Below are 115,343 nucleotides of genomic sequence, written 5' to 3' on the forward strand. Positions count from 1 at the left end.
ATTCTCATGGTTTATAGTGTATGCAAGAGAAGCGGTCCGGGTGACAGATTTTTACTTTATCCCGGCAAAGGAGGCTGTCTGTATTGTTTGAAAACCCACTTGTACTCATCGCCATCATATTAGCGGTGAACATCGTTTATGTATCCTTTTTTACCCTTCGTATGATTTTCACATTAAAAGGACAGCGGTATTTCGCAGCGTTTATCGGAATGTTTGAAATCGTCACGTACATTTACGGACTGGGCATCGTGCTTGACCGCCTGGACCAGATTGAAAACGTTATTGCCTATGCTGTCGGTTACGGTACAGGGGTGATTGTCGGTATGAAGATTGAAGAGAAGCTCGCCCTCGGGTATATTACAGTTAACGTCATCTCCTCGAACCCGGATATCGAATTTACCCGTCAGCTCCGTGATAAAGGGTACGGGGTGACGAGCTGGTACGCGTACGGCATGGAGGGAGACCGTCTGGCAATGCAGATTCTGACTCCGCGAAAGTATGAACTCAGTTTATATGAAACCATCCGTACGATTGACCCAAAAGCCTTCATTGTTGCGTATGAACCAAAGCAGATTCACGGGGGCTTCTGGGTGAAGTCTGTAAAGAGAGGAAAGATCCGCGATGCCCAAAAAGAACAGCAGGAACAGCAAAATGCGTTTTGAAGTGCAGGAAAATGAAACGATCGATGATTGTCTCGACCGCATGAAGAAACAAGGCTATATGCCTGTCCGCCGCATGGAAGAGCCGGTTTTCCGTGAAGAAATCCGAAACGGGGAAAAAGTCATGGAGCCTGTAGGAAAAACGATCGTATTTCAAGCGGTTAAACAGTAAAACCGAACGATTCGTTAATTATAAAATGTCATTGTTCGACAATGGCGTTGACAGCCAAAAGTGATTCTTGATATGATAAATACAGAATTGCATAGACGACCTCATATAAGGCGGGGATATGGCCCGCACGTCTCTACCTGGGAACCGTAAAGTCCCGGACTATGAGGGGAGTTATGTCAGCGGCGCCCGGCCGGCCTTGGCCGACGTATGCCTGTTCGACTCCTCTCATTGATTGAGCGGTCGGGCAGGCTTTTTTTATGTTACTTCACAAAGAAACGAGGGAGAGCGCATGGCTGAAGTTGGGATCATTATGGGAAGTATTTCGGACTGGGATACGATGCAGGAAGCCTGCAGCGTCCTGGATGAACTGGCCGTTGATTACGAAAAGGAAATCATATCCGCCCACCGGACACCGGAAGATATGTTTGAATACAGTGAAACCGCCCGGCAGAAAGGGCTGAAGGTCATTATTGCCGGCGCAGGGGGAGCCGCCCATCTGCCTGGAATGGTCGCTTCTAAAACGACGCTCCCTGTCATCGGGGTACCGGTTGAATCAAAATCGCTTCAAGGCATGGATTCACTTCTTTCCATTGTCCAGATGCCCGGCGGCGTTCCAGTAGCCACCGTCTCGATTGGAAAGGCCGGGGCTAAGAACGCCGGGCTTCTCGCCGCTCAAATGCTCGGCGCTTTTGATAAAGAAACAGCTGGACGGCTGGAGGAGTACCGCAGCCGGATGAAGGAGAAAGTCGGAAATATGAGGAGGGAGCTCGATGAATATTAATGTCATCCGTCCAGGTCAGACGATCGGAATCCTCGGAGGCGGCCAGCTTGGAAAAATGATGGCGCTCGCTGCCAGGCATATGGGGTACCGGATTGCTGTGCTTGATCCATCCGAAGACTGCCCATGTGCACCGGTGGCCGACCATCATATTGTAGCTGCCTATGATGACTTTGAAGCAGCAGAGCGGTTGAATACAATCAGCCAGGTGGTCACCTACGAATTTGAAAATGTGGACGCCGGTGTTTCCCGTTTTTTTGCTGAAGCAGACAAGCTTCCCCAGGGCACGCTTGCCCTCGAGGTGACACAGAATCGTGAGAAAGAGAAGGCCTTTGCTGTAGACGCCGGCCTTGCTGTACCGGAATACCGTATCGTCCATACGTCGGAAGAAGCCGGTCAGGCCGTCGAAGAGATTGGATATCCGGCAGTTATGAAAACGATCAGCGGCGGCTATGACGGCAGAGGTCAGCTGAAACTCGAACAGGAGTCAGATCTTGAGAATCTCTCTTCTTTTCTGAAAGAAGGCGGCACGTATATCGTGGAACAGTGGATTCCTTTCGATCTTGAAATCTCCCAGGTTTTCACCCGCGGACAGGATGGAAGTATCGTTTATTTCCCTCTTGCAGAAAATATCCATAGACAGCAGATTCTCCATGAAACCCGGGTTCCGGCACAGGTGTCGGACGTTGTCCTTGATAAAGCGAAAGCCGCCGTTGAGGCCCTGGCCGAACGTATCGGCGTTGTCGGGACGTTTGCTGTGGAAATGTTCGTCAGCGGCGATGATATCTATATCAACGAAATGGCGCCGCGTCCGCATAACTCCGGACACTACACGATTGAAGCGTGCAGTGTCTCGCAATTCGAACAGCATATCCGTGCCATCTGTGGACTGCCGCTGCTGCCGGTACATACTTTTGGCGCAGCCGTGATGATCAATGTCCTCGGAAAACACCGCGGCATTCTCAATGACCGGATTGAATACTATACAGGCTGCCACCTGCATGACTACGGGAAAAAAGAAGCCCGGACCACACGCAAGATGGGGCACCTGACCTTCATCAGTGACACACTCGAAGAGATCGATGAACGCATCGAACAAAATCAGATCCATTATTGGTAGGAGGAAGACTATGATTGAACGTTATACACGCCCGGAAATGGGAGCCATCTGGACGGAAGAAAATCGTTATCAGGCCTGGCTTGAAGTTGAACTGTTGGCTTGTGAGGCATGGAGTGAGCTTGGCATCATTCCCAAGGGAGATGTCGAAAAGCTGCGCGAAAAAGCATCCTTCTCCATCGACCGCATACATGAAATCGAACAGGAAACGCGACATGATGTTGTAGCCTTTACGCGTGCCGTTTCCGAAACGGTCGGAGAAGAACGCAAATGGGTCCATTACGGACTGACCTCTACGGACGTTGTCGACACCGCATTGTCCTATCAACTGAAGCAGGCGAACGAAATCATCCGCCGCGACTTGGTCAACTTCATTGATATTCTTGGTGAAAAAGCACAGGAACATAAACACACCGTCATGATGGGCCGTACACACGGGGTCCATGCAGAGCCGACGACATTCGGCTTGAAGATGGCGCTTTATTATGAAGAAATGAAGCGTAACCTTGAGCGTCTCGACCTGGCGATCAAACAGATCGAAGTCGGAAAGCTCTCCGGTGCGGTCGGTACGTATGCCAACATCGATCCTTTTGTCGAAGAGTACGTCTGTGAAAAGCTTGGACTGGCTGCTGCTCCTGTCTCCACGCAGACATTGCAGCGGGACCGCCACGCCCATTACGTGTCCACCCTGGCTTTGATTGCTACATCTATGGAAAAAATCGCTGTAGAAATCCGCGGCCTTCAGAAGACGGAAACGCGCGAAGTGGAAGAGTATTTCGCGAAAGGACAGAAAGGTTCCTCTGCGATGCCCCACAAACGGAACCCGATCGGTTCGGAAAACATGACAGGGATGGCCCGCGTACTGCGTGGAGAAATGATGACCGCGTTTGAAAATGTGCCGCTCTGGCATGAACGGGATATCTCCCACTCTTCTGCCGAACGGATCATTCTTCCGGATGCGACCATTGCCCTGAACTATATGCTGAACCGTTTTGGCAGGCTCGTGAAAAACTTGACGGTCTTCCCGGAGCGTATGCAGGAGAATATGGAGAAAACCTACGGGTTGATTTTCTCCCAGCGTGTGCTGCTTACCCTTATTGACGAAGGCATGGTGCGTGAGGAAGCTTACGATCTTGTGCAGCCGAAGGCGATGGAAGCCTGGGAAGAGGGCATTCCGTTCCGTGAGCTGATCGAAGCGGATGAGAAGATCACGTCGACGCTTTCCTCAGAGCAGCTGGATGCCTGCTTTGACTATAAGCACCATCTCAAACAGGTGGACCGTATTTTCGATCGTATTGGTTTGTAATCATCAAGGACCTGCGGATGCAGGTCCTTCCCTAACAATCCTTAACAAGTGAGGTGCTGCTTTTATGAAAGGTTCCCTTTTATATGAAGGAAAAGCGAAGCGTGTGTACCATACCGACGATCCTGAACAGTTGATTTTATCCTATAAAGATGATGCGACCGCCTTTAATGGAAAGAAAAAGGAGTCGTTCCCCGGCAAAGGCCGTCTGAACAACCTGATTACCTCAAAAGTCTTTCAATCCTTACATCAACAACACATCAAGACCCACTTCATTCAAGCTTTAAACGAAACCGAGCAGCTCGTCTACAAGACAGACATCGTTCCGCTCGAAGTCGTTGTCCGCAATAAAGCCGCAGGCAGCATCACCCGCCGCCTCGGTATCTCTGAACAGACACTCTTTCAACCACCCATTCTTGAACTCTTTTATAAAAATGATGAACTGAATGATCCGCTGATCAATGATGTCCACGCCTATCATTTGACGGGGATTCGTGAACAGGACCTCACCTTGATCAAGGAACAGGCGCTTCTCATTAATGAGCATCTGAGCAGCATTTTTCAGAAAGCTGGTCTTGAGCTGATCGATTTTAAACTGGAATTCGGTTTTCTCTCTGATGGCCGTCTCGTCCTCTCTGATGAAATTTCCCCGGATACGTGCAGGCTCTGGGACTTGGAAACAGGCACAAAAATGGATAAGGACGTCTTTCGTGAAGGAATTGGCAGTTTGACAGATACGTATGAACGGATTTTACAACGACTGGAGGAGAGCGTATGCGCAAAGTAAAGATTCACATTACGTTGAAAGAAGGGGTCCTGGACCCGCAGGGCAAGGCCGTTCAGCATTCCTTGAAATCACTGGAGTACAATAACGTTCACGACGTCCGTGTCGGTAAATATATGGAGGTTCTCGTTGATGATAAGGAAGATTTGGAAGCCGAAATCGACAAGATGTGTGATCAGCTTCTCGCCAATCCGGTCATTGAGAACTATACGTATACGATAGAGGAGGCTGGCTGACGTGAAATGTGCCGTCGTCGTCTTTCCAGGATCGAACTGTGACCGTGATATGTACCATGCCGTCAAAGATGAACTTGGTGCAGACGCAGATCTTGTCTGGTATCAGGAAGCGAATCTAGCAGACTATGATGCCGTTCTTCTGCCGGGTGGTTTTTCTTACGGAGATTACCTGCGTTCCGGAGCGATGGCAGCGACTTCTCCCATCGTTGAGCAGATCCGTGCTGCCGCAGAGGCCGGGAAACCGGTGCTTGGCGTATGCAACGGGTTTCAAATTTTATTGGAATCGGGCCTCCTGCCGGGAGCGATGCTGCCGAACAAAAAACTGAAGTTCATGTGTCATACTGAAACGCTGATCGTAGAAAATGCCGATACACCGTTTACGCAGCAGTATAAAGAGAAGGAAGAAATCCAGATTCCGATTGCCCATGGAGACGGCAATTACTTTTGTGACCAGACAACGCTTGAGCGCCTTCGTGAGAACAAGCAGGTGGTTTTCACTTATCAGACGAACCCGAACGGATCGGCCGGTGATATTGCTGGTATCGTCAATGAAAGAGGCAATGTCCTCGGTATGATGCCGCACCCGGAGCGGGCGGTCGATGCCCTGCTCGGCACCGATGACGGCCTTCGGCTTTTTCAATCGATTTTGACCTATTGGAGGGAACACTATGCCATCAACGCTTGAGATCAGTCCGGAAACGATTGAACAGAACCGCTTATATGCAGACATGGGTCTGACTGATGAAGAATACACCTCTGTTGTGAAGATTCTCGGCCGCCGTCCGAACTATACAGAGACCGGTTTGTTTTCAGTCATGTGGTCGGAGCACTGCAGCTACAAAAACTCCAAACCGCTGTTGAAGAAATTTCCGACAGAAGGTCCCCATGTCCTTCAGGGCCCCGGGGAAGGAGCCGGAATCATCGATATCGGAGATGACCAGGCCGTGGTTTTCAAAATCGAAAGCCACAACCACCCGTCTGCTGTTGAACCCTATCAGGGAGCAGCCACAGGGGTCGGTGGTATTCTGCGTGATGTATTTTCCATGGGCGCACGTCCTGTAGCGTTACTGAACTCTCTCCGGTTTGGATCGCTTGAGCGTCCACGGGTGAAATATTTGTTTGAAGAAGTCGTACGCGGCATCGCCGGATACGGCAACTGTGTCGGTGTGCCGACAGTGGGCGGGGAAGTCCAGTTTGACGACGCCTACAACGGCAATCCGCTCGTCAATGCGATGTGTGTCGGTTTGATTGATCATAAGGATATCCAAAAAGGGATTGCAGCCGGTATCGGAAATACGGTCATGTATGTCGGGGCTAAAACCGGCCGGGACGGGATCCACGGAGCGACCTTCGCTTCTGAAGAATTATCGGAAGAGTCTGAAGAGAAGCGTCCATCGGTCCAGGTCGGCGATCCATTTATGGAAAAGCTGCTGATTGAAGCCTGTTTGGAGGTCATTCATCATGATGCCCTTGTCGGCATTCAGGATATGGGCGCCGCTGGTCTAACCTCCTCCGCCAGTGAGATGGCGAGTAAAGCGGGAACCGGCATGACAATGAATCTTGATCACATTCCGCAGCGTGAGGAGAACATGACGGCTTATGAGATGATGCTCTCAGAATCGCAGGAACGGATGCTTTTAGTCGTTGAGAAGGGCCGGGAAGAGGAAATTGCTGCTGTCTTCCGGAAGTATGATCTTGAAGCCGTTGCGGTCGGTGAGGTGACCGATACGAAACGCTTCCGCCTTGAACATCACGGGGAAGTGGCTGCGGATGTTCCAGTGGATTCCCTTGCAGAGGATGCCCCGGTCTATCACCAGCCGTCCAAAATACCGGAGTATTATGAAGAGTTTCAACGTATGGAAGATTTCAAGCCGGTCGTGACGGATTATACGAAAACACTGCTTGAGCTTCTGCAGCAGCCGACAATTGCGAGTAAAGAGTGGGTGTATGACCAGTACGACTACATGGTCCAGACGAACACAGTCGTCTCACCGGGGTCTGATGCCGCGGTGCTTCGTGTTCGTGGTACGAACAAGGCGCTGGCCATGACGACGGATTGTAACTCCCGCTACATTTATCTCGACCCGGAAGTGGGCGGACAGATTGCCGTGGCAGAAGCGGCGCGTAATATTGTCTGCTCCGGCGGCCGTCCGCTTGGAATTACGGACGGTCTGAACTACGGATCTCCGGAAAACCCGGAAATTTTCTGGCAGATGGAAAAAAGCGTCGATGGGATGAGTGAAGCCTGTCGTATGCTCGGCACTCCAGTCATCAGCGGGAACGTCAGTCTTTATAATGAATCGTTTGGCGGACAGGCCATCTATCCGACACCGATTGTCGGTATGGTCGGTTTAATTGAGGATGTCAGCCATATCACACGCTCCCACGCGAAAGCCGCCGGCGACCTCATTTATGTGATCGGGGAAACGAAACCGGAATTCGGAGGAAGCGAGCTGCAGGGGTTGTTTGAAGGCCGGCATTTTGGAAAAGCACCAGAATTGGATTTAGAAGTCGAAGCGCTGCGTCAGAACCAGCTGCTGACAGCGATCCGCTCTGGTCTTGTCGAATCTGCTCATGACCTTTCCGAAGGTGGACTGGCTGTAGCTCTTGCGGAAACGTTATTCGATCAGGAGCTTGGCTGTGATGTCACGATCGAAGGTGATATCACGACAGCCCTTTTCGCAGAAACCCAGTCCCGATTCCTTGTGACCATCCATCCGGAAAACAAAGACGCGTTTGAGCAGGCCGCACCTGGAGCGCAGCAGATCGGTACAGTGACGGACGATGGCATGTATACAGTGAAGCAGAAAGACGTTGTAATGGAGGAAAAGACATCTGTGCTGAAAACAGCTTGGAAAGGAGCTCTTTCATGCTTGGTGAAATCAAAGGCTTAAATGAAGAATGTGGGATTTTTGGTGTCTGGGGTCATCCGGATTCTGCCCAGCTGACGTACTATGGTCTCCACGCTCTCCAGCACCGCGGCCAGGAAGGCGCGGGCATTGTAACGACGGATGGCGGGCAGTTGAAGCTTGCCAAGGGCCACGGGCTGATCAATGAAGTATTCTCTGAAAACCAGCTGGAAGATCTGCAGGGGCATGCGTCCATCGGTCACGTGCGCTATGCGACAGCGGGAGATGGCGGCTATGAAAATATCCAGCCGCTCCTGTTCCGTTCGCAGACCGGCGGACTTGCCCTTGCCCACAATGGCAACCTTGTGAATGCCCAGGCATTGAAAAACCAGCTGGAAGGACAGGGCAGCATTCTGCAGACGACGTCGGATACAGAAGTTGTCGCCCACCTGATCAAGCGTGCGCGTCATCTGCCGTTGGAGCAGGCCATTACAGAAGCCCTTTCCATGATCAAGGGAGCTTATGCCTTTTTGTTAATGACCGAAGACCGGATGTTCGTCGCTAACGATCCACGCGGCCTCCGTCCCCTCAGCCTCGGCCATTTAGGGGGGAGCTGGGTGGTTTCTTCAGAAACGTGCGCCTTCGATATTGTCGGTGCGACGTATGAAAGGGAAATCGATCCTGGTGAAATGCTCGTCATTTCTGATGACGGCATTGATTCTATACGATTCTCAGCACCGATCCAGCGGACACTCTGCTCGATGGAATATGTGTATTTTTCCCGGCCTGACAGCAATGTGGATGGAAAGAATGTCCATGCCTCCCGCAAACGGATGGGCAAAACACTGGCTGAAGAAGCGCCTGTTGATGCTGATGTCGTAACAGGGGTGCCGGATTCCAGTATTTCAGCCGCCATCGGATATGCCGAGGCTTCAGGAATTCCCTATGAGCTCGGGCTCATCAAAAACCGTTACGTCGGCCGGACGTTTATCCAGCCGTCCCAGGAGCTGAGAGAGCAGGGCGTGAAGATGAAGCTTTCTGCTGTCCGGGGGATCGTTGAAGGGAAAAAGGTTGTCATGGTCGATGATTCGATTGTACGTGGAACAACCAGCCGACGGATTGTGAAGATGCTGAAAGAAGCAGGGGCCGCAGAAGTCCACGTCAGAATTGCCTCACCGCCGATCAAGAACCCGTGCTATTACGGAATCGATACATCCAACAGCGGGGAACTGATCGCCGCAAACCATTCGCTTCAGGAGATGGAAGAACAGATCGGTGCGGACAGCCTCGCCTTTTTATCGACGGAAGGCTTGAACGAGAGCATCTATCAGGGAGAGGAATCCTTGAGGCACGGCGGCTGCATGGCCTGCTTTACGGGGAATTATCCGACCGAAATCTATCCGAATACGATGCATCCATATGAGAAAGCGTAGGGAGGTATACAGATGAGTCAATCCTATAAACAGGCCGGCGTCGATGTCGAAGCCGGTTATGAAGCGGTGGAGCGGATGAAAAAGCATGTCAGCCGGACGATGCGCAAGGAAGTCATCGGCGGGCTTGGAGCCTTCGCCGGGTTATTTGATATCAGCGGGATGTCCTACAATCATCCGGTGCTTGTCACAGGAACGGATGGGGTGGGGACGAAGCTCAAACTCGCCTTTGAACTCGATCGTCATGATACGATAGGGGTGGATGTCGTAGCGATGTGCGTCAATGATATTGCGGCGCAGGGAGCGGATCCCCTGCTCTTTCTCGATTATATCGCCTGTGGCAAAAATGACCCCGCCCGTATCGAAAAGATTGTCAAAGGCATTGCGGACGGCTGTGAACAATCAGGTGCTGCCCTTGTGGGTGGAGAAACGGCGGAAATGCCGGGCATGTACGACGCGGAGGAATACGACCTGGCCGGGTTTGTCGTTGGTATGGCTGATAAGGACAAGCTGGTTACAGGGGCGTCGGTCCGGGAAGGGGATGTCATCATCGGCCTGCCTTCCTCAGGCATCCACTCCAACGGCTTTTCGCTTGTAAGAAAACTCGTGAAAGAGCTTGATTTGGAGCAGGTGTATCCGGGGATGGAACAGCCGCTTGGTGAGGTGCTGTTGACTCCGACCGTCATTTACGTTGATTCGGTCAAGAAACTTCGTGGAACGGTCGATGTGAAAGGACTGGCCCACATTACCGGCGGCGGCTTTTATGAAAATCTTCCCCGCATGCTTCCGGAAGGTTTCGGAGCTGCTGTGGAGCAGGGGAGCTGGGACGTACCGCCTGTGTTCCGTTTTTTACAGGAGCAGGGTTCCATCGCGGAAGATGAAATGTACGGGGTCTTCAATATGGGCATCGGTATGGCAGCGGTCATCAGCAAAGAGGAAGTGGAACAGGCGTTGGCAGCCTGTCCTGAAGCCAAGGTCATTGGACGCGTGACTAAGGGGCGGGGGGTGGAGCTGATATGAAGCAGCTGGCGATTTTTGCTTCTGGTACCGGCTCCAACTTTGATGCCATCGTGAAAGCCATTGAAGAAGGAAAGCTTGATGCCCGCGTCGCTCTGCTTGTCTGTGACCGGGTCGGGGCAGCGGTGATTGAAAAAGCGCAGAACCATGAAATCGATACCGTCGTCTACACGCCGAAACTGTTTCCAGATAAATCCGCCTACGAAGAAGCGATTCTGCATGATTTGCGCTCAAGGCAGGTGGAATGGATTGTCCTTGCCGGTTATATGCGCCTGATCGGACCGACGCTGCTGGCCCCTTACGAAGGAAGGATTATGAACATACATCCGTCTCTTCTTCCGGCCTTTCCAGGAAAAGATGCGATCGGACAGGCGCTCGACAAACAGGTGAAGGTGACAGGCGTGACGGTTCATTTTGTCGACGACGGAGTGGATACTGGCCCGATCATTGCCCAGGAGCCTGTCCCTATCTATGATCATGACAGCAGGGAAGACGTCCAGCGCCGCATCCAGACCGTAGAGCACCGCCTTTATCCAGAAGTCATCCAGTCTTTACTACCCAAGGAGGAATACAAATGAAAAAACGCGCCCTTTTAAGCGTATCCGATAAACAGGGATTAACAGATTTCGCCGCCCGCCTGAATGACCTGGGCTATGAACTCGTCTCCACAGGCGGAACGAAGCGGACTATTGAAGAAGCCGGCATTCCGGTGCTGTCCATTTCTGAAGTGACCGACTTCCCGGAAATTATGGATGGCCGTGTCAAAACGCTGCACCCATCCGTCCATGGCGGACTGCTGGCCAAGCGTTCCAACACAGAGCATATGGAGCAGCTGGATGAACTGAATATCCAGACCATTGATCTTGTGGCTGTAAACCTGTATCCATTCAAAGAAACAATCGCCAAAGAAGGTGTGACCGAAGCAGAAGCGATTGAAAACGTCGATATCGGCGGTCCGACAATGCTGCGGGCAGCGGCGAAAAGCTTTGAAGATGTCGCGGTGGTCGTCGATCCATCTGATTACGAAACGGTCGTTGAAGGCCTTAATCAGGGAGAACTTCCCTATGAAGAACGCCGCCGCCTGGCAGCCAAGGTGTTCCGTCATACCGCAAATTATGACAGCATGATTGCTGGATACTTCTCTGATTTGACGGAAGAGGCTTATCCAGAGACGTATACCGTTACATATGAAAAAGTCCAGTCCCTCCGTTACGGAGAAAACCCGCATCAGAGTGCTGCTTTTTATAAGAAAGCAGCGGTGGAGGGAACGTCCCTTGCAGAAGCGGAGCAGCTGAACGGCAAGGAGCTTTCCTATAATAATATCCAGGATGCCAATGCGGCGCTTGAAGTCGTCCTTGAATTCAATGAGCCTGCAGCTGTCGCTGTAAAGCACATGAACCCGTGCGGCGTCGGTGTTGGTGAAAATCTGTATGAAGCCTATGCGAAAGCATATGAAGGAGACCCCGTTTCCATCTTCGGAGGAATCGTCGCGCTGAACAGGGAAGTCGATGGAGAGACAGCCGCCAAGCTGAAGGAGATTTTCCTTGAAATCATCATCGCTCCATCCTTCAGCCAGGAAGCGCTCGACATTCTTACAAAGAAAAAGAATCTGCGTTTACTCCAGGTGGATATGAAGAATTCCGACCGCCCGTCCCATAAGCTGACGACCGTGAACGGCGGCCTGCTTGTCCAGGATACGGATGAAGGATCGCTGGATCAGATTGATCTGGAGGTGGCGACCGAACGCGCGCCGTCTCAGCAGGAAATGGAAGATTTGAAGCTTGGCTGGAAAGTCGTGAAGCACGTCAAATCCAACGCCATCATCGTAGCCAAAGGCGACCGGACGCTTGGCGTCGGGGCCGGTCAGATGAACCGGGTAGGTGCTGCCAAGATTGCTCTTGAACAGGCGGGAGAAAAAGCAGAGGGAAGCATTCTTGCGTCCGACGCCTTTTTCCCGATGCCGGATACGGTGGAAACGGCAGCAGCTGCCGGTGTCACAGCCATCATCCAGCCGGGTGGATCGAAGCGTGACCAGGATTCCATCGATGCCTGCAACAAGCACGGCATCGCCATGGTCTTTACGAAAATGCGTCACTTTAAGCATTAAATACAGAAAGGATGAAGGACGATGAACGTTTTAGTAATTGGACGCGGCGGCCGGGAGCACAGTCTGATCCAGAAGCTTGCGGAAAGTGACCGGGTGGAGCGGTTATATGCGGCTCCCGGAAACGCCGGCATGACCGAACAGGCCGAGTGCATCACCATTGATGAAGGAAACCAGGAAGCGCTTGTGGCGTTTGCGAAGGAAAAGGATATTCGTCTGACGATTATCGGCCCGGAAGATCCACTTGCCGCCGGTCTGGCTGATGCGTTCACAAAGGCCGGCCTTCCTGTTTTTGCCCCGAGCGGTCGTGCAGCTCTCATTGAAGGAAGCAAGCATTTTGCCAAGCAGCTTATGAAAAAATACGACATCCCGACAGCGGATTATCAAGCGTTCACCGATGCGGATAAAGCGAAAGCCTATATCGCTGAAAAAGGCGCGCCGATCGTCGTCAAGGCGGACGGTCTGGCCGCCGGCAAAGGGGTCGTTGTAGCAGAATCCGCCAAAGAAGCAGAGCAGGCCGTTGAAGAAATGCTCGGGGCCGGCCGCTTCGGGGAAGCAGGCCGTGAAGTGGTTATTGAGGAATTCCTGGATGGAGATGAATTTTCCTTAATGGCCTTCGTCCGTGGAGGAAACGTTTACCCTATGGTTCCGGCAAGAGATCATAAGCGTGCCTTTGAAGGGGACCAAGGACCAAATACCGGTGGAATGGGCGCATATGCTCCCGTTCCGACACTGTCCAGGGAATCCTATGAGACAGCGCTTGAAATGATTGTCCGCCCAGCCGCCAATGCGATGGTCGAGGAAGATCGATCCTTTACAGGGATTCTCTATGCCGGATTGATTGAAACGAAGGAAGGTCCGAAGGTCATTGAATTCAACGCCCGGTTCGGTGACCCGGAAACACAAGTGGTCCTGCCCCTGTTGGAAAACGACCTCGTCCAGGTCCTTCTTGATGTTCTTGACGGAAAGGATCCGGAACTTACCTGGAAAAAGCAGTTCTGTGCCGGTGTGGTGGTTGCTTCCAAAGGTTATCCGGGGTCCTATGATAAAGGTCGTCTGCTTCCGGAGCTGAAAACAGACAAGTCCACGTTTTTTGTCCACGCCGGAACCGCACTCGATGAAAAAGGATATGTATCAAACGGCGGGCGGGTTCTGCTTGCGGGCAGTCTCGGCGGGAATACCGAAGAAGCGCTGGACAAGGCCTACCGCTCTCTTCAAGTATTCGATACGTTTGATGACTTTTTCTACCGCCGGGATATCGGAAGGTCAACTCTTTTTTCTGCGGGAACGGAGAAACACCGCACCTAAAGCGGCAATCGTCCCGATGATCGTGAGAATGACGAATCCGACATCGGTCACATATTCTAAAAAGTACACGTTCATTCATCCTTTATAAGCAAGAGCGGGGCATGTCCCCGCTCTTTTTATTATCCTGCTGGTTCCTCTTTCTGTTCGTCCTTCTTCTTCTTATAACGGCTGAAAAGATAGAGGAGAGGCAGAAACATCATCGATCATTCCCACCTTTTCAAGCGTCATCCGGCAGGTTCTGTGCCCAGGGTTCTTCTTTTCCGTCTGTCTCTATGGCTGCTGATTCATATAAAGCAGTGAGAGGGCAGAAACGTACGATGCCTTCCGCGATCTTCAAGGAAGCCATCATGATCAGCAGCGGGTGGGAGGAAGATCCTTCCTTGCGCGCTCCGCGGATCGTCAAGTACGTCAGCATGCTGAAGCCTGCTGTGATCCGGATCATGCTGTTGATCAGGCCGATATTCGGTTTCATAACAGGTTCCTCCTTAGCAGATTGGAATATCCTGTGTTACGATAGAACATAATGAAATCAGGGAGGTACGCTCCATGAACGAAACACGCTTTCGCTGGCGCAACCGTCAGCTGCGGGAACATGCAGCTGTCATGGACGGTAAAGTGGCGCCGACGAAACTGATTACCCATACGACATACTTGAACGTGTATTTGAAACAGTGGATGACCGGTCATATCTGGATTTATGAAGACCGTATCATATATACGGGACAGGAGCTTCCTGCCCATACAGAAGGAACGGAAGTGATTGATGGCAGGGACAGCTGGATCGTCCCGGGTTACATTGAACCGCATGCCCATCCATTCCAGTTATATAATCCCCAGAGCCTTGGAGAATATGCAGCCGCCACGGGAACGACAACGCTCATTAATGACAACTTGATGTGGCTTTTTTTAACGGACAAAGAGAAAGCGTTTTCTCTGCTTGAAGAATTTATGAACCTGCCTGCTTCCATGTACTGGTGGGCGCGTTTTGATCCTCAGTCCGTATTAAAGGATGAGGACAGAGAAGCGTTTGATGAGCAGATCGAATCGTGGATTGAGCACGACGCTGTCATTCAGGGCGGAGAGCTGACGGCCTGGCCGGATGTTTTGTATAACGGAGACGAGCAGATCCTCCACTGGATGCAGGAAACGAAGCGGGCCCGAAAGCCGCTTGAAGCCCATCTGCCCGGCGCATCAGAGAAAACACTGGTGAAGATGCGGCTGCTCGGCATGGATTCCGAGCACGAGTCGATGACGGCTGATGATGTGCTGAATCGTCTCGCTATCGGTTACCAGACAGGACTGCGCTATTCTTCCATCCGTCCCGATCTGCCGGATATTCTACAGGGACTTATGGAAAAAGGACATCAGCAGTTCGACCACATGATGTACACGACGGACGGGTCGACGCCTGGCTTTTATCGTGAAGGACTGATCAATCAATGTATTCAGATCGCTCTCGATGCCGGTGTTCCGGAAATTGACGCCTATATGATGGCGACGTACAATTCCGCCCGTCATTTTACGATCGAGAACCGCGTCGGTAGCCTGAACGCCGGACGGGTCGCTCATTTGAACTTTTTATCCAGCCCGGATAATCCGACGCCCCATGCTGTTCTTGCGAAAGGCGAATGGGTGAAAAAGGATGGACAGGCTGTAGAAACCCCATCTCCTGTGAAATGGAAGAAAAACGGAATCGATAAGCTGAACCTGGACTGGGATCTCACTGAACAGGATCTGCAGTTTTCCATGCCGGTCGGCCTTGAAATGGTCAATGACGTCATCATGAAGCCTTATGCGGTGGATACGGATACAGGTGTGGAACGTCTGCCGGAGGATCATTCCGAAGGATTTCTCATGCTGATGGACCGTGAAGGTGAATGGAAGGTCAACACGTTGATCAAAGGATTCACAACCTCACTCGGTGCCCTTGTCAGTTCATACAGCAGTACGGGCGATCTTGTTCTGACCGGGAAGTCAAAAGCGGATATGAGGACGGCATTTGCCCGGATGAAAGAAATCGGCGGCGGCATCGTACTCGTCGACAAAGGGGAGGTCATCTTTGAGCTGGCTCTTCCGCTTGGAGGAGTCATGTCCGACAAGCCGATGAATACACTGATGGAAGAAGAAGAATCGTTGAAAAACCATTTAAAAGCTTATGGATTCGCCTTTTCCGATCCTGTTTATACGCTTTTATTCCTGTCTTCGACGCATCTTCCATTTATCCGGATCACACCACTTGGAATCATCGATGTGAAAAAGAAAGAGGTACTCTTTCCTTCAATAATGCGTTAAAATATAAGTGGGATGATCTAAAGGACGTGCATCTATGAAAAAGCTGCTGCTCATCGGTCTGCTTACCGCCGGTCTTACTGCATGCCAATCAACGGGAGGGACTCCTGGAGAAAAAGCAGCAGAAACTCCTGATCCTGTCCCTGCTGGTGATGTTTTTCCTTTAACAGGAGAACCCGGTGCAGGGGATAAATCCGGGCGTGTCCTTGGTGTGATGGTCAACAACCATCCGAAAGCACGGCCGCAGTCCGGTCTCAGTCAGGCAGATCTCGTCTATGAAGCCCTTGCCGAAGGACAGATCACCCGTTTTCTCGCTTTGTTCCATAGTGATATTCCTGATACAATCGGGCCGGTACGCAGCGCCCGTCCCTATTATTTTGAGCTGGCCTATGGATATGACGCTCTTTACGCCTATCACGGAGCTTCCCATTCCATATATCAGCAGCTTGCCGGCACCAGCATGGACGCTGTCGATGGTGCTGTGTATGACAATAATGGCTGGCTGTTCCGCCGTTCCGGTGACCGTTCTGCGCCGCACAATTCCTACCTTTGGACAGAAGGGCTGGACCGTGTGGTCGTTGAAAAAGGGTTAACGGAGGGCGACCCGCCGGAGGCTTTGTATTTTACAGATGAAAGTCCGGACGGTCGTCCTGCTGAAGAGGTGGAAATCACCTATGGCAGCAGGACACAAGTCCGATGGCAGTATTCCGATCAGGGGTTTCTTCGTTTCAACGACGGAGAACCGTCTGTGGAGCGTTCGACGATGGAACAGATTTCTGCCGATAATGTATGGATTATAGAGGCCCGCCACCAAATCATCGATGAGGCCGGCCGCCGGGAGGTTGATTTGACCTCAGGCGGACGCGGTTTTCTTTTTCAGAAAGGGACGATGAAAGAAGTGGAGTGGCGGAATACAGATGGACGGCTGCTTCCTTATGAAGGGGAAGAGCAGGTGCCGTTCGTCCCGGGAAATACATGGATAAACATTATACCTGAATCCGCAGCGGTTCAATTTTGAGGAGGAATCCGAATGCAAATCGATAAATTGCGCGGAAAAACGCTGGATCAGCTTTTTGAAGCGATTCTTTCACTACAGGACATTGAAGAGTGCTATGAATTTTTTGATGATCTGGCAACGATGAACGAGGTGCAGTCGCTGGCTCAGCGTCTGGAGGTCGCCCGCATGCTGAGAGACGGGTACACCTATCATAAAATTGAAACGGAAACCGGAGCTTCCACAGCGACGATTTCCCGTGTGAAGCGCTGCTTGAACTACGGAAACGACGCCTATACCAAAGCGCTCGACCGTGTCCACGAAAAGCGTACAGAATAGAAAAAAGACTGCCGTACCGGCAGTCTTTTTTAGTGGTTTTTCAACATAGAGGAACGGATTTTTGTTTCATAGAAATGGTCCTTTCTTTGTGCTCATTATGTGGCTGTCACGTGGAGCGTTCGGTGGTGACGCCTGCGGGAACAGCACGAGCCGAAGATCCAATTGGTCAAGCGATCTTCTTGACCAATTTAGCTGAGGCCGTGCCCGCGGCAAGCATCCACCGATAAGCGGAACGTGGCCAGTCATAGGACATTTGAAGAAATCTGTTAAGGCATCTTTTTTTCGTCTTCTAAAAACACTCGACCCGCATAGAATGGGGTGAGGGGGACGGGCCTGTGAGAGAGATGGTGAAGAAAGGGATCATGATCGTAGCCGGAAGCTTGATTCTTTCGCTTGGCATCAACTTTTTTCTTATTCCCGACCATGTCCTCGACGGTGGGATCATCGGCATCGGTATGATCGCCAACTACATATGGGGGATGAAGGTGGGGCTGACGATCATCTGCTTCAGCATCCCGATTTTCACCCTTGCCTGGTTTTATTTCCGCATGTACTTTTACAACAGCCTGCACGGCCTGTTGGTTTCCTCGTTTTCCATTGATGTGCTTCAGGGACTGCGTGCCTATCATCTGCCACTCGACCCTGCTGTCAGCTCCATCATTGGAGGAGCCCTTGTCGGCGGGGGGATTGGCTTGATGCTCCGGCACCATACGAGCACCGGAGGGACAGACCTCCTTGCTCAGATGATCGCTGACTGGATGAAGGTAAACGTCGGATTCGTTATTCTGGCCATCGATGCGGTCATCATCGGGGCTGGTGGGCTGCTGTTTTCGATGGAAACTATGCTTCTTTCCGCCATCACGATTTTGAGTGTCGGTCTTGTTACGATGACGTTCACCTCTTCCCGTCTCCTCCCTGAACATCCTGCATCTTAATATAGTAAGGCGGTCGAGAACATTCTCGGCCGCTTTTTTGGTTTGGTAAACGGATTTTCACGGTCGTTCTTTCACAGAATATTTACACTCTGAGGGAAACCCTCAACCCGGTGCCGAAATTTTGTTATAATCGACTAATGGATAACTGTTGTTTTGGAGGCCGGAAATGTACAATATAAGCAAGTGGGATCATGTGTTCAAACTGGATCCAAATAAAACGATTTCGGAAAAAGACTTGAAGGACATCTGCACATCCGGTACGGACGCGGTCATGATCGGCGGTACCGATGGTGTAACGTTTGAAAATGTTACCGATCTCCAGGAACGGGTGGAGGCGTACAACGTCACCTGTGTGTTGGAAGTGTCCGATATGGAAGCCGTTGCTCCGGATTTTGACGCTTATTTCATTCCGATGGTGCTGAACAGCGAAGATAAAAAGTGGATGCTTGATGTGCAGCATCATGCAGTCAAAGAATACAGCGATATGATCAACTGGACGGATATGCTGACGGAAGGCTACTGTGTCCTGAACCCCGAAGCGAAAGTTTTTCAAAAAACGTCCTGTTCTCTGCCGGATCAAGCGGACGTGCTGGCATATGCCCGGATGGCCGAGCATCTTTTCCGCCTCCCGGTTTTTTATATGGAATACAGCGGGACCTATGGTGATCCGACTCTTGTAAAAGAAGTGGCGGATGTGCTGGAGGAAACGACGCTCGTATACGGCGGCGGTATCCGGACGGTGCAGCAGGCAGTAGAAATGGCAGCCAAGGCAGACGTCGTCGTCATTGGAAATGTCATCTATGAAGATATACAAGTGGCGCTTCAAACGGTGGAAGCAGTCAAATCAACAAAGAAGAAGGATGGTGGACGTTCATGACTCAGGCGTTGAATGCTTTGATTCAAGGTTTGAATACAGAACAACGCAATGCGGTAATCCATACAGAAGGCCCGCTGCTCATTATGGCAGGTGCCGGAAGTGGTAAGACAAGGGTGCTGACCCATCGGATTGCCTACTTACTCAGTGAAAAAGATGTAGCGCCGCGCAACATTCTGGCAATTACGTTTACAAACAAGGCCGCGCGCGAAATGAAGGAGCGTGTAGAATCCCTTGTCGGGAATGACGGCGAAAAAATATGGATGTCGACGTTCCACTCGATGTGTGTCCGGATTTTACGACGGGACATCGACCGGATCGGTTATGACCGCAACTTCTCGATTCTCGATTCCAGCGACCAGCTTTCTGTCATCAAACAGGTGCTGAAGGAACTGAACCTGGATCCGAAGAAGTGGGACCCACGGGCGATGCTCGGGGCGATCAGTAATTCGAAAAACGAACTGATGACGGCTGAAGATTATGCCAATCAGGCCGGCAGTACCCATGAGGAACAGGTGGCGGAAGTGTACAAAGGCTATCAGAAAAAACTGCGTAAAAACCAGTCGCTCGATTTCGACGACCTGATCATGCAGACGCTCCGTTTGTTTGATGAAGTGCCGGAAGTGCTGGAAACGTATCAGCGCCGCTTCCAATATATCCATGTCGATGAGTACCAGGATACGAACCACGCGCAGTACCAGCTCGTCAAGCATCTGGCGAGCCGGTATCAGAACCTGTGTGTTGTCGGGGATTCCGACCAGTCGATTTATGCCTGGCGCGGAGCGGATATTCAAAACATCCTCAACTTTGAAAGTGACTACCCGAAAGCACGGACCATCCTGTTGGAGCAGAATTACCGTTCCACAGAATTGATTCTCGATGCGGCCAACAACGTGATTGATAAAAACTCCGGGCGGAAGCCGAAGCGCCTCTGGACCGACAATAAAGGCGGAGAAAAGATTCACTATCATCAGGCCGGCACAGAGCGTGAGGAAGCCCTTTTCGTCACCGATAAAATCGGCGACCTCGTAAGACAGGGAAAGTTCCGCTATCAGGATACAGCGATATTGTACCGGACAAACGCCCAGTCGCGTACGATTGAGGAAACCTTCGTCAAAGCGGGCATCCCGTACCAGATGATCGGCGGTACGAAGTTCTACGATCGTAAGGAAATCAAGGATCTTCTTGCCTACCTGCGTCTCATTGCCAACCCGAACGATGATCTGAGCTTCCAGCGTGTGATCAACGAACCGAAGCGCGGAGTCGGAAAAACGAGTATGGATAAGATGATGGCCTATGCCGCAGATCACGATATTTCGTTGTATGAAGCAGCGGCGGAGGTCGATTTCGTCGGGGTCAGCGCCAAAGCAGCCAAGGCGATTATGAGCTTCCGCAAAATGGTCCAGAACTGGAGCGAGCAGCAGGAGTTCCTGTCAGCAACCGATATGGTGCAGCAGGTGATCGATAAAACCGGCTATGAAGAGATGCTGATGAACGAAAAAAGCATTGAAGCTCAGAGCCGTCTGGAAAACATTGAGGAATTCAAATCCGTAACGAAGAACTTTGAAGAAAACGCCGAAGATAAAACATTGGTGGCGTTCTTGACGGATCTTGCGCTGATTGCGGATATCGATTCCATGAATGAGGACCCTAGTAGTGATGACACTGTCACGCTTATGACGCTTCACTCCGCGAAGGGTCTTGAGTTTCCGGTCGTCTTTCTCATCGGGATGGAGGAGAATGTCTTCCCGCACAGCCGTGCATTGATGGATGAGGAAGAGATGGAAGAAGAACGCCGCCTCGCTTATGTAGGGATTACCCGTGCTGAGAAGCAGCTGTTTTTGACCCATGCGAAAATGCGTACGTTGTATGGACGTACGAATATGAACCCGATCAGCCGCTTCATCCATGAAATTCCCGAAGAGCTGGTCGACGGACGTGAACAGAAGGAAGAGCTGCCGTTTTTCAATAAGAAGCGTGAAGCAAGCCCGTTTGGGAGGCAGACCCAGGAGCCGCCGAAGCGTTCAGCCAAAAAGCCGAAGAAGAAGGAATCGACCGGCGGCGAGAAGATCGGCTGGCAGCCTGGTGATAAAGCGACACACAAAAAATGGGGAACCGGCACCGTCGTCAAAGTGCAGGGTGAGGGAGATGCGCTCGAGCTGGATATCGCGTTCCCGGCACCGACAGGCATTAAGCGGCTGCTTGCCCGTTATGCTCCGATTACGAAAGCGTAAGGAAGTGAATGAGTATGAACGCAAGTGAAGCGCAGCAGAGGATCGAGGCGCTGCGACAGGAACTGGAGCAGTACAGCTATCAATATCATACGCTCGATGATCCGTCGGTCTCTGACTACGAATATGATAAAAAAATGCAGGAGCTGATCAACCTGGAGGAGGAATTTCCGGAGCTGCAGACCCCGGATTCCCCTTCCCAGCGTGTCGGCGGAAAGCCTCTGGATGCTTTTGTAAAGGTGCAGCATGAGATCCCGATGCTCAGCCTCGGCAACGCTTTTAACGAAGAAGAGCTCCGTGATTTCGACCGACGTGTCAAGAACGGTACAGACGAAGAAGTCAGCTATGTATGCGAACTGAAAATCGATGGACTCGCCGTCTCATTGAAATATGAGGATGGGGTATTTGTCCGGGGAGCGACACGGGGAGACGGAACGACAGGCGAAGACATTACGAAAAACCTGCGGACCATCCGCAACATCCCGCTCCGTTTGAAAGAACCTGTCACCCTTGAGGTGCGCGGGGAGGCGTATATGCCGAAGCGCTCGTTTGTCGGTTTGAACGAAGCGAAGGAAGCGAATGGCGAAGAGCCGTTTGCCAATCCCCGGAACGCCGCGGCCGGATCGCTGCGTCAGCTGGACCCGAAAATCGCCGCCAAACGGAACCTTGATATTTTCCTTTACGGCATCGGTGTCTGGGAGGATGATCCGACAGACGCCCACAGTGAACGGCTGGAGCGGATGAAGGAACTGGGACTGAAAACCAACCCGGAATGGAAAAAGTGTAACAACATCGAAGAAGTCATCGACTATGTGAACAGCTGGGTCGAACGACGACCGGATCTCGACTATGAAATTGACGGGATCGTCATTAAAGTAGACCGTCTGGATCAACAGGAAACGCTCGGCTTTACGGCCAAAAGTCCACGTTGGGCGACCGCTTACAAATTCCCTGCTGAAGAAGCGGTCACTACGCTTACGGATATCGAATTAAGTGTCGGCCGGACAGGGGCTGTGACCCCGACCGCCATTCTGGAACCGGTCAAAGTCGCGGGAACGACCGTGCAGCGGGCTTCTCTTCACAATGAAGATTTGATCCGGGAAAAGGACATCCGCATCGGAGATACGGTCGTCATTAAAAAAGCCGGCGACATTATCCCTGAAGTGGTACGTGTACTTACGGATCAGCGTACAGGGGACGAAGAGCCGTACTACATGCCGGAAACCTGCCCGGAATGCGATAGCGAGCTTGTCCGGATTGAAGAAGAAGTCGCACTAAGGTGCATCAACCCGAACTGCCCGGCCCAGCTGCGGGAAGGATTGATCCACTTCGTATCCAGAAATGCCATGGATATCGAAGGGCTCGGTGAAAAAGTCATCGCCCAGCTTTTCCAGGAAAACCTGATCCATAACATTGCCGACCTGTACAAGTTGGACCGTGAAGAGCTGCTGCAGCTGGACCGCATGGGGGAAAAGTCGGTCGAAAACCTGCTGCATGCGATAGAAGTCTCCAAGGAAAACTCTCTGGAACGCCTGCTTTTTGGTCTTGGTGTCCGTTACGTCGGCTCCAAGGCAGCCAGTACGCTCGCCCAGCACTTTGAGCATATGGAGGCGCTGAAGGAAGCAGATACGGAAACGCTGGAGGCGGTTCCCGAAATCGGCAGCAAGATGGCGGATTCGATCGCCAGCTATTTTGACAAGCCGCAGGTCATCGAGCTGTTGGACGAACTCCAGTCGCTCGGCTTGAATATGGAGTACCTCGGCGCGAAGAAAAGCGACCAGCCGGAGAATTCTCCGTTCAAGGATAAAACCATTGTCCTGACCGGAAAGATGGAACATTTCAGCCGTTCTGAAGCGAAGAAAATTGTTGAAGGACTCGGCGGCAAAGTGACGGGGAGTGTCAGTGCCAAAACCGACCTTCTCATCGCCGGGGAGGATGCCGGTTCGAAATATACGAAGGCAGCAGACCTAGGCGTTGAAATCTGGGATGAAGAGCAGTTTAGAGAAGCTTTAAACGATTAGGGAGTGGAAAGCATGAGGAAGATGCACGCACTGTTACTTAGTTCGGTGCTTTTCGTGAGCGCGTGTACGCCCGTTTTTGATAATAGAGAAGAAGTCATACAGGAAACGACCGATGAGAACAATAACCAGTCGGCGATCGTCCCCAACTATACAATGTCTGAAGAAGATTACCGGATGATCTTGACCGAAAGCAGTCCGACGGTGTCCTCCGCCCGCGGGGTCACGACGAACCAGATGGGCAACCGGCTGGATATCGATGAATTTGAAAGCGGTCTGCGCCGGCATTCCAAGGAATACTATGATCCTGAGGATTACTTTTTCCAGTCGGGTCAGTATTTGACGGACGATACGCTGATCAGCTGGCTTTCCCGTGAAAGCGAAGGAAATGAAGGAGGGCTCAACCCTGAACTCGACGAGGATGAAGCATCAGAAGAAGAGTTCCGTGACAGTCCGAAATACATTTCCAATATCGTCGAACAGGATTACTTAGTGAAGAAGGAAGAAAACGTCGTGGAACTGAAAGGGGTCACGATCGGAATCTCCCTGCGTACGGTGTACAATTTCCAGACACCGGACGGAAAGAATTACTCTGAAAACCATTCGACCGAGGAGCTTTTGACAAAAGGGCAGCAGTACGCCGAGGAAATCCTGAAGCGTATCCGCGAAGATGAGGAGCTGAAGGACGTTCCTGTCGTATTTGCTTTGTATGAAGAAGAAGAGGCGAGCTCAAAAGTACCGGGCAGCTTCCTGAGCAAGGCTTATGTGAAAGGTTCATCCGCGTCCATCGGTGGCTGGGACAGCATTGATGAGAAGCATGTGCTTTTCCCATCCAATGAAGCGGAAACCGATCACTTCGATGATTCTCAGGTATTTTCGGACTTCAGAAAAGAAGTATCCGACTATTTCCCGAACTTTGTCGGTATGATCGGCAACGGTTTTTACGTGAACAACGATCTGCGGGAGGTTACGATTGAAATTCCGATCGAATTCCAGTCGCAGTCCGAGGTTGTCGGGTTTACCCAGTATGTGTACAGTCTTGTCGTTGAAATGTTCCCGGACCATTATGGTGTTCAAGTGAACATTCACAGCATGGACGACCCGGAAAGCCTGATCGTAAAAAACGCAGGGGAAGAAGAACCTTTTGTACATGTCTATAAATAAACGAAAGCCGTACCCTGATTTTCAGGGTGCGGCTTTTTTCTATGAAGTGCTGACGGCCACGTTCCGCTCATTGAATGCTTGCTGCGGGCCCGGGCTCAGCTAACTTCGGCAGGAAAACCATCTGACCAAGTGGATCTTCGTCCCTCGATGTTCCTGCTGGCGTCACCACCGAACGCTCCTCGCGGCTTCGCTGAATGGTGATTTGAAAAAGGGGAAGGCAGGTCCCCCCTAATGGCACCTGTGTCACTGGAAAGCGTGCTGTACGGGTCATGACCGAGATTCCGAATCGGAAAGAAAATGGTCTGCAGTCCTGAAGAGCCAGGAAAAACACGGGGTTTTTCAACAAGCTGAAACCGTACCTCATAAACAAACGAAAGATATGGGAATGTCATCGAGAGGAAAGGCAAGCATGAAGCAAGATGTTTTAGGAATTCGAAGCCTAAGTGTAACAGTTGAGTGACACAGCCTTGAGAGCCTGTTAGATCGGTTTATTCCGTTTGAATAAGGCACACAGGTGCGGTAGAATAATTGTGGAAACGTTAATTGTTGTAATTTTCTTAAAATTACAAAGCGTACACCCATTTATTTTCAAGGAGGCGTTTTTTTATGGTGGTCCCTTACAAACATGAACCATTCACAGATTTCGCGTTAGAAGAAAATCGAAAAGCCATGCAGGCTGCATTGAAGCAGGTGGAGGCAGACCTTGGAAAAGATTATCCGTTAATCATCGGCGGAGAGCGGATCATGACAGACGAAAAGATCGAAGTCGTCAATCCCGCCAATAAAAAAGAAGTAATCGGCCGAGTGTCGAAAGCGAATCAGGACCTGGCTGAGAAAGCCCACCAGGTGGCTGATGAGACGTTTGACTGGTGGAGGAAGACGAAGGCGTCGTACCGCGCAGATATTCTTTTCCGGGCGGCGGCCATTGTCCGCCGCCGGAAGCACGAATTCACGGCCCATCTTGTGAAGGAAGCCGGAAAGCCGTGGAAGGAAGCTGATGCAGATACAGCCGAGGCGATTGATTTCCTGGAGTACTATGGGCGTCAAATGCTTGAAATAGATAAAGGAGTCGAAGTGAACTCCCGTCCGATTGAAAACAACCGGTTCCACTACATACCACTCGGCGTCGGTGTCGTCATTTCTCCTTGGAACTTCCTGTTTGCCATCATGTGTGGGACAACAGTCGCCGCCATGGTGTCCGGTAACACCGTACTATTGAAACCGGCCAGTGCCACTCCGATCATTGCCTATAAAATGATGGAGGTGCTTGAGGAAGCCGGTCTTCCTGCAGGTGTTATCAATTACATTCCAGGAAGCGGGAAGGAAGTCGGGGATTACCTTGTGGATCATCCGCGCACACGCTTCATCAGCTTCACGGGATCTCGTGAAGTCGGTACCCGTTTATTCGAACGGGCAGCGAAGGTTCATGAGGGACAGAAATGGCTGAAGCGGACGATTATTGAGATGGGCGGAAAGGATACCATTATCGTAGATGAAGATGCCGATCTTGAACTGGCTGCGGATGCCATTACGTATTCTGCTTTCGGTTTTTCCGGTCAGAAATGCTCCGCCTGTTCCCGTGTCGTTGCGCATGAGGCCATTTACGATGACCTTCTTGACCGTGTCGTCCAGAAGACGAAGGAGAGAATCAGCTACGGGGACCCTTCTGATAACAGCCGTTATATGGGTCCGGTCATCGACCAGGGGGCGTACGACAAGATTTTAAGCTACATCGACATTGGGAAAGAAGAAGGGAGTTTAATGTGCGGCGGAAAAGGGAATGACAGTATAGGTTGGTTTGTCGCGCCGACGGTTTTTGCCGATCTTGCTCCGGATGCACGAATCATGCAGGAAGAAATCTTCGGTCCTGTCGTCGGTTTTACGAAAGCCAAGGACTTTGATGAAGCTGTCCGATTCGCGAACAATACAGACTATGGCCTGACGGGGGCGGTCATTACGAACAACCGTGACCATATTGAAAAAGCACGGGAAGACTTCCATGTTGGGAACCTGTATTTCAACCGCGGGTGCACAGCAGCTATTGTAGGGTATCATCCGTTTGGCGGATTCAATATGTCCGGAACCGACTCCAAAGCGGGCGGACCGGACTACCTGCTGCAGCACATGCAGGGCAAAACGTCGTCTGAGATGCTGTAAAGCACAGGGCGCACCCTTCTTTTATCCAACATAAGAGAAGGGTTTTTTTATAAGGTAGAGGTACATACTAAAGAGGCAGAGAAAAGGGGATAATTCCCTATTTTAACCAAAGTGATGAAATTTTTTTGAAGAAATTTTGTGAATGAATATCATTAAAACATCGTATATACGCATTTTTATGCGTAATTAGCGGATATTTATTCAAATAGGTCAAAATATGTAAATTTTTGCAATGTTCAGTCAAAAGTTATATGATATAGTTGTATCCGTGTTTGGTTTCCCTGAGTCTCTGTGACTCAAGAACCATAAGTCGGTACAAATGCATAACATTGTATATGACAAGCCTTGAAGGAGGTGAACCACTTGTTTGAGCTCGCGACTGCAGCATCAGCATCCATCGCCGGGGCGACCTGGTTCTGGTTGTTTGTCCCAATGCCAATACTAATCATTCTATCACTTATTTCCCTATTCACTGAGAGGAGCGAATAACAAACCATGAGTACTGCAACGTTAATAACGTTTATTATTTATTTAATCGGTATGCTGGGTATCGGATTTGCCGCATATCGTCTGACATCTGATTTATCCGATTATGTCTTAGGCGGTCGTCGTTTAGGACCAGGAGTAGCCGCACTATCCGCCGGTGCCTCTGATATGAGTGGCTGGCTGCTGTTAGGCCTGCCGGGTGCGATTTATGCTTCCGGATTGTCTGAAGCGTGGATCGGTGTCGGTCTTGCAATCGGTGCCTACTTAAACTGGCAGTTTGTCGCGCGTCGTCTTCGTGTATTTACAGAGGTTGCGAATGACTCGATTACAGTTCCTGACTATCTTGAGAACCGCTTCCGTGACAACTCCCACGTGCTACGTGTTATATCTGCATTTGTCATTCTATTATTTTTCACCTTCTATACTTCCTCCGGTATGGTCGCCGGTGCGAAGCTGTTTGAAGCTTCATTTGCCTTAAGCTATACACAGGCTTTATGGCTCGGCGCGATCGTAACTATTTCTTATACGTTCCTTGGAGGCTTCCTGGCTGTAAGCTGGACAGACTTCGTACAGGGAATTCTGATGTTCCTTGCTCTTATCGCTGTGCCGATTGTGGCTGTATCGGAGCTTGGTGGATGGAACGCAGCGACAGACGCTGTTGCCCAGATTGATCCATCCCACTTGAACATGGTGCAGGGTGTCGGTGCTCTGGCTATCATTTCCTCACTGGCCTGGGGACTTGGTTACTTCGGTCAGCCGCACATTCTTGTTCGTTTTATGGCGCTTCGTTCACCTAAGGATGTACCGAAAGCCCGTCTGATTGGTATCGGATGGATGGTGCTTGGCCTATACGGTGCCATTTTCACCGGCTTGTTCGGACTTGCCTACATCAATACAGCTGATGTAGCAGACTTGTCCACGTTTAATGCGGAAGTCATTACAGAAGGCGGCATTCAGATGCTTGCCGACTCTGAGAAGATCTTCATTACGTTCTCTCAAATTCTGTTCCACCCGATCATTGCTGGTATTCTATTGGCAGCCATCTTGTCTGCGATCATGAGTACGATTGACTCTCAGCTTCTTGTATCTTCTTCTGCACTGGCAGAGGACTTCTACAAAGCGTTGTTCCGTAAGAACGCTACAGAAAAAGAATTGGTATGGGTCGGACGTGTTGCCGTAGCCGGTATCGCTCTGATTGCCGTGCTTCTTGCCGGTAACCCGGACAGCACCGTTCTTGGACTTGTATCCTATGCATGGGCTGGATTCGGTGCCGCTTTCGGTCCGATCATTATCCTGTCCTTGTTCTGGAAAGGCATCACCCGTAACGGGGCGCTCGCCGGTATTATCGTCGGTGCCGTCACTGTTGTCATCTGGGGTGACTTCCTGAGCGGCGGTATCTTCGATCTTTATGAAATCGTACCAGGATTCCTGTTGAGCACCCTTGCCACAGTGATCGTCAGTCTGATGGGTACACCGCCGAAAGAAATCATTGAAGAATTCAATGAAGCGGCGAAACGCTAAACCGCTTTGAGTAAAATCCCCGGTCGCTGGACCGGGGATTTTTTACGTTAGAGCAGGCTTCCATCAAAGGAAAGGCCGCCTGTCCTCCTGTTCAATTTTCTGTCAGAAACGGCGGGTAATTTCCATCCGCACGGAAAAAGACAGGGGGCTGTGGATATGTTAAGATAGAAAAGGTGTGTTACGTACGTTGAAAATGGATTCTTAAATTTGGTATGATCATATATTATGTGAGATCGAAATGGAGGTCGCATTATGTCCAGAATCAGTAAAGATGAAGTGAAGCACGTCGCGAATCTTGCGCGTCTTGCGATCACGGATGAAGAAGCAGGAACATTCACAAAGCAGCTGGATGACATTATTACCTATGCTGAGCAGCTGAATGAGCTTGATACAACAGGCGTTGAGCCGACAACCCACGTCCTTGACCTTAAAAACGTCATGCGTAAGGACGAGCCGAAGAAGTGGATCACCCAGGATGATGCACTGAAAAATGCACCAGACAAACAGGACGGACAATTCAAAGTCCCATCCATTTTGGAATAAGGAGGTTCAACGATGTCTTTATTTGAGTACACGTTAAAAGAGCTTCAGGAGAAGCTACATAATAAAGAAATCTCCGTCACTGACCTTGTAGAGGAATCCTACAAGCGCATTGACGAAGTGGATGAAGAGATCCAGGCTTTCATCACACTGAATAAAGAAGCTGCCATGACGAAAGCAGCAGAACTGGATGCTGAGCGTGGAACAGCAGCGGAGAAGCTGTTCGGTCTGCCCATCGGCGTGAAGGACAACATCGTAACGAAAGGGCTTCGCACGACAGCAGGAAGCCAGATCTTGTCCAACCTGAACGATCCATTGTATGACGCAACCGTTGTGAACAAGCTGAACGACGCGAAGTCCGTCACGATTGGTAAATTGAATATGGACGAATTCGCAATGGGTTCTTCCAACGAAAACTCCAGCTACGCTGCTGTGCGTAACCCGTGGAACACGGATTATGTCCCAGGTGGATCCAGTGGTGGTTCTGCGGCGGCTGTTGCTGCAGGCGAAGTCCCTTATTCCCTTGGCTCCGATACCGGTGGTTCCATCCGTCAGCCGGCCGCTTACTGTGGTGTGGTCGGATTGAAGCCGACATACGGCCGTGTGTCCCGTTTCGGATTGGTCGCTTTTGCATCCTCGCTTGATCAAATCGGGCCGATTACACGCAATGTCGAAGATAACGCGTTCCTTCTGGAAACGATTGCCGGCCATGACAAAATGGACTCTACATCTGCCAATGTAGAAGTGCCAAGCTACACAGAGTCTCTGACAGGTGATGTGAAAGGCTTGAAAATCGCTGTACCGAAGGAATACCTTGCCGAAGGTGTCGCCCCTGAGGTGAAAGAAGCGGTTCAGTCTGCCCTGAAAGAATACGAAAAAATGGGCGCGACATGGGAAGAAGTTTCCCTGCCGCACTCTAAATATGCGCTTTCCACGTACTATCTGCTTTCTTCTTCAGAAGCGTCTGCCAACCTGGCCCGCTTTGACGGTGTCCGCTACGGCAAGCGTGCCGAAGATGCGGAGTCTATGCTGGATATGTTCAAGCGTTCCCGCGCAGAAGGCTTCGGTGACGAAGTGAAACGCCGGATCATGCTTGGAACATTCGCACTGAGCTCCGGATACTACGATGCTTATTACAAGAAAGCCCAGCAGGTACGTACCCTTATTAAGAACGATTTCGAAAAAGTGTTCGAAGACTACGATGTCATCGTTGGACCGACAACGCCGACACCAGCCTTCAAAGTCGGCGACAAAGTGGACGATCCAATGACCATGTATGCCAACGACATTTTGACGATACCTGTCAACCTTGCCGGTGTTCCTGGTATCTCCATTCCTTGCGGTTTCTCCAGTGAAGGACTGCCGATCGGACTGCAGATCATCGGGAAACATTTTGACGAAGGTACTGTCTACCGTGCCGCTCACGCCTTCGAGCAGGCTACCGATTACCATACCCAACGCCCGTCCCTTGGAGGTGCGCGCTCATGAATTTTGAAACAATCATTGGACTTGAAGTCCACGTAGAACTGAAAACCGAATCCAAAATCTTCAGTCCGTCTCCGAACATGTTCGGAGATGACCCGAATACGAACGTCAACCCGATCGATCTCGGGTACCCGGGCGTTCTTCCGGTGCTGAACGAAGAAGCGGTAAATTTCGCTATGAAAGCTGCCATGGCCCTGAACTGTGACATTGCAGAAGATACGAAGTTCGACCGTAAAAACTACTTCTACCCGGACAACCCGAAAGCTTATCAGATTTCCCAGTTTGATAAGCCGATCGGAGAGAACGGCTACATCGACATCGAAGTCGATGGAAAGAAAAAGCGCATCGGTATTACCCGTCTTCACATGGAAGAAGATGCCGGTAAACTGACGCACAGCGACGACGGCTACTCCCTTGTCGACTACAACCGTCAGGGCACCCCGCTTGTTGAGATCGTATCCGAGCCGGATATCCGTTCTCCGAAAGAAGCGTACGCCTACCTTGAAGCGCTGAAAAACATCATCCAGTACACAGGCGTTTCTGATTGTAAGATGGAAGAAGGTTCCCTGCGCTGTGACGCCAACCTTTCCATCCGTCCGATCGGTCAGGAAGAATTCGGTACAAAAACCGAGCTGAAAAACTTGAACTCCTTCTCCTTCGTTCAAAAAGGTTTGGAATTCGAAGAGAAGCGTCAGGAGCAGGAACTGCTGAAAGGCGGCGAAATCCTCCAGGAAACCCGTCGTTATGACGAGCAGACGAAGGAAACGATCCTGATGCGTGTGAAGGAAGGTTCTGATGACTACCGTTACTTCCCAGAGCCGGATCTTGTCCCGCTTTACATTGATGAGGCGTGGAAAGAGCGCATCCGCGCGGAAATCCCTGAGCTTCCGGATGCCCGTAAGAAGCGTTACATCGAGGAGCTTGAGCTGCCGGCCTATGACGCAATGGTTCTCACCAACAGCAAAGAGCTTTCCGATTTCTTCGAAGAAGCGATTGGTCAGGGTGCTGACGTGAAACAGGCGTCCAACTGGATGATGGGTGAAGTATCTGCCTACATGAACAAGCACTATAAAGAATTGTCTGACCTTGCTTTGACACCTGAATCTCTGGCTAAAATGATTCAGCTGATCGAAGACGGTACCATTTCTTCTAAAATCGCCAAGAAAGTCTTCACAGAACTTGTGGAAAACGGCGGCGATCCAGAGAAAATCGTTAAAGATAAAGGACTTGTCCAAATTTCCGATGAAGGCCAGCTGACGGAAATCATCGTGAAAATCATGGACAACAACCCGCAGTCCATCGAAGACTACAAAAATGGTAAAGACCGCGCCCTCGGGTTCCTCGTCGGCCAGGTCATGAAGGAAACCAAAGGCCAGGCCAACCCGCCGATGGTAAACAAAATCATTCTGGCAGAAATGGATAAGCGCTGAGCCGAAGCCTGGACTGAATTATAGAGGGACGAAGCACGCACTCCCGGGTGCGTGCTTTCGTATGGTTTAGGACGAACGGTCATATACTAAATAAAGTTTGCAAAAACAGGAAAAAAAGATATGATGTATGATGGAACAAGCTTGGATAAAGGGGGTCATATGATGAAACGTGCCCGAATTATATATAACCCGACCTCTGGACGAGAACTCATTCGCAAGGTTCTCCCGGACATTTTACAGAGATTCGAACAGTCCGGCTATGAAACCTCCGCACATGCCACAACGTGTGCCGGCGATGCCGTCAAGGCCGCCCGTTATGCCGTCGAGCAGGAGTTCGACGTCGTTGTAGCCGCAGGAGGCGACGGAACCATTAACGAAGTGATCAACGGACTTGCCGAACAGGACCATAAACCGAAACTCGGCGTCATTCCAGTCGGGACTACCAACGATTTTGCCCGTGCCTTGCACATCCCAAGAAACATCCATAAAGCCGTCGATATCATTCTTGAGGATTACAGCCACCCTCTCGATATCGGACGCGTGAACGACCAGTATTTTATGAACATATCCGGTGGAGGAAAGATCACCGAAGTTTCCTATGAAGTACCAAGTAAACTGAAGACGATGATCGGTCAGCTTGCCTATTACTTGAAAGGCATCGAGATGCTGCCATCGATCCGCCCGACCCGTGTCGAGATCGAATACGACGGCAAATGGTATGAAGGAGAAATTATGCTGTTTCTCGTCAGTAACACGAACTCGGTCGGCGGACTCGAAAAGCTGGCTCCGTCCGCACGTATGGACGACGGCCTGTTTGACCTGATGATTATTGAAAAAATGAACGTCGCCGAGTTTGCCCGTCTGGCCACACTCGCGATTCAGGGGAACCACCTGAACCATCCGAAGTTCATTCATACTACGGCCAGCCGTGTGAAGGTGAAGACGGATGAAAAGATGCAGCTGAATATTGACGGGGAATTCGGTGGATTATTGCCCGGGGAATTTGTCAATTTGTACAGGCATCTGGAGTTTTTTGTACCGCAAGATAAGTTCAAGGAAGAAGAATAACGGGGAGCGCTGCTGTTGGAACAGTGGCGTTCTTTTCTTTTGTTTTAAGTGCTCGTGTGGAGAATGCTTGAGGGGGAAGTCGGCAGGTCTCTATAAACAGACTGCGGAGGCGACTCCGCACTTAGGGATATCCGGCTGCGCCGCCCAGCTGCTCGAGGTCATAAGTCCATCGGCTCTGAAAAGGAAGAACGCTTTTCAGTTCCGCTGTTCTTATGCTTGTCGCAGCTAATCGGGGCGACTCCGCACTAAAAGATATGATAAACTACGGTTAGAGTATATAGATAAAGGACGGATGAATGATGGCGAAGGTGAAGCCGCCTGTACAGAAGAATGAGACGATACAAGTGACGTTTGAGGATTTGACACATGAAGGCAATGGGGTAGGGAAAGTTGATGGCTATCCGCTTTTCGTACCGTATGGCCTTCCCGGCGAAACGGCTGATGTGAAGGTCGTGAAAGTGAAAAAGAACTTTGGCTTCGGGAAGCTCTTGAAGGTGAGTGAGGAAAGTGAACACCGTGTGGAGCCGCCGTGTGATGTATTTTATCAGTGCGGAGGCTGTCAGCTTCAGCATATGAGCTACCAGATGCAGCTCGATATGAAGCAGAAGCAGGTCAAAGACAACATGAAGAAAATCGGACACTTGGAGCATGTGCCTGTCCACCCGACGATGGGGATGGAAGATCCGTGGCGCTACCGCAATAAAGTGCAGATCCCGGTCGGACAGAAGGAAGACGGTGAGTTGATGACCGGCTTCTATCAAAAGCGCAGCCACAACATCATTGATATGGATACGTGTCTGATCCAGGACGAAGTGAACGACCGCATGGTGGAAACCGTACGCCGTATCGCATCCAAGCACGGCCTGGATGCCTATGACGAACAGACCCACCGAGGTGTGCTGCGTCACATCATGGTGCGTACAGGACAGAACACGAATGACATTATGATCGTTATCGTAACGAAAACGAAAAAACTGCCTCATAAAGATGAAATGATCAATGAAATCCGTGATGCATTTCCAAATGTGAAATCCATCGTTCATAACGTGAACAGCGCGAGAACGAATGTCATTCTAGGAAAAGAAACGAGCGTCCTCTGGGGCGATGAGTACATTTACGATACAATCGGTGACATCAAATTCATGATCTCACCAAAATCGTTCTATCAGGTCAATCCGACTCAGACGAAAACGTTGTATGATAAAGCGTTGGAATATGCGGATTTAAGAGGCGGCGAAACTGTCATTGACGCTTACTGCGGTATCGGAACGATCTCTCTTTTCCTCGCCCAGAAAGCGAAAAAAGTGTATGGCGTTGAAATCGTACCGGAAGCCGTCACCGATGCGAAAAAGAATGCGCGTCTCAACAAGATGGACAACGCAGACTTCTTCGTTGGTGAAGCAGAAAAGCTGATGCCATGGTGGCGCAACCAGGGGCTTCGTCCAGATGTGATCGTTGTCGATCCACCGCGTAAAGGCTGTGACGAAGAGCTGTTGAAGGCGATGCTTGATATGGAACCGGAGCGTATCGTTTATGTGTCCTGTAACCCATCGACGCTTGCGAGAGATCTTAAAGTGCTGGAAGATGGCGGCTATGAGACGAAAGAGGTCCAGCCAGTGGATATGTTCCCGCAGACGAGTCACGTGGAGTGTGTGACGTGGTTGGAGAAGAAAGTGTAACCAACAAAAAAAGTTCTATGAGTAACAATAAATTCTAACGAAAAGAACTTGATATATACACAAAAAGGGATTCCTAATTTTGGAATCCCTTTTTGTAATGGTATAGCGTTAGCTTTCTGTCGCATTACTCCTCTTTAGTCTAAAATATGAGGACAATAATAAATCGAAGAAGTGGTTCTGAAGTTGAGTGGAATGAAAAGTTCTTAGACTTCGTCGATCATTATGGATTCGCACCGTAGGTCCACCGACCTTATCGTCCTCAGAACAAAGGAAAAGTGGAACGATTCATAGGGTATATGAATGGCTAGTTAGAGACGTCATCCGTCCGATCCTTACAGGAATTGAATCGTACATTAATGAGGTGGGTCGAAGAAAGAGCGAATCAACGTGTTCACTCTACGACAGAACGAAAGCTTGTGGAACTTTGGATGAAAGAATCTCTCGATTATCTTCCAACAAAGTATGAAGTGAGTTATCTAACCTATCGAAAGATAGGAAAAGACGGCGTTATGAATTATCACGCTCGGAAAATACTCATGAACTCCCCTTATGCGGGGCAAGAAGTAATGATTAAGGAAACACTTGATGGGGAGATCATTGTTTTTCATCGTGGGGAGGCCATTTTAGCTTATACAAAGGATGATAAGATCCTACCACTCTCCGAACAGATAAGAAAAAAGCAGCGTTCAAAGGCTGGCACCTTCCACGCTGCATCAGATATAGAGGTCGCTGTTCGCCCTCTAAGCGTCTACGACCAATTGCTTGGAGAGGGCGAGTGAAAGTGATGAATCAAGTCATTGATACATACTGTGATTCACTTAAATTATCTACCATTCAATCAGAGTGGCGTACCCTCACGGAAGAAGCTTCTAAAGATAATATACCATATCACGTCTTTCTTGAGCGACTATTAGAATTGGAGAATCAAGCACGAATAGAGCGAAGTAGACAAACTCTACTTAAGCTCTCTCGCTTACCTTTTAAGAAAACTTTAGATACGTTTGACTTTCAACGTATTAACGGTTTGTCCAAAAGGGACATCGAAGAATACATGAATCTCAGCTTTATCGAACAAAACCAGAATTTAATTTTTCTTGGGCCTCCTAGAGTGGGCAAGACACACCTTGCGGTTTCAATTGCCCTCGAGGCAACCAGTAAAGGTTTGAAGACATATTTCATGACAGCACAGGAGCTCGTTACGTCACTATAGACAGCAGATGCCCAAGGGAAATTGGATAAGAAAATGAGAGGAATCGCTAAGCCCTCCCTCCTGATTATCGATGAAATGGGATACTTAAATCTATCGGATAACGGAGGCCATTACTTATTTCAAGTAATAAGCCGGAGATATGAGAATAGCTCTATTTTTTTAACGTCCAACAAGACGTTTAGCCAGTGGGGAGAAGTGTTGGGAGACGGAATTATTGCGACAGCAATATTGGATCGGCTGCTTCACCACTCAAGGGTATTTTCAATTGACGGTCCAAGCTTCAGGATGAAAGCCAAGTCTGCCGAATAAGGCGGCAGACTTGTATAATTTTAACCCGACGATTTTGTATATAATTAAACGCCCTTGACACCTCCCCTTGTCTCTAGAAACAAAAAGATTTTTAGGACAGAAGAGGTCGTATTGTTGGATATAGTACTTTAGTACAAACTGTGAAAATTTGAAGAATGGATAAAGGAATTTTCAAAGGAAATCATTACGTAAAGTGCTATATAATTAAAGAGGGATTGTGTTTTGCATTAAGCAGAATTACTGTCCCTATTAAACTATAAATAGTAATAAGTGGAACTCCTAGTATAACTGAGAGTAAGGAGGTATTAAGATACGTTTTGCTAAACTGTAACCTATATGTGAAAGGAGGAAAACATAAGTCCAATGTCACGTCGAACACTTAATAATCTAATAGCGATTATACTCCCTATATTGTTTTTTTTAACTTTACAATTTGCTTCTATTTATTCATATTTGTTCTTGGTTTTTCTGAGTGATTTTAGGTTTTTACTAAATGGAGAAGTATGGAATTATTTTAATGAAATGCTCTTGCCAAACTTTGAATGGTTAAAAGTTATTTTGGGATCCATTCTTATGTTTTTTATTACAAAAACTGTATTAAATCAAAGAAATAAATGTATAATGCTTATCATGTCATTAGTGATGCTTGTACTTTGGTTTAATGTATATTTACATATATCGTTTGGTAATGAAGATAGTGAATTACTTGTTAACTTTTCTTATGTATTGGCCATTCTATCTATTATGTATTCTTCAATTAATAATATTAGTAGGCATATACAATATGCTAAAGCAAAAAAAATTGCGTGGTTTTTGGTTGTATTTTTAGGGTTGATTTATACCACAGCATTTCTAAAAGAACATTTTATATTATTAGGCTTAAGCATTTCCCCAATACACCCAAATATACTAACTGTGGTTGCGACTATATTATTAGTATATGAAATTTTTTTGAATAATAATTCGGTAATGCAAGCTAATTTATATAAGAAGAGAAAGTGTGTAAATAAATGTACTAACAAGAAAACACTTCACAAAGTTTATTATATGAATAGAATTGGTGATGAATCTAAAGAATTGCAATCTGTATGTCAACGATGTGGATATAAAACTTATTGCAGTGCCTGCCCCCCTATGCGTTAATTTGATAAGAGGTAAACTCGCCGACATCCCATTATATTGCCACATACACTCTGGACACGTGAAGTATGTTACGTATTTGAGCTCTAAGTCATAGGGTTTAAGAAGAGGAAAACACGTGAATGGTCATATTTTGATCACTCATGTGTTTTTTTTGAGTTAAAGGTAACTATAGATTTAGGAACACCTGACTAAAGCGAGAAAGCCGTTTATTTAAGACTCCGAGTTGGTCAATCAGGAGTACATGGGGGCTGTGTAGCAGAATGGTATCTGGAGGGATAAACTTGAAAACTATGAATGCTAATATTGATAGTGAAGGAAACATTATAAATCAAATCACAACAAATATGGAAATGTCTTTTTTAGCTTTGCCAATAGAGAAGGTTACGGAAGAAGCAGATAATGCTCACTAGGACCGAGTAGAATTAAATAATGAAGGAAAAACGATGCTTTTTATGAAAAGAATAAAAAGGAAAAAATATCCTTTTGTCGAATGTAAGAATATAGTTCGTTTAAAGGAGGGGTTATTATGAGTTGGGATCAGTTCTTTGTGGATTTACCTGAGGTTCACGGTTCACTAGCAGATGGTCTTAATGAATTAGTGGAAAAATACGAAACTACTATGGGTTATGAAACCGCAGAAGTACAGCAAGTTATTATGCATAGCTCCACTAGTTATACTGTAATTCTAAAAGTATCCAATTTTTAATAATTTAAAGAGCCCCTTATGAGGGGGCTCTTTTTCATGCAAGAAATGCTCCTTCAGTAGCCGCAGTATGGATATAATTATTATTAAATAGTAAATGATTATACAGAGGTAAATACTTTTAATGCATTGAATTTTAATTTGTGTAGAGGAATAATCAAAAGGAGTGACTTAGGTTGGGCGAAAGATATAATCTTACAAAGTTAATTAATGTGTATAAGCAAGCTGAAGAAGAGACTAACACGATTGTATTTGAATCCCGTATTGGTAAAGGGAGATTTCTGTTTATGAGTTTTTTTGCTGAAGATGATGATAGTACAAAAGATAAAATATTCTTATACTTAAGGAATACTAAAAGAATGGTAAATACAAAAATGTATGGCAATCATTCAAAGGGGGATTTTTATATTTACCCCAATCAGTTCCTTAGAAGTAGTATAGTTGAGGAATTGCAGCTTAATGAAGGTGCTGGAACTCCTTTTAGTTTTAGTAGATTCATGGGGGAATTTAATGCGAGTATTCCTGAATATATACCTGCAAGCTCAAAAGTGGAACTAATAAAAGGGAACGTAAGTATTGTCAATAAAACTGGGGCAATTGATGAAGGTGATAAAGTACACTTGCTTTCTATAAAAAAAGTAAGTAATGGTAAGCCTCAAGATAAGACTTTAAGAAAACTATATATGTACACGAAAAACAATCCTTCAGATATCGAATCACTTATCAAAATCCTTAAACAGGTAAACTACACAACTGTTTGGGGAAGAACACAACCAAATAATGATGTTAACATTCAAGAATGGATTGATAAATTGTCTTAAGAAAATATACAAAAGTATTACTTGTTAATTTATTCGCGCTCAAGGTTAGAGTATATGACTTTTTGCACATTGTACGCTGAAATATTAGGTGAACTCACCGGCACCTCATTGTATTGCCACATACACTCCGGACATGTGGAGTGTGTAAAATGGTTGGAGAAGAAAGAAAAGTAAGACTCATAAACTTCTGAAGTATTAAAACAACGATCAAGCAAATCGAGAAGGTATATAGTCTTCATTAAAGCTGATGACTTTCGTACCCGGCCCGAATTATTGTACAGTGTGAACGGTGCTGAAAATCAGACATTATGAAAAAACATGTTTGTTAAAATCAGCAGAGCGAATGAGATGCCGTGATTAAGGGTATGGATAAAGGAAACCTGTGCCTGAATCATGGCATAAGCGAAACCGAAACTACACTCAATAGGAAGGGGAATTCCCATGGCTGATGAAAACCTAAGTAAAGGCCTTGTAGATGCTGCCTTTAACAAGAAAGAAGCAGAAGAAGCAGAGAAAATAAAAGAAGAAAATAAAGCAAACGAAGGGGATATCATTACCTTCAAAAGGGACGGCCAGCAGCTTGAAGCTGTCGTTACTTCTACGAATCCGGCAAACTCCGTGGTCTGTGACCTGACCATTATGGAAGATTTCCACGAGCGCAATTTTGACTTCGAAAAGACTGTTGTTGCTCATAAGAACTACACCATTAAAAAACGCAGCAAAAAGTAAGTCCGGCCTCTGCTGTATACGGATAAAAAGCACCGCACTCGACGAGTGTGGTGCTTTTTTATACGTAGAATAGCTACTCATATAAGAACGAATGCTTGATATGTGTTTTGAACTATCCATACCTCCGCAAAATGGTGTACTCTTTATAGGTAGAGTAAACTTCAGAGGTGAGAGAAATGAAAAAGATAACAGCTTTATGGCTGATAATTTTAACAGGGGTGCTGCTTACAGCCTGCTCCGGAACTTCAGAACCGCCGGACGGTTTTATGACTATGAATAAAGAAGTGACGGAGATGGCGAAAGGCACGTATGAATGGACCAATGAAGGGTTGTTCTCGGACAGCCAAGTGACAGCGGATGCCGGAACACCTTACGAGATTGCCGAAAATGTCGAAGCGGCACCTTCAGGCGATGACAAGACAGCAGTGATCACATTCAGCAGTGGAAAAACACCGGAACTCTCTGCTTTTATCTGGGATGATGAAGGAAGGCAGGAGCAGCTTCCAATTGAAAATGAGCAGGTAACTCTTCCCGAATCAGAAGGCCGATATATTATCGAAGTTTTTGCTGAATGGGAAAATGGAACCGGCTCGTACACTCTTCCTGTGATGATCCAATAGAGGATGAAACCTGATCCTCCATCTGTTCGTATAGATAAGTAACAAAGCGAAAGTAGGTGGAAGGACATGAGTGGAGGCGCGTTTCTGCTGATCATTCTGAGTTTGCTCGGTCTGCCTATTTTATGGGGAATGATCCGGGACAAATTCGGAAGGAATACCAATCGATTTTACGGCGATGAACTGAATAAGCATCAAAAAAGAGGAAGAGAAAAGGTCTATGAAGAGAATACAAGGCACACAGGACCAAGAGACAATCCGCCCATGGGAGGCGGGGGAACCTTCTCCTGATATTTAAATCGGATACGTTGTCCTTTAAAAACGTATAAACGATTGGTCCGAAAAAAGATAGTAAATACAAAAGCTCCCTTGAAGATCAAGGGAGCTTTTTCGTAATGGAATGTATTATTTATTCAGGTTTACGTCCACTTCAATTTCTTCTCCGATATCCTCGAAGTTCTCATTCAGGGCTGCGCTGTAGTACAGCGTAATCGACTCCACATCTTCAGCTTTTGAATTTTTCAGGAAGTAGAATGATGTGCCTTCTTTGTTCACTTGCCCTAAATACTCCCCGTCAATATGGTCACTCATAAGCATGTCAGGCTCCAACTGTTCTCCCGTATTCGTAGTCATCACAGCCTGGGAAGCATAAAAGGTAATATGATCCTCGGAGGAATTGCTTGTTTTCATATCGACTTGGATGTATTCGATTTCTTCCTTATCCATAAGAGCTGCGGCTTCACCTTTTAAGGTGCCGGAGACTCCATTGACCTTTTCAATAGTAAGGCTAATAGGGCCGCTTTCAAATGTTCCGACATCGTCGGTGCGGCTGACCATCGTTTGTTCACCGGCTTCAGATGTGACTGTATCCCCAACCTTGGCATCCTTATTCTCGTTTTCTTCTGCCGTCATGGTTTCAGGAGCATCGGTCTCTTTGCTTTCAGTATCCGTACCTTGTTCTGTTTCTTCTGTACTTGAAGCATCATCAGCAGTGGTATCTGATCCTGAACTTTCTTCTGTACCACAGGCGCTTAAAGCCATCAAGAAGACACTGACAAACAGGATGAAGAGTGAACGGTTCATAAGTTTCCCCCTTAAAAAGTAGTGAAGCAACATACAGGCAATACGGACATCTTATTAGTAATTTTATATTTTCTTCCATATAAGTCAATGATTTATTAATAAAGTTGAATCGGCGATTCGGCAGGATTTCCAAAAAAGCCGCTACTCTATCGTATAGATAAGAATAGCGGCTTTGAATGCATTTATGATGTTTTACGTTCTTTTTCTTCAACCGATACAGGGGCACTTTGTTCAGCAATCAATCCCTGCTCCTTCGCCATCTGTTTCGCCACTTTCGGTGCGAGCCAGACAGGTGGCAGCAACAACAGTGAAACGGGAACAGCGGTGACAACGATGAAGTTCTGCAGCGTTTGGATACTGCTTTCCCCAATACCTAGAAGTGCTGCGGCAATGCCTCCAAACAACAAGGCCCAGAACACGCGCAGGACACGTGGCGGGTGGGTATCACCTGTAAGTGTGACGGCGACGGAATAAGACATGGAGTCGGCGGTTGTTGCGACGAAAATGATCGTGACAATCAAGAAGCCTGCAGCCATGACCATTCCGAATGGTACTTGCTCCATAATCGCCATAACAGCGGCAGGCATGCCTGTTTCATTGAGAGCGGTTGAAACGGCTCCTGGTGATTCCAGTTCGTAAAACAGACCGGAGCCTCCGACAACGGCAAACCAGAAGTTACTTACGATCGGAGCAAGGATCGCTACGGCAAGGATCAGCTGGCGAATGGTACGGCCTCTGGAAATACGGCTGATGAACATCGCCATTGCCGGTCCGAAACCGAGGAACCAGCCCCAGAAGAAGACGGTCCAATAACCGAGCCAGCCGCTATCTCCGCGGTAAAGACTCATCCGCAGGAAGTTCTGTATCTGGAAAGCTTCGGCGGCCACGAATGAATCGATGATGAACATCGTCGGTCCGAGAATAAGCATGCCGATCATCAGAACAACAGCAAATCCTACGTTGAGACGACTGAGCAGTTGAATCCCTTTATCTACACCGGAAGCCGCTGAAACGGCAGCGATCGTCACGAGAAAAATAATGACGAGGGACTGCGCAAACAGAGTGTCCGGGATATTGAATAAATAATTGAGAGCATAACCGACTTGTAAGCCTAAGAAGCCGATCGGTCCAATGGTTCCAGCGGCAACAGCAATGACAGAGACGATGTCAGCAGCTGCCCCGACAACACTTTTCTTGTTGAAAATTTTCTCGCCGACCATCGGATACAAGATCGCACGTGGTTTTAGCGGGTACCCTTTATGGTAGTGCGCATACATCAGAACGATGGTAGCGACAGTTCCTAAACAAGCCCATGCGGTAAAGCCCCAGTGGAAAAAGCTCTGCGCTAAGCCTGGGACGACGGCTTGTGCCCTTGTCATTCCCTCATCAGCAAACAGTGGTGGGGTTGTTAAAAAGTGATAGATCGGTTCTCCGGCAGCCCAGAAGACTCCGCCACTGGCAAGCAGTGTACAAAGAATCATCGAGACCCAGCGGAACCATCCGTTTTCAGGTGTATCCTTTTTTCCTAATTTCACTTTTCCATATTTCGACAAGGCAAGCGCAACGCCTACTACGAAGGTAGCAAGCAGCAGCAGCTGCCAGAAGACACCAAAGAATGTAACAGAAAAGTCGAATGAGCTTGAGATCCATTCTCCCGTGAGGTCTTTGTTTAAAAGAGACATCAGTAAAAATAAGACGAGAAAGCCTCCGCTGATGCTGAATGTAATCCAGTCAATTCTTGTTTTCCTGTCCGTTTTTTCGTTCATTATTTTCCCCCTAGGTTTTTTAACCTGTGATAGTTAATATATTGTGAAGACGTTGATGGATAATGGTTTTGTTCTTTAGACGTTCAGAAAACGAATGCTCCTCTGGTTATAAGACGTTTATGGCACATAGGGATTAATTATAGAGATGTTCGGACAACTCGTCAAAAAGGAAGGAAGGCAAGGATTGATAGGATGTTAAAGCTTTTAACAGCTGAGTGGATGTAGTTGACGGAGAGCATAAAATCTATGAAGAAACAGATGTCTCCTACAGCTTTTAGTAGAAAAGCACCTTCGTTTATGTAAATCCGCGGCTTCTCACAGAAGAGTTGAATAATAGATTGCCTTAATACTGTTTCCAGCTTCATGTATAATGATAGTCAACCAAAATAAGGAAAAATGATTGATGTAGTCTTATTTGAAAACAAAACAAAGAGGTGAATCAATTGGATCATACGTTCATATCGTCAGACAATACGTGGGCGCTCTGGTCGTTTCTGACAGGATGGGCGGCCATCAGTATTTATTTGGAGCAAAAGTACAAATGGGCATCGAAAATTTCCGGAGCCATTATAGCCTTGATCGGGGCTATGGTATTAGCCAATTTAAATGTGATCCCGCTTGAGTCGAGTGTGTATGATGCTGTATGGAATTATGTCGTACCACTGGCGATACCGTTACTATTGTTTCAGGCGAATATCAAGAAAGTTTGGCAGGAAAGCGGACGGATGCTGACGATTTTCCTGTTAAGTTCGATCGGTACGGTCGCAGGTACGATCATCTCGTTTATGCTTTTAAGAGATGTGATTCCCCATTTGGATAAGATCGGTGCCATGATGGCAGGGTCTTATACAGGTGGTGGCGTAAACTTTGCCGCCATGGCAGCAAAATTCGAGACGCCAAGTGAACTTGTTTCGGCTACCGTGGTTGCAGACAATATGATGATGGCCACCTTCTTCTTTGTTTTGATGGCTATCCCAACATTTTCATTCTTCCGTGACATATTCAGAACCCCTCATATTGATGAGGTGGAATCGGGCGTTGCTGGAGATGAGAGTGAAACGCAGGCCGCTTCTTTCTGGAAAGGAAAAGAAATATCCTTAAAAGATATTGCGATCAGCGTGGCGAGTGCATTCGCCCTTGTTACAGTATCCTTTAATCTCGCTGACTTTTTTGCTGGGGTCCTTCCTGGTGGGGAGGATGTAAACATCATTTATCAGGTGCTGGGCGGTATCATTGGAGATCGTTATCTGATGCTTACGACACTGACAGTGCTGGTTGTTTCTTTGTTCCCCAGACAATTCGAAAGCATCAAAGGAACACAGGAAATTGGGACGTTCTTGATTTATTTATTTTTTGTCGTCATCGGGGTACCGGCTTCCATCGCCATCGTATTCACCACATCACCGCTGTTATTGGTCTTTGTTTTAATCATTGTTCTGATGAATGTGCTGTTTTCCCTGGTGTTGGGGAAACTGTTTAAATTCAATTTAGAAGAAATCCTTCTTGCAAGTAATGCAAACATGGGAGGTCCGACAACAGCCGCAGCCATGGCGATTGCCAAAGGCTGGCATAAACTGATCGTGCCGATTCTTCTTGTTGGTACGCTCGGGTACATCATTGGAAACTACATAGGCACGGGGATTGGGTTCTGGTTTCAAAATTTGATGTAATTTCGGTGAAGAGGGGATGAATAAGGAAACTCCTAAAAGATTGAATTCTCTTTTTGTAATGATCAGCATAAATAGTTTAGTTTAGACAAAAAAAGGTGACCCATGCTTCCCGGGGGCACCTTTTTTTGTCCTATTTACCGAATTCATGCTTCAGCTTAGTCTTCTTCACGCCTTTTTTGTACTTGATGAAGCCGTCAATGATGTTCCATACAGCAAAAATGATAAAAATGGCGGCGATTCTCCAAGCCAGACCATCCGCGACTTGAGCGGAATTCCATTGGAAAAGATCAGAGATGTAGTTGATGAAGGCTGATTGAAAGAGTCTTTCATCCGTAATGATCCAAACGAAGATACCTATAGACAGGAGTTCCTGAATCGTGTTGAACCAAACGACATCTTTGCTCCATTCTTTCTTCAACAGCTTATAAAGAGCTAATGCAATTTCTAAACCGATGACAAGGACAATCCCTGGCCAATAGCTGAGCAGGACATCCTGGTTCAAAGCCGGGGTGATGTAGGTCAGTCCTTCTCCCTGGTTTTCATAGATCCCTAACAATTGGTCGGCATGGAAGTAGACAGTGGCCCAGATCGCTGTCCAAATAATGGCCCCATAAACTTCCCATTGGGATATCGCACGTTTCTTTGGGGTGTGAGAGACTTTTTTCAGTTTTTCCGGTGTCCATTCTTTACGGGAAGACGTCGGTTCTTCGTCTTCTGAGCTGAAATCCACACGCTCGATCAGGGCGAATATGACCGTGATCCAGAAAAAGACCTGCATGCCTACTGAAAGGATCAGCCATAGACCTTTACCAAGTATGGAGAGAATCATCCCAATCAAGCTCGTTTCCTCAACGTTCCCGATGATATTTTCAGCGAGTAGAGTGATTAATGAGACGGTAATCGCAATCGGCAGAATCAATTTGATGAGGGAGATATAAAGATCATAATAACGGGGACCGATCAGATGCATCGGCTTTTCACTATATCCTTGGGCGAGCTTTACAGGGTCGCCCAGTTCCTGAAGGACGTCTTTGACGTCATTTTCGGAAGGGTTCTCTGGAAGCATATCCTGAATGGTCGATTGGATCTCAAGCAGGATGTCCTCCCGGTTCTTTTCTGGAAGCCGGCGCTCAACTTCTTGTAAGTAGACCTCAATCCATTTCATTGTTCTCCTCCTCCAGTAGTTGGAACAATTCGTTCGTCGCTTTTTTCCATTCTTCCTTCAAGGTTTGAAAAATATCTTCCCCGTAATCACTCAGTACATAATACTTCCGGGGACGGGATTCTGACGTATCCCAGCTGCTCGTAACGAGGTCTTTTTTTTCCAACCGGCGCAGTAGAGGATAAAGCGTGCTTTGTTCGATGGTGATGCCCGAGCCTTCTAATCGTTTTACGAGAGAGTATCCATATTGCGGCGTACGCAGCTGGCTCAAAACCGCTAACGTCAGATTTCCCCTCCGTTGTTCGGTCAGCAGTGAGTTCAATAGTTGACTCAAAATCTTCACTCCTCTGTATACTGTACGACAAACACTATCTACTCATAGTATATGTCATACAGTATTGGATGTGCAACTGTATTTTCATAACTAAGAATCCCATAAAAAAACACCTTTCAGAAAAAGGTGCTTGCGAACTAAAGATATGCATCGGCTCGGATATTGCTTGTACGCGATGAACTTCAGTTTCCGGCCATGCACAGACAAAGAGCGCTTCAGTCACGAAGCGCTCTTTGAGTGGTGGTCTGTGATAATTTCTTCCGCACATTTTCATTCAAGGCGTCCATCTCTTCAATAAACTGCTCACTTGAAGCGATAATCCGCTCCGACGACTGCTCGGTCGTCTTCAGTGCTTCAAATACGTTATCGAAGGATTCCTGAAGAGCTTCCATACTGATGGCTGGATTCTCCATCATCTGTGTCGTCTCTTCCGCATTTTCTTTCAGGTTCCTGGAGTTTGAGAGCAGCATTTCTTCGGTCGCTTTATTCACGCCGTTCACTGTATCGATCACTTTCCGCTGATTGCTCAAGGCGAGCTGGATGGAGGCGGAGACGGTAATGATATTTTTCGTCAGCGTTACCGCATTGCGGATGGATTCCTTCAGCTTTTCATTGTTTTTCTTAATGATATCAACAGAGGAAACACTTTGATGCAGCACACTCTTCATCTGCGTCATGTTTCTCGTACGCGTAATGATTTTCTCTTTGCCTTCGGTGATCAGCGCAAGGTCGTACTCACCCGTCGCTTCTTTTTCCTTCAACAGCTCGAACAATTTTTTTCCTAGATAGATCTGCTTGTCCAGGTCATAAATACGCTTCTGGGCGTTTTCTTTGATGAGCTGCAGTTCGACGCTGTCTTCTTCAAGACGGTCTTTCCCTGCAAGCAGGCTGCGGACGACGGTATCGATTTTCGAGTCGACGGTTTCGTACTTTTTCATGTAGCGGTCAATTGGTTTCTTTTTACTTAGTTTATAAAAAAACCGCTGGACGCCGTTTCCTTCCGTACGCTTCGGATCAAGGTCCGATACGATCGCTTCCAGTTCCTGCAGTGTCTGGGGAATGTCGTTATTGCCCTTGGTCATAAGGTCGTTGACCGGGCGCTTCAACGTTTCCATCGTCTCGCCGGCGACGCGCTGTTCTTTTTCTCCGAGGTCTCCGAGTTCTCTCATCACATCGGACAAGGAGTCGTCCCTGGATGCATCGAATCTTCCGGCATAGGTTTCTGCTTCCTCATTCAATCGATCGAGATCTTCTTTTTTAATCAGCGTCATGGCTTCCCGCAGGTCCTGATGGTTCAGTTCCGCTTCTTTGTCCCTATAGGTGGAATGGTTGCTCATAGTCCTACCTCCTGTATGCGATTCTGTCTTCTCAAGAAAAACAAAACAGCCGGCTGCTCAAAACGATCACTTCCTGGAGAGGAAGTTTTCATCCTCTTTGTTGTACTTGGAAGCGATAATCCCTTTGCTTCTGGCGAAGTTCTGCGCGTAGCTTTCTTCTTCTTTCCGTTCCAGCGTTTCGATGAACCGACTCAAATCATACATCGTCTCCACTAGTTCATGCTTCCGGTTTTCCTTATTTTCATCAGACAATCGATGGAACGACGCGATAAAGTCAGGAACGTCTTTATCCATCATCGTCTCGAGAGCGTATTGGTCTTCGACGTCGAGTTCGTCCAGGCGTTTGAATTGGTTTGCTGTCCGCTCCTTTAAAGAAGCCCACTCCTTCTGAAGATCGTGATGCTTTTCGAGAAATGGAAATTCCCATTCCTCAAATATGGGGTTCTCAAAATCTTCAAAGGTTGTAGTTTCTATGGATACGTCCATATCGTTGACGTACGTATTCAAATAGGTAAACAAAATCCCTGAAAAATCTCGTAATGTGTCTCCGAGCACTTTTTTCCTGCTGAACTCTTCCTTTAGAAACGTGGGGGAAAAGTGTCTGCGTTCTTCGTCCATTTCAAACCGGCCGATCAACATTTTCGGCGGCTTGCCGTAATACTCGATCGCCCCTTTGAATGTATTGGAGGTTGGAAGGACGGCGGTGAAAAATATGCCGTTCCAAAACCCATCCAGAATGTATCTTTTGTTCATTTCCGCCAGCTCTTTGGTCTCCAGATCGAAATAAACCGGCCGTTTCTCTTTGATGACCTGCTTCATATCCCTCATCGTTTGAAAATCGATATAGCGCTGATATTCGGATGTATGCGGCATGAATGCTCTTTCCAAATACTCCAGCGTAGAAGAGTAGAGGTTGTCCATGCATTGTCAGCCCCTTTTTTCATCTTTCCTAATTTCCGTGGCTTTAAGTTTATAGATTACTTCAAGAATACCATATATTCCGGGGAATCTATGAATCTCTTACTATGAATATACGTAAGAACATGGGCGAATGTTTCATGAATTTATATCAACTTCCTATGTGGCCGCCTTGAAATGTAAAAACGGTACCCGAATCCGCTGGGGAAGGTACCGTTTTTTAAAGGTTATTTTAGATGTTTACGATGGATGTAATCAGAGACGACAAAAGCAAGGTCGTCATTTCCATAAAGGGAAAGGACCTCCAAAATCGTTTCCGAATCAATGAGATCGGATTCCTTCTTTGGAACAGTCAGATCCAACGCTTCAATCAACTCTTTATTCTTCTCCTGGTAGGGATAGGCTTCTGTATAAATGGCGATGGGATCGAGATCATGGTTGATGCACCACTGGGCAAAAACCAGGATCATCATTTTTTCGCCTTTTTGATAGTTACGAATCACTTCTTCTTCGCGGTTATGTTCCACGGAGCATTCCTCCTTTGTGGGTAGGGAAGGGGGGCTGTGTTTTGTATGCGTTTATTTTCTTCACCATACCATGAACAGAGGTGACGTGCCTATGTTCACATATTGATTTCCAATAAAAGAAAAGGAAATCCTTCCATTTTGTTGAAATCGTTAACAAGGTCGTCAGGGTATTTGGCCATAAGAGCAGAAGGAAGGGTGAGGGTATGCTGAATTTCATTGACGAGATGAAGTCACACCGTACGGATGCTGGAGTGTTTAACCCATGGAAGGATTACTCGGAACACCTTGATATCCACCCTGAAGCGCCATCGATAAGAGTAGAACATCTCACCAGGTATTTAGAACAGAGAAAAACAACAGCAGAGTATATCTTTGTAGCAGAAGCATTAGGGTATCAGGGTGGACGTTTTTCAGGGATTCCAATGACATCGGAAAGAATCATTACTGGTACTCATCCTGACATAGGGCATCAGGGTGTTTTCAGAGGAAAAGCGGGGCAGCGGACCAGCCATCCAGAATCAGATTATCCAGGCTTCAGAAATTCTTGGAGAAAGGCAGGTTTCAGTGAGCCGACAGCTTCTATTGTATGGAAAACACTCCTTGAAAATAACATAGATTCTTACAAGGTGATTTTTTGGAATGTCTTCCCCTTCCATCCTTATCAAGAACAAAAAGGGCTGCTTTCCAACCGGCCTCCAAGTGCGGATGAATTAAGAGCAGGCGTAGAGTATTTGAAATGCTTGTTAGACTACTGTCCACCCAATAGTAAGGTAGTTTGTATTGGGAAATATGCGAAAGAAAAACTGAATCAGTATGGAATGAAAAACGTTCCTATCCGGCACCCCTCCTATGGAGGTGCGCCGGAGTTTAAAGAAAGGTGTAGAAAGCTGTTTGCCACTAGACCTTAAAGCCGCATGTTAATTAGAATATGGGCAGGAGAAACGAACCTGTATGCCCTGGTCGATGGAAATATTCGGAATGTTTGCAGTAAGGAATCACGAAAGGATATTAATCTAGGAACGATATGACTGATTTAGGAGGACAAGGATGACCAAACCCACCTACGACCATTATTATGAAGAACCGCAATACTTCGGTGACCCTTATCCAGGACTCATCAAGTTCTTTGAGTCCTATGAACCGAAAGGACACGTGCTGGATTTAGGATGCGGGCAGGGGAGGGACTCCCTTTGTTTAGGAAGGTTAGGCTATACAGTGACAGGGGTGGACATATCAACGGTCGGCCTTGAGCAGATGAACCATTCCGCCCGTGATGAGCAGCTGGCCGTCGAAGGGGTGGCAGGAAATCTGTATGCGTACCCGGTATCCCGGGACCACGACATTGTCCTGCTTGATTCCATCCTGCATTTTTATAAAAGAGACCGGGAAAAAGAAACAAAGCTGATTCAACGTGTCGCATCCGAGCTGCGGGACGGCGGCATCCTTGCCACTTTCATGATTCAGGGAGAAGAGAGGGAGGGTCATCTGAAGCGCGTGCTGAATGAGATGGATTTCGACTGGGAAATCCTTTGTGATGATTATACAGAGTACCCTGCCTTTCATGACTCTTATCATATGTACATCGTGAAGGAAAAAAGGGAATGACTTCAAAAAACAATCCCTGACATTTGTGTCAGGGATTGTTTTTTTACCATCCTCACTTATGAATTTGGTGAGAAGGGACGTGCTGCAGCCTTTTCTCAATGGCCTGGATAATGATCCGATTGGTCTTCACCCGGGCAAAATGCTTATTTTCGCCTTCGACAATGTGCCACTTACATTCAGGAGCAGAAGTATAGTGGAACATATCTTCTACCGCTTCTTCATACATGTCCCATTTGGACCGGTTTCGCCAGTCTTCGTCTGTGATTTTCCATTTTTTCAATGGGTCGGATTGTCGTTCTTGAAATCGTCTGAGCTGTTCTTCTTTTGATATGTGCATCCATATCTTAATCACCACATAGCGGTCTTCGGAAAGAAGCTGTTCAAATTGATCGATCTCACCGTAGGCTCGGTTCCATTCCTGTCCCGATGCGAAATTTTCGACCCGCTCTACAAGCACCCGTCCATACCACGACCGGTCAAAGATGGCTATTTTCCCATAGGGAGGGAGCTTATTCCAGAACCTTTTAAGGTAATGGTGACGTTTTTCATTAGTAGAAGGTGCGCCGATGGCATGGACCTCGAAGCCTCGGGGATCGAGTCCACTCGTAATCCGCTTGATGCCCCCTCCTTTCCCGGAAGCGTCCCAGCCTTCAAAGACGATGATCACCCCTAACTGCTGATCGTAGATGGGGCGCTGCAGCTGAAGTAACTGCAGTTGTGTCTCCTTCAGTTCTTTTTTGTACTGCTGTTTGTCTATGCTCAAGGATAAGTCTACAGATTCCAGCATGATTTCCTCTCCTTTGGAGTAATAGATGGATCATTCTTCCTTACCTATTCATCAAAAACCGTATGAACCCTTTTGTAAACGTTTACAAAATAGACACAACTTCCACCGTTCCCACCCACATAGGGTGTTATAATAAAGGTGTAAAGAAGATGAGTAACAAACATAAACGACTTAGGTGGCTCAACCATTGCGGGTTCGTTTCCGAGCGAACGACAATCACAGCCATAGAGAGAATGTTCTTCCGTTTAAAAAGGGAGGACACCGGGTCTGTGATCCAGCCGGCCGCAGAAGGATGACAGGGAAGGTTTCTTTACAAAGTTGGATGGTCCAGCGGAATAAGGAAACATTGGCCGCTTCCATAGCTGCTGCTTTCTCCTTTCTGGGCTGGAATAAAAACGGGACTTAATGGGATAAGGAAACGAATGCCTGGTAGAATTGTCCTTCGGGAAAGTCTTAAAAAATCAATCGAAATGTATAGAATCAAGGATGATTCTTACATGGTTGGGTCACCTAAGTTGTTTAGATCTGCCCCGGTACAACATGTGCCGGGGCTTCTTTTGGTCCTAGACTCTAATGGTAGAGGAACAGGAAAGGGCACGATGATTTTTCACTGTACCTTTTTCTATTATTGATGAAGAGTTAGATTTGTTCTCCGCACACCTCATTGCTTTCCTCGAAGAAACCAGTGCCGTCCAGGAAGTGGTAGTCATCACGGAATTCATACGTAGCTTCTTCATAGGATTGAACTTTGTCTTCCCAGAAATAGAAGGCGTCTCTCTCCTTCATTTCCATGTCAGCAACATCAGCGATGTGATTCGCGAAATCCTCAGCCTCTTTCGTTACCGAATAATCGATTTCCCCGTTTTCGTTTTCCATCTGCGAATTAAAGTGATTGCAGTATTTTTTAGCCTGACGAGCGGTCTGTTCCAGGGTCGGAACATCCCCGTTGTCACCATGCATCATTTCCAAAGCTTTCTCATTCTTTTGAGCCTCCATCGTAATCTGATGGAACTGTTCAATCAATTCCTTATTTTGGTCAGAAGTCATGGTGCCGGCATCTCTCACATCATCCAAGGTCTGGTCCACGTGAGAAACAGCTGTATCCAAAGGCTGTAAATGTTCAGCAGCGGTTTCGTGGATGTAGTTTTCATATCGTTCCGCTTTTGAAGAAGTCTGCAGGAAAAAATAGAGCAGCGCACCGATGACCACCATTTGGAGGATCACGCATATCCCGACGATCATGCTGTATCTTACGACTTTCTTTCTGAATGGATCCATATCTCTCTCCTTTTAACATAGGTGGCAGAACGACTATTCTACTAGTCTGGTTTTTGCCCTGCCCGTCTGGTAAGTATAACCAATCTTCCTGCGGACTGCATCTTTGTCTTAGGATGAATATAAAAAACCCTGGAAGCAGCGGTGCTGCTTCCAGGGTTTTTGGGGTCGGGGTCGTTGATGATTAATGGTTACGCCTGGTTATAAGCCAGGTTTTTGTTCTTTTTCAGGTCAAAACGATCGGCGTTCATGATTTTCACCCATGCGGATACAAAATCATGCACGAATTTCTCTTTGTTGTCCTCTGTTGCATACACCTCTGCAATGGAACGAAGCACAGAGTTTGAACCGAAGACAAGGTCTACGCGGGAAGCAGTGCGGACAAGCTCGCCACTCTGGCGGTCACGGCCTTCGTAGCGGTTGTAATCGACCGGCTTCCACTCGATGCCCATATCAAGCAGGTTGACGAAGAAGTCGTTGGTCAACGAGCCGACACGGTTCGTGAATACACCAAGATCCGTATCCTCATAGTTCGCTCCAAGAACACGCATACCGCCGATAAGAACGGTCATTTCAGGAGCCGTCAATCCGAGAAGCTGTGCTTTGTCGACAAGCAGTTCTTCTGGGCTGAGTGTGTATTTTTTCTTCTCGTAGTTACGGAAACCGTCAGCCATCGGCTCTAATACATCAAAGCTTTCAGCGTCGGTTTGTTCTTCTGTGGCATCTCCGCGTCCAGGTGCGAATGGTACAGTGATATGAACACCGGCATCCTTTGCTGCCTGTTCGATAGCAGCAGATCCACCAAGGACGATCAAGTCAGCCAGGCTGACTTCATAATCGAGCTCATTCTGGATGCGCTCGTACACGTCAAGAGCTTTGGCCAGCTGCTGAGGTTCATTGACTTCCCAGTTTTTCTGTGGTTCCAGACGGATACGTGCTCCGTTAGCCCCACCTCGGTTGTCTGAGCCGCGGAATGTACTCGCAGAAGCCCAGGCCGTTTTGACAAGCTCACTGATTGTCAGTTCTGAATCAAGAATGTGGGACTTGATGTCTTCTATATCTGCATCAGATAGATCGTAGTTCCCTTCTGGTACAGGATCCTGCCAGATCAAATCTTCTTCAGGAACTTCTGGTCCCAGATATCTTGCTTTTGGTCCCATATCACGGTGAAGAAGCTTGAACCATGCGCGGGCGAATGCATCTGCGAATTCGTCCGGATTTTCATGATAACGGCGGGAAATCTTCTCATAATCCGGATCCATGCGAAGGGCCATATCCGCTGTCGTCATGAAGGTTGGTACTTTCATGGATGCATCTTCGGCATCAGGGGCCATATGTTCTTCCTTCTGGTTGACAGGAGCCCATTGGTTGGCACCGGCCGGGCTCTTGGAAAGTTCCCACTCGTAGCCGAATAGAAGATCGAAGAAGCCGTTGTCCCATGTTGTCGGGTTCGCTGTCCATGCCCCTTCCACACCACTTGTGATAGTGTCGCGGCCTTTTCCGCTGCCGTGCGTACTCTGCCAGCCGAGTCCTTGGTTTTCCATCGGTGCTGCTTCTGGATCCGGACCGACGTGGGCCTCTGCATCTCCTGCACCGTGTGCTTTACCGAAGGTGTGTCCACCGGCAATCAGCGCTACAGTTTCTTCATCGTTCATCCCCATACGTCCGAATGTATCGCGGATATCACGGGCACTTCCAAGTGGATCCGGGTTGCCGTTCGGTCCTTCAGGGTTGACGTAAATCAAGCCCATTTGAACAGCAGCCAGTGGATTTTCAAGGTCGCGGTCGCCGGAATAACGGTTGTCGGCGAGCCATTCTTTTTCTGTACCCCAGTAGACATCCTCTTCCGGGTGATAGATGTCTTCACGGCCGGCGCCGAAGCCGAACGTTTTCAGACCCATGGATTCAAGAGCAACGTTACCTGTCATAACGAGCAGGTCGGCCCAGGATAGTTTATTGCCGTACTTCTGTTTGATCGGCCAGAGGAGGCGGCGGGCTTTATCAATGTTGGCATTATCCGGCCAGCTGTTCAGTGGAGCGAAACGCTGGTTTCCTGTGGCTCCACCTCCGCGTCCGTCTCCAGTCCGGTATGTTCCGGCTGCGTGCCAGGACATACGGATGAAAAGGGGGCCGTAATGACCGTAGTCCGCCGGCCACCAGTCCTGGCTGTCCGTCATCAGGTCATGAAGGTCCTGCTTCAATTGGTCATAGTCAATCTTGCTGAACTCTTCCTCGTAATCAAAGTCATCGCCCATCGGCGTTGTTTTTCTGTCGTGCTGGTGAAGAATACTCAAGTTCAGCATATTCGGCCACCAGTCTTTATTGGTCGTCCCTACTTTTTGTGTTGTAATGGCTGTTTCTTCCTCCGTGCTGCCAGTCGTTTGACCAGTGAACGGGCACTGACCGCCCTGGCTTCCGTGAAGATCATCTTTATGCATATAACAATTCTCCCTTCAGAATTTATGTTATTTTATAACCCATCTCAGATTATAATTATAATAAAAAAGAACATAGATTGAAAGAGTTAACCCGTAAATATTTTGAAATATTTATGAACAAATGTTCGTGTGTGATTGGCATGTGTGGAGACCAGGATAGAAAAAAGCGCCGATTTCTGCGGTTTAATGGGGGTTTTAGATAGCTGTTAGTTTCATTGTAACAAACTATCAGAAAATATAGTATATTTTAAGTGGTTAAAAATATGTTAAAACATTTTCAAGTACAGCGTTTTCATTCTCATTGATATTTCTTTGCCCTTCGGCATAATGTGACAAATATCTCTGTTCATGTGTGCTACTATAGTGAAAAGCAGCTTTGAAAAGGGCCATTCAACGGGGAGGGAGCGGGATGAGAGAATCGACAGGACGCGCCTTATTTAATGAAGAAAAAGAAACCCTGCACAGGGAGATTACCGAATATTCCATGGAACCGACGGTCATCCACTGCGGTCATGAAATTCTTCACATCAATGAAGCAGCTTCCGAGTTTTTTGGAGTGGCCAAAGACCAGATTATCGGGGGAAATGTCCTGGATGTATTTACAGAAGACTTTCGGTCTTTTATCCGGGAACGGATTAAGGAAGGGGAAGAGAAGGGAAGGATCGGGGAATTGGTGGAAACAACCGTATACCGGGCTGATGGTACGGTTGTGGAGGTGGAGCTTTTCTGTCATCCGATTCAATATGAAGAAACCAAGGCGATTCAATCCATCCTTCGTGATATGACCACACAGAAAGAAGCGGAGCGTGAACTGATCAAAGTCATGACCCCTATCGTCCCGCTGAAGGAAGGAATCGCTGTTCTTCCCCTGATCGGCACGATGAATCAAACAAGGACCGAGCATATGATGCAGCAGCTTTGCGCAGAAATCCCCCGCCACCGCCTCAACTACCTGATCATCGACGTTTCCGGATTGTATGATGTTGATGAACATGTCGGAAAACTACTCTATGAGCTCACAGGCGTTCTTAAGCTTCTAGGTATTTCCCCTATTTGTACAGGAATCCGGCCGGATATGGTGAGAAATACATTGAAGTTTCTCAATCAGGACGGGAGGGGGATGATTCCGACAATGGCATCGGTCAGTACGGCCCTCAAAAAAATAGCCTTCTAAATAATCTAGGAGGGTGCGTAGCTTTGAATATCTGACAAAACACGAAGCGGGTTCCATTATAGAGAATGAAAAGGTCCGTCCCCATGATGGGGACGGACCTTTTCTGCTAGAAGAGGGTGCGTTTGTTCATCCATGCCCCCAGCTTTGTAAATGGTTTGCGCTTTTGCGTATAGGTGAGTGCCTGCGGCTGACAGAAAGCATGGTAGTCGACCTTCTCAATGAAAAGAATCAAGCGGGCTAATGCGAATACAAAGGCCAGCGTGGACCCAATCGAGAAACTCAGCCCATAGCCGTCATAGCCGAATGGGAGGAACAATACCGACAACCCGAGATTCAATAGGAAAAAGATGATGGATGTCCACATGGCTCCCCGCCGGTCTTCAAAATAGAGGAGGATCAGTGTGATCACAAGAACCATCGCATTGGCAAACGCACCGATGGTCGTAAAGCGGAAAATCGATGCAATTTCAGGTTCCAGGGATAAGAAGGAGGCGATGCTTCCGATCGTCAGGAGAATCAATAAAGAGAAAAGCCCCTGACTGCGGATCAAACGCTCCATTTCCTGCTTCAGTACGCGCTGCATCGCTGTTTTTGCAGTCTTGATCTGGGAAAGGGTGCCTCCTTCATTGATATAACCGTAAAAGACACGGTACCGCTCATAAAAACGCGTTTCAACGGAAACGACGAAAATGATCAGCGTAGGGATGATCGTTAAATACGACCAGAATATCGCCGTATCATAAATCCGATGGTACAAAAAGGAGTCAAGCAGGAAGCCGTTTCCTTCACCGAACCAGATCACCCAGTTGCAGACCCAGATGCCGATATTGTACAAGAATCCCGTCCAGAACAAGGAAGGAAAACGGTCGAAATAATCCAGGTAGCTGAACTGGTTTTCCTTCGACCTGTTTGGAAACGTCATGAGCATCGACATGAATAACCCGAACAACGTCACGAGCATACCTGACGTAAATCCGGCTAGCAGAAAAAAGCTGTTGGAGTGTTCGAACACCGGAAACCAGGAAACGTTTTTTCCAAACAGGAAGACGAGAAGGAGAGCCGCTCCGCCTCCGGCCAGGAAGCTGTAGGCCACGGCCTGGTAGAACTTCGCTGCGCTCAGGAATAAAAACAGCACCCAGATCAGGTTGACGGTCACAAATAGAATCAGCATCAGCCATTTAAAGTAGTAAGGAAGCGGTGAAATCCAGAAGAAAATCAACCACCCGATAAAGGCTAGTCCAACCGTCACCTTCGTCATCCCGATAAACGTCGGAAAAATGGCCTCTGTCCGTTTTTCATAAAAAAGATCGGCGGTGTACCGCGTGACAACCAACTGCTGCACACCGAAAAGGACCTGGGAAAAGATGAAGCAGTACGCAACAGAAAGGTTGAACAATTCCCTCTCCTGCAGATCGAGCAGAGAGAAGAAGGAGGTCATCCACTGGATCACAGCGATGGTGGCAATGACGACAAGCCATGGACCGGAGGTGACCAGCCCTGCGAAAGCATAGGCTTTAATCCGGGAGGAGAAGTAGTCCTCCTGAAATAATTTCTGCAGCTTAAACCCGATTCCGGCCATAAGCGATCCCCCTTTCTGCATACAACTCTTTATACTGATCGATGAATTGGTGCACTTGATAATACGTTTCTGCCCGTTTCTGTCCATTTTTTCCGAACTTCTCAGCTTCCTTGGGGTGCTCATAATACCATTGGCAGTGCTCGGCGATGGCTTTCGGGTTCACGGGAGGAACGACAAAGCCTGCCGGACCGTACGGATCATCTTCGCGTCCGTACATCAGCTCTGAGCAGGACCCGACGTCTGTAACCACATAGGGAATCCCTGCTGCCATGCCTTCAAGCACCGCCAGCGGCTGTCCTTCTGAAATACTTGTCAAAAGGCAGACATCAAAGTGAGGAAGGTAGTCTATGATATTAACTTTACCAGCAAGGGTGACGCAGTGATCGAGACTCAGCTGTTCAATCATCTGCCGGCATTCCTCCGCATACTCTTCCTCTTCATCAAGAGGTCCCATAATCGTCAGTTCAAATGGAACACCTTGATCATCAAGAATCTTGGCCGCATTGATCATCGTCTTAATATCCTTGATTGGAACAACCCGGACGATGGCTCCGATTTTAAGAACTTCTGCTTTAGGCAGCTTTCCAATTCCTGAAAGCCGGTCATAGTGAATGCCGTTCGGAATGACAGACAGCTTGTCTTCATCAGCTCCCAGTTCATGTTGAAGACGGCTGTTGCGGTCGAACAGCGTAATCACATCATCTGCTTCTGAATAGGCCTGCTTCGATAAATGATGGAAAAATTGGACCCAGCGTTTTTTATAGTATTCCGGAATCCATCCGGCCTGCAGAATTTCTTCCTCGCGCTCACGGGAATAGATCCCGTGTTCTGTGAGAAGGAATGGAATCCCTTGGCGCTGTTTGATGGCGGCCGCAATCAGTCCGGCATAGCCGGTGGAGGCAGAATGGATCAGGTCAAGGGCAGGGAAATCCGCCTGCAGCAGCTCCAGCACAGGCGTGAACATGCCACGCCACATCCAGAAGTAGTCAATGAAGGACCCGGATTGGTTTTCAACACGGTAGCTTTCCTGAACCATATTCCAAAAAAGTTCGCTTGAAAAGAGTGCTTCGGTCGAACCGATTTTATTCTTGAAAATATCAAGCACATCCGGGGGAAGACGACGGAACATCATCCAATCCGTGAGTTTGTGCTGTTCTTCTTCGGTCAGCTTGACGCGCCGTTTTTTTGCGGCTGGTTTTAGATTCAATGGAAGGTTGATGACTTCCGTGATATTGGAAGGAAGCTCATAACGGTAATCGGCAGCAGTCATTTCCTCAGGGGTAATGGCAATAATGACGAACTCATGCTGAGGCATCTGTGCAGCAAGCATCTGTACCCAGCTTGCCACACCGCCGCTTACGTAGGGGTAGCTCCCTTCAACGACCATTCCTATTCTCACAAGGCTTCATCCTTTTTCTTAATTTCAGCATACGGCTGGTTCAGTGTCACTTGATAAAGTGTGCCTGATTCACCGAGGGATTCGACAACACCATAGTCAAAGGATCCAGTCTCCAAACTTCCACTGTTCACCCTGACAAGAATTGTGGAAGGAGAGAGGAGGTTTTCCCCCTGAACAACAACCTGGTCGTCTTGATAGGTTACATCAATAACAGAAGCCTGGTACTGTTTCATTTTCTTTGTGGCGTCCGTCTGCCGCATTCCCTTCAGGTGGGTGTAGTGATCGTGAATATAGTGGAGCATATCTTCATAGGACTGCCTCATTTCCGGCCATCCACTGTCTCCGGACCTGTATGGATCGAGGACATCATCCGGGTGGATGAAGTGGGCGAATACCCCGAAGTTCGCAATCGCATCAATCTGGACGAAACGCTCTTCATCTGTCTCCCCATACCCGCTTGAAATCCTTGGGAAATGGTAGATGGATGGAAACTCACTGTTCGGTTCATATTCCTGTAAGAAGGCTCCTGTCTCCTTGTCACCCGTATACAAGCCGGATACAGCCTCAAGTTCCGGAAATACTTCGTGCAGAGCGCGTACCCCGGTTTCGTTTAATACATTGGAAGGGGGGACATAGGAATGAACACCCTTTTCCTTGAAATAGTAGTCGAACAGTTCGTTCACCCGGTTTAGAGACTCTTCCATCTCGCCTTGATTCTGCCAAGGACGGTAGCCGTATTCAGGATCGATCGGTTCATCTGCTGTTACAAGAGACTGGTGATTATATCCATGAAGTCCAATCTCACCGTCCTCCTTCAATACCTTGCGTCCGAAATAAAGCATGGGGAAGCGTCTGGTTTCAATCAGGTCTTCTGCTGTCATATCCATCGTGTCCTGATAGGTTCCAATCAAGTATCCGGTATAAATCACATCTTCTCCTTCTCCGATCCGCTTCATATCCTCCCACCAGACTTCCGAATAAAAGTCCTCCACAGTCAAATCGTAATCCCGCTGGATTACATCTGTCGTTCCACTGGGAACGGGAGATGGGAAGTCATCGATATGCATGACCTTAATACCCGCCTGTGAGGAAACAAAGGTTGGAGGCAGGAAGGATAAGGCCTGCAGCATTAACCCTCTTGAACTTTTTTCTGTAACAGAAGATGTGTTCCAGAACATTACCTTTCCTTCTCCGTAGCTGTTCGCCCATAAAATCGGGTGATCTTCTGCTGAAATGTAAACTTCGGCGGATTCGGCGAGTTCAACATCAGCGATGCTGTGGGAAAACAGCTGGGAATCTTCACCTAAATCCATATATCCAGGGAAAACTTCCTTCTCAAACGTCAACCCGTATATATCGTCGAGGAAATCCTCTACATCTTCCAAGCCTAGAAGCTCATTCCAATCAGCATTGATGAAGCGCGAAGCAATATACAGGCGGCCCCCTTTCTCCACGAAGGAGCGGATTTCTTCATAAGGCCATTCTTTTGAGTGCTCGCCTCCGAGAACGAGGACGTTATATGGGGAAGGCGTCAGCTCTTCCATTTCCTTTTTTGTTATCTCCTGATAGGAAACCTTAGCGTAGTCCATCGCGTATTCCAGGTTTTCCACTGCGTCCTTGGACAGAGGGGTATCATTTTTATGTACATAAACCTGAAGTTCTTCTCCTTCTGTGGGATTCTCCTCCGTGCTCATCGTTTCCACCGGTGTTCCTTGTGCTGATTCGGCAGGAAACCATTGATGAAACAGATCGAGACGCATAAATTGCAGAATGATAATGGCAGCAGTGAAAAGCAGGAAAAGAATCGATGCATAAATGGTGATTTGTTTTTTCACAGCGCTTTTCCTCCCATCTGTTGGATAATAAAGCGTTGGCTTTCTGGGATGTCCTCTTCCTTCACATGTTGGAAAAGGTCGTAGAGCACAGGCTTGATGTTTGTCCAGTCGCGTCCTGCATAGTAAAATTCAATCAATTTCAAGTAGCCTCCTGGATGGGCAGGGAAACGGCTGACCATCTCATGGAAAGCCTCCACCGCTTTTTCCTCTTTGCCACGGCGTATGTAATTATCGCCGAGGCTGCGGTACATCCATGGTTCTTTTTCAAGTTTCGGAACCATTTCTTCAAGCAGCTGTTCATACTGTTTCTCGAGCCGCGCCTGTCCGTTCTCATCGAGAATGCCGCTTCCCAGATAACGTTCGTACACGCTGCATAAACGCTCGAAAGACATCGGTGCTTCCGGGGCCAGTTCTTTTCTGGCATGTTCCAGTTCTTTTTCAAACCGGCTGGACAGCACGTTCATGGTTGTTGCTGCATAATGGACGGTTTCTGAATTGTTGTTGGTCAGGCCGAGGTTCAAGTGCCGGCCTTTATTGGAAATATCGGAATTGATCAGACTGACAATCAATTCTTTCTGGTTGGCGCCATCGTTCCTCAACAGGGCATCACTGATTGGCGATAAATCCATGCTTGACGATGCTTCATAACGCAGGTATTCAAGATTCAACGGCGTGAATGTGACATAATCATCGTAATCATCAATCATGTGATTGGTACCAAAAGCTTTCGCAGCCAGCCAGGCGGCCAATCCGAGAAGTTCTCCGATAATTGGGAGAAACAGGCTCGTAATGGCGAGCCATGTGATGGTTCCTTTTTTGTTTTCATGCATTCTTTTTCGAAGCAGAAGGGAAACGATCAGAACGGTGAGGCCGTGAATAACATAGAAAAAGATCAGCCAGTAGGGTTCCTGGAAATTAACCAATGTGAATCCCGCCTTTTGTATCAAGTGCTTTGTAAATCCGCTCTTCGACGATGGATGCATTTTCGGAGCTCGTACCTGGAAGCAGGAAGTGGAAATGCTGCTCCGTCTGGTCGTACCCCATGATGTCCAATTCTCTCAAGTAGGCACGCAGAATGATTTCTGCTTCCACGACCGACATTTCCCTGTAAGGGCTGACATCGATGGAAACGACACTATAAGGCACACCGTATTTCTCCGCTCGTTTTTCCTGAAGCTGAACGAGTTCGTCAAAAGCCTCCTTATCATAAATATTTGTGCCTGGATACATCTTCTGCTCTTCTTCTTTACGAAGATATTCCCCGGCTCTTTCAATCCGGTTGGCCATCCAGTCGAGCACGAGAGAAAGGATTTGAACTTCATATTTCGTCAGTTTGGCAAAGTCGAGCTGATCAATGACAAGAACTTCCCGTACGTCCTGATTGTAGACGATCGGTCCGATCAGCACCGGAGCATCGGCTTCATCATCAACTGTCTTTAAACAAATCGTTTTGTTTTTCAGTCCGCGTGAGAAAATCGAGGCCGCATCATCGATGAAAATCGTTTGCGGAAGTCGTTCGGTATTTCCTTTTCGAACGCGGAGGCGCAGCGATTTCTTAGAAGAGTCGACATGATATACAGCTAAGTCTTCCGCTTCAAACAGGTCTCCGATGATCGTAACCGCTTCGTTTCGGACAAGTTCTGGAGAAGGCTGATCAAGCGTCTTTCCGACTTCATAAATCCGGGAAAGGGTGTACTCGGAATCAAGGACCTTTGCCTGCATGACCCGCTGAGACCGTTCCAGAGCGGTTAAAGATGTTTTCAGTTCCTCATTTTCATCTTTCGTTTCCTTCAGCACATACTGCTGACTTTCATACCTTTCCCGGAAGGACGTGCTGTACAGCCCTGTAATGACGCCGGCCAGGAGCAGGAAGAGGAGCGATAAATAATTGGCGGGATCATAGAATAAGAGAAATAAGTCCCCATCCCGCTGATAAATGTCATACACATGATAGATTAATGCAGCAAAAAAGCTCAAAAGAGCAAAATTCAGACCGTATCTGAGGGAAAACAAAAGGACAGCAAAGAACACAGGGTTCAGCGTCCATTCCAGCATGTCCCATTCCAACCACTGATCAAGGAATCCCAATACTGAAAATACGAGAATCAGTTCAATAAACTTCCGGATAAAACTGGATTGTTGGTAGAACATCCAATCACCTCCATATGGATTTAAAGTGCTTTAACATGTTAAACGTGTGGTATAATGTGGATAAAATTGAATAGAGAAAGGCAGACTTATCGAAAGGTAAGGGCGCAAAGACATGGGTCTCAGGTCCCTCCAGGAGCCGATAGCCAGTCTGCAATGCCACAGCCGCTCTCTGGAAAATCAGGAGGCGTATCATGGGTGTTTTCACAAAGATGAAATGGAGTTTTCTTGCTGTTTTAGCCGCTGGTCTTGTACTTTCCCCTCTATCTACTTCTGCACAATCTTCTCATCCACTTTCCAATGTGCAGTCCTATAAAATTTATTATGATTCTCCGACCGAAGCGATCTTGAATAAGATGCAGGCGTATGATGCTGTCATGATTGAACCGGTGTTCTATACTAAAAGCCAGATTGAAACGATTCAGCAGTCCGGGACACTGGTGTATGGGTACATCAACACGATGGAAGCCGATAACTGGAATACTGCGCTGATCAGTCAGCTGGAGGAGTCCGACTTTTTCCACCGTGATGGGGAGCGTGTCTATTATCCGGAATGGGATTCTTACCTGACCGATATCACCTCTGAGCATTACCAGCAGGTGCTTCTTGCTGAGATTGAGAAACAGGTGGCTGATAAAGGCTTGGACGGTGTCTTTTTAGATACCGTCGGTAATATCGATAATGAACACTGCGGATCTGATGTGCTGGATGAGCAGCGCGCTGGTATGGCCGTCTTTCTGCAGGAGATCCGGCTCCAACACCCTTCCTTGTCCCTTATTCAAAACTGGGGATTCGGCACATTGTCGACAACGACGTATCCTTATGTAGACGGCATTATGTGGGAGAATTACAATCACTCTTCGGTAGCGAAAGACCAATGGTCCCTGGACCGCATGCAGGATTTGAAGCAGCTTCGCCGGGAAACAGGTCTGGAAATATTAACCGTCTCCTTCTCTCAGAAGTCCAAAAGTCAGGCGCTGGCAGAAAGTCACGGGTTCATCCATTATCATGAATCCAGCCATTATAATGCTTGGTAATAAGTATACAAAAATTTTCTTGAAAAATGGGCTGAATGGCGTAAAAATGTCGAAAAACGAACAGAACAAGGACTTTTAGAAGGGAGCCTAAAGATGGGCTCCTTTCCTTTTACAGTAGACATATCCTTAAATTTCCTGTACATTCCAAGTAAGATAATGATAGAGGAGGAGAGGCAATGATCTTAGTTACAGGCGGGGCCGGATACATAGGAAGCCATATCTGTCTTGAATTATTGGAGCGGAACCATGAGGTTGTCGTCATTGATAACTTATACAACAGCCACCCGGAATCACTGCTCCGTGTACAGGAGCTTACAGGGAAGACGCTGACGTTCGTTGAAGGGGATCTGCTGGATCAGGACCTGATACGAAAGGTCTTTGAGGACTACGGCATTACAGCGGTCATTCATCTGGCAGGACTGAAGGCGGTCGGTGAATCCGTCTCTATGCCACTCACGTACTACCATAACAACATTACCGGGACACTGATGCTGTGTGAAGTGATGAAGGAATTCGGCGTCAAACAGCTGATCTTTTCTTCCTCGGCGACTGTTTATGGTACACCGGACTCTCTTCCTCTTACGGAAAGCGCGTCTGTCGGAGCTGCCAATCCTTATGGGCGGACAAAGCTGATGCTTGAGGAGATCCTTCAGGATTTATATGTCTCCGATGAAGCATGGAGCATATCCGTGCTGCGTTATTTCAATCCAATCGGTTCCCACTCCAGTGGAAGAATCGGGGAGGATCCGGCTGGTATTCCGAACAACCTGATGCCTTATATTACAAAGGTGGCTGTGGGCCACTTCCCTGATTTGAAGGTGTTTGGGGATGACTACCCGACCGTGGACGGTACAGGAGTCCGGGACTATATCCACGTCGTGGACCTGGCGAGAGGCCACGTCCATGCACTGGAAAAGACGGCCGGGGAAACCGGGATCGAGACGTACAACCTTGGAACAGGCGAAGGATACAGTGTCCTCCAACTTGTCCAGGCTTTTGAAAAAGCTTCCGGCCGGAAAGTCCCTTATGAAATTCAGGACCGTCGTCCCGGAGATATTGCGGAGTGCTTCGCAGACCCGGCCAAAGCTCATTTGAAGCTGGGGTGGCAGGCAGAGAAAACGATCGATGATATGTGTGTGGACTCCTGGAACTGGCGGAAGCAGAATCCTGAAGGCTATACAGGAGAGAAAAATGCTTCCAAGCAGGAGCTTATCGGACAAAGGTGAAAAAAGGGAGTGGACATCATCGTCCACTCCCTTTTTTTTAGGAAGGTTCGTTTCCGAAGGCCTCCGGCAGCATTTTAAATCCGTCAATTTCTGCATCTTCTTCAATTTCAATCATGATGCACCGTTTCCCTTTGTAGTTGACCTGTCTGACGAACTCCAGGTCCTGGGGACTGATGGAGATGTTGGCCACTTTCGTGTTGATCTTGATGGATTTCGTTTTATATTTGGGGACGATACTGCTCGCTTTCAGCTCGTATCCTTCATTGTCGGTAATCATTTGGAAGGCATGTTTGACTTTTTCGCCTTCGACCTGCTCGCCGCTCTGGTTCAATACCCGTTCCACGTCACGGTAATCAAGCTTTGGCGAGGTATCATCCTCATTTTCCTCGACCACTTTGTTGATTTCCCCATACACATTGGCGAGGGTGGATGGACTCAGTTGATCCCCGACGACACCGCGGATGACTTCCTCAAATACGGCTTTGTCTTCCTTCGCGGTCATGATCTCTTCACCATTCAAAACATCTTCGATAAACCAGTAGTCCGGTTCGTTGGCTTTGCCCGCGGCGTAAAGCACATGGTTGACGTCGGAGGTTCCTTCCGTAATGCTCGGGAACATGAATCCTGTGAGCGGGTGCTTCAAGTCTATGACCGGGTCGACCTGGATGTTGTATTTGAATTCCTTTTCTACATAGTCGAACTGGATTTCTTTTTTCGGCTCTTCTGTCTGATTGACGCTGCAGAGAATAAACGGGTTGGAGTACACGGCATCCCGGTCACTTTCCTCTGATTCTTCACTGCGTCGTCTTGTCGGTTTTAAGTATTCGGCCCGGATGAAAGTGATGACAACATCTTTTTCGTACGGGTGGTCCTTGATCATTTTTTCCGTCATGGCGAGCATTTCCTGTTTCCAGTCTTCTACGTTACGGCTCAAGAGCCCGCGGTGCAGAATGAATTGGCTGGAATCCTCTGCTTCTTGTTTGAATTTCAGTTCGAACAGCTTTTCATCGAGTTGTCCTGTGAGCACTTTTTTGAAGTTGGTCATAAAGAGCTCCTGCTGATCCCGGTCCAGCATCTCGAACGGCTGGCTCTGATGGTGATAGATATCCGTTGATTCTTTCATAATATAGACGTTGAAAATATTCGATATCTTCATAAGATCATTGTCGACCTTCAATTGTTTCCGGATCCCGGCTATGTCTTTTTTATCCATCGATCCCACTCCTACCTCTATGATTCTTTCATTTTATCATAGCTTGGAAGGGCGGCGGTTCACCGTTTTTTTATGGTGAACTCTTCTTTAAGCAGGAAGCCGGCTTGAGGGAAATCAAGACCGGTTTTCCAGCCGCCGACACCCTGGATATCATATTTTTTTACGAGTCTGTATTTGGCCAGTATGGACCGGGCATCTTCGAACCACACTTCATGAATGTCGCCTTGAGGGTCGGTGTAGGAAAACCACGGACTTCCTTTTTCAAAATCATAATAGATTGGACGTTGGTGCTCCATCGCTGTATCGACGGCCCGCTGCTGGGAATAGGCTTGGACATCTTCAGGATCTTCTGTATTCCAGTCATAGGCGTACATGGCGATTCCTAAAAAAATTTTCTCTTTCGGTATGGCTGTTACTGCATAATTCATAACAGCATCAACTTTCTTGATTGGAGCAATAGCTCCTGGAGCTCCCCCCATCCAGTGCCAGTTGTACGTCATGAGAAAAACGAAGTCGACGGCCTCGCCGATGGTTTTGTAGTCATAGGCTTTGTGGTGGGCAGGGGTGTAGGCACCGGTCATCGGAGGCAGGGCGGCTCCGACTTCTCCTCCTATTTTATGGAGCCGGGTGGAAAGCTGCTGAACAAATGTATTAAAAGAAGCCCTGTCCTTTTCGTGCAGACTTTCAAAGTCGATAATGACCCCTTTGTACTGCTTTTCGTCCACGAGGCCGGCGATATTTTCAATCAACGCTTTTCGTTTCTTCTCATTAGACAGCAGACGATGGGCTAAGTCTGGATCGAAGCCCTCTTTTGTTAAATTGGTGAGGGTGGCATGGGGGATCAAGCCTTCTTTCCATGTGCGGGAGATGGAGTCTTCACCGTTCAGTCGGCTGAGTTTTCCACTCTCATCCGGCCGGTATTCGAACAGGCCGAGGGCAGATAAATACTCCCCATAATAGTCGATGGACTGTTGGTTTTTTACAGGGCTGCCCGGAATGAAAAATGCTCCAGTTGTAATTGGTTGTTTCCGGCTTTGCGGGATAAGGAGCATCTGCCCGGGCGTGATGACGTTTCCGCTGATGCTGTTTTGTTTTTTTAAAGCATGGATGGACGTCTGATGAATCCGGGCAATTTTCCAAAGCGAATCCCCTGTCGTTACGTGGTACGCACTCCCGGGGATGATCACCGACTGCCCCGGCATGATTTGCGAACCGTCCGTCATGCCGTTTATGGTTTTCAAAAGGTCTGTCGTTGTTTCATATTGTGCAGCGATTTCCCATAAGCTGTCCCCGGACTTCACGGTATAGAGGACGCTTGCAGAGACAGTTGATGTGGAAAGGGAGAAAAAAATAATGATGGTAAGTAGACCTGTACGTTTCATCATAACCTCCAGCTATAGAAAGAGGACTTCCCTGAAAAAGGGAAATCCTCTACATTCATTTAGTTATCTTGTTTTGCTTTTTTGGATTTGCGGGCTTTTTTCGCTTCTTTCTGATGAGCTTCATTCGCAGCAGCGCTGCCGAACTCCTCAGAAAACTCTACATCGGCCTGTTTTGGCTCAAAGCCTTTTTTATTCTTCTGTTCAGCCTGGTTTTTCTTTGTTTTCTTCGCCATCGTTCTCCACCTCCTTGTCATCGTTAGTATGAATCTTTTGGTGTGATCTCATGTAAAAAGAGGGAAGAAAATCATCTGGAATCGATTGGATGAAGCAGGTATAATGGAACAACAATGATGATGGAAAATGTAGATGGAAAAGGGACGGACGGGCCTTTTTCCATCTATTTTTTCTTTCTTGAACAGAAAGGGACGAACATATGGATTTCTTCACAAACATGGAACAACACACGGGAGTAAAACTGAACGATGTCCAGAAGCAGGCGGTTCTTCACACGGAGGGCCCGCTGCTCCTGCTGGCCTCGCCGGGATCCGGGAAGACGACGACACTGAATATGAAAATCGGCTACCTGCTTCTTGAAAAAAAGGTGAAGCCGGAGCGGATCATGGCGATTACCTTCAGTAAAGCATCAGCCCGGGATATGTCTGAGCGTTTTGACCGGTTTTTTTCTTCCCTCACGAATGAAAAGGTCCACTTCTCAACGATTCACAGCTTCGCCTTTCAAGTCGTCCGGGAGACGCTGCAGAAAAGAGGAGAACCCTTCCAGCTGATAGAGGGTAATGTCAGTGATGAAGAACTGAAGAAGGGTTTCCATGGACCGGATGTCCCGCTTCACAAAAAGTTTATTTTGAAAAGGATCTATGAGGATATCCATCAGAAACAGATGTCCGAGGATGAGATGGATGAGCTGATGACTTACATCAGCTTTGTGAAAAACCGGATGCTGTCAGGGAAGGAGCTGGAGAAAGTTTCGTGTCAGGTGAAACAGGCTGCTGATATGTATAAAGAGTACGAGCGGTTTAAAAAACAGCATGTTCCTGATCGGCTTCTGCTCGATTTTGACGATATGCTTACGTATGCTCATCAGTTCCTTTTGGAAGACACAGAGCTACTGAGCCGTTATCAGCGCCGCTTTGAATATGTGCTCACCGATGAAAGTCAGGATAACAGTGTGGTCCAGCATGAAATCGTGGAGCTTCTGGCACGTCCGCACAACAATTTGTGCGTCGTTGCGGATGATGATCAGTCGATTTTCATGTGGCGGGGATCCGACGTAACGAAGCTGCTGCAATTCGAGAAGGTTTATCCGGATGCCACCGTAATGACGATGTCACAGAACTACCGGTCGTCCAAGGAAATCGTGGAGGCGTCCAATCAGTTTATTAAACGGAACAAAAACCGCTATCCGAAGCAGATGTTTACGGAAAATCCGTCCAATGCGCCCATCCAGATGCAGACGTTCAGTAATTATGACCAGCAGCTGACCTATGTCGCGGAAGCTGTGAAAGCGGCCTCTCCGGGGGAGGAAACGGCTGTTTTATACCGGAACAATTCATCAGCGGTTCCACTGGCAGATAAGCTTGATAAGGCAGGCATCGATTTTTATATGAAGGATATTGACGCCAAGTTTTTCAAGCACTGGATCGTTGAGGATATATTGAACTTCATGCGCTTCAGCTATAACGATCAGCGGGTGGATATCCTGGAGCGGATTCATACGAAATTCAACGGCTATATCACGAAAAAGCAGATCGCTTTTTTGAAAAGAACACATATCTCAACCTCCATTTTTGATGTGTTGAGAGAAGAGGATATTCCTTCGTATCAAGACAAAAATCTCGCTCAGGCAAAAAAGATGTTTCATGAAATGAACACCATGGAGCCCGGCAAGGCCATTCGTATGATCCGAGGTAAGCTCGGTTATGACAAGGCGGTCACGAAAATGTGTGAGAACTTCGGCTTCAATGCGGAGCATCTATTCGGCATTCTGGACACCCTTGAGGAAATTGCCCACGGTCTCGGTTCATTGAAGGGCTTTGCAGACAGGTTGAAGCATCTTGAACAACTGATTCAGACGTCGAAGTACAACAAAAATAAAGCCCCCCTGACTCTGACGACCTTCCACAGCGCTAAGGGGCTGGAATACGACAATGTCTATATGATCGACCTCATTAACGGGGTAGTGCCGTCCAAGGATGACATGGAACGGTATCGAAGTGAAGACCGCGCGCCTATGGAGGAAGCTGTCCGGTTGTTTTACGTCGGCATGACGCGGGCACGCTCGCATCTTGAACTCCTTTCCTACAACTATAAAGGCAGTGAGAGGGTTACAGAGTCCATTTTTCTTATGAATGTCCGCCGCATTATCCAGCCGGAAGGGGAGAAGAAGAAAAAGGCGCCGGTCCGTCCGGCTGTCGACTTATCGGATGAATCGTTACTAAAAGAAGGCGAGATGGAGCTTGGGTTGAAGGTGTCCCACCGGAAATTCGGAACAGGCGTCATTTCCGAATTTGGCGGGGATCAAATTGGGATTCAGTTTGAGGAGCACGGATATAAGGAGCTGCTGCTGACGTTCTGTCTTGAGAATGGCTTGTTGAAAAAAGAGTAGATACCGGCGGTTCTGGAGGTTCAGAAGGCCGATCTCCTCTTGCCTGCATAATAATTATTCAAAAAACTGCCGGGGATGATCCCAGCGGTCTGAAGAGGGTACCCGTCAAAGGGTATCCTCTTTTTTGAAATTTCTTCACAATCCATTCAATCCTAAGAAGAGTGGACCGATAGTCATGAGCAGGGATACAACCGTAAGGGTGATCAAGGCACCGCGTGGAAGCTTCCGTCTTTCTTTTTCTTTGTACCATCCACTAAATTGAAGGTAATTCCTATATATAATAAATAAAAAGACCCATACGCCGGCTGCTCCAACCACTCTGTATGGATCCGAAACATCGACAGCTTCGTAAAGCGGTCCAAGCACGGTAGACCAGAGTAGTGCTCCAATTAGTGGAAGCAGCAGGAGAATACGGAGAAGTTCAAGGAGCATCCATGCTGTTGTTTTCACAGAGATCCCTCCTTTTTTATGACAGTGTAGTCTATTTTGAAGATGTTGGAAAGAGTCAAGCGGCCCGTCCGGGTTAATGGGGGATCGCGTTGCGGAAAGCTGAATGACAGAGGTGAAGGGATGAAAACAAGGTGGATTCTCGGCAATCAGCTGTGTCATAAGCGGCCGATCGTTGCGGATGTAGACAAGGAGAATGATATTTAAAATAGCAGAACCTCATCTGCGGGCGGCGTTGGAGACGTATCATAAGCAGAGGGAAGAGAAAAAGCAGGCGCTCAGGAAGAAAGCGTCATTCTTGAAAAAACAGCTCCAGGACGGACGCTTTCATATGGAACAAACGTACAGGAGGACTGTGCGTTTTATTTTTATTGACAATGATAATCGTTATCAATTATGATGTAAGTGTGAATCAGGAAGGGAGAGAAGACAATGCAGGAATGTTTGTTTGTTGTCAAATCCTTTACGTATGAAAAAGGAAGTCGTCAATGCTCGTGTCATCAAACGATCCGGTTTGAAAAGGGAGATCGTTTACATATTGTTCAAAATCCATACGCAGTTGCCAACCGTGGCTGGTACGTGCTCGTGCGAAAAAATGAGGGGGGCGCTTTTCCAATGTCCGCCCAGTTTGTCCAGGACCTTTACGACCGCCGTGCAGTCTCTACGAAGATGGATATCCAGCTTGCTCTCAACTATCACACGTATAAAATCAATCAGGCTTTGGAATGTAAAGATGAGGTGAGTTTCCGGACACATGCACGTCTCCACGCCCGGCTTTCCGGTTACCTTGAAGACAGCCTCGTAAAGGGTGTGTAACCCATGGCACGAATTTTTATTGGCTTTGCCAGCATGTCCGGGAATACGGAGGAAATGGCGGACTTGATCAAGGGGCGTCTTGAGGGAGATCACGACATCCACTTGGATGAAATAGAAGAAATCGAGCCCGATTTTCTCGTCGGTTTCGATGCGGTCCTTTTAGGATCCTATACATGGAATGATGGGGATCTACCTTATGAAGTGGAAGATTTCTATGAAGATCTGGAAGACATCGATCTGACAGGTAAGTGTATTGCTGCCTTTGGATCAGGGGATACCTCCTACCCGCAGTTCTGTGAAGCTGTGTCCCTTTTTGAAGACAGGTTAACAGCTGTCGGTGGTGAGCGGATGACGAAGGGATGGAAAGTGGATATGCATCCCGATAAGGAAGAAGACTTGACACGTCTGCAGGTTTTTACAGACGAAATCATCGAACACCTTGGACGATTGATACAATTGAAATAAATTTTTCAAAAGTGGCTTTTTACAGGGGAGCGTTTACATGCGCGCCCCTGTAGGAAGCTTCTTTTTTATAGGATGGATTGGAAAATTAATGGCAGAACTTTTTTATTTCTCACGGGGTTTTCCTGTGCTATACTCCCTCAATGTGGCTTTTATAGACCATAAATTGTTTGATAATTCAAAGGATTACGTAGAAAAGGAGTATCATCATGATTTTCACACAAGCCCTTATCCAAGAGCCTATGGCGGTCTTCGCCTATTTAATAGCCATCGTCGGCATTGTTTTCATGTTAGCGACGGTTGATTATGCACCACTGAAAAAGTTCTTCGGCTATCTGCCGCCGTTGATCTGGATGTATTTTCTTCCGATGCTGTCGACGACATTCGGCATTATCCCGCAGAGTTCTGACCTTTACAGCTTCTTAAGTACTTATATGCTTCCAGCAGGTCTGCTGCTTCTTATGATCAGTACGAACGTTCCGGCCACTTTGAAACTCGGCGGAAAAGCGGTCCTCGTTTTCCTGGCAGGAACTCTCGGAGTCGTCGTCGGCGGCCCGGTTGCTTTCGCCCTGTTCCAAGGTGTGCTTCCTGATGAAGCCTGGCGCGGAGTCGGAGCGCTTGCCGGAAGCTGGATTGGTGGTACCGGCAACATGGGTGCCATGATGGAAGCCTTCAAGACCCCGGATGATATTTTAAGTCCGATTATTCTGACCGATACACTCGTCGGAATCGGCTGGATGGGTGTCATGATTTCCCTGGCCAACTTCCAGGATCGGTTCAATAAGTGGAACAAGGCAGATAACTCTACAATTAAAAAAATCAACGAAGATATTGCTACCGACGTGGCACGCAACGCTAAACCGCTGGAGCTGCCACAGTTGTTCGCGATTCTGGCGGTCGGTTTTGCCGGTTCATACTTGATCCGTTTGTTTGCTGATTTGTCATTCATCCCGAAATCTGATGTGATGAGCACATCTACTTGGACATTCCTGCTTGTTACTGCTGTTGGTATTCTGCTTTCCTTTACGAAGGTGCGGAAGCTTGAATACTACGGTGCCAGCAAAATTGGGTATATGGGAATTTATCTGTTCCTTACCGGAATAGGGGCTCAAGCGAATCTTGCAGATATTGTTCAAGCTCCTGAATTTCTCTTAATGGGAGTGGTATGGCTTTCTATTCACATACTCTTTATTTTCACTGCTGCCCGTCTGCTTCGTGCTCCATTGTTCTTCGTCGCTGTCGGTTCACAGGGGAATATTGGTGGGACAAGTTCTGCGCCGATTGTAGCGTCTGTATTCCAGCCGGCTCTTGCGCCTGTCGGTCTTCTCATGGGAATTCTCGGAAATGTCGTCGGCATGTACGCCGCCCTCCTATGCGGCCAGCTCGCCCGGATGATTGCCGGGGGTTGATCAAAAGCCTGGCTCCTTACAATTGTAAGGAGCCAGGCTTTTTTTATACTGTCCATGCGCTGAAGAAAAATGAGTCGTGTGAATTTACAAGACAGCTACCTTACTATAATACTGAATTAACATTCTCTGTTTACTATAGCAATTGACAAGTGGATAGCTTTTTATGATGAGACCAGAGAGACCATCAACAAGAACAGTTTCTTTCCGGGAGTGGAATGGGAGGGGCTGAGTTTGTTCATGGTCTTTTTTATTTGGACTAAAGGGGGATACTGCCATGGCGGATCGAGCACTTATAGAAGCACTGCAGAATGATCGTCTCATTGCATCAATTAAAAGTCCGAAAGCGCTGGACGCTTTCCTGAAAACGGATCTCCGTACAGCCTTTTTATTATTTGGAGATTTGTCGATGATCGGCAAATATGTCCGGCACTTAAAGAACCATGACCGAAGAGTGTATATTCATCTTGATAAAATCCAGGGGATCAGCCCGGATACGGAAGGACTGAAGTTTCTGCACAGGTTTGCAGACCCGGATGGAATCATAACGACAAAGAGTCAGCTGATTCAAAAAGCTAAGAAGTTGAATCTATCTACGATCCAGCGTCTTTTCATGGTGGATTCGGATGCATTCCAGCATGGATTGGATTCCATTAACAAAGGACGCCCTGATGCCGTTGAAATGATGCCCGGATTGATTCCATCCATGATTGAAAAGGCGAAAACCCATGTTGATGTCCCTATTGTTACGGGTGGGCTCTTTGCGGAGTATGAGCAGATGAGAATGGCGCTTGATCATGGCGCATCAGCGGTTTCTACAGGAAACCCTGATTTATGGAATACCTCCCAATTGCAAATGGAAGGAAGTGGAACTCAATGAAACAGGTAAAGCTGGATGGTCTTTATAAAACGTATGACGGCACAACGCCGGTTTTATCGAATGTGAATGCCACCATTGAAGCAGGGGAATTTTTTGTACTTGTCGGTCCCTCCGGCTGCGGAAAAAGTACACTGCTTCGGATGATTGCCGGTCTGGAGGAAACGAATGGGGGCGCGATTACAATTGGAAACAAGCGGGCGGATCAGCTTATGCCGAGTGAGCGGGATCTTTCCATGGTATTTCAAAATTATGCTCTCTACCCGCACCTGACTGTTTTCGATAACATCGTCTTCGGGCTGCACGTAAAAAAAGTACCGAAGGAAGAGAGAAAAAGACGGGGCAGGGAAACAGCGGAAATGCTCGGTTTGACCGACTACTTGAAGCGTAAACCCCGACAGCTCTCGGGGGGGCAGCGTCAGCGTGTCGCCCTTGCCCGGGCCATTGTGGACGAATCTCCTGTGTGTCTTATGGATGAACCGCTCTCCAATCTGGATGCTAAGCTCAGAGCACATATGCGTGCCGAAATTAAACAGATTCAAAGAAGGCTTGGACTGACAATTATTTATGTGACTCATGATCAAGTGGAAGCCATGACGATGGGAGACAGGATCATGGTTCTGAACAAAGGGGTTACGCAGCAGATCGGAACACCCCTCGAAATTTATAACCAGCCGGCCAATCCCTTCGTAGCTACGTTTATTGGTTCCCCTCCGATGAACATAGCGGAAGGGGAAATCAAGGATCACAAGCTGTTCATTGAGGGACTTGGTCCCATACCACTTCCAAATGGAGGAGCCATTGACCAGACGCATGTGTATGCAGGAATCCGTCCTGAGGCTGTTCGTTTCGTCCATGATCCAGTGAGGGAAAAGGGGTCGGGTCTGATCGAAGTGAAAAACGTCGAAGTGCTGGGGAATGAGACCGTTCTTATGTTCACCGCAGCCGGCCGGGACTGGTACGCCCGATGGAGCGGGCAGTGGCCGGTGAAGCCCGGGGATCGGATTCCGGTCATGATTGATTATGCGGACGTCGCTTTGTTTGATAAAGCGTCTGAAAAGAGTATCAAGCATGGACAGAGTCCGGATGTTGCAGCTGAAATAAGCAGAGAGGAGGTCCTGTTATGAACAGCGCCCCTCTGACAAAGGAGAGCGGATATGAAGTCGGTGATCTTCCAGAGCACTCGGAAAAAGCGTTCCCACTGCGTAAGGATTTCTGGCAGGCAATGCTTTATCTGCTGCCATCCTTTGTTCTGTTCTCTGTATTCGTCTTTTACCCGATGTTCCGGACGATCTACTTAAGCTTCTTTCTTACCGATTATGATGGCATGCCTTCCGTATTCGTAGGTCTGGAAAACTATGCATACATATTTACCTCTGACGAATTTTTGAAAAGTCTGCGGGCTACCATTCTATTTGTCCTGATTACAGTTCCAGCGGGTGTAATCCTTGCACTGTTTCTAGCTTTGATTGCCAATGAAAAATTAAAGGGAATCGGCTTTTTTCGAACGATCTTTTCCTCAAATATGGGAATGTCGGTGGCAGCCTCTTCCGTCATCTGGCTGTTTTTGTTCCACCCGAGTCTTGGAGCTCTTAACCAGATGCTGAGCACGCTCGGGCTGAGTCAGGTGGAGTGGCTGCTTGATCCGACTTGGGCGATCATTTCCGTTTCTGTGACGACGATATGGATGAATACGGGTTTCGCTTTTCTCATAATCCTTGGAGGCCTCCAGAACATTGATGAGCATTTGTATGAAAATGCCGGCATTCAAGGAGCCGGCTACTGGTACCAGCTTAGGAGGATCACCCTGCCGATGCTGTCACCGACGATGTTCTTTATCGTCACGGTTTCCCTGATCAATGCCTTCCAGACATTTGGACAGGTGGATATTCTGACACAGGGAGGGCCTGCTGAATCAACGAATTTGATTGTCTATTCGATTTACCGGGAAGCCTTCGTCAATTATCAGTTTGGTACAGCGAGTGCCCAGGCGGTTATCCTGTTCGGCTGTATTCTGATTGTGACTATCCTGCAGTTCAAATTCGGTGAAAAGAAGGTGCATTATCAATGAGAATGAGGAAACGGATTACGTTGTACATCCTGCTGATTTTGTCCTCCATCATCCTGTTCTTTCCGACGGTCTATGCACTGATGGTCAGCTTTATGAATGGAAGAGAAGTGCTCTCCGGGGCTGTTCTTCCCAGCAGCTTTTCTTTGGACAACTATAAAAAAGCCTTTGAAAGTCTTCCGCTTCTCAGCTATTTATGGAACAGTCTTGTCATTTCCGCAGCCGTCATGGCAGGACAGCTGATTGTCAGTAGTCTCGCAGCCTTTGCTTTTGTTTTTATAAAATTCAAAGGAAGGAATGCACTCTTCTTTTTATTTATCTCAACGATGATGGTGCCATGGGAAGCGACCATGATTCCGAACTTCGTCACCATTCAGGAGCTTGGCTGGATCAACAGCTACTTTGGCTTGACCGTTCCATTTTTTGCGCTCGCATTCGGGACTTTCCTGCTGCGGCAGCATTTCAAAACGATTCCGAAAGAATTGGAAGAAGCTTCGCAGGTGGCAGGGCTCAGTCGGTTTCAATTTTTCTACAAAGTGGTCCTTCCTGTGTCAAAAACCAGTTTAGTTACGCTCGGTATTTATGGTTTTCTCACGACTTGGAATATGTATCTCTGGCCGCTGCTTGTTACGAATGATGAAACGGTACGGACAGTACAAATCGCTTTGAAACAGATGCAGACGAAAGAAGTCTCCACAGATTGGGGGGTGGTCATGGCGGGGGTTATCATCGTAGTGATTCCTACGCTGCTGTTATTATTCGGAGGGCAGAAGCAGCTTCAGAAAGGCTTAACGCAGGGAGCTTTAAAATAATGGGGAGGTTTCAATAATGAAACAATCGAAACGCTGGGGTCTGTTTGTATTCGCACTATTCCTTATGGTACTTGCTGCATGTAACAATGATACAGGAGCGGCTGCAGACAACGAAGAAGAGGATACAGCTTCTACAGAGGAACAGTCCAATACGGGAAATGCTGAAACTGGGGAAGCAGCGGCAGATGATGAGGCCACTGAGGTTACATTCTGGCATGCCATGGGTGGAGGTCCTCAAGAAGCATTGGAAGAGATTGTCGCTGATTTTAACGAGAAGAACCCGGAAATCAACGTCGTTCCTCAGTTTCAAGGTACGTACGATGAAGCTTTGACAAAGTTCCGGAGTGTCGGCGGAAGTAAGGACGCGCCGGCAATTGTACAGACCTATGAAATTGGTACCCGCTACATGATTGAAAGTGGCTTTATCGAACCTGTACAGACATTTATTGATAATGATGACTATGATACTTCTCAGCTTGAGGAAAACATTACAAATTATTATGCCGTTGATGGAGACATGTATTCCATGCCTTTCAATTCCTCCACACCAGTCCTGATTTACAATAAAGATGCATTTGAAGAAGCAGGACTGGATGCGGAAAGCGCTCCACGCACTTATAGTGAGATTAAGAATGCCGCTGAAAAGTTGACGAAAAAAGACGGTGGAAATGTAGAACAGTATGGATTTTCTATGTTGAATAATGGCTGGTTCTTTGAACAGCTTGTATACACGCAGGGGGCCTATTACGTTAATGAAGAAAATGGACGTTCCGGCGATCCTGCAGAAGCCGTTTTCAATGAAGAAGCAGGGAAGAATGTCTTTACATTCCTTGATGAAATGAACCAGGCTGGTACATTTGGGAACTTCGGATCCAATTGGGATGATATCCGTGCCGCATTCCAATCCGGGAAGACAGCTATGTACATGGATTCCTCTGCGGGTGTCCGTGATATTATTGACAACTCTGATTTTGAAGTCGGCGTCGCCTACATCCCTCACCCGGATGATGTGGAGCCTGAAGGAGTGGCGATCGGTGGAGCTTCCATCTGGATGACGAACAGCATGGATACAGAACAACAGCAGGCGGCCTGGGAGTTTATGAAGTATTTGACGACACCGGAAGTACAGGCGGAATGGCATGTAGAAACAGGTTATTTTGCGATAAACCCGGATGCATACGAAGAAGCTCTTGTACAGGAAGAGTACGAGATATATCCACAGCTTCAGGTTACAGTCAATCAGCTGGAAGATACAACATCAACAAAAGCTACACAGGGAGCATTAATTTCAGTTTTCCCGGAGTCCCGTCAGCACGTTGTAACAGCATTGGAAAAACTCTACCAGGGAACAGCTCCAAAAGACGCCCTTGATGAAGCAGCTGAACAAACGGACCGCGCCATCGAAATTGCCAATCGTTCCAATCAATAATAAAACAGACGAAACCATAAAAAAAGACTGTCGAGAAAGTTCTCGACAGCCTGAGAAGCTGCCATACCGGCAGCTTCTTTTACTTAGGCAGATTTTTCTTCTTGTTCTTCTTCAGAATCTGATTCAGCCGCTTCATTAAATTCTTCTCTAAACGACTTGAGCAGACTGACGATCATCAACAGCAGTATGATGGTTAACGGGAACCCGCTGATGATCGCTGCGGCCTGTAGACCATCGAGTCCCCCGGCTCCCATTAAGATCATGGCAATTGCTGTCAGGATAATTCCCCAGCTCAATTTCATAAAGAATGGAGGGTTCAAGCTTCCACGGGATGTCTGCATCGCAAGGACGAATGTGGCGGAGTCTCCAGATGTGATGAAAAACGTCATGATCAGGATCACCGCTACAAAGGAAAGCAGGCCGCTGAATGGAAGCTGGTCAAAGACATAGAACAATGAAGATTCCATGGACTGACCGGCTACGTTGACGCCTTCCACAAAGTCGAAGTAGATGCCGGCTCCACCGAAGACGCCGAACCAAAGGGTACAGACAAGAGCAGGAGCAATAACAACCGCCACAATAAATTCACGTACGGTACGTCCCTTGGATACACGGGCGATAAAGGAGCTCACAAATGGTGTCCAGGAAATCCACCAGGCCCAGTAGAAAATCGTCCAGTCTTTTACCCACTGGTTGTTTTCTGCATCAAACGGGCTGAAGCGCATCCCCATCTGAACGAAGTTCTGCATATAGTTTCCAAGAGTTGTGGAATACGTTTCCAGTACAAACCCTGTAGGTCCGAGCAGCAGGAAAGCTGCAAATAATACGACAGTCAGAATCAAGTTGATGTTACTGATGTATTTGATACCTTTAGAGAGGCCGGAAGCTGCTGAATAGATAAACAGCACGGCTGTTACTCCCATGATGATAAGCTGGACGCCGTAGTTGTTCGGCACACCCCATAGATACTCAAGGCCGCTGTTGATCTGCTGGGCACCTACACCGAGTGAGATGGCGACACCAAAGATGGTAGCGAAAACAGCGATGATATCGACGATATAACCGGCAACACCATTCATACGGTTACCGAAAAGTGGCGTAAGGGTAGCACTCATAAGCCCCGGCTTATCTTTTTTAAATTTAAAGTAGGCAAGCACGAGGGATACAATCGCGTAAATGACCCAGGCGTGCAGCCCGTAATGCAGATAGCTGATTTCAAGACCGAGTTTAGCTGATTCGATCGTCTGTGCATCTCCCACGGGTGGGTTGGCATAGTGGGTGACCGGTTCTGTCAATCCGTAGAACAGCAGGGTAATCCCCATACCGGCACTGAACAGCATCGCAAACCAGGTCGGAGTAGTATATTCGGGTTTATCATCCTTTTTACCAAGTTTGATTCTCCCGTATTTACTGAAGGCAATGATGAAAGAAATAATGAGCATGAAGGTGACGGCGAATTGATAGAACCAGCCAAAACGGTCAAGGATTCCATTCCGAATCGTCATCATCGTATTTAAAAGGTGGTCAGGGAAAATCGCTCCCCAGCTTACAAACACAATTCCTATTGCTAAAGCAATCCAATACATGGGTGAAAGTTTATTCACGTTATTCCTCCTGAAATGTTTATCTCGTTCGTATAGTTCGTTCAGAAAAAACTTTATAAAAAGTGCATAAACAGAATTATATACGACGCTAAACATAAAATCCAGAAGTTCACAAAAAGAAGAAATATTCGTAATATTAAAACTCCCTGTCCTAAGACAGGGAGTTTTAAGGGATTCAGCTGGTGCTTCCCCGTAGATCATTTTCGATTTCTTCCAGGCTTCGCCCTTTCGTTTCCGGTACATATGTGTAAACGAATAGGAACGCGAGTATACCGATGACTGCGAATAGAACGAATACCCACGCGGTTCCAATGGCACCGAGTAGAATCGGGAAGAAGAGAGAGACGACCAGGTTGGCAGCGGACAGCAGCAGTGTCGTAAAGCCTGTAGCAGCCCCTCTCGCCTTAGTCGGAAACAACTCCGGCAGCATGACCCAGACGACTGGTCCCCATGTAGCGGAGAAGAAAATGATGAACAAGCCCAGAAAAACGACCGTCAGCCAGGCGATGGCTGTAGTAAGCTCTGCTGTGAACAAGATGGCAGCCAGAACAGCAAGACTTGTGACCATGCCGGCGTTCCCGATCAGCAGCAGTTTCTTCCTTCCAAGTTTATCAATCGTTGCAATAGCCACGAGCGTCATCAATACGTTCAGTACTCCAATTCCAACGGTACCAAGGATGGATGCGGAATCGGCCAGTCCTGCTTCTGTAAAAATGGTAGGAGCATAATAGATGACCGCATTTATCCCGATCAGTTGCTGGAATATAGCGATTCCGCTTCCGACAAGAAGCATGGGGCGGACCCATTTAGCTTTCAGGACATCCCATGTGCCTTCTTTTTCCGCTTCGATTTTCTTCATTTGTTCCATTTCTTTCTCGATTTCTTTCTCGTCTCTTGTCAATCCCATCACTTTGCGCGCTTCTTTCTCCCGATTCTGTTTAAGGAGCCATTTCGGGCTTTCCGGCATGAACATGACGCCTACAGCAAGAACGACGGCAGGAACCGCAGCTAGACCGAGCATCCAGCGCCATCCTTCAACAGGTGAGAAGGCATAGTTCACGAGATAGGCAAGGACGATCCCGATGGTAATCATCAACTGGTTCAACGACCCCAGCGCACCCCGTGAATCCGTCGGGGCCATTTCCGATAGATAGACCGGTACAATGGCCGTTGACCCGCCGACTGCCAGTCCTAGTATGACCCGGCCTGTGACGAGCATGGGAACGTTCGGTGCAAACGCAAGGACAAAAGACCCGCCTATGTAGATCAAAGCGATCGTAAACACCACTTTTCTTCGTCCGAACCGGTCGGAAACGTAGCCGCTCAAACCTGCACCAACAATAGCACCGACGAGGAGAGAACTGACGACGAGCCCTTCCAGGAAGTCTGTCAGTGGGATATCATCACTGATGAATAAGAGGGCTCCGGAAATGACACCGGTATCATATCCATATAATAATCCGCCAAGGGCACCGAAAAAGAAAATCCACCCTTTGCTTATTGAACGATTCATAACATGACCACCTTTTTTAATCTGCTAAATGGGTTCTACCACGAAATCCTTTGTTAAAAACAATGCTGTCTTCCTGGTTTTTCATGATAGCGATTTCATTAACCTCTGGTATGGGGATTTTGGATCAGTGAAAAATATTGATGCTTTCTTTCTGTTATCAGTGGATAGAGATGGGTTTCGTCTTTTTAGCAGGTCACAGGATGAAAAACGGGATTTAGCTCAGACTAAAAGAAAAGCACGCTGATACAGAAGGTTTTTCGTGCAATCCAAATTGGAGGAGTCAGTATGGCGGACAATTCTCAACTTTCTTCTGCCGAAATCGGGACGTTATGGATGACCTACCAGCAAAAGACCATGATCCTCAGGATGCTGGACTATTTTATAGAAAAAGCGGATGACCGGGAAGCGGAAAAGATTATGGTCCATCTGCAGAAGGACATTGAACCCTATGTGGAGAAGATAGAAAAAATATTTGAAAAGCATGGCCTTGAAGTGCCGGTTGGATTTACGAAGGACGATGTGACAAAGGAGGTTCCAAAACTCTACGATAATGGTTTTGATATCATGTTCGTCCGGCTTGTGAAAGAAATCAGTATGGGGATGCATACGCTGAACCTGACGATGTCTTATCAGAAGAATATTATTGAAATGTACCGTGAACTAACCTACCTTACACAAAAATATTATGAAAAGTGCACCCAGTATCTGCTTGAAAGAGGACTTCTTCCACAGGCTCCTTATGTCTCCATCCAAAAGCCGGTGGAGCATGTACAGGATAAGGACTACCTGAAAATGTTCAAGCCGGTCAAAGGGAGACGCGCATTGAATACAGTGGAAATGACCCATATCCATCACGCGATTGAGTCCAATATCATCGGTATGCAGATGATTTACGGTTTTTCACAGGTGGCCAAAGAACCTGAAGCGAGAAAGTACTTCCATGAAGGTGGGGAGCTGGCTAAAGGGATTGTGAAGCAGCTGACGACGATCATGTTTGAAAATGATACGCCTGCGCCGATGACCCCGGGCGGCAATGTCACCCAGTCTCATCTCTCCCCATTCTCAGATAAAATGATGCTTTATTGTGTCAGTCTGTTCTGCAGCTTCTCGTTAGGAGGGAACTCGCTGGGGACAGCCTTCAGTCTCCGGAATGACCTGCCTGCGAAACTTTCCTTATTTATGAAGGATATTTTTGAATATGCCCATAAAGGGGCAAAATTGATGATTAAACACGGATGGATGGAAGAGCCTCCCCAGACAGAAAAACATTAATCATCTTCCTGATTGAATAAAGAGGCTTTTTAACGGGAAGGTACATGGTAGTCTGAATGGGAGGGTGTAAACCATGAACAAAATGAACCGAGGAATTGTTACAGCACTGTCAGCGATCGGAATCGCGCAGGCATTGAAAATTGTCACACATAAACGAGTGCACGGCGTGTGGGACGTGAAACAGGTGGCGACCACCGGCGGGATGCCAAGCTCCCATTCTGCCGGTGTAGCCGCGCTTGCCTCTTATATTGCAGCGAATAAAGGGTCTCGTCATACAGAAACCGCCCTGGCCGTTATTTTTGGTGTCATCGTGATGTATGATGCTCAGGGCATCCGCAGACATACGGGAGAAATCGCCCAGCTGGTTAACGACCTTGAAGATAATGTCGCTCAAATATCCGGTGATTTTCCCAGCCTTGAATTTGTAGAGCGTGAAAAAGAATTGAAAGAACTGCTTGGGCATCAGCCTGTGGAAGTCCTGGGAGGGGCCCTTTTAGGTATTGCGCTCGGTTATGCTTCTGCACGCGTGGAAGGATAAGCGTCACCCTCATGTAAGGAGGTGGAGCTTATGAGAAAAACAACGGGTTCACGTTCACGGACGAACGTGGATGAAGTGAAGCGATTGAATGCGTTGTCCGGCCTTTCGTACAACCAGATCAAAGAAAGGCTGGCGAAGAGCCATAAGTCATAAATTATGGAAAGACCCGGCATATGGCCGGGTTTTTCATGTTTAGGGACATCGGAAAATGGAGAGATGAAAAGAACAAGGAGGGGTATCCTATGTCCATCAATCAAACGATTCTGCTGTTATTGATCGGTTATCTTATCTTCACCCTGGACAAAAAGCAGGAAAACCTTCCTGTTCCCATGATCCTTGTGTTTATTGGGATCGGTTTGTCGTTTCTTCCCTATTTTTCAACCATTGAGGTAACGGAGCATCTGATTTATCATGTATTTCTTCCCGCTTTACTATTTGTATCCGCGTACCGCTTCTCACCGGAAGGGTTCAAAAGAAACAGCCAATTGATCATCTTTCTAGCTTCCATCGGCATCATAGTAACTGTGGGAATTCTTGGAGCTGCGATTTATGCAGTGAGCGGTCCATTTCTTTCCCTGTCCTTGACAGGGGCGATGCTGATGGCAGCTGTTCTGACTCCGACAGATCCGGTTTCTGTCGTGTCGATTTTGAAGAACTCGACAAGTGATGACAAGATGGCGGACGTTGTGGAAGGGGAGTCCCTTTTAAATGACGGAACGAGCATTGTCATTTTTTCTGTTCTGATGGGGATGTACACAGGAAAGTCCGATGTTTCCCTGCTGTCCTTTTTTGGTGAGTTCCTACTCGTTTCCCTCGGGGGAATCGCTCTCGGGGCGGCCTTTGGCTGGTTGATCAGTAAAGGGGTCCATTACACGCACAACCGTGAATATCAGGTCATGCTGAGCATCGTCCTGGCCTACGGGATTTTTAACCTGGCTGAATATACCGGGGTTTCCGGTGTGCTGGCCGTCGTATCCGCCGGTCTGATGCTGTCCTTTGAATACGGAAGAACGATTAAGGAAGAGCACTTTAAAGAAACTCTGGATGGTTTCTGGGGAGTTGTAGAAACGTCTGCCCTTTCTTTATTGTTCCTGTTGATTGGTGTCGAAGCCGCAGGGTATCTCGTTTCGACGCTCTGGGGGCTGGCTGCTGTCGTTTTTCTTCTGTCTATAGTGGTCCGGTTCATCGTCATTGCTGGTTCTACGCAGCTGTTCCCCAACTGGCGGAAGAAAATCAGCTGGCGCGAGTCTGCTCTATTGACATGGGCTGGTTTAAAAGGAACGATGTCCATTTTTCTGATTTTATCATTTGAAGCTGAAGTGGATGGGGGAGGTTCTTTTACAGCGCTTGCCTTCGCTGTTGTGATCATCTCGCTTATCCTTCAGAGCGTAGGTGTTGCACCGATTTCCAAAAAATTATTGAAAGCATAAACAAACCGGGGTCCCACCAGGATCACGGTTTGTTTATGCTTTAGGAACAAGATGGATACTGGTTAATTTACGGCATTTGGAAAAGGATAAAAGAAAGAGTTCAATCGATTGACATCGACATATCATCTGAATTATGATACGTAAGTCATTAAAACTTACAACTTTACTTGGTTTTACGGAGGGAAAATAAAATGAAAAAATTAACATGGTTATTATCGATCGGTTTTCTTGCCCTTGTTCTGGCTGCCTGCGGAACAAGTGAGGATGAAAACCAAAGTGCATCGGAAGGGGAAGAGTCCTCTGAAACAGAAGGGAATGGAGATGAAAACCTACTGAAAGAAATCCAGGACAATGGGGAACTCGTCATTGGAACAGAAGGAACCTATCGTCCGTATACGTTCCATGATGATAATGATGAATTGACCGGTTTTGATGTGGAAATCGCCAGGGAAGTCGCAGACCGTCTCGGAGTAGAAGCCGTATTCAATGAAACGAAATGGGATTCCATGTTTGCTGGATTGAATGCCGGACGTTTTGATATGGTAGCCAACCAAGTCGGAATCAGGGAAGATCGTCAGGAGAAATATGATTTCTCCAATCCTTACATCCAGACCTCAGCTGTCGTGGTGACCAACAAAGACAATGATTCCATTCAATCCTTCGAAGATTTGGAAGGCGTCAATACAGCTCAGTCTCTGACAAGTAACTACCGTGATATCGCAGAGGCCAACAAGGCTGAAATTACAGGTGTGGAAGGTTTTAACGAATCCATGCAGATGATTGCGAGCAACCGCATTGAAGCAACGGTCAATGACCGCCTGTCTGTTCTGGACTATATGCAGCAGCGCCCGGAGGCTCCGGTGAAAATTGCCGCTCGTGCGGATGAAGCTTCTGAAAGCGGCCTGCTGTTCAGAAAAGGAAACGAGGAGCTTGTGGAAGCTGTCAATGAAGCCTTGAAAGAAATGAAGGAAGACGGCACATACCTCGAAATTTCTGAGAAGTGGTTTGGTGAAGATGTATCTAAGTAATCTATTCACCAACCCTGACATGCAGGAAAAATACCTGGACATTTTTACAAGCTCTTTTCTCCCTTTGGTGAAAGGGGCTTTATATTATACGATTCCTTTAACTCTGATCACCTTTGCCATTGGGATCGTGCTTGCCGTTATTACAGCGTTGATGCGTTTGTCGAACGTGAAGTTTTTCCGGGGCGTGGCCCGCGCTTATGTTTCCATCATTCGCGGCACCCCGCTTCTCGTGCAGTTATTCATAATCTTTTTCGGTCTACCGTCTCTTGGCGTGACCATCAGTCCTTTTTATTCAGCGATTATCGGTTTCTCCCTGAACATGGGGGCTTATAACTCTGAAATTATTAGAGCAGCTATTCTATCCATCCCGAAAGGACAGTGGGAAGCCTCCGAGTCCATCGGGATGACAACCGCACAGGCGTTGAAGCGTGTCATTCTGCCGCAGGCGACGCGGGTGTCCATCCCGCCGCTTTCCAACTCGTTTATCAGTCTGATCAAGGATACGTCTCTCGCTTCAACCATCACGTACACGGAAATGTTCCGGAAATCTCAGGAAATTGCTGCTCAAAATTACGAATTTCTACTCGTTTATTCCGAAGCAGCCCTCATCTACTGGATGATCTGTGTGGCTCTGTCGTTCGTTCAGGACCGGGTTGAAAATCGAATGGAAAGATATGTCGCAAAGTAGGAGGCTGATACAATGATAAAGGTAAATCAACTTAATAAATATTTCGGTGACCTTCATGTATTGAAAGATATTGATATGAACGTGAACCGCGGGGAAGTCGTCGTTGTTATCGGACCTTCGGGGTCGGGGAAAACGACGCTGCTTCGTTCGTTGAACATCTTGGAGACCCCGGAATCCGGTGAAATCACCATTGGGGAACGCTCCCTTGATTTCAGCCGTCCCCAGAAGAAAAAGCAGCTGGTGGAATTTAGGAAGCAGACCGGGATGGTGTTCCAAAACCATAATCTTTTCCCTCATTTAACCGCTGTCCAAAATGTGATGGAAGGTCCTGTAACGGTTCAGAAGACACCTAAAACAGAAGCGAAGAAAAAAGCGGCTGATATTTTGAACAAGGTTGGATTGGGGGACAAACTGGATGTGTATCCCCACCAGCTTTCCGGAGGGCAGCAGCAGCGTGTCGGAATTGCCCGCGCTCTGGCGACAGGTGTGGAGGTCATCTTGTTCGATGAGCCGACATCTGCTCTCGACCCTGAACTTGTAGCGGACGTTCTTGACGTCATGAAGGAACTGGCGGAAGAAGGGATGACGATGGTCGTCGTCACCCACGAAATGAAGTTCGCCGAAGAAGTAGCGGACCGTGTTATTTTCATGGATCAGGGAACCATTGTGGAAGAGGGGACACCGGATGAGGTGTTTCATTCTACCAAGGAACCGCGGACCCAGCAGTTTCTTCAGCGGATCGGACAATAAACAAGAATCCGGCTTTTTGAGTAGAGCTGCAGACTGTCGAGAAAATTCTCGGCAGTCTTTTTTGATGGATCCTGTAAAATGGACGTACCGCTGCCCTGTTCAATCATCAATTGGTCAAGTCACAGGATTTGTCCGCCTCCTGCCACGGCACCAAAGGAGCGTGACTATCCACATGAAAGATCTTAAGCATCAAGGGAAGAATTATGTTAGGGTTAACGATAACACTACTATGAATAAAGGAGATTCCATGACACAGACAGGATGGAACTTAAAGCACAGCTATCAACTGCTGCCGGAACATTTTTATGCCAAAGTGGAACCGACACCAGTCAAAAATCCGGCCTGCGTCGTTTTTAACGACGATCTGGCTGCAGAACTCGGCCTTCCGGATGATTCCAAACAACGCCCGGAAATATGGAGCGGAAATGAGCTTCCAGACGGAGCTGACCCGATTGCCCAGGCCTATGCTGGCCACCAATTCGGTCAATTCACGATGCTCGGGGACGGCCGGGCCGTCCTTCTCGGTGAACAGGTCACGAATAAGGGAAGACGATTTGATATCCAACTGAAGGGGTCCGGACGCACCCCGTTTTCAAGACGTGGCGATGGTCGTGCAGGACTTGCCCCGATGCTGCGGGAATACATGATTAGTGAATCCATGTATGGACTTGGTATTCCGACGAATCGGAGTCTGGCTGTCACGACAACCGGAGAACATATCCAAAGGGAAATTGAAATTCCAGGAGCGGTTTTAACCCGCGTTTCCAGCAGCCATCTCCGCGTGGGCACGTTCCAGTATGCTGCCGGCCTTGGTGATGTGGATGCGCTTCGGCTTTTGGCCGATTACGCCATCCAGCGCCACTATCCTGAAGTGGCAGGAGACGAAAATCGGTATGCCGCTTTTTATGAGAAGGTCGTGGAAAGACAGGCGGCTCTGATTGCCAAATGGCAGCTGACAGGTTTCATACACGGGGTGATGAATACTGATAACATGGCGATCAGCGGGGAGACGTTTGATTACGGACCTTGTGCGTTTATGGACGTGTACCACCCGGAAACAGTATTCAGTTCCATCGATGCTCAGGGGCGGTATGCCTATCAAAACCAGCCGCCTATTGGTCAGTGGAACCTTGCCCGTCTCGCGGAGGCCTTGATACCGATTCTTGATGACGAAGAAGAATCCGCTGTGGAAACGGCTCAGGAGATCCTCAGCCGCTATGGATCCTATTTTCAAACATACTGGGTCAACGGGATGAGGAATAAGCTCGGATTCTTAAGTGAAGAAAGCCAGGATCGAGCCTTGATGGATGATCTTCTGGATATCATGAAAAAGCAGGAAGCAGACTATACAAACACCTTCAGAGCGTTGACTCTTGATCGACCGGAAGAGCTGCCGATGTATCATTCTGTCGCTTTTTCAAGCTGGTATGATCAATGGAAAAAACGTCTCGAACGACAGGAGCAGCCGCTGCACCTCGCCTTTGAAACAATGAAGAAGGCCAATCCTGCCATTATTCCCAGGAACCATAGAGTAGAAGAAGCGTTGGAAGCAGTCATTCAAGAGGATGACTATTCGGTGATGCATCAGCTGATGGAACAATTGAAAAATCCTTACGCCTATTCCGATGCGCAGGTGGATTACGCCCAGCCTCCAGAGCCGTCAGATCAGCCGTACCGCACGTATTGCGGCACATAAAGAAAACCGGTCTCTTCTTTGAGACCGGTTTTTTAATGGATGTACGTTCCTGACCCTCTCTGCATAAGATAGGGCGAGATTGTAAGGAAGGGAAGATCCATGTGTATCCATACCCACCTATGAACAGGCAAGAGACGACTGGAGATATTCTGCAGAACAGCATCGCTTCCAAAGCGGCCGCCGCCCAATTTTATCAGCGCCTTTTTTCGTATGCTCCTGCTGCAGATCAATCCCTCATCAGGCAGGCTTTTGAAAAAGAATCAGCTGTTTTGAATGAGCAGACCGTCCTTTATACCCAGATGACAGGAAGACAGCCTTCTCTCAAGGCCGCACCGCCGGCTTTCACGACCTATCAGGATGGGCTGCAGAAAGCATACGAAATGAAGCTCAATCACTATAATTATGATCAGCAGGCGTTCAGGGCACTGCAGGGCACCCCATGTGAGCCGTGTCTTCAGCGTGCCTGTCAAAGTAATGCCGATGAAGCAGGCCGGTGGTACAGATTGTTGAACCGTCAGGAAGGCTCAGGATCTACAGTGGACTTCGGCGGTCAGCCTTATGTGCTGGATATCGAAAAAGCGACCGTTCAAAACGATACGTTCCGCACAGCCATCTGGACGGGGGACGATCTTCAGGTTACGTTAATGAGCATCGGTGTCGGAGATGATATCGGCCTTGAAATTCATCCGGATGTTGATCAGTTTCTCCGTCTGGAGCAGGGACGTGGGAAAGTACAAATCGGACCTGAAAAAGACCAGCTTACATTTGAACGGGAAGTTTCGGATGACTATGCAATCATGATTCCAGCAGGAATGTGGCATAACGTAACAAATACCGGGGACGTTCCCATGAAGCTGTATTCCATCTACGCCCCTCCAGAGCATCCATTCGGCACGGTTCATAAGACAAAAGCGGATGCGTTGGCTGCGGAGGCTGAAGAATAAAGGTTTGTCATGAGAAACCTTGAGGTTCGATCCCCCTTTTGTAATAATTGAAATAAACAGGGGGGATAAAATGAAGCTCTCGTATTTTTTATTGCTGATTATTTTCATGATGCAGGGGACGGCATTAGTGAATGTCACCCTTTTTGAAAACAACTGGAACGGTGTGATGCTCTGGATCAATACCAGTCTTTTTATCATTGCAACCGCTTTAACGGTGAAACCTGCAGATTCCAGTCATAAAGACCATTAAAAGGTACGTTTCCCCGTATGGGAACGTACTTTTTTTATGCGGAAGTAGAGGGATGGATTCCGGGTACACTAGGAAAAAGGATTTACATAATTATTACATGGCATTAACTAATTCTTACCATTACTTATTCTGTTATTAACATAAGGCTACTAGTATGAACCATGTAATCACATGAACGGAGGAGAATGATTTTGAAAAAACAGCTTGTAAAGAAAGTATTGTCAGTGACAGCGTTGTCCTGCTTGTTTTTTGGCAGTGTGGATTATCCATCATACATAAGTGCTGAAGACCACAATGAAGAAGTGAAGAACGTCATATTTATGGTTGGGGACGGGATGGGACCTGCCTATACGACCGGGTACCGTTACTTTAAAGATGATCCAGACACCAAGGACATGGAGCCGACGGCTTTTGATCCCTATCTTGTTGGAATGCAGTCGGTCTATTCCCATGACCCTTATCACGATGGCGGGGAAGAGGACGAAAAGGAGAATATTCCGGATTCCGCAGCGACGGCTACATCCATGTCTTCCGGGGTGAAAACGTACAACGGAGCCATTGCCAAAGATCTGGAGAAGGATGATACAAAGACAGTGCTGGAGGCAGCCAAGGAAAAAGGGATGTCCACAGGACTTGTGGCTACTTCCCAAATCAATCATGCTACACCAGCCGCTTACGGAACACATGATGAGTCCCGCCAGAATTACAATGACATTGCCGATGATTACTTCGATGATCAGATTGATGGAGCTCATAAGGTTGATGTGCTTCTCGGTGGTGGAACGGATTATTTTATTCGTGAAGACCGTGACCTGACAAAAGAATTTCAGAAAGACGGCTATGACTATGTGACAACGACCGAGGAGATGGAAGATTCTGAAGCAGATCAATTGCTTGGCCTTTTTGCTCCTGTCGGATTGGATAAAGCTATCGACCGTCCGGAAGAGCAGCCTTCTCTGGCTGATATGACTGAAACCGCTCTTGAAAAGCTGAAAAACAATGAAGAAGGCTTCTTCCTTATGGTTGAAGGAAGCCAGATTGACTGGGCCGGGCATGATAACGATGTCGTAGCTGCCATGAGTGAAATGGAAGATTTCGAAGGAGCTTTCGAGGAAGTGATGGCTTTTGCTGAAGAGGATGAAGAAACACTGGTTGTTACAACCGCGGACCATTCTACAGGCGGGTTTTCCCTGGGAGAAGGTGGTCCTTATAAGTGGGATCCCGATGTCATTCATGCCGCTTCCCATACGCCTGATTATATGGCCGGACAGATTGTGGAAGAAGGGGCTGACGTAGAGAAAACCTTGACAGAGTCTATCGATTTCGAATTAACAGAAGAAGAGATCACCTCCGTTCAGGATGCTGTAAATAACGGAAACGATGAGGAAAAAATGGTAGAAGTGGATAATGCAATCGAGGCCATCTTCAACAAGCGGTCCGGTACAGGGTGGACAACAGACGGTCATACAGGTGTGGATGTTCCGGTATATGCCTATGGTCCGGCCTCGGATCGCTTCTCTGGATTTATTGACAATACGGACAATGCTAAAATCATTTTTGAACTGCTGAATAGTGAGGAAAAGGAAGGAGAAGGTGCCCCTCTGGCTGATACAGCCACTTCCTATCCGTTGGGTCTGCTGGCGGGCGCAGTTGCCGCCGGGGCAGCAGGTGTCATTCTTTTCTTTAGAAGAAAACAGCTGAAAGCGTAACAAACTGCGGGATAAAGGAGAGATCCGATGATTCAAAAGCTGAGCGTTGCCTTATTGCTGCTGGGACTGGTGCTGGTATTTTGGAATGGCTTCCAATGGTGGTCGGAAAGCCGTGTCGCTCTTTATGATGCAGAGATGCAGGATGCTCCTTATTCTCCGGGGAGGGGATCGTCTCCATCCGAGGATTTCGTCGCAGCAGAAACTCTTGAAAGCTATCAAGAAGGCGGGGAAATCGGAGAGCTTACGATTCCCAAACTCGGCAGGCGTTATCCTGTATTTTTCGGGACAGAGGCCGGCACATTGAAAGAAGGCGCCGGCCTGTATGATACCTCGTATACGACTCTTCCGTCTGAAAAGGGGCATACTGCGCTTGCGGGCCACAGAGAAACGGTCTTCCGCGGTCTGGACGGTCTTGTTCCCGGAGACTTCCTTTACCTTACAGAAGGGGACTATGAATACGAGTACCAGATTAACCGGGTCTGGGTGACAGATGAACAAGATACGTCTGTCATCGTAGAAAAAGACTCTCCCACTTTAACCTTGACGACGTGCTATCCCTTTGACTTCATCGGCTCAGCTCCTGAACGTTTTATCGTGCAGGCTGAGTTTGTAAAAAGGCACGAACTGCCTTAAGCTTAGCGCTGCCTCTTTCCATTGGGAAGAGGCTTTTCTTTTTGTTAACCTTTCTGAATATTCTTTACTCTGCGCATGGAAAACCATACACTAAAAGAGATCGTGATTTCTTACATACCAGAAAGGCTGATGCGTATGAGGAACATTCTCACTCCCTTTGACAAGGAAGGTAAATCGTCTCTATTGTCTTGAATCAATCATGAACTGGAGGAGTCGGTATTGAAGACTATAGGTGATCTAACCATTGTTGAATATCATGATGGATTGGCGGAAAGTACAGCCGAGATGTGGAACGAAAGTCGTGGAGAATGGGGGGGAGATCTGGTCGTTACGACGGCGGAGGATGTGAAGGAAAAGGAAAACGCCTCTACGAACCTGAACCTGTTCCTTGCGCTCGACGGCGATAAAGTCGTCGGTTACTGTGGCCTGTCGGAGTACAGGGAAGATCAGGAAGCTTTATATATCCCATTGTTGAACGTTCATCCGGATTATCATGGAAGAAAGATCGGGCGGGAGCTCTTGAAGAAAGCGATCGATCAAACGGTAGCCTATGGATGGCCGCGCCTGGACTTGTTTACATGGCCCGGCAACACTAAGGCGGTCCCTCTCTATAAAAAATGCGGATTTTTCTGGGAGGAGCGGGATGATACGACTCACTTGATGAACTTCATTCCACAGGTGCTGCAAATGGAGGTCCTCCGTCCATTCTTTCAGGAGCATGACTGGTACAGCACCAGCCAGCGCCCGATTGAAGTAAAGCCGGATGGACAAAAGGCTGGAAAGCATACCGTTTATGAATATAAATGGCAGGCACCGGACGACCGTTTTGTCAGGGTCCAGTTTGAACGGACAGGCCGAGGCATTCATTTGATTGAAACAGAGGATTTTTCCATTCAGATGGATCTTCCTGACTTTAAACTACGGGAAAATGAAACATACGCCACCTGCATTCATGTCGTCAACAAACAGGCAGCCCCAGCCACGTTTCATTTAGAAGGGGTGTCATCAGAACTCGTGGACCATCGCGTCCCGATGATCACTACGGTGGAGAAGGAAGTAACGGTGAACGGGGAGGTCGGGGTGACGGCCCCGGAACAGAAGCCGAGTCCTTGGAAAACCCACCCTGTAGTTGAAGCGGTCGTCCACATAAACGGTTGGTCCGTTCCATTGAAAATGGGCGTGTATCCAATCAAGGCAGGAAACGTCACGGTACGAACGGTCCAGCCCAGCTGGAGACCGGGGCAGGAGGGTCCGTTGTACCTGGATCTGGAAAGTCACTTGGAAAAGCCTTCTATATGGACCATCCGTCTTCCGGATCAGAACGTGCTGGAGTGGCACACACCCAGCATACAGGTGGATGTGGACGGCGGTTCTCGTGCTTCCATCCCTGTACCCATCACCCTTCGGAAAAACGGATTTTTGAAGGAGGAGATTTCGGTAGCTGTCAAAGAAGAGGGCAGGCCTTCCTTTGAATTCACCGCCATCCTTTCCTACGCCTTCCCGGGCCATGGAGCTAAATTCGGAGGAGAAACAGAAACGAAGTGGTTTGGGTTTAATGGTCCGTACTATGCAGAAATGGAGAAGCGGAACCAGTTTATTGAAGTCGGATCGATTCGGTCGAACGAAGATCCTGTGAAGCTGATGACTCCTCACCTGGGAAGACCCTTCAGTCAGGAATTTTCAAAAAAAGAAGCGTCCACAGTGGAATTCATCGAACTTCCAGAAGCTTTTGTTTTGAAAACGACACTAGAATCCCAAGCGTTTACAGGCCTTCTGCTCAACACGTATATCAAAATTTTTGGCGATGGTGTGGTGGAGGTCCATCACGAAATCATCAACCAGGGACCAGCGAAGGAAAGCGTTCACCTGCAGATTCCGGTTTACCCGATGTACAAGCAGTTGGTCATTCCTTATAGAGAAGGAGTCGCTGTGAATAGGGAAGCATCGATTCCTTTTACCGAATACCTGCGTGATAAAGAGATCTCGGAACCATGGCTGTTTTCAAAAAACTCCTGCGGAGACACGAAAGCTCTTGCTTGGCCGGAGGAAGCCAGAGGAAGAGGAGACGACTGGCGTTTTGCCATCGTGTATGAAACAGGCGGGCTGGGGGAACAGGAAAAACGCAGCCTGGGCCCGATAAAAGTCGGCTTCAATGCCACAGCCGACTGGAAAGACTGGCGATCCCTTGTTAAAGGTGAAGACGGGAAACACCTGAAGGAATACCCGCTGTTCGCGCTGGAAGCAGCCGGGCAGCGTTTTATATCCCGCGCAGGAGAACGGGTCCCCTACACCTTCCGCTCCTTGTTGACTCCGTATCTTCACGGCTCATTAACGATTCGTCAGGACGGGGAAACGTACCGGGAGGAAACCACAGTTGAACAAAAGCGGACAAAAATGGAAATCATGATGGAGCACTCGTCTCCAGGGATTCATACCATCCATGGCCGCTTCCGCTCCAGAGGACAAGCAGCTGCTCTCCACACCTGCCAGCTTGTAACAGGGGACGAGGCAGTAGAGGTCACCAACCGCAATGATGTGTGGACCGTGAATAATGGCGGATTTACTTTTCATGCATCCGCGTCGTATTATCCCGGCATATACTCGTTGTTATATGAGGGTCAGGAAATGTTTCATCATCAATACCCGGAGGCGGGACCGAAAAGCTGGTGGAATCCATGGGGCGGCGGGCTGCGTTTTGCACTCCCGGAAGTGAGTGCTTATTCCATGATGAAAGAGGATACCCGCATATCACGGGCAGACCGAACGGACTCACTCGGCCATACGTGGAGCGGCCTATTATTATCTACAACCTTGCAGGAACATGAAAGTATGAGAGGACTGACACTCCGGCAGTATGTTCTTACCCTCCCAGGTGTGCCTATCCTGGCGGTCTTCGCTGAGATCGCCCCGCCTGTGCATCGCACGTTTTATGAGGAGAAGGTGAATCTTGAGACTTTTCTCAAGCCAGGGAAGGAACTGGACAGCTGTTATCTGAAACTGCCGGGAAGCGGGGTTTTCCATACGTATTACGCCGGTGTAGAGGAATATGAATTGGAAAATACATCAGCCGTGTGGATAGGTTCTGATGAGCACGAGAAGAAGATGACGTTTCTTCATCCACAAGCCAGTAAAGAAGCAGGCAGCTACGTGAATCAGGATGTGATGTACCTGGAGTCTGTACAGAACTGGTGTGCCGCAGAAGGTGGTATTTTCCAGACTTCTCCTGCCTTTCTGTACGGCGGAGGCGAAGAAAATACTCAGGCCCATCACCTGTTTTATGGACTGGCGTTTCCAGAAAAGGATTCTCCCTCGTGAAAATCATAGATGCGCATATTCATTTTTCCAACATTGGAAGCTTTAAAGAAACAGCTGAAAAGCTTTCGCGCGTTCATTATAGTGCGGATGGATTGGAAAAGGAGATGAAAGACAACCGTATTGAAGCTTGTATCGGGATGGGAGTGACAGAAACGGAGCACGAGGAATTCCCTGCCCGTCATGCATCGACACCGATGCTCCTGGATTTAGAAGAAACCCCAGGTCGAGTGGCGGTCTGCCCCGGAGTTAACCCATGGAGACTCGATGGATCAGGGCTTGATGCCCTTGAAAAAGAACTGCAGAAACCAGAATCGGTGGGGGTGAAAATCTATTTAGGCTACTACCCCTTTTATGCCTGTGATGCTGTTTATCAACCCGTGTATGATTTGGCTGCAGCTTATCGAGTTCCTGTTGTCCTGCATACCGGCGATACGTATTCCGAGCGGGGATTGTTGAAATATTCCCATCCGCTTACCCTTGATGAAGCGGCGGTCATGAGAAGAGATGTCCAGTTTATGATGGCTCACCTTGGGGATCCGTGGGTGTTGACGGGAGCGGAAGTAGTCTATAAAAATCCGAATATGTACGCAGATCTTTCAGGGTGGATCGTCGGAGCCGGAGTGGAAGTGGAAGAAAAAAGACGGGGCAGGCATTTTGATCACATCCGTCATGCGCTCACTTACTGTGAACACTATGAAAAGCTTCTGTTCGGGTCTGATTGGCCGCTTGTGCCGATCGGGGATTATGCGGCATGCATCGGGGATTTGATTCCCTCCCGTCATATGGAAGATGTCTTTTACGATAATGCGCTGCGGTTATTTCCGAAGCTTCGGGCTTTTATTGAAAATGGAACAAGCGGACGGTGAATCCACCGTTCGTTTTTTTCGAATGGAATAAGGATTTCTATGCTACTATTATAGTAGAAAATTATCGATGATTGGCAGAGGAGAAGAGAAATGCGGGCGATTGTCATGGGTGTGCCGATTTTAAAAGGAGGATGACTATGACACATACGGTTGACGTCACGGGTGTGGAAGACTGTGGGAACGCGCCTAAGAAGCTATGGCTGAAGGCGTTTAACGAGGCTTTCAAACAGGAGATGCCGCTTATATTCTGGATCAGGTGACTGATGATGTGATATGGAGGATCATTGGAGAAACTAATGTTATCCAAGGGAAAGCGGCGTTTGCTGAGGAACTGAAGTCCATGACGGAATACAAAGTCAGCGGGCTTCATTTTGATCAGATCATTACGCACGGAAGCACCGGATCCGCGAACGGAACGATCCTCATGCAAAGCGGCAGGCAGTATGGATTCTGCGATGTTTATCTGTTTACAAGTGCTGGAAAAAAGGCGCGGTTGAAGGAGATTACCTCCTACCTCATCCCACTCCCCTCGAGCTCCAGCTGATTCTGAAATACAGATTCGTCATCATTTGGTGGAACGCCTCCGCGTTTATTACTGTATGTATTAAAAAAGAAGCACACAGCGGTGTGCTTCTTTTTTGGAATTTAATAATCCTGCCATGCTTTTTGATACAACTGGATGAGTACGGGGCGGTTCAACGTATTGACTGGGATATCAAAGGTCTCTCCGTTCTCTTCCTCGATCAAAGCATCCGTATCATTGCCGAACGCGAACAACGCGCGTGCGGTCTCCTCATTTAAGAAGGACAGGTTGTCTGAGACCTCCAGGTTGTCAAGATTGATTTTTTCCCGTGAGGCCAGCGTGAACCCCCAGTTTCCGAAACTTGGTACATCCAGATGGTAGCTGTCCGTATACAATCCAGTTTCCTTCATCGTTTCGTGGATGGTCCAGAAGACTTTAGGTGCAAAAACAGGGCTTGTGGACTGCATGCTGATTTTCCCGCCGGGGGCAAGATGGTTACGGACGAGCGAATAAAATTGAGTGGTATACAATTTATTCAATCCCTCATTGTTCGGGTCGGGAAGGTCTCCGATGATGACATCATAGAATTCTTCATTTTCCTGCAGATACTGAAAAGCATCAGCGTGAACGACCTTAACACGGTCATCCTTGAGGGCCCCTTCATTTAGGCGGAGCAGCTCATGATGAGTGTTGGCCAGATCCGTCATTTCCGGGTCGAGGTCTACGAGTGTGATGTCTTCCACCTGTTCATGTTTCAACACTTCGCGAACAGCGAGACCATCTCCGCCTCCAAGGATAAGGACGTTCCTTTTCTGTTCGGCAAGAGCCATAGGAATATGGACAAGGGCTTCATGGTAGCGGTACTCATCACTTTCTGAGAACTGCAGCTGTCCATTCAAATAAAGACGTACATCGTTCGGCTCCTTGGTCAGGATGATCCGCTGATATTGGGTATCCTCAGCATAAATCACCGGATCGGCATACACCCTCTGCTCAAAGGCTGCGGCGTATTTCTCACCAAAAAGGAAGCCCCACCCGAGCAGAAGCAGAATAAGCACACCACTCAGCTTATGAAGAGCCGGACGGTGGATTTCTTTACGAAAATAGAACGTAAGGAACAAGGCAATGACTGCGTTGATCGCAGCAACTAAAAAGGCCGTTTTGATCAGTCCCAGTGCAGGCCTCAGAAGAAGGGCGAACCCGATGGATCCGATCAAGCTTCCTGCATAGTCAAAAAATAAAACACGGGCCGTGCTTTTACTGATATCCGCCCGTATGTCCTGCACACGCCTGATTAAAATCGGCAGTTCTAATCCGGTCAGGAAACCGGTCAGGGAAATGACAATATACAAATAAACCTGTGCGGTTCCCTGATCGAAGAAGGAAGAGAAAAAGAACAGACCAAAAACAGAAAAACCGCCAATGATGGCAATCAAAAATTCAGCTTGTACGAATCGAGTCACAAGCCGGTTTTTCAAACGTTCACTAACAGCCGCCCCAATCCCCATGGCCATTAAAAAAAGGCCGATGGTAATGCAGTAGTAAAGGACACTGTCCCCGAACAAGTAGCTTCCAGCCGCCCCGTAGAGAACTTGAAAGACGATTCCGCAGATGGAGACAATTCCTGATGATAAATATAAGTATCTCTGGGCGTTCATATAGTACCTCCCGCAGGCTTACGTAATGCTGCCTGCCACGGCAAAGCCGATGAAAATGCTCACGGCAGCCGCAACGATTGCAACCGCTACGTTGTTTTTACGGATTTCGTCTTCTGCTTTGAAAGGGGTGACCAGTTCAAAGAGGTAATAGCCGGCAATCATTAATACAAATCCGATTAAAATCCAGATTGCTGCGCCCCAGATGCTCAAGTTGTGGGCAATGGACGCTTGTGTAATGATGCCGAGGCCGATCAATTTACCGGCAAACTGTGTACCGACAGCCACATTTCCGTTCAGCAGCTCCTGACGGTCATCATAGGGGGTGAATTTTTCAAAAACGGCCATGCAGATCCCGGCAATAAGGAGCATGAGCACCCAGTAGACAAGGGTAAGCAGCAGCTCTGTGGCGTCAAGGATCTCTGAAAATTCGAAGGCAAACATAGGTCATACACTCCTGTCTTTCATTATTTTCCTGTACCTGGTCCTCCACCGCGAATACCACCCGGTGAATTTGAGGAGTATCTCAAGGTCGGAAGCTTTCCACTGTTCTTCACATAACCGCCGCCGAGGATGTACCCGGTATATATGAATCCTCCACCCCTGGATTCAAAATCCATATCAAATTCCTTTTCAGCCTCACGGGCTATGCCGTAATCAGAAAAGAAGGCGGTGGAGTAGTTGTTACGTACAAATTCTTCTCCAGACATTTCAACGAGAGAATCATTGGCGTCTTTCGGGTCTTCAAAAACCTGCACAAGCAGATCATCATAAATCATAAGATGACGGCCGTTTTTTGAGGCTTCGTACATCGGTTCGTTTGTATCCATGATCTGATTGGCGACCGTAGTTACCGTTTGATTGGAAGCCCGGTATATTTCAGATTTGTTTTCCCTGTCGTCATAGACGATGTCCTCCAGGGGATACGTGTTGTCAACCGCTCCCTGCACGGAGGAACAACCTCCCATGATGATCAATAGAAGAAAAAAACTGTAGCTGATCCATCGCTTCATTGGTTCACCTCCTGACAGCCGTAGTAAAATTCGGTTGAAAAAGCCGTGGGTGTTTCAAAGCCGGGTTAAGCAGGCGGGCCCAGGGACATTTTCCCATTTCATCCTCTTTCATTATACTTGTGTACGAACGAGGACTCAATGATGTTTCATTCATGATGGTTCAGGTCTTTTGACTTCGAGAGGTATCAGACCTTATACTGAACAGAGGAACTGCAGCTTAGACAGGGAAAGAAGAGATGCCATGAACTTACGTGTAGAAGACTACATCAGCATCAAGCTCCACCAGACAGACTTGAAACTGACAAGTGAGATCAAATCACGCCTTCAGCCCTACAACCTTGCACCTGAACAAAATCTAGTCATGATGCTGTTGTGGGAAAAAGACGGACTGACTCAAAACCAGCTTTCTGAAAAACTTGGAAAAGATAAGACGAATATTGCCAGAATGGTAGTGAATCTCGAAGGGAAAGGCTTTATTGAACGGAAATTCTGCCCTAGAGACCGCCGTTCCCTGGAGGTGTATCTGACTGAGGACGGGCGGAAATTGAAAGAAGAAGTGGTCCCTGTTTCCGAAGCGTTCAACGCGGATGTGACGGAGGGGCTGAGTAAGCAGGATTTGGAACATCTGGATCAAGTGCTGACAAAAATCCTGAACAATATAAAAGGGTAAGCGTCCCTTTTTTTGTTGATATAGTATGTGTAGCAACTAAATGGGGGAAAGGATGGTTGAATGACATTCCAAAGAGAACTCAAGGAGAAGTGGAGAGTGGAATACACTGAGATGGGGTTTCCGGCTGTGCAGAAAGGCTGGGTGCTTCCTGTTGAACGGTGGCGTGATTTTGATCCATTCATCCTGATGGCGGAGGATTGGTTCAAAAAGGGTACCTTTCCTGACCATCCTCATAGAGGTTTTCAAACCGTTACCTATGTTGTGGATGGAAGGCTCGAGCATATTGATAACGCAGGGGGGCGTGAAATTCTTGAACCCGGTGACGTCCAGTATATGAATGCCGGGTGGTCGGCCCGTCACGCAGAAGATGGGGTGGAAGATGATATTGCCCATACGCTTCAGTTGTGGCTGAACCTTCCAAAGGATCAAAAGCAATCCGGCACGTTGTATCAGAATGTCTATCAGGAGGATGCCCCTGTCATTTCTTTTAGCGGAGGCAGTGTAAAAGTGTTCTCTGGAAATATCGCAGGAGTGACCGGTCCTCTCGATTCCATCGTTCCTATTACGTTGACGGAATGGACGATGGGAGAAGGGGCTTCCTATACGATGTCCCTGCCTGAAAACCACAATGCTTTTGTTTACGTGCTGGCAGGAGAGGCAGAAATAGGGGTGGATAGACAGAAAATGTCTAAGCACGAGGCCGGTCTGCTTACTTTTCGTGAAAATGGAGGAGAGGATAGTACTCTGACGATCCGTTCAAAAAAACGGCGCACCAAAGTGCTTGTTTATTCTGGAAAACCGATCCGCGAGGAAATTGTCCCGCATGGTCCATTCGTGATGAATTCCATGGAGGAGATCACGCAGGCTTTTGAAGATTTCCGAAATGGAAAATTCGGACCTCCAGCTGTATAAAGGACGTAAAAAAGCCTGGGAGGCAGCTGCCTCTCAGGCTTTTGTTATTGAAGTTCCTGCTGAGAGATTGTTTGCCATACTTTGGCGTTTCGTTAAGGAAACCACCACCTTCTCTGCTTCTTTAAGAACAGCTCTTCCTCTATAGTTGGGCGGCGGTATCTCTTGGGTCTTCCCGATACAAAGGGAGGGTGCAGCAGCGGAAAGCCCCGCCGGATTTAATAATCTCTGAAAAATCAACGGGGAGCACTTCGAACCCTTTCTTTTCCAAGCTTTCATTCAACCGGGTGTGACGGGAGAGGCTGATCACTTTGTTTCTGCCAATCGAAAGCACATTCGGACCCATATGGAACGTTTCGTCCTTTGTAGCAGGGATTACCTCGAACCGCTCCTGAATCAACTGCCACCCCTCATCTGTAAACGCTTCTGGATAAGCGAGGGCTGTGTGAGCATCCAGGATATTCAATACACAGTCCAGATGAAGGGTTCCATCCGCAAGTGAAAGGACATTCACATCTCTATCCGGCTCCTGCTGTTTGAGTTCTTGAACAGCTTCCATCGAAGTCCGCCCGCTGTGACCAATCCAGATTGTATTTGCATCGACGAGGACGTCGCCGCCCTCTATCGGATGGTGAAAGGTACGTATGTCATTCGTGTCACGGCTGTTCATCCAGGCCGTTAATTCACTGGTTTCGCCTTTGCGGACATCTTCTTTCATAGAACTGGTATAGAAATGAGAACCGATGACAAAGCCGATATCTCTTGTGAAAACTTGTTCATGCAGGCTGGATTTAGAGGGAAGCTGGTGGACGGTAATCCCCTCCTCTTTTAGAAGGTGAACAAAATCCCTGTGCTGCTGTAACGCCACATTCGTCTGTATTCCCTCATAATGTTTCTGTGTTTCATTGATTTTAGCTTCGATTCTCATATGACGGGGCTCCGAGACGAGTACGTCCAGCAGTTGACCGTATTCAGTGGAGCAGTTGAATGCTGTTCTAGCAGCCGTATCTTTCACGGGACAAACCTCCATTCTTTCGTTGCTGTATGTTTCCCCATCTCTGAACAGCCGAAACAATAGATTTCCAAGGAGGAATGAGAGAAAATGGTAGAGTGGAATAATGAAGGAGGTATTTGATGGAGTTTAAACAATTAAAGGACTTTGAAGCATTTACAGACCTGTCCCGCCGGTGTTACCCGGGGATGAACCTTTTGACCGCGGAGGATCAGGAGCGCTATACCACCCACCGCAGGAAAATTTCCGGGTATGAAGATGTCCATCCAGTAGGATTGTACGACGGCTCCTCCCTCATTGGAGGTTATTTTGCTTACGATCATAGAATTCAAGTGTATGACCGTAAAGTAGAAGGCGCAGGGATAGGCACGGTAGCCGTAGATCTTCCTTACAAAAAACAGGGACACGCCAAGCAGATCATTACGAAGTTTTTACTGGATGCCAGAAAAGATGGACGTATAGTGACGCACCTTTACCCTTTTCAGCCGTCCTTCTATCAAAAAATGGGTTTTGGGATCGGCCCGGAGTTGTCTGTCTATCAGTTTCATCCTGCTCACCTTCCGAGTTTTGAATCGAGCCTGGATGTTCAGATGCTCACTGCCGATCATATAGAGGACGTTCATACCTGCTACCAGACCTGGGCCGGCCGGACCCACGGCGCAACGGATATTCCTCCTTATGGTTTTACTTTTTTAGAGAAGCCGGAGCAGCATACGATCGGGGTTCGGAATAAAGGAAGACTGGAAGGGTATATGACGTTTGAATTCGAGGCAGGAGGGCACTTCCTGGAAAACGATCTGCACATAAAAAACTTCTTCTATACGACGAAGGAAGCTTACCAAACTCTTGTAACACAGCTGCACAATCAGAAAGATCAGGTCCAATCAGTCAGATTTCCGACGTTTGATGAAGATTTCAGTTTCACATTACATAATCCTGTCCACGTAGAGAATCATTTAATTCATTCTATATATCATAAAACAGCTGAGCAGGGACGCGGACTGATGTACCGCATTATGAATATCCCGGCTTTCCTGGATGCTGTTACCTATCATTCCTTCGGCAGAGATACAATCCGGGTGGGATGGACAGTGAAAGATAGTCTGCTTGGAGAAACCTATGAAGGTGTCTGGCAGTTTGCAGCAGGGAGACCATCCCCGACCAAAGAAGGAGCGGAGGTTCATATAGAACTTGATATCGGCTCTTTTTCCTCCTTAATGATGGGGTGTGTGTCCTTACAATCACTTGAAAAATCAGGCAGAGCCACTGTATCCAAGCCGGTTGATCTTTTCAACCATCCCGAAAAACCGCAATGCTGGACATTTTTCTAGTTCTGACGCAAGGGGAGTGTTGAACAGTGAGCCTTCTGCATACATATAGTACATTAAGGAAAATGATGGAACGGAGTGGAGGGAGTGAACAAAAAGAACAGACGGGCAGAAGCTGTTCATTACTTCAAAACACGCCCCTTGATTCATGTGCTGGAGGCAGCCCGGGTGAAGTATGAAGCCTATGGTAAGGCTTGTGGAACGATGATGACTGAAAAGCTTGCCTACAAAGAATTGCTGGCTCTGGCTGAGTTCATGGGCATGTCGGAACATGCGCTGGATTTGAAGCGGAAATTTTCCATTGCCCGATTTGAGCGGAGGATCATGGATAGTTGGGGAATAACCTTAGGAGAATTACTTGAAGAATATTTTAAATAAGATTAATCATTCCCCCCCTGATTTTCAGGGGGGTCTTTTAGTAAACATTTACCTTGTTTGAGTCATACATGGTGGACGATATTCGACTTATAGAGTTCAGAAATTTATAAAAACTATATTGTAAGCGCTTTAATTATCTGTTATGATGCATGTAATCAACAGTTTACTAAATGTTTAGTAAAGGTTTTGGGGGCTCGCTCGTCATGACAACTATAAAAGAAATTGCATTTAAGTCTAAGTATTCAAGCAGCACCGTTTCCCGAGTCTTAAATCATGATCAAACGCTTGCTGTGTCTCAGGAAGCGAAAGAAAAAATTTTCAGTGTAGCTAAAGAGCTTGGTTACAAAACAGTCCAGGAGCGTAAAGGACGATCATCAAAGAATGAGTCGAATAAGGGAGGGAAAATAGGGATTGTCACTTTTCACTCTATTGAGGAAGAATTAAATGATGCCTATTTTTTATCTATAAGGCAGGGCATTGAAAAACAGTGTATAGAATCAAACGTAGAGGCAGTGGAGTTGCTCCGGATGAAAAACATTGAATCGGACCGGGTCCCTAAGGACGTCAAGCATTTGATCGTAGTTGGCAGAGTTCAACCAGAAGTTTTGGAGATTGATCAACGTCAGTTTGAGAACATTGTTTATATTAACCATTCCGTAGATGATTCTAAGTATGATTCTGTTGTTGTTGATTTTGAACGGGCAACATATCAAGCGCTTGAACACCTGTTGGATGCTGGGTATCAAAAAATTGGATTCATAGGTGGGCAGGAATACGAATATGCAGCTGGAAAAGAAATTGAATTTGAAGAGGGGAGAAGAGCTGCTTTTCAAAAGGTTTTGGAAAGTAAGGGAATTTATCAACCTGATTTATGCCGTATCGGACACTTCAGCATTTCTGAGGGGTACAGGCTGATGCTGGAGATGCTTCAAGAAAATACAGTACCTGAAGCTGTTTTTGCCGCCAGTGATGCGATGGGGATTGGAGCAATACGGGCCCTTAAGGAACAAGGATACAAGGTCCCTGAAGACGTGGCTATAGTGGGGTTCAATGATATCGAAATGGCTGAATACTCTTCGCCCCCGTTAACGACCATCCACGTTCATACGGAAGAGATGGGGAGGACAGGTGTGAAGTTGATGATGGACAGATTGAAAGGGCGCAGAATTCCTATGAAGGTGACGCTGCCTACACATCTCGTCGTTCGAGACAGTTGTGGAGTTTCTCTTTAAAGTCAGAATATCAGCATATTTTAGGGGGTGATGGATGAGTAGAGGGAGGTAGAGAGAAAAAAATACACCCGCTTGTTTTGGAAGGACAAGCAGGGTGTACGTGTTAAGAGTGCTGAAAGCTGCCTCGGACAAAGGAAAGCTTCAGCTTCTCAAGTATAACGGATGTTGTCATGCTGAACAATTATTGGAAATTGAAAAGGTTTAACTACCTGATATGGAGGTTGTATTAACATGAACAAAAGGTTTCTGTTAACGGCAGGTTTAATATTTGGAGTCGTTTTGGCAGGGTGTTCAAATGGAACTGCAAACAGTAGTGATCAAACAACTTTAACATATTTTTCAACAGCTACGACGGAAAGTGATAAGAAAGCCATTCAGGATGCCGTAAAAGCCTTTGAAGAAAAGCATCCGGATATTGATATTGAGGACAACTACCCTGCAGAAGGCTATGAAGATATGATGCGTGTCAAAATGGCAGCTGATGATATGCCGGATTTATTTGACACGCACGGATGGTCTAAACAGCGTTATGGAGAATATACAGCTGATCTAAGCGATATGGATTGGGTGGATCGTCTGGACCCGGCACTTGATGAAATTCTAAAGGATGATGATGGAAAAGTTTATGCCTACCCCCTCAATCAGGCAAAAGATGGTATCAACTATAATGCCACATTGTTTGAAGAATACGGAATAGAGCCGCCGACGACCTTCGAAGAATTCATGTCTTCTATGGAAGTAATTAAAGAAGAAAGTGATGGAGAAGTCACACCTCTTTGGATTAATGGATCTGATAAGTCTGCGTTTGGCCAGTATTTTGATCAATTTGCGACCCCACTGCTTGTAACTGATGAAAAAAACAACTACGAAGAATCCCTCTTAGATGGAACATTTGATTGGTCCCACTACACCTACTTACCTGAAAAACTCAAAGAAATGCAGGATAAAGATTTATTAAATAAAGATGTCGTGACGGCTCAGATTGAACAACGCGATCAATTGATGGCCCAAGGTAAAATCGGCTATGTGTTCGGAGGCGGTTCAATTGGTCCAGCTGTGGAGTCACTAAATCCTGACGTGAAAGTAGGAGTCATTCCTATGCCTGTGATTCATAAGGGGGATGAACAAAGCTGGATCGGAGGCGAGCGGCATACGGTAGCGATTGCCCATAACACTGAATTTGAAGAGGAAGCCCAAACGTTCATAGAGTTCCTGGCAGAACCGGAAATGGCGAAAAAGATTGCCGAAGGAACCTCCCTTCCTGCAGGTTTGAAAGATGTAGATGCTGATAACTATTTTGCTGAAGATTATGAGACTTACAGCGATGTGGTTGTACAACCATATTTTGACCGTGTTTATCTTCCGAGTGGTATGTGGGATGTTATGGGATCTACAGGACAAGAGTTATTGTCAGGATCAATGACTCCTGAAGATGTCTCTGAGAAGATGTCGGAAGAATATTCCAGATTACGAGAAGAGTAATACCGCAGAGGCAGCGGAAAGCTGCCCTGGATTCAGCTTAAAATAGGAGTTGGGAAGCATGAGTGAACTCGTAAGAAAGGCTCACCAGACGGTAGCAGGAGGTAGACAAGCTTCCTTGAAAAAGAAAGGTTCGGTTTCTCTCTGGTGGATGTATCTTCCGGCGTTGATTGTTGTATCCATATTTATCATCTATCCATTTTTTAAAGGAATCCAGGTTTCATTTACGGACTGGAATGGTTTTTCCCAGACAAAGAACTGGGTGGGCTTCGAACAGTATACAAGAATGTTCCAGGATCCTGATACATGGCTGGTTGTTAAGAACACCTTGTTATATGGCATAGGAAGCACCGTTTTACAAAATGTCATCGGGCTTTTATATGCTTTGCTTCTCAATCAAAGTATAAAGATGAAAGCGCTGACTCGAACGGTGGTGTATCTTCCGGTCATTATCAGCCCGCTTGTTATGGGATATATCTGGTATTTCTTTTTTGCTTATCAAAATGGGGCCTTAAACGATGTACTTTTATGGTTTGGTCTGGATCAAATTAATGCTCTAGGAAATCCGGACCTCAATCCGTGGATCATTGTTTTTGTAAATACGTATCAGTTCGTAGGGATTGCAATGATCATTTACCTGGCAGGTCTGCAGGGAATTTCCAAAGATTACTATGAGGCAGCCAATATTGATGGCGCTTCAGCATGGCAGCAGTTCAAGAATATTACTCTGCCTTTATTGATGCCTGCAGTTACGATTAACATGGTCTTAAATATTATCGGAGGCTTAAAGTTGTTTGACGTTATCGTTGCTTTAACTGGAGGAGGGCCTGGGAACGCTTCGCAGTCCATGTCCACATTTATGTACGCTCTCTATTTCAATCGCCAGGATGCCGGTTATGCGGCTACACAGGGTGTCCTGATGGCTTTCATTATCCTGGTATTGAGTCTGCTTGCATTGATTTATTTTAAACGCAGGGAGGTTGACGCGTCATGAGGAATCAGGAAAAACGGAAAAAAACGTTTTGGACAGTTCTTGCGGTGGTCATTTCCGCTCTCCACCTCATTCCATTCTATATACTACTGACAACTGCCTTTAAAGCCAACAACGATTTCAGCTCCAAATGGGTGCTGCCTAGTCAGCTGGAATGGGCTAATTTCATAGAGGCTTGGGAAAAAGCCAGTCTTGGCACAGCCTTTATGAATACAATGATCATTACGGCTGGAGCGGCGATTCTGTTAATTCTATTTGGATCATTAGCAGCTTATCCGCTCGCGCGCCTCCAAACTAAATTGAACAAATTTATATATTTCCTGTTTATCGGTATTATGATCATCCCACCATTGACGGCCTTAGTCCCACTTTATCAGCTGGTTGTGGACATTGGGATGATGAACACCAGAACAGTTGCCATTTTAAATAATCTGGCTGCATTTCTGCCGCTGACGATTTTCCTGTACGCCGGTTTCATCCGTTCGACAGTTCCGAAAGAATTGGAAGAAGCCGCAAAGATGGACGGTGCAGGTACGCTTGAAACTTTCTTTAAGGTTGTTTTTCCTTTGTTGAAGCCCATTACAGCTACGGTGTTGATTATTTCCTGTGTATTCATATGGAATGATTACCAATTTGCGATTTTCTTCCTTCAGGATAAAGAAGTTCAAACACTTACAGTTGCTTTGTCCAGCTTTTTTGGTCAGAACCAGGGGAGCATGAACCTTGTCGCTTCAGCAGCATTGATGAGTATGCTTCCAATGACGGCTTTGTTTCTTTTTCTTCAAAAGTATTTCATTGCCGGTCTTTCTTCAGGATCTGTCAAAGGCTGAATTAACCAAAAGAGGAGATTAATAATATGCCAAAGATTACATTTTTAGGTGCAGGAAGTACGATATTTGCTAAAAACGTTCTTGGAGACTGTATGCTGACTCCCAGCTTACAGGATTTCGAATTTGCTTTGTATGATATTGACCACCAGCGGCTGAAGGAATCGGAACAAATGCTGAATAATTTAAAGCAGTCTTACGGCAGCACGGTCTCTATTCATGCATATACCGACCGGAAAGAAGCCCTTCGAAATGCAAAATATGTAGTGAATGCGATACAAGTAGGCGGCTACAAGCCGAGCACAGTGATTGATTTTGAGATTCCAAAAAGGTATGGCCTGAGGCAGACGATTGCGGATACGGTGGGAGTCGGTGGGATTTTTCGTGCTTTACGTACCATTCCTGTCATGCTGGACTTTGCTAAAGATATCGAGGAAGTATGTCCGGATGCGTTGTTTTTAAATTATACCAACCCAATGGCTTCGTTAACCGGGGCGATGCTTCGGGCTACGAATGTGAAAACGGTTGGACTTTGTCACAGTGTTCAGGCCGCTGTTCCTGACCTCTTTAAAGAACTCGAGTTGGATGAGGAAGGTGTCCAATGGAACATTGCCGGAATCAACCACATGGCCTGGCTGCTTGAGGTTTCAAAAGATGGAAAGGACTTGTATCCCGAAATTAAAAGAAGAGCTCGCTTGAAACAGCAGGAAAAGCATTCGGATATGGTCCGCTATGAGTTAATGAACCGTTTTGGTTATTATGTAACAGAGTCATCCGAGCATAATGCTGAATATCACCCTTACTTTATTAAGAAACAGTATCCGGAACTTGTCGACCGGTTTAATATTCCACTTGATGAGTATCCTCGTCGCTGTGTCGAGCAAATCGAACACTGGGAAAAGATGAAACATGATGTCATTCACAATGAAAATCTGACTCATGAACGGACCCATGAATACGCTTCTTATCTCATTGAAGCTATAGAAACGGATCAGCCGTTCCGTCTTCATGGAAATGTGCTGAATACAGGTGGTCTTATCAGTAACCTCCCCGAGAAAGCGGTCGTGGAAGTCCCATGCCTGGTCGATCATAACGGTGTGACTCCTTGTCGTGTTGGGGAGCTCCCTCCGCAGTTGGCTGCTTTAAATCGAACCAATGTAAATACACAGCTGCTTACAGTTGAAGCCGCCTTGACAGGAAAAAGAGAGCATATTTACCATGCAGCGATGCTGGATCCTCATACAGCAGCAGAGTTATCGATGGATGATATCATTTCTTTATGTGATGATCTCATTGAAGCGCACGGTTCATGGCTCCCTTCTTTCGAAAAAGAGAAAGCTTTCACTGTGTAGAAGAAGGTCATGAGAAAACCCGGACTCATATCAAATGAGTCCGGGTTTTTGTTATACCCACGTATAATCTCTGCCCCAGCTTTCCTGTGCAAGCGTTCGTATATTCTGTACAATCGTGTTTTCGACAGCGTAGGCATCACCCTGTTCATAAGGGTTGTAATGGAAAGCGTACAGCCTTGATGTGAATGCATCAAAAGGAAGCGAGCTTTCCCCTTCCTGTTCTCCACTCCCGTTTACGCTTGGCTCAATGTTCTGTCCCCAGTTCTGGGAGCCGTCGTTATTCGGGTTGTAGAAGTAGATACGGTAAATGCCCTGCGGGTCTTTTGCGATCCTTGTAATGGAAACGGCATGAAGACCGAGCAGCTTTCCATGGACATTTGTAATGAATATGCCGACAGGATTTGGATAAATCAATTCATAGTCGTCATTGTAGTCTGGATGATGGGTCGCATAGAAGAGCTTGATAAACCCGTTATAATCCAGTACGTACCCTGTGATAGGATCGAAGACCGAGCTGAACCCTTTCTGCACCCAGTTGCCGTAAAAAGCCGGGTTTACCCACCGGTGGCCGTCTTCTCCGCGGAGAGCGACACGCGTCATCATCTCGCTGTAAATTTTATCTAAGTGCGGGACGAGTACGAGGGAAACAGGGTCGAGTTCTTTATCAAGGTCGGGGGCAAGCCCGCCTTTTAAGTCTTTGGAATGGATCTGAGCGCCTTCAAAAGTGAAATCCAAGTCCCCATCTCTGGCTGCCCGTGGAATGATTTCGAGCAGGAATCCAGGGGCATGCTGGGCCCATAAGCTGATTCCTCTTGCAGCCTGACAGGTTGGATTAAATCCTTGTCCGACACCCAGAGGCTGACCGAGGACCTGGATGGTGCCGGCGACGAGAATACTGTTGGCTGTAACACCTTCCCCGGTATTGGTTGTGGAATAGAGTGCATTCCTGACGTCCGGCCGGATATCAAGCTCTATGAGCCTGCGCAGTCCCGGAGCTACGGGTGAATGGGAGAGGACACCGCGTTCAAGCATCATCGCCAGCCCGTAAACGGCTTGTCTCGTACCTGGGAAAATGGACGAGCGGATCAACTGGATCACTAACTCCCGGTTTTCTTCAAGGTTGGCACTGCCTTTACTGTTAAGGCTCAGGGCATACGTTAACAGGCCAGGATTCTGCTTGCTTAAAAATCTCAGCAGTGTCGCATGATGGGGAGCGACTAAACCGGTGTCCCGCATCGATGTGGCAAGCGCGACACTTTCTGAGATCAAGTCAGCTCTTGGGATCGTCTTCAACTGGCTGCGGTACGCATGGACATCTTTGAACTGCCCGCTCAGTGGTGAGGGACCTTCAATCGCTGATATGAACTGTTTCAATTCTGTTGTATCATTCTTCTCTGTATCCTGACTGACCATTTCTTTGGCCATCCTGATCATGGATACGATCCGCTTGATCATGATAGGGCGCTGAGCGGTCAGCCGTTTAATCTCGTGAATAAGGGTCTGAATGAGTGCGGTCGACGATAAATGTGTGGAAAGAAACGTAAAAAGTTTTTCAGCTTTTTCGTCATTTTCATGCTTTTCAATCCGCGCACTTTCGCTGGCATCTGGGAAAAGAAGGTTCAGGTTCAATACCATGACTTCATTTAGGAACTCTTCAGCCATCGTACGGGTCACATTCGTATTGGAAGCTTTTCCTTCAGCTATGGCAAGCATCCGCAGCTCGCTCAACACTTCGATAATCATAGGCAGCCCTTTGGCTTTCAAGGATCCGGCTACGAGGGGAGGCTGAAGTTTCTCAGCGGATTCCCATGGACCATCCTGAAAAACGCCGGCCTCTTCAAAACGTGCGGCATGCTGATAGAGGTTTTCAAATCCATCGTCTGCGTCAATCAAACGGTTGGCTTCCTGATAGACATCAGTCTGATATTTCGATTTTACAAAGGAAGGAGCCTGGGCCAGCTGGTCCAGGGCGTAAATGAATCGTTCAGCAAGAGCACCTGTGGTTTGAGGCATGTGACTACTCCTTTCTCTTTTTGAGAGAACTTAAATGTAGAAATTATACGTTTCGTACGTTTCCAGAAGGTCACGCATTTCTTCACTGTCACGTCCGAAGAAAAAGATGGTTCCATAATGGTTCCCAAACCCGACACGTTCCGCAACTTTCCCCTGGGGCGGTGTGAACATATCATGCTTTTCAAAATAGGGATGATCCTCAAGCTCTTCCGGAATCTTTAAATCCTCGACATATTCGATGCTCGGATGAACCATCAGGCACCCCGCATAGTTTTGGTAATCGTACGGATCAGGGAAGAATTCTTTAAGTTCTTCCTCCGTCGTGCTTGGGTCACTGCATAAAATCTGTGCTTCATACGCACTGAAACCGTATGCCCGCTCAATCAGTTCGAAAATATGTCCGCCCGGCACACGTGCAGCCACTTCACCGAAGTGGAGCGTTCCATCCTGCGTAATGAAATATTCCGGGTGGATCACCCCGTACTCGATTTCAAAGGCATCGACAAGCTGCTGCACGGCCTTTTCAATCAATGGACGTTTTTCTTCCAGAGAAGGAGAGGCAGGAACGAAATTGGAATATCCGAGGCGGACATATTCCGTAATATTCAGGAATTGGACTTTTCCTTTATGAATGAACGCTTCACAGGAGAATTCCTGTCCATCCAGGTGACTTTCCATCAAGAGAGGAAAATCTGTATCCTGAATCTGGTTGATGTCTTCTTTTGTATACACCGCCAAGTGACCGACAGATCCGGCTTTGTCCAGAGGTTTCACGTGAATCGGGTCAAAGTGGTCGCCTTCAAGCTTCAATAACGCTTCATTCACTCTTTTCAAGAAACGCTCCACATCTTCTTTATCCCTTGCTTCTTCAAACACACCGACTTTAATACCGGAAATCTGTGCTTTCCGCTTCATCATCCCTTTGTCGCGAAGCAGAAGGGAGCGGTTGAAGACTTTAGGGTCCTCTCTGAATCTTGCATTCAGCGCCCCGGCCCACTCGACGCACTCTTCATATAAAGGGACGGCCAGCTCGGCTCCCATGTCCCTGAGCTGCTTGTACAATTGATCCGACCCTTCATTCAGTTTATTGAAGTCCCAGCCAACAAAAGGAATATCGTGCTTCTCGGCATACGGTTGAAATTCCGCGGGACCTACGACGATAAACGGTCGGTTCATCCGTGCGGCCGCTTCAATGGCTTGGACACTCCAGCCAACCAGTGCAGTGTAATAAGGCTTCGTCTTTTCAGCCTCTTCGATTGATGTGTTCAATTCCAGTTGATCCAATTCCATTCGATTCCTCTCCTTTGTCATTGTAAATCTAAATTTAGGAAACTTTGACATTCGTAAGTTAAACGTATCAAAGTAGAGGGAAAACTGTAAGCGTTAGATAGAGGTTCGACAAAACTAGTGAAGGTTTTACAAATCTCTTATTTCCTGTCGAAAATAATCTATTTCCCGGGAAATGATTGAGAGAAGAGAAATTCGTGAATAGTAAACAAAAAGGAGGAGAAAGCATGTCGGAGTCACGTTCTTGGAGGAAGCTACGTCCGAAGCAGATGATTGCACGGAGCCGGGGGTATTTTTCAGAAAGAGAAACGATAAAGAAATTAAAAGCATACAGCAGTCGTCTGGGTACTCAGCTCGTCTACTACAGCCTGTTGTTATACTATGCCTTTCAAAGTCCGAATACACCGAAGAAGGCGAAGCTTACCATTGCCGGCGCCCTTGGTTATTTGATTCTGCCGGTGGATGCCATTCCTGATGTGCTTCCGGCGGTTGGTTTTACTGATGACAGTGCCGTCATTTTGTATGCGGTCTATCAAGTCCTCTCCCATATCGATGATGATGTGAAGGAACAGGCAAGAGGAAAAGTCAGTGCAATTGTCGGCCGTGATGTGTCGAAGGATGAATTGAAGGATCCTGAGGAAGATGGGGAAGCCGGTGTTTAAGGCATCCCCGCTTTTTTTATGTGGAAGTCTCCTGTATAATAATGTTGTTTTGCGAAAAGGAGATTTCATAATGACTGGAAGCGTGCAGGACCTCAAGACAGATGGGGCCTTTTTTAAATATTTGAATAAAAAAAATGAATATAAACAGCCGGTACGAGAGACGATGGTCCGTACCGCCGCCAAGCTTACGTCATCAGCCACTTCCGAACAGCGGCCGGGGATGCTTCTTGGAAAAGTGCAGTCCGGAAAAACCCGGACCTTTATAGGAGTCATGGGGTTGATGTATGATAACGGATTTGATGTCGTCATCCTTTTAACGAAAGGAACGAACGCCCTCGTCCGCCAGACGTATGCCCGCCTTCATGAAGAATTTTCAGATGCTGTAGACCAGGATGCGATGAGAGTCTATGACATTATGTCCATGCCTGATAATCTCAGAAAA

At 47.5% G+C, this 115,343-nt stretch carries 111 protein-coding genes, 1 pseudogene and 2 riboswitches (1 of these 114 cut by a window edge); of the genes and pseudogenes, 83 read left to right on the forward strand and 29 right to left on the reverse strand.

Annotated elements, in window-relative coordinates; all coding sequences use genetic code 11:
- Window positions 1–83: 83 nt before the first annotated feature.
- The 14 genes from H615_RS0113865 to purD all read left to right on the forward strand — a co-directional run bounded on the left by H615_RS0113865 (window position 84) and on the right by purD (window position 13,757).
- Complete coding sequence (locus H615_RS0113865) at window positions 84–662, forward strand: DUF2179 domain-containing protein (protein ID WP_027955713.1); 579 nt, start codon at window positions 84–86, stop codon at window positions 660–662.
- Window positions 622–831, forward strand: coding sequence for an NETI motif-containing protein (locus H615_RS0113870; protein ID WP_027955714.1), 210 nt, complete (start codon window positions 622–624; stop codon window positions 829–831). The genes H615_RS0113865 and H615_RS0113870 overlap by 41 nt, the downstream gene beginning before the upstream one ends.
- Before the next feature lie 81 nt (window positions 832–912).
- Window positions 913–1,013: riboswitch (purine riboswitch) on the forward strand.
- Window positions 1,014–1,120: 107 nt separating this feature from the next.
- Window positions 1,121–1,612, forward strand: coding sequence for a 5-(carboxyamino)imidazole ribonucleotide mutase (gene purE / locus H615_RS0113875; protein ID WP_027955715.1), 492 nt, complete (start codon window positions 1,121–1,123; stop codon window positions 1,610–1,612).
- Window positions 1,602–2,729 carry a 5-(carboxyamino)imidazole ribonucleotide synthase gene (gene purK, locus H615_RS0113880; protein WP_027955716.1) on the forward strand — a complete coding sequence of 376 codons (1,128 nt, stop codon included), beginning with the start codon at window positions 1,602–1,604 and terminating at the stop codon, window positions 2,727–2,729. The genes purE and purK overlap by 11 nt, the downstream gene beginning before the upstream one ends.
- Before the next feature lie 10 nt (window positions 2,730–2,739).
- Complete coding sequence (gene purB, locus H615_RS0113885; RefSeq protein ID WP_027955717.1) at window positions 2,740–4,032, forward strand: adenylosuccinate lyase; 1,293 nt, start codon at window positions 2,740–2,742, stop codon at window positions 4,030–4,032.
- Between the two features lie 64 nt (window positions 4,033–4,096).
- Window positions 4,097–4,816 carry a phosphoribosylaminoimidazolesuccinocarboxamide synthase gene (purC, locus tag H615_RS0113890; protein ID WP_027955718.1) on the forward strand — a complete coding sequence of 240 codons (720 nt, stop codon included), beginning with the start codon at window positions 4,097–4,099 and terminating at the stop codon, window positions 4,814–4,816.
- On the forward strand, window positions 4,804–5,049 hold the full coding sequence (gene purS / locus H615_RS0113895; RefSeq protein ID WP_027955719.1) for a phosphoribosylformylglycinamidine synthase subunit PurS: 246 nt from the start codon (window positions 4,804–4,806) through the stop codon (window positions 5,047–5,049). The genes purC and purS overlap by 13 nt, the downstream gene beginning before the upstream one ends.
- Window position 5,050: 1 nt before the next feature.
- Entirely contained in the window at window positions 5,051–5,734 is a 684-nt protein-coding gene (gene purQ, locus H615_RS0113900; RefSeq protein WP_027955720.1) for a phosphoribosylformylglycinamidine synthase subunit PurQ, read from the forward strand.
- Entirely contained in the window at window positions 5,718–7,943 is a 2,226-nt protein-coding gene (purL, locus tag H615_RS0113905) for a phosphoribosylformylglycinamidine synthase subunit PurL (protein WP_027955721.1), read from the forward strand. Before purQ ends, purL begins: the two co-directional genes overlap by 17 nt.
- Complete coding sequence (gene purF / locus H615_RS0113910; RefSeq protein WP_027955722.1) at window positions 7,919–9,331, forward strand: amidophosphoribosyltransferase; 1,413 nt, start codon at window positions 7,919–7,921, stop codon at window positions 9,329–9,331. The genes purL and purF overlap by 25 nt, the downstream gene beginning before the upstream one ends.
- A 12-nt stretch (window positions 9,332–9,343) precedes the next feature.
- Window positions 9,344–10,348 (forward strand): phosphoribosylformylglycinamidine cyclo-ligase, encoded by a 1,005-nt coding sequence (gene purM / locus H615_RS0113915; RefSeq protein WP_027955723.1) that lies wholly within the window; start codon window positions 9,344–9,346, stop codon window positions 10,346–10,348.
- Window positions 10,345–10,923 carry a phosphoribosylglycinamide formyltransferase gene (gene purN / locus H615_RS0113920; RefSeq protein WP_027955724.1) on the forward strand — a complete coding sequence of 193 codons (579 nt, stop codon included), beginning with the start codon at window positions 10,345–10,347 and terminating at the stop codon, window positions 10,921–10,923. Before purM ends, purN begins: the two co-directional genes overlap by 4 nt.
- Window positions 10,920–12,452, forward strand: a complete 1,533-nt coding sequence (gene purH, locus H615_RS0113925) for a bifunctional phosphoribosylaminoimidazolecarboxamide formyltransferase/IMP cyclohydrolase (protein WP_027955725.1) — start codon at window positions 10,920–10,922, stop codon at window positions 12,450–12,452. The genes purN and purH overlap by 4 nt, the downstream gene beginning before the upstream one ends.
- Window positions 12,453–12,473: 21 nt before the next feature.
- Window positions 12,474–13,757 (forward strand): phosphoribosylamine--glycine ligase, encoded by a 1,284-nt coding sequence (purD, locus tag H615_RS0113930; protein ID WP_027955726.1) that lies wholly within the window; start codon window positions 12,474–12,476, stop codon window positions 13,755–13,757.
- Here the strand turns inward: purD and H615_RS22350 are convergent.
- Window positions 13,716–13,826 (reverse strand): EYxxD motif small membrane protein, encoded by a 111-nt coding sequence (locus H615_RS22350; RefSeq protein ID WP_169516209.1) that lies wholly within the window; start codon window positions 13,824–13,826, stop codon window positions 13,716–13,718. The two genes, purD and H615_RS22350, sit on opposite strands and share 42 nt — an antisense overlap.
- Before the next feature lie 148 nt (window positions 13,827–13,974).
- Window positions 13,975–14,229 (reverse strand): YgaP family membrane protein, encoded by a 255-nt coding sequence (locus H615_RS0113940; protein WP_027955727.1) that lies wholly within the window; start codon window positions 14,227–14,229, stop codon window positions 13,975–13,977.
- 74 nt (window positions 14,230–14,303) lie between these two features.
- On the opposite strand from H615_RS0113940, the gene H615_RS0113945 reads away from it, so the two are divergent.
- The 25 genes and pseudogenes from H615_RS0113945 to H615_RS0114070 all read left to right on the forward strand — a co-directional run bounded on the left by H615_RS0113945 (window position 14,304) and on the right by H615_RS0114070 (window position 40,790).
- A complete protein-coding gene (locus tag H615_RS0113945; protein WP_027955728.1) occupies window positions 14,304–16,049 on the forward strand; it encodes an adenine deaminase C-terminal domain-containing protein in 1,746 nt (581 codons plus the stop codon).
- Between the two features lie 34 nt (window positions 16,050–16,083).
- Complete coding sequence (locus tag H615_RS0113950) at window positions 16,084–17,064, forward strand: DUF3048 domain-containing protein (protein WP_027955729.1); 981 nt, start codon at window positions 16,084–16,086, stop codon at window positions 17,062–17,064.
- Between the two features lie 12 nt (window positions 17,065–17,076).
- The gene (locus H615_RS0113955; RefSeq protein ID WP_027955730.1) at window positions 17,077–17,379 is read left to right on the forward strand and encodes a YerC/YecD family TrpR-related protein; all 303 of its coding nucleotides are present in this window, start codon (window positions 17,077–17,079) and stop codon (window positions 17,377–17,379) included.
- Between the two features lie 344 nt (window positions 17,380–17,723).
- Entirely contained in the window at window positions 17,724–18,314 is a 591-nt protein-coding gene (locus H615_RS0113960; protein WP_035532326.1) for a YitT family protein, read from the forward strand.
- Window positions 18,315–18,480: 166 nt separating this feature from the next.
- Window positions 18,481–19,191, forward strand: coding sequence for a heptaprenylglyceryl phosphate synthase (gene pcrB, locus H615_RS0113965; protein WP_027955732.1), 711 nt, complete (start codon window positions 18,481–18,483; stop codon window positions 19,189–19,191).
- A complete protein-coding gene (pcrA, locus tag H615_RS0113970; RefSeq protein ID WP_027955733.1) occupies window positions 19,188–21,422 on the forward strand; it encodes a DNA helicase PcrA in 2,235 nt (744 codons plus the stop codon). The genes pcrB and pcrA overlap by 4 nt, the downstream gene beginning before the upstream one ends.
- Before the next feature lie 14 nt (window positions 21,423–21,436).
- Window positions 21,437–23,440 (forward strand): NAD-dependent DNA ligase LigA, encoded by a 2,004-nt coding sequence (ligA, locus tag H615_RS0113975; RefSeq protein WP_027955734.1) that lies wholly within the window; start codon window positions 21,437–21,439, stop codon window positions 23,438–23,440.
- A gap of 12 nt (window positions 23,441–23,452) precedes the next feature.
- Complete coding sequence (locus H615_RS0113980) at window positions 23,453–24,601, forward strand: CamS family sex pheromone protein (protein WP_027955735.1); 1,149 nt, start codon at window positions 23,453–23,455, stop codon at window positions 24,599–24,601.
- Between the two features lie 606 nt (window positions 24,602–25,207).
- Window positions 25,208–26,758, forward strand: coding sequence for an L-glutamate gamma-semialdehyde dehydrogenase (gene pruA, locus H615_RS0113985; protein WP_027955736.1), 1,551 nt, complete (start codon window positions 25,208–25,210; stop codon window positions 26,756–26,758).
- Window positions 26,759–27,253: 495 nt separating this feature from the next.
- Window positions 27,254–28,765, forward strand: coding sequence for a sodium/proline symporter PutP (gene putP, locus H615_RS0113995; RefSeq protein WP_027955737.1), 1,512 nt, complete (start codon window positions 27,254–27,256; stop codon window positions 28,763–28,765).
- Between the two features lie 252 nt (window positions 28,766–29,017).
- On the forward strand, window positions 29,018–29,308 hold the full coding sequence (gene gatC / locus H615_RS0114000; protein ID WP_027955738.1) for an Asp-tRNA(Asn)/Glu-tRNA(Gln) amidotransferase subunit GatC: 291 nt from the start codon (window positions 29,018–29,020) through the stop codon (window positions 29,306–29,308).
- A 12-nt stretch (window positions 29,309–29,320) separates the two neighbouring features.
- Window positions 29,321–30,793 (forward strand): Asp-tRNA(Asn)/Glu-tRNA(Gln) amidotransferase subunit GatA, encoded by a 1,473-nt coding sequence (gene gatA, locus H615_RS0114005; protein ID WP_027955739.1) that lies wholly within the window; start codon window positions 29,321–29,323, stop codon window positions 30,791–30,793.
- Entirely contained in the window at window positions 30,790–32,220 is a 1,431-nt protein-coding gene (gene gatB / locus H615_RS0114010) for an Asp-tRNA(Asn)/Glu-tRNA(Gln) amidotransferase subunit GatB (protein ID WP_027955740.1), read from the forward strand. The genes gatA and gatB overlap by 4 nt, the downstream gene beginning before the upstream one ends.
- A 162-nt stretch (window positions 32,221–32,382) precedes the next feature.
- Window positions 32,383–33,288 carry a diacylglycerol kinase gene (locus H615_RS0114015; protein ID WP_027955741.1) on the forward strand — a complete coding sequence of 302 codons (906 nt, stop codon included), beginning with the start codon at window positions 32,383–32,385 and terminating at the stop codon, window positions 33,286–33,288.
- A 299-nt stretch (window positions 33,289–33,587) separates the two neighbouring features.
- Window positions 33,588–34,967, forward strand: a complete 1,380-nt coding sequence (rlmD, locus tag H615_RS0114020; RefSeq protein WP_027955742.1) for a 23S rRNA (uracil(1939)-C(5))-methyltransferase RlmD — start codon at window positions 33,588–33,590, stop codon at window positions 34,965–34,967.
- A gap of 416 nt (window positions 34,968–35,383) precedes the next feature.
- Window positions 35,384–35,746 carry a hypothetical protein gene (locus tag H615_RS21395; RefSeq protein ID WP_156896493.1) on the forward strand — a complete coding sequence of 121 codons (363 nt, stop codon included), beginning with the start codon at window positions 35,384–35,386 and terminating at the stop codon, window positions 35,744–35,746.
- 5 nt (window positions 35,747–35,751) lie between these two features.
- Window positions 35,752–36,486 (forward strand): annotated as a pseudogene (gene istB, locus H615_RS22725) (IS21-like element helper ATPase IstB).
- A gap of 155 nt (window positions 36,487–36,641) precedes the next feature.
- Window positions 36,642–36,746, forward strand: a complete 105-nt coding sequence (locus tag H615_RS22900; RefSeq protein WP_169516210.1) for a nucleotide-binding domain-containing protein — start codon at window positions 36,642–36,644, stop codon at window positions 36,744–36,746.
- A 103-nt stretch (window positions 36,747–36,849) separates the two neighbouring features.
- Entirely contained in the window at window positions 36,850–37,629 is a 780-nt protein-coding gene (locus tag H615_RS0114035; protein WP_027955744.1) for a hypothetical protein, read from the forward strand.
- 281 nt (window positions 37,630–37,910) lie between these two features.
- Entirely contained in the window at window positions 37,911–38,039 is a 129-nt protein-coding gene (locus tag H615_RS22820) for a hypothetical protein (RefSeq protein WP_280513305.1), read from the forward strand.
- Window positions 38,040–38,155: 116 nt separating this feature from the next.
- Entirely contained in the window at window positions 38,156–38,335 is a 180-nt protein-coding gene (locus tag H615_RS0114045) for a hypothetical protein (protein WP_027955745.1), read from the forward strand.
- A gap of 173 nt (window positions 38,336–38,508) precedes the next feature.
- Complete coding sequence (locus H615_RS0114050; RefSeq protein ID WP_027955746.1) at window positions 38,509–39,153, forward strand: hypothetical protein; 645 nt, start codon at window positions 38,509–38,511, stop codon at window positions 39,151–39,153.
- A 441-nt stretch (window positions 39,154–39,594) separates the two neighbouring features.
- Complete coding sequence (locus tag H615_RS21405) at window positions 39,595–39,882, forward strand: YkvS family protein (RefSeq protein ID WP_035532250.1); 288 nt, start codon at window positions 39,595–39,597, stop codon at window positions 39,880–39,882.
- Between the two features lie 176 nt (window positions 39,883–40,058).
- Window positions 40,059–40,502, forward strand: a complete 444-nt coding sequence (locus tag H615_RS0114065; protein WP_027955748.1) for a hypothetical protein — start codon at window positions 40,059–40,061, stop codon at window positions 40,500–40,502.
- A 66-nt stretch (window positions 40,503–40,568) separates the two neighbouring features.
- The gene (locus H615_RS0114070) at window positions 40,569–40,790 is read left to right on the forward strand and encodes a hypothetical protein (RefSeq protein ID WP_027955749.1); all 222 of its coding nucleotides are present in this window, start codon (window positions 40,569–40,571) and stop codon (window positions 40,788–40,790) included.
- A gap of 114 nt (window positions 40,791–40,904) precedes the next feature.
- On the opposite strand, the gene H615_RS0114075 is transcribed toward H615_RS0114070, so the two are convergent.
- Both H615_RS0114075 and H615_RS0114080 read right to left on the reverse strand, forming a co-directional pair.
- The gene (locus H615_RS0114075) at window positions 40,905–41,582 is read right to left on the reverse strand and encodes an ABC transporter substrate-binding protein (protein WP_027955750.1); all 678 of its coding nucleotides are present in this window, start codon (window positions 41,580–41,582) and stop codon (window positions 40,905–40,907) included.
- Window positions 41,583–41,764: 182 nt separating this feature from the next.
- Window positions 41,765–43,348 carry a BCCT family transporter gene (locus H615_RS0114080; RefSeq protein ID WP_035532253.1) on the reverse strand — a complete coding sequence of 528 codons (1,584 nt, stop codon included), beginning with the start codon at window positions 43,346–43,348 and terminating at the stop codon, window positions 41,765–41,767.
- 443 nt (window positions 43,349–43,791) lie between these two features.
- Between H615_RS0114080 and H615_RS0114085 the strand changes: the two genes are divergently transcribed.
- The gene (locus H615_RS0114085; protein WP_027955752.1) at window positions 43,792–45,018 is read left to right on the forward strand and encodes a DUF819 family protein; all 1,227 of its coding nucleotides are present in this window, start codon (window positions 43,792–43,794) and stop codon (window positions 45,016–45,018) included.
- A 130-nt stretch (window positions 45,019–45,148) separates the two neighbouring features.
- On the opposite strand, the gene H615_RS0114090 is transcribed toward H615_RS0114085, so the two are convergent.
- The 5 genes from H615_RS0114090 to H615_RS0114110 form a co-directional block, all read right to left on the reverse strand.
- Window positions 45,149–46,183: an HAAS signaling domain-containing protein gene (locus H615_RS0114090; RefSeq protein ID WP_027955753.1), complete on the reverse strand. Its 1,035-nt coding sequence runs from the start codon at window positions 46,181–46,183 to the stop codon at window positions 45,149–45,151.
- The gene (locus H615_RS0114095; RefSeq protein WP_027955754.1) at window positions 46,170–46,514 is read right to left on the reverse strand and encodes a PadR family transcriptional regulator; all 345 of its coding nucleotides are present in this window, start codon (window positions 46,512–46,514) and stop codon (window positions 46,170–46,172) included. The genes H615_RS0114090 and H615_RS0114095 overlap by 14 nt, the downstream gene beginning before the upstream one ends.
- A 215-nt stretch (window positions 46,515–46,729) precedes the next feature.
- Window positions 46,730–47,851: a toxic anion resistance protein gene (locus H615_RS0114100; protein WP_035532256.1), complete on the reverse strand. Its 1,122-nt coding sequence runs from the start codon at window positions 47,849–47,851 to the stop codon at window positions 46,730–46,732.
- A gap of 66 nt (window positions 47,852–47,917) precedes the next feature.
- A complete protein-coding gene (locus H615_RS0114105) occupies window positions 47,918–48,772 on the reverse strand; it encodes a hypothetical protein (RefSeq protein WP_027955756.1) in 855 nt (284 codons plus the stop codon).
- 224 nt (window positions 48,773–48,996) lie between these two features.
- On the reverse strand, window positions 48,997–49,296 hold the full coding sequence (locus tag H615_RS0114110) for a hypothetical protein (RefSeq protein ID WP_027955757.1): 300 nt from the start codon (window positions 49,294–49,296) through the stop codon (window positions 48,997–48,999).
- Window positions 49,297–49,499: 203 nt separating this feature from the next.
- Between H615_RS0114110 and H615_RS21410 the strand changes: the two genes are divergently transcribed.
- Both H615_RS21410 and H615_RS0114120 read left to right on the forward strand, forming a co-directional pair.
- The gene (locus H615_RS21410; RefSeq protein WP_035532259.1) at window positions 49,500–50,204 is read left to right on the forward strand and encodes a uracil-DNA glycosylase; all 705 of its coding nucleotides are present in this window, start codon (window positions 49,500–49,502) and stop codon (window positions 50,202–50,204) included.
- Window positions 50,205–50,343: 139 nt separating this feature from the next.
- Window positions 50,344–50,901 (forward strand): class I SAM-dependent methyltransferase, encoded by a 558-nt coding sequence (locus H615_RS0114120; RefSeq protein WP_027955758.1) that lies wholly within the window; start codon window positions 50,344–50,346, stop codon window positions 50,899–50,901.
- Window positions 50,902–50,953: 52 nt separating this feature from the next.
- Here the strand turns inward: H615_RS0114120 and H615_RS0114125 are convergent, their stop codons facing one another.
- On the reverse strand, window positions 50,954–51,688 hold the full coding sequence (locus H615_RS0114125) for a polyphosphate kinase 2 family protein (RefSeq protein ID WP_035532261.1): 735 nt from the start codon (window positions 51,686–51,688) through the stop codon (window positions 50,954–50,956).
- Window positions 51,689–51,837: 149 nt separating this feature from the next.
- Between H615_RS0114125 and H615_RS22365 the strand changes: the two genes are divergently transcribed.
- A complete protein-coding gene (locus H615_RS22365) occupies window positions 51,838–51,984 on the forward strand; it encodes a hypothetical protein (protein WP_156896496.1) in 147 nt (48 codons plus the stop codon).
- A gap of 343 nt (window positions 51,985–52,327) precedes the next feature.
- Here the strand turns inward: H615_RS22365 and H615_RS0114135 are convergent, their stop codons facing one another.
- Window positions 52,328–52,966, reverse strand: coding sequence for a hypothetical protein (locus H615_RS0114135; RefSeq protein ID WP_027955761.1), 639 nt, complete (start codon window positions 52,964–52,966; stop codon window positions 52,328–52,330).
- Between the two features lie 188 nt (window positions 52,967–53,154).
- Window positions 53,155–55,401 carry a catalase/peroxidase HPI gene (katG, locus tag H615_RS0114140; RefSeq protein ID WP_027955762.1) on the reverse strand — a complete coding sequence of 749 codons (2,247 nt, stop codon included), beginning with the start codon at window positions 55,399–55,401 and terminating at the stop codon, window positions 53,155–53,157.
- A gap of 409 nt (window positions 55,402–55,810) precedes the next feature.
- Between katG and H615_RS21415 the strand changes: the two genes are divergently transcribed.
- Entirely contained in the window at window positions 55,811–56,575 is a 765-nt protein-coding gene (locus H615_RS21415; RefSeq protein ID WP_051254715.1) for a PAS domain S-box protein, read from the forward strand.
- A gap of 106 nt (window positions 56,576–56,681) precedes the next feature.
- On the opposite strand, the gene pelG is transcribed toward H615_RS21415, so the two are convergent.
- From pelG to H615_RS0114170, 5 genes are read right to left on the reverse strand one after another with little or no spacing between them, the layout of a single operon-like run.
- On the reverse strand, window positions 56,682–58,154 hold the full coding sequence (gene pelG / locus H615_RS0114150; protein WP_027955763.1) for an exopolysaccharide Pel transporter PelG: 1,473 nt from the start codon (window positions 58,152–58,154) through the stop codon (window positions 56,682–56,684).
- Window positions 58,135–59,553, reverse strand: coding sequence for a GT4 family glycosyltransferase PelF (gene pelF / locus H615_RS0114155; protein WP_027955764.1), 1,419 nt, complete (start codon window positions 59,551–59,553; stop codon window positions 58,135–58,137). The genes pelG and pelF overlap by 20 nt, the downstream gene beginning before the upstream one ends.
- A complete protein-coding gene (locus H615_RS0114160; protein WP_027955765.1) occupies window positions 59,550–61,388 on the reverse strand; it encodes a DUF2194 domain-containing protein in 1,839 nt (612 codons plus the stop codon). Before H615_RS0114160 ends, pelF begins: the two co-directional genes overlap by 4 nt.
- The gene (locus H615_RS0114165; RefSeq protein ID WP_027955766.1) at window positions 61,385–62,311 is read right to left on the reverse strand and encodes a tetratricopeptide repeat protein; all 927 of its coding nucleotides are present in this window, start codon (window positions 62,309–62,311) and stop codon (window positions 61,385–61,387) included. Before H615_RS0114165 ends, H615_RS0114160 begins: the two co-directional genes overlap by 4 nt.
- Window positions 62,304–63,539, reverse strand: a complete 1,236-nt coding sequence (locus H615_RS0114170) for a GAF domain-containing protein (RefSeq protein WP_027955767.1) — start codon at window positions 63,537–63,539, stop codon at window positions 62,304–62,306. The genes H615_RS0114165 and H615_RS0114170 overlap by 8 nt, the downstream gene beginning before the upstream one ends.
- 69 nt (window positions 63,540–63,608) lie before the next feature.
- A riboswitch (cyclic di-GMP riboswitch) is annotated at window positions 63,609–63,695 on the forward strand.
- Between the two features lie 35 nt (window positions 63,696–63,730).
- Between H615_RS0114170 and H615_RS0114175 the strand changes: the two genes are divergently transcribed.
- Window positions 63,731–64,573 carry a glycoside hydrolase family 191 protein gene (locus tag H615_RS0114175; RefSeq protein WP_027955768.1) on the forward strand — a complete coding sequence of 281 codons (843 nt, stop codon included), beginning with the start codon at window positions 63,731–63,733 and terminating at the stop codon, window positions 64,571–64,573.
- Between the two features lie 176 nt (window positions 64,574–64,749).
- Entirely contained in the window at window positions 64,750–65,799 is a 1,050-nt protein-coding gene (galE, locus tag H615_RS0114185; RefSeq protein ID WP_027955769.1) for a UDP-glucose 4-epimerase GalE, read from the forward strand.
- Window positions 65,800–65,836: 37 nt separating this feature from the next.
- Here the strand turns inward: galE and H615_RS0114190 are convergent, their stop codons facing one another.
- The 3 genes from H615_RS0114190 to H615_RS22585 are packed head-to-tail and all read right to left on the reverse strand — an operon-like array spanning window position 65,837 to window position 68,627.
- Window positions 65,837–67,012, reverse strand: a complete 1,176-nt coding sequence (locus H615_RS0114190) for a DUF4317 domain-containing protein (protein ID WP_027955770.1) — start codon at window positions 67,010–67,012, stop codon at window positions 65,837–65,839.
- Window positions 67,013–67,071: 59 nt separating this feature from the next.
- On the reverse strand, window positions 67,072–68,394 hold the full coding sequence (locus tag H615_RS0114195; RefSeq protein ID WP_051254716.1) for a glycosyl hydrolase family 18 protein: 1,323 nt from the start codon (window positions 68,392–68,394) through the stop codon (window positions 67,072–67,074).
- A gap of 59 nt (window positions 68,395–68,453) precedes the next feature.
- The gene (locus tag H615_RS22585; protein WP_169516211.1) at window positions 68,454–68,627 is read right to left on the reverse strand and encodes a hypothetical protein; all 174 of its coding nucleotides are present in this window, start codon (window positions 68,625–68,627) and stop codon (window positions 68,454–68,456) included.
- A gap of 218 nt (window positions 68,628–68,845) precedes the next feature.
- On the opposite strand from H615_RS22585, the gene H615_RS0114205 reads away from it, so the two are divergent.
- On the forward strand, window positions 68,846–71,017 hold the full coding sequence (locus tag H615_RS0114205; protein ID WP_244877757.1) for an ATP-dependent helicase: 2,172 nt from the start codon (window positions 68,846–68,848) through the stop codon (window positions 71,015–71,017).
- Between the two features lie 135 nt (window positions 71,018–71,152).
- On the opposite strand, the gene H615_RS0114210 is transcribed toward H615_RS0114205, so the two are convergent.
- A complete protein-coding gene (locus tag H615_RS0114210) occupies window positions 71,153–71,467 on the reverse strand; it encodes a hypothetical protein (protein ID WP_051254717.1) in 315 nt (104 codons plus the stop codon).
- A gap of 193 nt (window positions 71,468–71,660) precedes the next feature.
- On the opposite strand from H615_RS0114210, the gene H615_RS0114215 reads away from it, so the two are divergent.
- From H615_RS0114215 to H615_RS0114255, 9 genes are all read left to right on the forward strand, one after another.
- Window positions 71,661–71,864 (forward strand): hypothetical protein, encoded by a 204-nt coding sequence (locus H615_RS0114215; protein WP_027955774.1) that lies wholly within the window; start codon window positions 71,661–71,663, stop codon window positions 71,862–71,864.
- 32 nt (window positions 71,865–71,896) lie between these two features.
- A complete protein-coding gene (locus H615_RS0114220) occupies window positions 71,897–72,280 on the forward strand; it encodes a hypothetical protein (RefSeq protein WP_027955775.1) in 384 nt (127 codons plus the stop codon).
- A 3-nt stretch (window positions 72,281–72,283) separates the two neighbouring features.
- Entirely contained in the window at window positions 72,284–72,745 is a 462-nt protein-coding gene (locus H615_RS0114225; RefSeq protein ID WP_027955776.1) for a flavodoxin, read from the forward strand.
- Window positions 72,746–72,951: 206 nt separating this feature from the next.
- Window positions 72,952–74,151 carry a DUF819 family protein gene (locus H615_RS0114230; RefSeq protein WP_035532266.1) on the forward strand — a complete coding sequence of 400 codons (1,200 nt, stop codon included), beginning with the start codon at window positions 72,952–72,954 and terminating at the stop codon, window positions 74,149–74,151.
- Window positions 74,152–74,425: 274 nt separating this feature from the next.
- On the forward strand, window positions 74,426–75,028 hold the full coding sequence (locus H615_RS0114235) for a glycerol-3-phosphate responsive antiterminator (protein ID WP_051254718.1): 603 nt from the start codon (window positions 74,426–74,428) through the stop codon (window positions 75,026–75,028).
- A complete protein-coding gene (locus H615_RS0114240) occupies window positions 75,025–76,152 on the forward strand; it encodes an ABC transporter ATP-binding protein (protein ID WP_027955779.1) in 1,128 nt (375 codons plus the stop codon). Before H615_RS0114235 ends, H615_RS0114240 begins: the two co-directional genes overlap by 4 nt.
- The gene (locus tag H615_RS0114245; RefSeq protein WP_027955780.1) at window positions 76,149–77,096 is read left to right on the forward strand and encodes a carbohydrate ABC transporter permease; all 948 of its coding nucleotides are present in this window, start codon (window positions 76,149–76,151) and stop codon (window positions 77,094–77,096) included. The genes H615_RS0114240 and H615_RS0114245 overlap by 4 nt, the downstream gene beginning before the upstream one ends.
- Window positions 77,093–77,905, forward strand: a complete 813-nt coding sequence (locus H615_RS0114250; RefSeq protein WP_027955781.1) for a carbohydrate ABC transporter permease — start codon at window positions 77,093–77,095, stop codon at window positions 77,903–77,905. The genes H615_RS0114245 and H615_RS0114250 overlap by 4 nt, the downstream gene beginning before the upstream one ends.
- Before the next feature lie 16 nt (window positions 77,906–77,921).
- Window positions 77,922–79,334 (forward strand): ABC transporter substrate-binding protein, encoded by a 1,413-nt coding sequence (locus H615_RS0114255; protein WP_027955782.1) that lies wholly within the window; start codon window positions 77,922–77,924, stop codon window positions 79,332–79,334.
- Between the two features lie 83 nt (window positions 79,335–79,417).
- Here H615_RS0114255 and H615_RS21420 read toward each other — a convergent pair whose 3' ends face one another.
- Together H615_RS21420 and H615_RS0114265 are read right to left on the reverse strand one after the other, a co-directional pair.
- The gene (locus H615_RS21420) at window positions 79,418–80,938 is read right to left on the reverse strand and encodes a BCCT family transporter (protein WP_340689475.1); all 1,521 of its coding nucleotides are present in this window, start codon (window positions 80,936–80,938) and stop codon (window positions 79,418–79,420) included.
- Between the two features lie 175 nt (window positions 80,939–81,113).
- Window positions 81,114–82,451 (reverse strand): sugar porter family MFS transporter, encoded by a 1,338-nt coding sequence (locus tag H615_RS0114265; RefSeq protein ID WP_027955783.1) that lies wholly within the window; start codon window positions 82,449–82,451, stop codon window positions 81,114–81,116.
- A 285-nt stretch (window positions 82,452–82,736) separates the two neighbouring features.
- Here H615_RS0114265 and H615_RS0114270 point away from each other — a divergent pair, with 285 nt between their 5' ends.
- From H615_RS0114270 to H615_RS21435, 16 genes are all read left to right on the forward strand, one after another.
- Entirely contained in the window at window positions 82,737–83,723 is a 987-nt protein-coding gene (locus tag H615_RS0114270; protein ID WP_027955784.1) for a DUF3231 family protein, read from the forward strand.
- Between the two features lie 73 nt (window positions 83,724–83,796).
- Entirely contained in the window at window positions 83,797–84,261 is a 465-nt protein-coding gene (locus tag H615_RS0114275) for a divergent PAP2 family protein (protein ID WP_027955785.1), read from the forward strand.
- A gap of 30 nt (window positions 84,262–84,291) precedes the next feature.
- The gene (locus tag H615_RS22825; RefSeq protein WP_277988105.1) at window positions 84,292–84,414 is read left to right on the forward strand and encodes a hypothetical protein; all 123 of its coding nucleotides are present in this window, start codon (window positions 84,292–84,294) and stop codon (window positions 84,412–84,414) included.
- Between the two features lie 89 nt (window positions 84,415–84,503).
- Window positions 84,504–85,691, forward strand: a complete 1,188-nt coding sequence (locus tag H615_RS0114285; protein ID WP_027955786.1) for a cation:proton antiporter — start codon at window positions 84,504–84,506, stop codon at window positions 85,689–85,691.
- A gap of 191 nt (window positions 85,692–85,882) precedes the next feature.
- Complete coding sequence (locus tag H615_RS0114290) at window positions 85,883–86,719, forward strand: amino acid ABC transporter substrate-binding protein (protein WP_027955787.1); 837 nt, start codon at window positions 85,883–85,885, stop codon at window positions 86,717–86,719.
- Window positions 86,706–87,407, forward strand: a complete 702-nt coding sequence (locus H615_RS0114295; RefSeq protein ID WP_027955788.1) for an amino acid ABC transporter permease — start codon at window positions 86,706–86,708, stop codon at window positions 87,405–87,407. Before H615_RS0114290 ends, H615_RS0114295 begins: the two co-directional genes overlap by 14 nt.
- Window positions 87,408–87,419: 12 nt before the next feature.
- Window positions 87,420–88,157: an amino acid ABC transporter ATP-binding protein gene (locus H615_RS0114300; protein WP_027955789.1), complete on the forward strand. Its 738-nt coding sequence runs from the start codon at window positions 87,420–87,422 to the stop codon at window positions 88,155–88,157.
- 247 nt (window positions 88,158–88,404) lie between these two features.
- A complete protein-coding gene (locus tag H615_RS0114310; RefSeq protein ID WP_244877758.1) occupies window positions 88,405–89,853 on the forward strand; it encodes a protein adenylyltransferase SelO in 1,449 nt (482 codons plus the stop codon).
- A gap of 101 nt (window positions 89,854–89,954) precedes the next feature.
- Entirely contained in the window at window positions 89,955–90,797 is an 843-nt protein-coding gene (locus H615_RS0114315; RefSeq protein WP_156896497.1) for a cupin domain-containing protein, read from the forward strand.
- A 70-nt stretch (window positions 90,798–90,867) separates the two neighbouring features.
- Entirely contained in the window at window positions 90,868–91,047 is a 180-nt protein-coding gene (locus H615_RS21425) for a hypothetical protein (RefSeq protein WP_035532270.1), read from the forward strand.
- 185 nt (window positions 91,048–91,232) lie between these two features.
- On the forward strand, window positions 91,233–92,756 hold the full coding sequence (locus H615_RS21430; RefSeq protein WP_035532274.1) for an alkaline phosphatase: 1,524 nt from the start codon (window positions 91,233–91,235) through the stop codon (window positions 92,754–92,756).
- A 27-nt stretch (window positions 92,757–92,783) separates the two neighbouring features.
- Window positions 92,784–93,389, forward strand: coding sequence for a sortase (locus H615_RS0114330; RefSeq protein WP_027955792.1), 606 nt, complete (start codon window positions 92,784–92,786; stop codon window positions 93,387–93,389).
- A gap of 219 nt (window positions 93,390–93,608) precedes the next feature.
- Entirely contained in the window at window positions 93,609–96,704 is a 3,096-nt protein-coding gene (locus H615_RS0114335; RefSeq protein WP_027955793.1) for a GNAT family N-acetyltransferase, read from the forward strand.
- Window positions 96,701–97,570: an amidohydrolase family protein gene (locus H615_RS0114340; RefSeq protein ID WP_027955794.1), complete on the forward strand. Its 870-nt coding sequence runs from the start codon at window positions 96,701–96,703 to the stop codon at window positions 97,568–97,570. The genes H615_RS0114335 and H615_RS0114340 overlap by 4 nt, the downstream gene beginning before the upstream one ends.
- A 137-nt stretch (window positions 97,571–97,707) precedes the next feature.
- On the forward strand, window positions 97,708–97,830 hold the full coding sequence (locus H615_RS22830; RefSeq protein ID WP_280513306.1) for a hypothetical protein: 123 nt from the start codon (window positions 97,708–97,710) through the stop codon (window positions 97,828–97,830).
- 8 nt (window positions 97,831–97,838) lie between these two features.
- Window positions 97,839–98,114: a hypothetical protein gene (locus H615_RS21435; RefSeq protein ID WP_156896498.1), complete on the forward strand. Its 276-nt coding sequence runs from the start codon at window positions 97,839–97,841 to the stop codon at window positions 98,112–98,114.
- Window positions 98,115–98,215: 101 nt separating this feature from the next.
- Here H615_RS21435 and H615_RS0114350 read toward each other — a convergent pair whose 3' ends face one another.
- Genes H615_RS0114350 through H615_RS0114360 form a run of 3 tightly spaced genes read right to left on the reverse strand, consistent with a single transcriptional unit; the run spans window position 98,216 to window position 100,761 of the window.
- Window positions 98,216–99,751 carry a polyamine aminopropyltransferase gene (locus tag H615_RS0114350; RefSeq protein ID WP_027955795.1) on the reverse strand — a complete coding sequence of 512 codons (1,536 nt, stop codon included), beginning with the start codon at window positions 99,749–99,751 and terminating at the stop codon, window positions 98,216–98,218.
- 18 nt (window positions 99,752–99,769) lie between these two features.
- Complete coding sequence (locus tag H615_RS0114355; protein ID WP_027955796.1) at window positions 99,770–100,192, reverse strand: DUF350 domain-containing protein; 423 nt, start codon at window positions 100,190–100,192, stop codon at window positions 99,770–99,772.
- Between the two features lie 23 nt (window positions 100,193–100,215).
- Window positions 100,216–100,761 (reverse strand): DUF4247 domain-containing protein, encoded by a 546-nt coding sequence (locus tag H615_RS0114360; RefSeq protein ID WP_027955797.1) that lies wholly within the window; start codon window positions 100,759–100,761, stop codon window positions 100,216–100,218.
- A gap of 241 nt (window positions 100,762–101,002) precedes the next feature.
- Between H615_RS0114360 and H615_RS0114365 the strand changes: the two genes are divergently transcribed.
- Together H615_RS0114365 and H615_RS0114370 are read left to right on the forward strand one after the other, a co-directional pair.
- Window positions 101,003–101,431, forward strand: coding sequence for a MarR family winged helix-turn-helix transcriptional regulator (locus H615_RS0114365; RefSeq protein WP_027955798.1), 429 nt, complete (start codon window positions 101,003–101,005; stop codon window positions 101,429–101,431).
- Window positions 101,432–101,491: 60 nt separating this feature from the next.
- Entirely contained in the window at window positions 101,492–102,343 is an 852-nt protein-coding gene (locus H615_RS0114370; RefSeq protein ID WP_027955799.1) for a pirin family protein, read from the forward strand.
- Between the two features lie 139 nt (window positions 102,344–102,482).
- On the opposite strand, the gene H615_RS0114380 is transcribed toward H615_RS0114370, so the two are convergent.
- Entirely contained in the window at window positions 102,483–103,355 is an 873-nt protein-coding gene (locus tag H615_RS0114380) for a dimethylarginine dimethylaminohydrolase family protein (protein ID WP_027955800.1), read from the reverse strand.
- Between the two features lie 119 nt (window positions 103,356–103,474).
- Here H615_RS0114380 and H615_RS0114385 point away from each other — a divergent pair, with 119 nt between their 5' ends.
- The 7 genes from H615_RS0114385 (at window position 103,475) to melA (ending at window position 110,939) form a co-directional block, all read left to right on the forward strand.
- Window positions 103,475–104,683, forward strand: a complete 1,209-nt coding sequence (locus H615_RS0114385; RefSeq protein ID WP_027955801.1) for a GNAT family N-acetyltransferase — start codon at window positions 103,475–103,477, stop codon at window positions 104,681–104,683.
- A gap of 84 nt (window positions 104,684–104,767) precedes the next feature.
- Window positions 104,768–105,058 carry a hypothetical protein gene (locus H615_RS0114390; protein ID WP_035532278.1) on the forward strand — a complete coding sequence of 97 codons (291 nt, stop codon included), beginning with the start codon at window positions 104,768–104,770 and terminating at the stop codon, window positions 105,056–105,058.
- Between the two features lie 203 nt (window positions 105,059–105,261).
- Window positions 105,262–106,290 (forward strand): LacI family DNA-binding transcriptional regulator, encoded by a 1,029-nt coding sequence (locus H615_RS0114395; RefSeq protein ID WP_027955803.1) that lies wholly within the window; start codon window positions 105,262–105,264, stop codon window positions 106,288–106,290.
- 231 nt (window positions 106,291–106,521) lie between these two features.
- Window positions 106,522–107,772, forward strand: a complete 1,251-nt coding sequence (locus tag H615_RS0114400; RefSeq protein WP_027955804.1) for an ABC transporter substrate-binding protein — start codon at window positions 106,522–106,524, stop codon at window positions 107,770–107,772.
- A gap of 58 nt (window positions 107,773–107,830) precedes the next feature.
- Window positions 107,831–108,763, forward strand: coding sequence for a carbohydrate ABC transporter permease (locus H615_RS0114405; RefSeq protein ID WP_027955805.1), 933 nt, complete (start codon window positions 107,831–107,833; stop codon window positions 108,761–108,763).
- Window positions 108,760–109,590 carry a carbohydrate ABC transporter permease gene (locus H615_RS0114410; RefSeq protein ID WP_027955806.1) on the forward strand — a complete coding sequence of 277 codons (831 nt, stop codon included), beginning with the start codon at window positions 108,760–108,762 and terminating at the stop codon, window positions 109,588–109,590. The genes H615_RS0114405 and H615_RS0114410 overlap by 4 nt, the downstream gene beginning before the upstream one ends.
- A gap of 26 nt (window positions 109,591–109,616) precedes the next feature.
- Window positions 109,617–110,939 carry an alpha-glucosidase/alpha-galactosidase gene (melA, locus tag H615_RS0114415; RefSeq protein WP_027955807.1) on the forward strand — a complete coding sequence of 441 codons (1,323 nt, stop codon included), beginning with the start codon at window positions 109,617–109,619 and terminating at the stop codon, window positions 110,937–110,939.
- A 51-nt stretch (window positions 110,940–110,990) separates the two neighbouring features.
- Here the strand turns inward: melA and H615_RS0114420 are convergent, their stop codons facing one another.
- Window positions 110,991–112,952, reverse strand: coding sequence for a hypothetical protein (locus H615_RS0114420; protein WP_027955808.1), 1,962 nt, complete (start codon window positions 112,950–112,952; stop codon window positions 110,991–110,993).
- A gap of 30 nt (window positions 112,953–112,982) precedes the next feature.
- Entirely contained in the window at window positions 112,983–114,242 is a 1,260-nt protein-coding gene (locus H615_RS0114425; RefSeq protein ID WP_084163161.1) for an ATP-grasp domain-containing protein, read from the reverse strand.
- A gap of 224 nt (window positions 114,243–114,466) precedes the next feature.
- Here H615_RS0114425 and H615_RS21440 point away from each other — a divergent pair, with 224 nt between their 5' ends.
- A complete protein-coding gene (locus tag H615_RS21440; protein ID WP_035532281.1) occupies window positions 114,467–114,901 on the forward strand; it encodes a YkvA family protein in 435 nt (144 codons plus the stop codon).
- Window positions 114,902–114,971: 70 nt separating this feature from the next.
- On the forward strand, window positions 114,972–115,343 hold the start of the coding sequence (locus tag H615_RS0114435; protein WP_027955810.1) for a Z1 domain-containing protein. 1,830 nt of this gene lie beyond the right edge of the window; the window shows 372 of its 2,202 coding nt (coding positions 1–372); the start codon lies at window positions 114,972–114,974; its stop codon lies beyond the right edge, outside the window.

The sequence above is a fragment of the Halobacillus kuroshimensis DSM 18393 genome (assembly GCF_000425705.1).
In the GTDB taxonomy this organism is placed as follows: Bacteria; Bacillota; Bacilli; order Bacillales; family Halobacillaceae; genus Halobacillus; species Halobacillus kuroshimensis.

What these genes read in the sequence shown, in the direction of transcription:
- H615_RS0113980 (WP_027955735.1), top strand. Translation starts at nt 23,453, where the DNA reads ATGAGGAAGATGCACGCACTGTTACTTAGTTCGGTGCTTTTCGTGAGC.
- H615_RS0114300 (WP_027955789.1), top strand. Translation starts at nt 87,420, where the DNA reads ATGATAAAGGTAAATCAACTTAATAAATATTTCGGTGACCTTCATGTA.
- H615_RS0114065 (WP_027955748.1), top strand. Translation starts at nt 40,059, where the DNA reads ATGAAAAAGATAACAGCTTTATGGCTGATAATTTTAACAGGGGTGCTG.
- H615_RS0114290 (WP_027955787.1), top strand. Translation starts at nt 85,883, where the DNA reads ATGAAAAAATTAACATGGTTATTATCGATCGGTTTTCTTGCCCTTGTT.
- H615_RS0114275 (WP_027955785.1), top strand. Translation starts at nt 83,797, where the DNA reads ATGAACAAAATGAACCGAGGAATTGTTACAGCACTGTCAGCGATCGGA.
- H615_RS0114365 (WP_027955798.1), top strand. Translation starts at nt 101,003, where the DNA reads ATGAACTTACGTGTAGAAGACTACATCAGCATCAAGCTCCACCAGACA.
- H615_RS22825 (WP_277988105.1), top strand. Translation starts at nt 84,292, where the DNA reads ATGAGAAAAACAACGGGTTCACGTTCACGGACGAACGTGGATGAAGTG.
- H615_RS0113945 (WP_027955728.1), top strand. Translation starts at nt 14,304, where the DNA reads ATGAACGAAACACGCTTTCGCTGGCGCAACCGTCAGCTGCGGGAACAT.
- H615_RS21430 (WP_035532274.1), top strand. Translation starts at nt 91,233, where the DNA reads ATGATTTTGAAAAAACAGCTTGTAAAGAAAGTATTGTCAGTGACAGCG.
- H615_RS0114285 (WP_027955786.1), top strand. Translation starts at nt 84,504, where the DNA reads ATGTCCATCAATCAAACGATTCTGCTGTTATTGATCGGTTATCTTATC.
- pelG (WP_027955763.1), bottom strand. Translation starts at nt 58,154, where the DNA reads ATGGCCGGAATCGGGTTTAAGCTGCAGAAATTATTTCAGGAGGACTAC.
- H615_RS0114425 (WP_084163161.1), bottom strand. Translation starts at nt 114,242, where the DNA reads ATGGAATTGGATCAACTGGAATTGAACACATCAATCGAAGAGGCTGAA.
- gatB (WP_027955740.1), top strand. Translation starts at nt 30,790, where the DNA reads ATGAATTTTGAAACAATCATTGGACTTGAAGTCCACGTAGAACTGAAA.
- katG (WP_027955762.1), bottom strand. Translation starts at nt 55,401, where the DNA reads ATGCATAAAGATGATCTTCACGGAAGCCAGGGCGGTCAGTGCCCGTTC.
- purE (WP_027955715.1), top strand. Translation starts at nt 1,121, where the DNA reads ATGGCTGAAGTTGGGATCATTATGGGAAGTATTTCGGACTGGGATACG.
- H615_RS0114255 (WP_027955782.1), top strand. Translation starts at nt 77,922, where the DNA reads ATGAAACAATCGAAACGCTGGGGTCTGTTTGTATTCGCACTATTCCTT.
- H615_RS0114240 (WP_027955779.1), top strand. Translation starts at nt 75,025, where the DNA reads ATGAAACAGGTAAAGCTGGATGGTCTTTATAAAACGTATGACGGCACA.
- H615_RS0114420 (WP_027955808.1), bottom strand. Translation starts at nt 112,952, where the DNA reads ATGCCTCAAACCACAGGTGCTCTTGCTGAACGATTCATTTACGCCCTG.
- H615_RS0114190 (WP_027955770.1), bottom strand. Translation starts at nt 67,012, where the DNA reads ATGGATAAAAAAGACATAGCCGGGATCCGGAAACAATTGAAGGTCGAC.
- H615_RS0114400 (WP_027955804.1), top strand. Translation starts at nt 106,522, where the DNA reads ATGAACAAAAGGTTTCTGTTAACGGCAGGTTTAATATTTGGAGTCGTT.
- purL (WP_027955721.1), top strand. Translation starts at nt 5,718, where the DNA reads ATGCCATCAACGCTTGAGATCAGTCCGGAAACGATTGAACAGAACCGC.
- H615_RS0114405 (WP_027955805.1), top strand. Translation starts at nt 107,831, where the DNA reads ATGAGTGAACTCGTAAGAAAGGCTCACCAGACGGTAGCAGGAGGTAGA.
- H615_RS0113960 (WP_035532326.1), top strand. Translation starts at nt 17,724, where the DNA reads ATGGTGAAGAAAGGGATCATGATCGTAGCCGGAAGCTTGATTCTTTCG.
- H615_RS21440 (WP_035532281.1), top strand. Translation starts at nt 114,467, where the DNA reads ATGTCGGAGTCACGTTCTTGGAGGAAGCTACGTCCGAAGCAGATGATT.
- H615_RS0114070 (WP_027955749.1), top strand. Translation starts at nt 40,569, where the DNA reads ATGAGTGGAGGCGCGTTTCTGCTGATCATTCTGAGTTTGCTCGGTCTG.
- H615_RS0114075 (WP_027955750.1), bottom strand. Translation starts at nt 41,582, where the DNA reads ATGAACCGTTCACTCTTCATCCTGTTTGTCAGTGTCTTCTTGATGGCT.
- H615_RS0113955 (WP_027955730.1), top strand. Translation starts at nt 17,077, where the DNA reads ATGCAAATCGATAAATTGCGCGGAAAAACGCTGGATCAGCTTTTTGAA.
- H615_RS0114250 (WP_027955781.1), top strand. Translation starts at nt 77,093, where the DNA reads ATGAGAATGAGGAAACGGATTACGTTGTACATCCTGCTGATTTTGTCC.
- pcrB (WP_027955732.1), top strand. Translation starts at nt 18,481, where the DNA reads ATGTACAATATAAGCAAGTGGGATCATGTGTTCAAACTGGATCCAAAT.
- purC (WP_027955718.1), top strand. Translation starts at nt 4,097, where the DNA reads ATGAAAGGTTCCCTTTTATATGAAGGAAAAGCGAAGCGTGTGTACCAT.
- H615_RS0114370 (WP_027955799.1), top strand. Translation starts at nt 101,492, where the DNA reads ATGACATTCCAAAGAGAACTCAAGGAGAAGTGGAGAGTGGAATACACT.
- H615_RS22830 (WP_280513306.1), top strand. Translation starts at nt 97,708, where the DNA reads ATGACACATACGGTTGACGTCACGGGTGTGGAAGACTGTGGGAACGCG.
- H615_RS22900 (WP_169516210.1), top strand. Translation starts at nt 36,642, where the DNA reads ATGGATAAAGGAATTTTCAAAGGAAATCATTACGTAAAGTGCTATATA.
- H615_RS0114225 (WP_027955776.1), top strand. Translation starts at nt 72,284, where the DNA reads ATGGCACGAATTTTTATTGGCTTTGCCAGCATGTCCGGGAATACGGAG.
- ligA (WP_027955734.1), top strand. Translation starts at nt 21,437, where the DNA reads ATGAACGCAAGTGAAGCGCAGCAGAGGATCGAGGCGCTGCGACAGGAA.
- purH (WP_027955725.1), top strand. Translation starts at nt 10,920, where the DNA reads ATGAAAAAACGCGCCCTTTTAAGCGTATCCGATAAACAGGGATTAACA.
- H615_RS0114135 (WP_027955761.1), bottom strand. Translation starts at nt 52,966, where the DNA reads ATGGATCCATTCAGAAAGAAAGTCGTAAGATACAGCATGATCGTCGGG.
- H615_RS0114360 (WP_027955797.1), bottom strand. Translation starts at nt 100,761, where the DNA reads ATGAAGCGATGGATCAGCTACAGTTTTTTTCTTCTATTGATCATCATG.
- H615_RS0114410 (WP_027955806.1), top strand. Translation starts at nt 108,760, where the DNA reads ATGAGGAATCAGGAAAAACGGAAAAAAACGTTTTGGACAGTTCTTGCG.
- H615_RS0114015 (WP_027955741.1), top strand. Translation starts at nt 32,383, where the DNA reads ATGAAACGTGCCCGAATTATATATAACCCGACCTCTGGACGAGAACTC.
- H615_RS0114080 (WP_035532253.1), bottom strand. Translation starts at nt 43,348, where the DNA reads ATGAACGAAAAAACGGACAGGAAAACAAGAATTGACTGGATTACATTC.
- purN (WP_027955724.1), top strand. Translation starts at nt 10,345, where the DNA reads ATGAAGCAGCTGGCGATTTTTGCTTCTGGTACCGGCTCCAACTTTGAT.
- H615_RS0114215 (WP_027955774.1), top strand. Translation starts at nt 71,661, where the DNA reads ATGATATTTAAAATAGCAGAACCTCATCTGCGGGCGGCGTTGGAGACG.
- H615_RS0114100 (WP_035532256.1), bottom strand. Translation starts at nt 47,851, where the DNA reads ATGAGCAACCATTCCACCTATAGGGACAAAGAAGCGGAACTGAACCAT.
- H615_RS22585 (WP_169516211.1), bottom strand. Translation starts at nt 68,627, where the DNA reads ATGGCGAAGAAAACAAAGAAAAACCAGGCTGAACAGAAGAATAAAAAA.
- gatA (WP_027955739.1), top strand. Translation starts at nt 29,321, where the DNA reads ATGTCTTTATTTGAGTACACGTTAAAAGAGCTTCAGGAGAAGCTACAT.
- H615_RS0114195 (WP_051254716.1), bottom strand. Translation starts at nt 68,394, where the DNA reads ATGAAACGTACAGGTCTACTTACCATCATTATTTTTTTCTCCCTTTCC.
- purM (WP_027955723.1), top strand. Translation starts at nt 9,344, where the DNA reads ATGAGTCAATCCTATAAACAGGCCGGCGTCGATGTCGAAGCCGGTTAT.
- purB (WP_027955717.1), top strand. Translation starts at nt 2,740, where the DNA reads ATGATTGAACGTTATACACGCCCGGAAATGGGAGCCATCTGGACGGAA.
- H615_RS0114120 (WP_027955758.1), top strand. Translation starts at nt 50,344, where the DNA reads ATGACCAAACCCACCTACGACCATTATTATGAAGAACCGCAATACTTC.
- H615_RS21410 (WP_035532259.1), top strand. Translation starts at nt 49,500, where the DNA reads ATGCTGAATTTCATTGACGAGATGAAGTCACACCGTACGGATGCTGGA.
- H615_RS21405 (WP_035532250.1), top strand. Translation starts at nt 39,595, where the DNA reads ATGGCTGATGAAAACCTAAGTAAAGGCCTTGTAGATGCTGCCTTTAAC.
- H615_RS0114090 (WP_027955753.1), bottom strand. Translation starts at nt 46,183, where the DNA reads ATGAAATGGATTGAGGTCTACTTACAAGAAGTTGAGCGCCGGCTTCCA.
- H615_RS0114035 (WP_027955744.1), top strand. Translation starts at nt 36,850, where the DNA reads ATGTCACGTCGAACACTTAATAATCTAATAGCGATTATACTCCCTATA.
- H615_RS0114205 (WP_244877757.1), top strand. Translation starts at nt 68,846, where the DNA reads ATGGAACAACACACGGGAGTAAAACTGAACGATGTCCAGAAGCAGGCG.
- H615_RS0113870 (WP_027955714.1), top strand. Translation starts at nt 622, where the DNA reads ATGCCCAAAAAGAACAGCAGGAACAGCAAAATGCGTTTTGAAGTGCAG.
- H615_RS0114265 (WP_027955783.1), bottom strand. Translation starts at nt 82,451, where the DNA reads ATGAATCGTTCAATAAGCAAAGGGTGGATTTTCTTTTTCGGTGCCCTT.
- putP (WP_027955737.1), top strand. Translation starts at nt 27,254, where the DNA reads ATGAGTACTGCAACGTTAATAACGTTTATTATTTATTTAATCGGTATG.
- galE (WP_027955769.1), top strand. Translation starts at nt 64,750, where the DNA reads ATGATCTTAGTTACAGGCGGGGCCGGATACATAGGAAGCCATATCTGT.
- H615_RS0114270 (WP_027955784.1), top strand. Translation starts at nt 82,737, where the DNA reads ATGGCGGACAATTCTCAACTTTCTTCTGCCGAAATCGGGACGTTATGG.
- H615_RS0114105 (WP_027955756.1), bottom strand. Translation starts at nt 48,772, where the DNA reads ATGGACAACCTCTACTCTTCTACGCTGGAGTATTTGGAAAGAGCATTC.
- purS (WP_027955719.1), top strand. Translation starts at nt 4,804, where the DNA reads ATGCGCAAAGTAAAGATTCACATTACGTTGAAAGAAGGGGTCCTGGAC.
- H615_RS21415 (WP_051254715.1), top strand. Translation starts at nt 55,811, where the DNA reads ATGAGAGAATCGACAGGACGCGCCTTATTTAATGAAGAAAAAGAAACC.
- H615_RS0114045 (WP_027955745.1), top strand. Translation starts at nt 38,156, where the DNA reads ATGAGTTGGGATCAGTTCTTTGTGGATTTACCTGAGGTTCACGGTTCA.
- H615_RS0114170 (WP_027955767.1), bottom strand. Translation starts at nt 63,539, where the DNA reads ATGTTCTACCAACAATCCAGTTTTATCCGGAAGTTTATTGAACTGATT.
- purF (WP_027955722.1), top strand. Translation starts at nt 7,919, where the DNA reads ATGCTTGGTGAAATCAAAGGCTTAAATGAAGAATGTGGGATTTTTGGT.
- pcrA (WP_027955733.1), top strand. Translation starts at nt 19,188, where the DNA reads ATGACTCAGGCGTTGAATGCTTTGATTCAAGGTTTGAATACAGAACAA.
- purK (WP_027955716.1), top strand. Translation starts at nt 1,602, where the DNA reads ATGAATATTAATGTCATCCGTCCAGGTCAGACGATCGGAATCCTCGGA.
- H615_RS0114175 (WP_027955768.1), top strand. Translation starts at nt 63,731, where the DNA reads ATGGGTGTTTTCACAAAGATGAAATGGAGTTTTCTTGCTGTTTTAGCC.
- H615_RS0114310 (WP_244877758.1), top strand. Translation starts at nt 88,405, where the DNA reads ATGACACAGACAGGATGGAACTTAAAGCACAGCTATCAACTGCTGCCG.
- H615_RS0114395 (WP_027955803.1), top strand. Translation starts at nt 105,262, where the DNA reads ATGACAACTATAAAAGAAATTGCATTTAAGTCTAAGTATTCAAGCAGC.
- H615_RS0113940 (WP_027955727.1), bottom strand. Translation starts at nt 14,229, where the DNA reads ATGAAACCGAATATCGGCCTGATCAACAGCATGATCCGGATCACAGCA.
- H615_RS0114220 (WP_027955775.1), top strand. Translation starts at nt 71,897, where the DNA reads ATGCAGGAATGTTTGTTTGTTGTCAAATCCTTTACGTATGAAAAAGGA.
- H615_RS0114350 (WP_027955795.1), bottom strand. Translation starts at nt 99,751, where the DNA reads ATGAACGCCCAGAGATACTTATATTTATCATCAGGAATTGTCTCCATC.
- H615_RS21425 (WP_035532270.1), top strand. Translation starts at nt 90,868, where the DNA reads ATGAAGCTCTCGTATTTTTTATTGCTGATTATTTTCATGATGCAGGGG.
- H615_RS22365 (WP_156896496.1), top strand. Translation starts at nt 51,838, where the DNA reads ATGAGTAACAAACATAAACGACTTAGGTGGCTCAACCATTGCGGGTTC.
- purD (WP_027955726.1), top strand. Translation starts at nt 12,474, where the DNA reads ATGAACGTTTTAGTAATTGGACGCGGCGGCCGGGAGCACAGTCTGATC.
- H615_RS0114125 (WP_035532261.1), bottom strand. Translation starts at nt 51,688, where the DNA reads ATGCTGGAATCTGTAGACTTATCCTTGAGCATAGACAAACAGCAGTAC.
- H615_RS0113950 (WP_027955729.1), top strand. Translation starts at nt 16,084, where the DNA reads ATGAAAAAGCTGCTGCTCATCGGTCTGCTTACCGCCGGTCTTACTGCA.
- H615_RS0114295 (WP_027955788.1), top strand. Translation starts at nt 86,706, where the DNA reads ATGTATCTAAGTAATCTATTCACCAACCCTGACATGCAGGAAAAATAC.
- melA (WP_027955807.1), top strand. Translation starts at nt 109,617, where the DNA reads ATGCCAAAGATTACATTTTTAGGTGCAGGAAGTACGATATTTGCTAAA.
- H615_RS0114245 (WP_027955780.1), top strand. Translation starts at nt 76,149, where the DNA reads ATGAACAGCGCCCCTCTGACAAAGGAGAGCGGATATGAAGTCGGTGAT.
- H615_RS0114235 (WP_051254718.1), top strand. Translation starts at nt 74,426, where the DNA reads ATGGCGGATCGAGCACTTATAGAAGCACTGCAGAATGATCGTCTCATT.
- H615_RS0114330 (WP_027955792.1), top strand. Translation starts at nt 92,784, where the DNA reads ATGATTCAAAAGCTGAGCGTTGCCTTATTGCTGCTGGGACTGGTGCTG.
- rlmD (WP_027955742.1), top strand. Translation starts at nt 33,588, where the DNA reads ATGGCGAAGGTGAAGCCGCCTGTACAGAAGAATGAGACGATACAAGTG.
- H615_RS0114230 (WP_035532266.1), top strand. Translation starts at nt 72,952, where the DNA reads ATGATTTTCACACAAGCCCTTATCCAAGAGCCTATGGCGGTCTTCGCC.
- H615_RS0114355 (WP_027955796.1), bottom strand. Translation starts at nt 100,192, where the DNA reads ATGTTTGCCTTCGAATTTTCAGAGATCCTTGACGCCACAGAGCTGCTG.
- gatC (WP_027955738.1), top strand. Translation starts at nt 29,018, where the DNA reads ATGTCCAGAATCAGTAAAGATGAAGTGAAGCACGTCGCGAATCTTGCG.
- H615_RS0114385 (WP_027955801.1), top strand. Translation starts at nt 103,475, where the DNA reads ATGGAGTTTAAACAATTAAAGGACTTTGAAGCATTTACAGACCTGTCC.
- pruA (WP_027955736.1), top strand. Translation starts at nt 25,208, where the DNA reads ATGGTGGTCCCTTACAAACATGAACCATTCACAGATTTCGCGTTAGAA.